At 63.2% G+C, this 113059-nt stretch carries 105 protein-coding genes, 1 tRNA gene and 1 pseudogene (1 of these 107 cut by a window edge); 46 read left to right on the top strand and 61 right to left on the bottom strand.

The window, feature by feature from the left end; all coding sequences use genetic code 11:
* Nucleotides 1-133: 133 nt before the first annotated feature.
* On the top strand, nt 134-1015 hold the full coding sequence (locus tag LB535_RS21080) for a LysR family transcriptional regulator (RefSeq protein WP_224633561.1): 882 nt from the start codon (nt 134-136) through the stop codon (nt 1013-1015).
* On the opposite strand, the gene LB535_RS21075 is transcribed toward LB535_RS21080, so the two are convergent.
* The 9 genes from LB535_RS21075 to rsfS all read right to left on the bottom strand — a co-directional run bounded on the left by LB535_RS21075 (nt 1012) and on the right by rsfS (nt 10174).
* Complete coding sequence (locus LB535_RS21075; protein ID WP_224633560.1) at nt 1012-1584, bottom strand: hypothetical protein; 573 nt, start codon at nt 1582-1584, stop codon at nt 1012-1014. The two genes, LB535_RS21080 and LB535_RS21075, sit on opposite strands and share 4 nt — an antisense overlap.
* Before the next feature lie 147 nt (nt 1585-1731).
* The gene (locus LB535_RS21070; protein ID WP_095767221.1) at nt 1732-2994 is read right to left on the bottom strand and encodes a D-amino acid dehydrogenase; all 1263 of its coding nucleotides are present in this window, start codon (nt 2992-2994) and stop codon (nt 1732-1734) included.
* Between the two features lie 87 nt (nt 2995-3081).
* Nucleotides 3082-4233 carry an alanine racemase gene (alr, locus tag LB535_RS21065; RefSeq protein ID WP_224633559.1) on the bottom strand — a complete coding sequence of 384 codons (1152 nt, stop codon included), beginning with the start codon at nt 4231-4233 and terminating at the stop codon, nt 3082-3084.
* Nucleotides 4234-4309: 76 nt separating this feature from the next.
* Nucleotides 4310-4825, bottom strand: coding sequence for an RNA pyrophosphohydrolase (locus LB535_RS21060; RefSeq protein WP_224633558.1), 516 nt, complete (start codon nt 4823-4825; stop codon nt 4310-4312).
* 188 nt (nt 4826-5013) lie between these two features.
* Nucleotides 5014-6204 carry a divergent polysaccharide deacetylase family protein gene (locus tag LB535_RS21055; RefSeq protein WP_224633557.1) on the bottom strand — a complete coding sequence of 397 codons (1191 nt, stop codon included), beginning with the start codon at nt 6202-6204 and terminating at the stop codon, nt 5014-5016.
* A 184-nt stretch (nt 6205-6388) separates the two neighbouring features.
* On the bottom strand, nt 6389-7720 hold the full coding sequence (locus LB535_RS21050; RefSeq protein WP_224633556.1) for a S41 family peptidase: 1332 nt from the start codon (nt 7718-7720) through the stop codon (nt 6389-6391).
* A gap of 1 nt (nt 7721) precedes the next feature.
* A complete protein-coding gene (locus LB535_RS21045; protein ID WP_224633555.1) occupies nt 7722-9056 on the bottom strand; it encodes a murein hydrolase activator EnvC family protein in 1335 nt (444 codons plus the stop codon).
* Nucleotides 9057-9251: 195 nt separating this feature from the next.
* Entirely contained in the window at nt 9252-9734 is a 483-nt protein-coding gene (rlmH, locus tag LB535_RS21040) for a 23S rRNA (pseudouridine(1915)-N(3))-methyltransferase RlmH (RefSeq protein WP_224633554.1), read from the bottom strand.
* 62 nt (nt 9735-9796) lie between these two features.
* Entirely contained in the window at nt 9797-10174 is a 378-nt protein-coding gene (gene rsfS / locus LB535_RS21035; protein ID WP_224633553.1) for a ribosome silencing factor, read from the bottom strand.
* 244 nt (nt 10175-10418) lie between these two features.
* Here rsfS and LB535_RS21030 point away from each other — a divergent pair, with 244 nt between their 5' ends.
* Nucleotides 10419-11270, top strand: a complete 852-nt coding sequence (locus LB535_RS21030) for a mechanosensitive ion channel family protein (protein WP_224633608.1) — start codon at nt 10419-10421, stop codon at nt 11268-11270.
* A gap of 27 nt (nt 11271-11297) precedes the next feature.
* Here the strand turns inward: LB535_RS21030 and LB535_RS21025 are convergent, their stop codons facing one another.
* From LB535_RS21025 to obgE, 5 genes are all read right to left on the bottom strand, one after another.
* The gene (locus LB535_RS21025; protein WP_224633552.1) at nt 11298-12584 is read right to left on the bottom strand and encodes an MFS transporter; all 1287 of its coding nucleotides are present in this window, start codon (nt 12582-12584) and stop codon (nt 11298-11300) included.
* A 243-nt stretch (nt 12585-12827) separates the two neighbouring features.
* Nucleotides 12828-13415 (bottom strand): nicotinate-nucleotide adenylyltransferase, encoded by a 588-nt coding sequence (locus LB535_RS21020; RefSeq protein WP_224633607.1) that lies wholly within the window; start codon nt 13413-13415, stop codon nt 12828-12830.
* Between the two features lie 247 nt (nt 13416-13662).
* Nucleotides 13663-14949, bottom strand: coding sequence for a glutamate-5-semialdehyde dehydrogenase (locus tag LB535_RS21015; protein ID WP_224633551.1), 1287 nt, complete (start codon nt 14947-14949; stop codon nt 13663-13665).
* Between the two features lie 76 nt (nt 14950-15025).
* Nucleotides 15026-16165 (bottom strand): glutamate 5-kinase, encoded by a 1140-nt coding sequence (proB, locus tag LB535_RS21010; protein ID WP_224633550.1) that lies wholly within the window; start codon nt 16163-16165, stop codon nt 15026-15028.
* A gap of 5 nt (nt 16166-16170) precedes the next feature.
* The gene (obgE, locus tag LB535_RS21005; RefSeq protein WP_224608706.1) at nt 16171-17199 is read right to left on the bottom strand and encodes a GTPase ObgE; all 1029 of its coding nucleotides are present in this window, start codon (nt 17197-17199) and stop codon (nt 16171-16173) included.
* Nucleotides 17200-17341: 142 nt separating this feature from the next.
* On the opposite strand from obgE, the gene LB535_RS21000 reads away from it, so the two are divergent.
* A complete protein-coding gene (locus LB535_RS21000) occupies nt 17342-18205 on the top strand; it encodes an endonuclease/exonuclease/phosphatase family protein (RefSeq protein ID WP_140841794.1) in 864 nt (287 codons plus the stop codon).
* Nucleotides 18206-18388: 183 nt separating this feature from the next.
* Here the strand turns inward: LB535_RS21000 and LB535_RS20995 are convergent, their stop codons facing one another.
* The 3 genes from LB535_RS20995 to LB535_RS20985 form a co-directional block, all read right to left on the bottom strand.
* Nucleotides 18389-18976: a GNAT family N-acetyltransferase gene (locus LB535_RS20995; protein WP_224608702.1), complete on the bottom strand. Its 588-nt coding sequence runs from the start codon at nt 18974-18976 to the stop codon at nt 18389-18391.
* Nucleotides 18977-19102: 126 nt separating this feature from the next.
* Complete coding sequence (gene rpmA, locus LB535_RS20990) at nt 19103-19372, bottom strand: 50S ribosomal protein L27 (protein ID WP_095767205.1); 270 nt, start codon at nt 19370-19372, stop codon at nt 19103-19105.
* A 115-nt stretch (nt 19373-19487) separates the two neighbouring features.
* Nucleotides 19488-20186 carry a 50S ribosomal protein L21 gene (locus LB535_RS20985; protein WP_224528228.1) on the bottom strand — a complete coding sequence of 233 codons (699 nt, stop codon included), beginning with the start codon at nt 20184-20186 and terminating at the stop codon, nt 19488-19490.
* 326 nt (nt 20187-20512) lie between these two features.
* Here LB535_RS20985 and LB535_RS20980 point away from each other — a divergent pair.
* The 6 genes from LB535_RS20980 (at nt 20513) to LB535_RS20955 (ending at nt 29145) form a co-directional block, all read left to right on the top strand.
* Nucleotides 20513-20602, top strand: a tRNA-Ser gene (locus tag LB535_RS20980).
* 393 nt (nt 20603-20995) lie between these two features.
* Nucleotides 20996-22375: a helix-turn-helix domain-containing protein gene (locus tag LB535_RS20975; RefSeq protein WP_224633549.1), complete on the top strand. Its 1380-nt coding sequence runs from the start codon at nt 20996-20998 to the stop codon at nt 22373-22375.
* Between the two features lie 135 nt (nt 22376-22510).
* Nucleotides 22511-24022: a type I restriction-modification system subunit M gene (locus tag LB535_RS20970; RefSeq protein WP_224633548.1), complete on the top strand. Its 1512-nt coding sequence runs from the start codon at nt 22511-22513 to the stop codon at nt 24020-24022.
* A 17-nt stretch (nt 24023-24039) separates the two neighbouring features.
* Nucleotides 24040-25116, top strand: coding sequence for a restriction endonuclease subunit S (locus LB535_RS20965; RefSeq protein WP_224633547.1), 1077 nt, complete (start codon nt 24040-24042; stop codon nt 25114-25116).
* The gene (locus LB535_RS20960; RefSeq protein ID WP_224633546.1) at nt 25113-28415 is read left to right on the top strand and encodes a type I restriction endonuclease subunit R; all 3303 of its coding nucleotides are present in this window, start codon (nt 25113-25115) and stop codon (nt 28413-28415) included. The genes LB535_RS20965 and LB535_RS20960 overlap by 4 nt, the downstream gene beginning before the upstream one ends.
* Nucleotides 28402-29145 (top strand): M48 family metallopeptidase, encoded by a 744-nt coding sequence (locus tag LB535_RS20955; protein WP_224633545.1) that lies wholly within the window; start codon nt 28402-28404, stop codon nt 29143-29145. The genes LB535_RS20960 and LB535_RS20955 overlap by 14 nt, the downstream gene beginning before the upstream one ends.
* Here LB535_RS20955 and LB535_RS20950 read toward each other — a convergent pair.
* Nucleotides 29129-29389: a helix-turn-helix domain-containing protein gene (locus LB535_RS20950; protein ID WP_224633544.1), complete on the bottom strand. Its 261-nt coding sequence runs from the start codon at nt 29387-29389 to the stop codon at nt 29129-29131. The genes LB535_RS20955 and LB535_RS20950 overlap by 17 nt on opposite strands.
* A 325-nt stretch (nt 29390-29714) precedes the next feature.
* On the opposite strand from LB535_RS20950, the gene LB535_RS20945 reads away from it, so the two are divergent.
* The 7 genes from LB535_RS20945 (at nt 29715) to LB535_RS20915 (ending at nt 33239) form a co-directional block, all read left to right on the top strand.
* Nucleotides 29715-30455: a hypothetical protein gene (locus tag LB535_RS20945; protein WP_224633543.1), complete on the top strand. Its 741-nt coding sequence runs from the start codon at nt 29715-29717 to the stop codon at nt 30453-30455.
* A gap of 497 nt (nt 30456-30952) precedes the next feature.
* A complete protein-coding gene (locus tag LB535_RS20940; protein WP_224633542.1) occupies nt 30953-31543 on the top strand; it encodes a hypothetical protein in 591 nt (196 codons plus the stop codon).
* Nucleotides 31544-31554: 11 nt separating this feature from the next.
* Nucleotides 31555-31818: a hypothetical protein gene (locus tag LB535_RS20935; RefSeq protein ID WP_224633541.1), complete on the top strand. Its 264-nt coding sequence runs from the start codon at nt 31555-31557 to the stop codon at nt 31816-31818.
* Between the two features lie 9 nt (nt 31819-31827).
* On the top strand, nt 31828-32520 hold the full coding sequence (locus tag LB535_RS20930) for an SOS response-associated peptidase (protein ID WP_224633540.1): 693 nt from the start codon (nt 31828-31830) through the stop codon (nt 32518-32520).
* Nucleotides 32521-32534: 14 nt separating this feature from the next.
* On the top strand, nt 32535-32693 hold the full coding sequence (locus tag LB535_RS20925; RefSeq protein WP_224633539.1) for a hypothetical protein: 159 nt from the start codon (nt 32535-32537) through the stop codon (nt 32691-32693).
* A gap of 94 nt (nt 32694-32787) precedes the next feature.
* Nucleotides 32788-32925 (top strand): hypothetical protein, encoded by a 138-nt coding sequence (locus tag LB535_RS29000; RefSeq protein WP_318012327.1) that lies wholly within the window; start codon nt 32788-32790, stop codon nt 32923-32925.
* A gap of 68 nt (nt 32926-32993) precedes the next feature.
* Entirely contained in the window at nt 32994-33239 is a 246-nt protein-coding gene (locus LB535_RS20915; protein WP_224633538.1) for a hypothetical protein, read from the top strand.
* Nucleotides 33240-33291: 52 nt separating this feature from the next.
* Here LB535_RS20915 and LB535_RS20910 read toward each other — a convergent pair whose 3' ends face one another.
* The 3 genes from LB535_RS20910 to LB535_RS20900 all read right to left on the bottom strand — a co-directional run bounded on the left by LB535_RS20910 (nt 33292) and on the right by LB535_RS20900 (nt 35278).
* A complete protein-coding gene (locus tag LB535_RS20910; RefSeq protein WP_224633537.1) occupies nt 33292-33444 on the bottom strand; it encodes a hypothetical protein in 153 nt (50 codons plus the stop codon).
* Between the two features lie 33 nt (nt 33445-33477).
* Complete coding sequence (locus LB535_RS20905; RefSeq protein ID WP_224633536.1) at nt 33478-34299, bottom strand: Ku protein; 822 nt, start codon at nt 34297-34299, stop codon at nt 33478-33480.
* Between the two features lie 109 nt (nt 34300-34408).
* On the bottom strand, nt 34409-35278 hold the full coding sequence (locus LB535_RS20900) for an RNA ligase family protein (RefSeq protein WP_224633535.1): 870 nt from the start codon (nt 35276-35278) through the stop codon (nt 34409-34411).
* Nucleotides 35279-35447: 169 nt separating this feature from the next.
* On the opposite strand from LB535_RS20900, the gene LB535_RS20895 reads away from it, so the two are divergent.
* Nucleotides 35448-35600 carry a DUF3606 domain-containing protein gene (locus LB535_RS20895; RefSeq protein WP_224633534.1) on the top strand — a complete coding sequence of 51 codons (153 nt, stop codon included), beginning with the start codon at nt 35448-35450 and terminating at the stop codon, nt 35598-35600.
* Nucleotides 35601-35652: 52 nt separating this feature from the next.
* Nucleotides 35653-35781: a hypothetical protein gene (locus tag LB535_RS28880; RefSeq protein ID WP_263490860.1), complete on the top strand. Its 129-nt coding sequence runs from the start codon at nt 35653-35655 to the stop codon at nt 35779-35781.
* Between the two features lie 178 nt (nt 35782-35959).
* On the opposite strand, the gene LB535_RS20890 is transcribed toward LB535_RS28880, so the two are convergent.
* On the bottom strand, nt 35960-36163 hold the full coding sequence (locus LB535_RS20890; protein ID WP_224633533.1) for a KTSC domain-containing protein: 204 nt from the start codon (nt 36161-36163) through the stop codon (nt 35960-35962).
* Here LB535_RS20890 and LB535_RS20885 point away from each other — a divergent pair.
* The 3 genes from LB535_RS20885 (at nt 36163) to LB535_RS20875 (ending at nt 37776) form a co-directional block, all read left to right on the top strand.
* Nucleotides 36163-36429: a hypothetical protein gene (locus LB535_RS20885; RefSeq protein ID WP_224633532.1), complete on the top strand. Its 267-nt coding sequence runs from the start codon at nt 36163-36165 to the stop codon at nt 36427-36429. The two genes, LB535_RS20890 and LB535_RS20885, sit on opposite strands and share 1 nt — an antisense overlap.
* Nucleotides 36430-36597: 168 nt before the next feature.
* A complete protein-coding gene (locus LB535_RS20880) occupies nt 36598-37578 on the top strand; it encodes a hypothetical protein (protein WP_224633531.1) in 981 nt (326 codons plus the stop codon).
* Between the two features lie 15 nt (nt 37579-37593).
* Nucleotides 37594-37776, top strand: a complete 183-nt coding sequence (locus LB535_RS20875) for a hypothetical protein (RefSeq protein ID WP_224633530.1) — start codon at nt 37594-37596, stop codon at nt 37774-37776.
* A gap of 1146 nt (nt 37777-38922) precedes the next feature.
* On the opposite strand, the gene LB535_RS20870 is transcribed toward LB535_RS20875, so the two are convergent.
* Genes LB535_RS20870 through LB535_RS29100 form a run of 4 tightly spaced genes read right to left on the bottom strand, consistent with a single transcriptional unit; the run spans nt 38923 to nt 41539 of the window.
* A complete protein-coding gene (locus LB535_RS20870; protein WP_224633529.1) occupies nt 38923-40134 on the bottom strand; it encodes an AAA family ATPase in 1212 nt (403 codons plus the stop codon).
* On the bottom strand, nt 40131-41051 hold the full coding sequence (locus tag LB535_RS20865) for a toprim domain-containing protein (protein ID WP_224633528.1): 921 nt from the start codon (nt 41049-41051) through the stop codon (nt 40131-40133). The genes LB535_RS20870 and LB535_RS20865 overlap by 4 nt, the downstream gene beginning before the upstream one ends.
* Nucleotides 41052-41054: 3 nt before the next feature.
* Nucleotides 41055-41261, bottom strand: a complete 207-nt coding sequence (locus tag LB535_RS20860; protein WP_224633527.1) for a hypothetical protein — start codon at nt 41259-41261, stop codon at nt 41055-41057.
* Nucleotides 41261-41539 (bottom strand): helix-turn-helix domain-containing protein, encoded by a 279-nt coding sequence (locus LB535_RS29100; RefSeq protein ID WP_224633606.1) that lies wholly within the window; start codon nt 41537-41539, stop codon nt 41261-41263. Before LB535_RS29100 ends, LB535_RS20860 begins: the two co-directional genes overlap by 1 nt.
* Nucleotides 41540-42134: 595 nt before the next feature.
* Between LB535_RS29100 and LB535_RS20850 the strand changes: the two genes are divergently transcribed.
* Entirely contained in the window at nt 42135-42638 is a 504-nt protein-coding gene (locus tag LB535_RS20850) for a hypothetical protein (protein ID WP_224633526.1), read from the top strand.
* A 59-nt stretch (nt 42639-42697) separates the two neighbouring features.
* On the opposite strand, the gene LB535_RS20845 is transcribed toward LB535_RS20850, so the two are convergent.
* Complete coding sequence (locus LB535_RS20845; protein ID WP_224633525.1) at nt 42698-43876, bottom strand: tyrosine-type recombinase/integrase; 1179 nt, start codon at nt 43874-43876, stop codon at nt 42698-42700.
* Nucleotides 43877-44319: 443 nt separating this feature from the next.
* On the opposite strand from LB535_RS20845, the gene LB535_RS20840 reads away from it, so the two are divergent.
* Entirely contained in the window at nt 44320-44736 is a 417-nt protein-coding gene (locus LB535_RS20840; RefSeq protein ID WP_224633524.1) for a hypothetical protein, read from the top strand.
* A gap of 18 nt (nt 44737-44754) precedes the next feature.
* Here LB535_RS20840 and LB535_RS20835 read toward each other — a convergent pair whose 3' ends face one another.
* A complete protein-coding gene (locus LB535_RS20835; RefSeq protein ID WP_224633523.1) occupies nt 44755-45891 on the bottom strand; it encodes a hypothetical protein in 1137 nt (378 codons plus the stop codon).
* Nucleotides 45892-45977: 86 nt separating this feature from the next.
* On the opposite strand from LB535_RS20835, the gene LB535_RS20830 reads away from it, so the two are divergent.
* Nucleotides 45978-46961 carry a DUF1186 domain-containing protein gene (locus LB535_RS20830; RefSeq protein ID WP_224633522.1) on the top strand — a complete coding sequence of 328 codons (984 nt, stop codon included), beginning with the start codon at nt 45978-45980 and terminating at the stop codon, nt 46959-46961.
* A 216-nt stretch (nt 46962-47177) separates the two neighbouring features.
* On the opposite strand, the gene LB535_RS20825 is transcribed toward LB535_RS20830, so the two are convergent.
* Nucleotides 47178-47933, bottom strand: a complete 756-nt coding sequence (locus LB535_RS20825; RefSeq protein ID WP_224633521.1) for an MBL fold metallo-hydrolase — start codon at nt 47931-47933, stop codon at nt 47178-47180.
* A gap of 142 nt (nt 47934-48075) precedes the next feature.
* Here LB535_RS20825 and LB535_RS20820 point away from each other — a divergent pair, with 142 nt between their 5' ends.
* Nucleotides 48076-48648, top strand: a complete 573-nt coding sequence (locus tag LB535_RS20820) for a TetR/AcrR family transcriptional regulator (RefSeq protein ID WP_224633520.1) — start codon at nt 48076-48078, stop codon at nt 48646-48648.
* Nucleotides 48649-48689: 41 nt separating this feature from the next.
* On the opposite strand, the gene recQ is transcribed toward LB535_RS20820, so the two are convergent.
* Both recQ and LB535_RS20810 read right to left on the bottom strand, forming a co-directional pair.
* Complete coding sequence (gene recQ / locus LB535_RS20815) at nt 48690-50525, bottom strand: DNA helicase RecQ (protein WP_224633519.1); 1836 nt, start codon at nt 50523-50525, stop codon at nt 48690-48692.
* Complete coding sequence (locus LB535_RS20810) at nt 50525-52171, bottom strand: hypothetical protein (protein ID WP_224633518.1); 1647 nt, start codon at nt 52169-52171, stop codon at nt 50525-50527. Before LB535_RS20810 ends, recQ begins: the two co-directional genes overlap by 1 nt.
* A gap of 453 nt (nt 52172-52624) precedes the next feature.
* On the opposite strand from LB535_RS20810, the gene LB535_RS20805 reads away from it, so the two are divergent.
* Together LB535_RS20805 and LB535_RS20800 are read left to right on the top strand one after the other, a co-directional pair.
* Nucleotides 52625-53251 (top strand): LysE family translocator, encoded by a 627-nt coding sequence (locus LB535_RS20805; RefSeq protein WP_224633517.1) that lies wholly within the window; start codon nt 52625-52627, stop codon nt 53249-53251.
* Between the two features lie 201 nt (nt 53252-53452).
* A complete protein-coding gene (locus tag LB535_RS20800; RefSeq protein ID WP_224633516.1) occupies nt 53453-54550 on the top strand; it encodes a glycosyltransferase family 9 protein in 1098 nt (365 codons plus the stop codon).
* On the opposite strand, the gene LB535_RS20795 is transcribed toward LB535_RS20800, so the two are convergent.
* The 8 genes from LB535_RS20795 to uxaC all read right to left on the bottom strand — a co-directional run bounded on the left by LB535_RS20795 (nt 54547) and on the right by uxaC (nt 61660).
* Nucleotides 54547-54879, bottom strand: coding sequence for a cupin domain-containing protein (locus tag LB535_RS20795; protein WP_224633515.1), 333 nt, complete (start codon nt 54877-54879; stop codon nt 54547-54549). The genes LB535_RS20800 and LB535_RS20795 overlap by 4 nt on opposite strands.
* Before the next feature lie 71 nt (nt 54880-54950).
* On the bottom strand, nt 54951-55718 hold the full coding sequence (kduD, locus tag LB535_RS20790) for a 2-dehydro-3-deoxy-D-gluconate 5-dehydrogenase KduD (protein WP_224633514.1): 768 nt from the start codon (nt 55716-55718) through the stop codon (nt 54951-54953).
* The gene (gene kduI, locus LB535_RS20785) at nt 55715-56566 is read right to left on the bottom strand and encodes a 5-dehydro-4-deoxy-D-glucuronate isomerase (RefSeq protein ID WP_224633513.1); all 852 of its coding nucleotides are present in this window, start codon (nt 56564-56566) and stop codon (nt 55715-55717) included. Before kduI ends, kduD begins: the two co-directional genes overlap by 4 nt.
* 20 nt (nt 56567-56586) lie before the next feature.
* Nucleotides 56587-57360, bottom strand: coding sequence for a FadR/GntR family transcriptional regulator (locus LB535_RS20780; RefSeq protein WP_095769722.1), 774 nt, complete (start codon nt 57358-57360; stop codon nt 56587-56589).
* Nucleotides 57361-57371: 11 nt separating this feature from the next.
* Nucleotides 57372-58652 (bottom strand): TRAP transporter large permease, encoded by a 1281-nt coding sequence (locus LB535_RS20775; RefSeq protein ID WP_224633512.1) that lies wholly within the window; start codon nt 58650-58652, stop codon nt 57372-57374.
* A gap of 3 nt (nt 58653-58655) precedes the next feature.
* Nucleotides 58656-59159: a TRAP transporter small permease gene (locus LB535_RS20770; RefSeq protein ID WP_224633511.1), complete on the bottom strand. Its 504-nt coding sequence runs from the start codon at nt 59157-59159 to the stop codon at nt 58656-58658.
* An 83-nt stretch (nt 59160-59242) separates the two neighbouring features.
* Entirely contained in the window at nt 59243-60220 is a 978-nt protein-coding gene (locus tag LB535_RS20765) for a TRAP transporter substrate-binding protein (RefSeq protein ID WP_224608666.1), read from the bottom strand.
* 36 nt (nt 60221-60256) lie between these two features.
* The gene (uxaC, locus tag LB535_RS20760) at nt 60257-61660 is read right to left on the bottom strand and encodes a glucuronate isomerase (protein WP_224633510.1); all 1404 of its coding nucleotides are present in this window, start codon (nt 61658-61660) and stop codon (nt 60257-60259) included.
* A gap of 164 nt (nt 61661-61824) precedes the next feature.
* On the opposite strand from uxaC, the gene LB535_RS20755 reads away from it, so the two are divergent.
* Nucleotides 61825-63339 (top strand): mannitol dehydrogenase family protein, encoded by a 1515-nt coding sequence (locus tag LB535_RS20755; protein ID WP_224633509.1) that lies wholly within the window; start codon nt 61825-61827, stop codon nt 63337-63339.
* Between the two features lie 120 nt (nt 63340-63459).
* On the opposite strand, the gene LB535_RS20750 is transcribed toward LB535_RS20755, so the two are convergent.
* From LB535_RS20750 to LB535_RS20715, 8 genes are all read right to left on the bottom strand, one after another.
* Nucleotides 63460-63867, bottom strand: coding sequence for a F0F1 ATP synthase subunit epsilon (locus tag LB535_RS20750; protein WP_095769727.1), 408 nt, complete (start codon nt 63865-63867; stop codon nt 63460-63462).
* Nucleotides 63868-63976: 109 nt separating this feature from the next.
* Nucleotides 63977-65554 (bottom strand): F0F1 ATP synthase subunit beta, encoded by a 1578-nt coding sequence (gene atpD, locus LB535_RS20745; protein ID WP_224633508.1) that lies wholly within the window; start codon nt 65552-65554, stop codon nt 63977-63979.
* Between the two features lie 65 nt (nt 65555-65619).
* Nucleotides 65620-66507 carry a F0F1 ATP synthase subunit gamma gene (locus tag LB535_RS20740; RefSeq protein ID WP_224633507.1) on the bottom strand — a complete coding sequence of 296 codons (888 nt, stop codon included), beginning with the start codon at nt 66505-66507 and terminating at the stop codon, nt 65620-65622.
* 29 nt (nt 66508-66536) lie between these two features.
* Entirely contained in the window at nt 66537-68066 is a 1530-nt protein-coding gene (gene atpA / locus LB535_RS20735) for a F0F1 ATP synthase subunit alpha (RefSeq protein ID WP_140684186.1), read from the bottom strand.
* Entirely contained in the window at nt 68066-68626 is a 561-nt protein-coding gene (locus LB535_RS20730; RefSeq protein WP_224602086.1) for a F0F1 ATP synthase subunit delta, read from the bottom strand. The genes atpA and LB535_RS20730 overlap by 1 nt, the downstream gene beginning before the upstream one ends.
* 235 nt (nt 68627-68861) lie before the next feature.
* Complete coding sequence (locus tag LB535_RS20725) at nt 68862-69257, bottom strand: DUF4345 family protein (protein ID WP_140546140.1); 396 nt, start codon at nt 69255-69257, stop codon at nt 68862-68864.
* Nucleotides 69258-69352: 95 nt separating this feature from the next.
* Complete coding sequence (locus LB535_RS20720; protein ID WP_224633506.1) at nt 69353-70048, bottom strand: aspartate/glutamate racemase family protein; 696 nt, start codon at nt 70046-70048, stop codon at nt 69353-69355.
* Nucleotides 70049-70081: 33 nt separating this feature from the next.
* Entirely contained in the window at nt 70082-72265 is a 2184-nt protein-coding gene (locus LB535_RS20715; RefSeq protein ID WP_224633505.1) for a primosomal protein N', read from the bottom strand.
* 90 nt (nt 72266-72355) lie between these two features.
* Between LB535_RS20715 and fsa the strand changes: the two genes are divergently transcribed.
* The gene (gene fsa / locus LB535_RS20710) at nt 72356-73012 is read left to right on the top strand and encodes a fructose-6-phosphate aldolase (RefSeq protein WP_041004472.1); all 657 of its coding nucleotides are present in this window, start codon (nt 72356-72358) and stop codon (nt 73010-73012) included.
* Nucleotides 73013-73400: 388 nt separating this feature from the next.
* On the opposite strand, the gene lptE is transcribed toward fsa, so the two are convergent.
* Together lptE and leuS are read right to left on the bottom strand one after the other, a co-directional pair.
* A complete protein-coding gene (gene lptE, locus LB535_RS20705) occupies nt 73401-73982 on the bottom strand; it encodes an LPS assembly lipoprotein LptE (protein WP_224633504.1) in 582 nt (193 codons plus the stop codon).
* Entirely contained in the window at nt 73969-76596 is a 2628-nt protein-coding gene (leuS, locus tag LB535_RS20700; protein ID WP_224633503.1) for a leucine--tRNA ligase, read from the bottom strand. Before leuS ends, lptE begins: the two co-directional genes overlap by 14 nt.
* Nucleotides 76597-76884: 288 nt before the next feature.
* Between leuS and LB535_RS20695 the strand changes: the two genes are divergently transcribed.
* From LB535_RS20695 to LB535_RS20680, 4 genes are all read left to right on the top strand, one after another.
* Complete coding sequence (locus LB535_RS20695) at nt 76885-77547, top strand: YggS family pyridoxal phosphate-dependent enzyme (protein ID WP_224633502.1); 663 nt, start codon at nt 76885-76887, stop codon at nt 77545-77547.
* Between the two features lie 299 nt (nt 77548-77846).
* Nucleotides 77847-78101 (top strand): type II toxin-antitoxin system Phd/YefM family antitoxin, encoded by a 255-nt coding sequence (locus tag LB535_RS20690; protein ID WP_095769739.1) that lies wholly within the window; start codon nt 77847-77849, stop codon nt 78099-78101.
* On the top strand, nt 78101-78502 hold the full coding sequence (locus LB535_RS20685; protein WP_224633501.1) for a type II toxin-antitoxin system VapC family toxin: 402 nt from the start codon (nt 78101-78103) through the stop codon (nt 78500-78502). The genes LB535_RS20690 and LB535_RS20685 overlap by 1 nt, the downstream gene beginning before the upstream one ends.
* A 128-nt stretch (nt 78503-78630) precedes the next feature.
* Nucleotides 78631-79680, top strand: coding sequence for an aldo/keto reductase (locus LB535_RS20680; protein WP_224633500.1), 1050 nt, complete (start codon nt 78631-78633; stop codon nt 79678-79680).
* A gap of 58 nt (nt 79681-79738) precedes the next feature.
* On the opposite strand, the gene LB535_RS20675 is transcribed toward LB535_RS20680, so the two are convergent.
* Entirely contained in the window at nt 79739-80644 is a 906-nt protein-coding gene (locus LB535_RS20675) for a LysR family transcriptional regulator (RefSeq protein WP_224633499.1), read from the bottom strand.
* 123 nt (nt 80645-80767) lie between these two features.
* Here LB535_RS20675 and LB535_RS20670 point away from each other — a divergent pair, with 123 nt between their 5' ends.
* Together LB535_RS20670 and LB535_RS20665 are read left to right on the top strand one after the other, a co-directional pair.
* Nucleotides 80768-81955, top strand: coding sequence for an MFS transporter (locus tag LB535_RS20670; protein ID WP_224633498.1), 1188 nt, complete (start codon nt 80768-80770; stop codon nt 81953-81955).
* Between the two features lie 36 nt (nt 81956-81991).
* On the top strand, nt 81992-83026 hold the full coding sequence (locus LB535_RS20665) for an aldo/keto reductase (RefSeq protein ID WP_224633497.1): 1035 nt from the start codon (nt 81992-81994) through the stop codon (nt 83024-83026).
* A 282-nt stretch (nt 83027-83308) separates the two neighbouring features.
* Here the strand turns inward: LB535_RS20665 and LB535_RS20660 are convergent, their stop codons facing one another.
* Nucleotides 83309-83581 carry an usg protein gene (locus tag LB535_RS20660; RefSeq protein ID WP_224633496.1) on the bottom strand — a complete coding sequence of 91 codons (273 nt, stop codon included), beginning with the start codon at nt 83579-83581 and terminating at the stop codon, nt 83309-83311.
* Nucleotides 83582-83883: 302 nt separating this feature from the next.
* Between LB535_RS20660 and acs the strand changes: the two genes are divergently transcribed.
* Together acs and LB535_RS20650 are read left to right on the top strand one after the other, a co-directional pair.
* Nucleotides 83884-85839, top strand: coding sequence for an acetate--CoA ligase (gene acs / locus LB535_RS20655; RefSeq protein WP_224633495.1), 1956 nt, complete (start codon nt 83884-83886; stop codon nt 85837-85839).
* Complete coding sequence (locus tag LB535_RS20650; protein WP_224633494.1) at nt 85839-86606, top strand: MOSC domain-containing protein; 768 nt, start codon at nt 85839-85841, stop codon at nt 86604-86606. Before acs ends, LB535_RS20650 begins: the two co-directional genes overlap by 1 nt.
* 12 nt (nt 86607-86618) lie before the next feature.
* Here LB535_RS20650 and LB535_RS20645 read toward each other — a convergent pair whose 3' ends face one another.
* From LB535_RS20645 to LB535_RS20635, 3 genes are all read right to left on the bottom strand, one after another.
* Nucleotides 86619-87887: an SAM-dependent methyltransferase gene (locus tag LB535_RS20645; protein WP_224633493.1), complete on the bottom strand. Its 1269-nt coding sequence runs from the start codon at nt 87885-87887 to the stop codon at nt 86619-86621.
* A 418-nt stretch (nt 87888-88305) separates the two neighbouring features.
* Nucleotides 88306-89667, bottom strand: coding sequence for a pilus assembly protein (locus tag LB535_RS20640; RefSeq protein ID WP_224633492.1), 1362 nt, complete (start codon nt 89665-89667; stop codon nt 88306-88308).
* Between the two features lie 423 nt (nt 89668-90090).
* Nucleotides 90091-90960, bottom strand: coding sequence for a transglutaminase-like domain-containing protein (locus tag LB535_RS20635; RefSeq protein ID WP_224633491.1), 870 nt, complete (start codon nt 90958-90960; stop codon nt 90091-90093).
* A 172-nt stretch (nt 90961-91132) separates the two neighbouring features.
* Here LB535_RS20635 and LB535_RS20630 point away from each other — a divergent pair.
* Nucleotides 91133-91782: pseudogene (locus LB535_RS20630) on the top strand (HAD-IA family hydrolase).
* On the opposite strand, the gene LB535_RS20625 reads toward LB535_RS20630, so the two are convergent.
* Nucleotides 91779-92000, bottom strand: coding sequence for a DUF1674 domain-containing protein (locus tag LB535_RS20625; RefSeq protein ID WP_140841867.1), 222 nt, complete (start codon nt 91998-92000; stop codon nt 91779-91781). The pseudogene LB535_RS20630 and the gene LB535_RS20625 overlap by 4 nt on opposite strands.
* Nucleotides 92001-92116: 116 nt before the next feature.
* Between LB535_RS20625 and htpX the strand changes: the two genes are divergently transcribed.
* From htpX to purH, 4 genes are all read left to right on the top strand, one after another.
* Nucleotides 92117-93154: a zinc metalloprotease HtpX gene (htpX, locus tag LB535_RS20620; protein WP_224633490.1), complete on the top strand. Its 1038-nt coding sequence runs from the start codon at nt 92117-92119 to the stop codon at nt 93152-93154.
* Complete coding sequence (locus tag LB535_RS20615) at nt 93151-94527, top strand: RsmB/NOP family class I SAM-dependent RNA methyltransferase (protein WP_411969594.1); 1377 nt, start codon at nt 93151-93153, stop codon at nt 94525-94527. Before htpX ends, LB535_RS20615 begins: the two co-directional genes overlap by 4 nt.
* Before the next feature lie 126 nt (nt 94528-94653).
* Nucleotides 94654-96399 carry a heparinase II/III family protein gene (locus LB535_RS20610; RefSeq protein WP_411969147.1) on the top strand — a complete coding sequence of 582 codons (1746 nt, stop codon included), beginning with the start codon at nt 94654-94656 and terminating at the stop codon, nt 96397-96399.
* A 110-nt stretch (nt 96400-96509) separates the two neighbouring features.
* Entirely contained in the window at nt 96510-98126 is a 1617-nt protein-coding gene (gene purH, locus LB535_RS20605; RefSeq protein WP_224633488.1) for a bifunctional phosphoribosylaminoimidazolecarboxamide formyltransferase/IMP cyclohydrolase, read from the top strand.
* A gap of 188 nt (nt 98127-98314) precedes the next feature.
* Here the strand turns inward: purH and LB535_RS20600 are convergent, their stop codons facing one another.
* Both LB535_RS20600 and LB535_RS20595 read right to left on the bottom strand, forming a co-directional pair.
* Nucleotides 98315-99694 carry an MFS transporter gene (locus tag LB535_RS20600; protein ID WP_224633487.1) on the bottom strand — a complete coding sequence of 460 codons (1380 nt, stop codon included), beginning with the start codon at nt 99692-99694 and terminating at the stop codon, nt 98315-98317.
* A 368-nt stretch (nt 99695-100062) separates the two neighbouring features.
* Entirely contained in the window at nt 100063-104832 is a 4770-nt protein-coding gene (locus LB535_RS20595) for an NAD-glutamate dehydrogenase (RefSeq protein WP_224633486.1), read from the bottom strand.
* 128 nt (nt 104833-104960) lie between these two features.
* Between LB535_RS20595 and LB535_RS20590 the strand changes: the two genes are divergently transcribed.
* Nucleotides 104961-105524, top strand: coding sequence for a peroxidase-related enzyme (locus LB535_RS20590; RefSeq protein ID WP_224633485.1), 564 nt, complete (start codon nt 104961-104963; stop codon nt 105522-105524).
* A 160-nt stretch (nt 105525-105684) separates the two neighbouring features.
* Complete coding sequence (locus LB535_RS20585) at nt 105685-106008, top strand: hypothetical protein (RefSeq protein ID WP_224633484.1); 324 nt, start codon at nt 105685-105687, stop codon at nt 106006-106008.
* A gap of 10 nt (nt 106009-106018) precedes the next feature.
* Here LB535_RS20585 and LB535_RS20580 read toward each other — a convergent pair whose 3' ends face one another.
* Nucleotides 106019-106630, bottom strand: a complete 612-nt coding sequence (locus tag LB535_RS20580) for a LysE family translocator (RefSeq protein ID WP_224547305.1) — start codon at nt 106628-106630, stop codon at nt 106019-106021.
* A 369-nt stretch (nt 106631-106999) separates the two neighbouring features.
* On the bottom strand, nt 107000-108829 hold the full coding sequence (typA, locus tag LB535_RS20575; RefSeq protein WP_224633483.1) for a translational GTPase TypA: 1830 nt from the start codon (nt 108827-108829) through the stop codon (nt 107000-107002).
* A gap of 194 nt (nt 108830-109023) precedes the next feature.
* Between typA and LB535_RS20570 the strand changes: the two genes are divergently transcribed.
* A complete protein-coding gene (locus LB535_RS20570; protein WP_224633482.1) occupies nt 109024-109311 on the top strand; it encodes a hypothetical protein in 288 nt (95 codons plus the stop codon).
* Between the two features lie 213 nt (nt 109312-109524).
* Here LB535_RS20570 and LB535_RS20565 read toward each other — a convergent pair whose 3' ends face one another.
* Both LB535_RS20565 and LB535_RS20560 read right to left on the bottom strand, forming a co-directional pair.
* Nucleotides 109525-111099, bottom strand: coding sequence for an alkaline phosphatase D family protein (locus LB535_RS20565; RefSeq protein WP_224633481.1), 1575 nt, complete (start codon nt 111097-111099; stop codon nt 109525-109527).
* A gap of 257 nt (nt 111100-111356) precedes the next feature.
* Nucleotides 111357-112640 carry an MFS transporter gene (locus LB535_RS20560; RefSeq protein WP_224547297.1) on the bottom strand — a complete coding sequence of 428 codons (1284 nt, stop codon included), beginning with the start codon at nt 112638-112640 and terminating at the stop codon, nt 111357-111359.
* Nucleotides 112641-112718: 78 nt separating this feature from the next.
* On the opposite strand from LB535_RS20560, the gene LB535_RS20555 reads away from it, so the two are divergent.
* Nucleotides 112719-113059 carry the 5' portion of a TetR/AcrR family transcriptional regulator gene (locus tag LB535_RS20555; RefSeq protein WP_224633480.1) on the top strand. Its footprint extends 268 nt past the window's final position, so only the first 341 of its 609 coding nucleotides appear in the window; its start codon is at nt 112719-112721; its stop codon lies off the right edge, out of view.

The following is a 113059-nucleotide window of genomic DNA, read 5'->3' as shown; positions in this document are numbered from 1 at the left end:
ACCGACAGCGCTTTCGGCTATTGGCGAAATCCGCCGCGACATCTGATCTCCCCCCTAGAGGGGGAGATGGCCGGCAGGCCAGAGGGGGGCGCGAAGGAACGCAGCGTTGACAATCACAGAGCGGACCACTCCCATGAACTGGGATGATGTCCGCATCTTCCTTGCAGTCGGCCGCGCCGGCCAGATCCTCGGTGCGGCGAAACGCCTTGAGCTCAACCACGCCACCGTTTCGCGCCGCATCGCCGCGCTCGAAGAGGCGCTTCGCACAAAACTCTTCCGCCGCCTGACCACCGGCAGCGAGCTGACGCCGGCCGGCGAGCGCTTCCTCGACATAGCCGAGCGCATGGAGAGCGACATGATCGCCGCGCGCTCGACCATTGCCGGCGAGGGCGACGATGTTTCGGGCACGGTGCGCATCGGCGCGCCGGACGGATTTGGCGTCGCCTTCCTGGCAAAGCGGCTGGGCGAGCTGACTGCGCTGCACCGCGAGCTCACCATCCAGCTGGTGCCGGTGCCGCGCTCCTTCTCCCTGTCGCGCCGCGAGGCCGATATCGCGATCACCGTCGAGCGGCCGAGCGAAGGGCGGCTGGTGGCGGGCAAGCTGGTCGACTATACGCTCGGTCTGTTCGCATCCCGCGCCTATGCCGAAGCCAACGGCCTGCCGAAGGCGCCGGCCGAGCTCGGCCGGCACACGTTGATCGGCTATGTGCCGGACCTCATCGTCAGCCCCTCGCTCGACTATGCTGCCGAGTTCAGCCCCGAATGGCGCACCAGCTTTGCCATCTCCTCGGCGCTTGGCCAGGCCGAAGCGGTGCGCTCCGGCGCGGGCATCGGCATCCTCCACACGTTCGTCGCCCGTTCGATGCCGGAGCTGGTGCCGGTCGACATCGTCGCGCCCATCCGCCGCGCCTATTGGCTGGTCTATCATGAATCGGTCAGGCCGCTGCGCCGCGTGCAGCTGGTCGCCAACTTCATCACCAAGGCCGTGGAACGCGAGCGCGGCCTTTTTGTCTAATCCGCGTCGAGCACGAAGGAACTCACGATCTTCTCGGCCTCGTCCGCAAGCGGCGCCCATTTCCGCTCTACCTCTTCGGAGTTGTCGCCCGCGACCCCGCAATCGACGAAGCCGTAATGCGAGCTGCGCAGCGTCAGCGCGATGCGGGAATGGCCGTAGAAGCTGACATTTTCGTCGGCATAGTGGAAATCCATCTCGGCTATGCGCACCGGATAGCCGTCCGGAAAATGCGCCAACCTGTCCTGGCGGAAGGCGGCCGACTGATAGGCGACGCCGACCATGGTCTGCCAGTTGCTCACCTTCCAGTCTTCCTCCATGAACGCCCTGACATCGGGCGGATTGTCGGGAGCGGTCGGATCATAGGCATTTTCCGACACGCGGCAGGTGAGCCCTCCTTCTCCGGACTTGATCTTGAGCCGAATGGTGTTGTCAAAGGCGGTTTCGCTCGCCCATTGCTCGGGATAGGTCAGCGAAAAGCCGTGCTCCTTGTCGTGAACGGTTTTGTCCGCTGCCAGCGCCGCCGGGGCGCAGGTCAGACAGGCGGCCGCCGCAAAAAGAAAAAGACGCATCCGAAGTCCCCTCGCTGCGGCCGATCCTATCACAGGCAGTTGGTCGCCGCCGCCTTGCCAACGACAGGCTCTACCGGCTGCTGTTCAGCGACAGCTGGGTCAGGGAGGCGTTCTGAGCCGAGCCCGCCGAAGCAACTGCAAAGCCCCTCAGATAGGTTTGAGATACCGCTCCGGGCTGAGGTCGCGCGCGTTGATCTCCGGCACCCGGTTCGACATGATGTCGGCCAGCACCTTGGCCGAGCCGCAGGCCATGGTCCAGCCGAGCGTGCCGTGGCCGGTGTTGAGATAGAGGTTGGCAACCTCGCTTTGCCCGATCAAGGGCGGTCCATCCGGCGTCATCGGCCGCAAGCCGCACCAGAAGCTCGCCGCCTTGAGGTCGCCGCCGCCGGGGAAGAGATCGCCGACCGAGTGTTCGAGCGTGCGGCGGCGCGATTCCTGCAGGCGAAGGTCATAGCCCGAAATCTCCGCCGTGCCGCCGACCCGGATGCGGTCGCCGAGCCTGGTGATCGCCACCTTGTAGGTTTCGTCCATGACGGTCGACACAGGCGCGGCCTCGACATTGTCGATCGGCACGGTGATCGAATAGCCCTTGACCGGATAGACCGGTATGGGCCGCCCCAGCGAGCGCATGAACTGCGCCGAATAGCTGCCCATCGCCATCACGAAGGCGTCCGCGGATTTCCATCCGCCCTCCGTGAGGACGTTGGTGAGGCGATTGCGGTTCCTGACGATGCGCCGGATGGTCGAGCCATATTCGAAGGTCACGCCGCGCGCCACGCAAAGTTCCGCGAGCTTGTCGGTGAACATCTTGCAGTCGCCGGTCTCGTCGCCCGGAAGCCTGAGGCCGCCGACGAATTTCTCGCGCACCGCCGCGAGGGCCGGCTCGGCGGCGATACAGCCGTCGCGGTCGAGGATCTCGTAAGGCACACCGTATTTCTTCAGCACCTCGACGTCGCCGCCGGTGCCGTCGAGCTGCTTTTGCTTGCGGAACAGCTGCAGCGTGCCTTTGGTCCGTTCGTCGTAAGTGATGCCGGTCGCCTCGCGCAGCGCCTTCAGCGTGTCGCGGCTGTATTCGGCAAGCGGCACCATGCGCGATTTGTTGAGCGCGTAGCGCTCGGCCGTGCAGTTGCGCAGCATCTTGAGGAGCCACGTCCACATGTTCGGGTCGAAGGCCGGCCGCACGACCAGCGGACCGTACTTCATCAACAGCCATTTGACGGCTTTGACCGGGATACCGGGCCCGGCCCAAGGCGAGGCATAGCCCGGCGATACTTCGCCGGCATTGGCGAAGCTGGTTTCGAGCGCCGGCCCCGGCTGGCGATCGTAGACGGTCACTTCATGACCGGCCTCGGCGAGGAAGTAGGCGGTGGTGACCCCTATCACGCCGCCGCCCAGCACGATGACTTTCATTCAAGGCTCCCTCAAAGGCCGATCATGCCGCCCGAGGCATGGCCATTCCCTGTCTGCCGGATTTTGCGGCACCCGCCAAGGGCTGCGTTATCCGCCGATGTAACAGCGGTGAAAGCGCGTGCCCAAGCTGGTCAATATCTCATAGCCGATGGTGCCGGCATGGCCGGCCGCATCGTCGACGCTTTGCGACGGACCGATGAGCTCGACGAGGTCACCTTCGCCGAGCCGACCTGCCGGAAGCCCCGAAATGTCGAGGATGATCGAGTCCATCGACACGCGCCCGACGAAGGGCAGTCGCACGCCCTCGAACCAGGCGGCCGAAGCGGCGCGACGGTGCCAGCCGTCGCCGTAGCCCAGCGAAATGGTCGCGAGATCGAGCAGCCCGTCCGCATGGCGGGTATGGCCGTAGCCGATACCGGCGCCGGCGTCGACCTGCCGCGTCTGCGCCACCTTGGCTTGCAGCCGTATGACCGGCAGCATCGGATTGGGCGCGGTGGGCGTCGGGTTGACGCCGTAGAGCGCCGCCCCCGGACGGGCAAGGTCGTAGTGATAGGCCGGTCCGAGAAAGATGCCGGACGAGTTGGCCAAGGAGGCGGGCGCCGCGGGCAGCATCCTGCGCAGCCTTTCGAATTCGTGCCGCTGCCTCTCGTTCGCCGCCTGTTGCGGCTCGTCGGCGCGGGCGAGATGGCTCATGACAAAACGAATGTCGACGCCATCGAAGGCGCCGGTCTCCCCCGCGACCGCCTCGACTTCCGCCGGCGCCATGCCGAGCCTTGCCATGCCGCTGTCGACCTGGATGGCGGCGGCAAGGCTTTGGCCCATGCCTCGCGCGGTCTCGCGCCAGGCCTTAAGCTGCATGGCGCTGTTGATGACCGGCCAAAGCCCGGCCGCCGCGGCTTCCGGTTCAGAACCCGGAGGCAGCCCGTTCAGCACGAAGATGTCCGGCCTCGGGCCGATCGCCTTGCGCAGCGCGATACCTTCGCCGAGCAGCGCGACGAAGAAGATGTCGCAGCCCTCTTTCGCCAGCGCCGAGGCCACTTGCGCGGCGCCAAGTCCGTAGCCGTCGGCCTTGAGCACGCCGGCGCAGCGGACGCCGCTCAGCCGCGCCTTCAGCCGGCGGTAGTTTTCCCGGATGGCGCCGAGGTCGATCGTCAGGATCGCGCCGGCGGCCGCCTCGCTCACGGTCGAACCACTGCTTGCATCATGTTCCGGAAACCCGCGTCCGGTGTCGTCGCTCATGGCGACCCCCGCTCATTGCATCGGCAATCAATACGGCCATGGGGCGGCCGCGACAACCGGGACAGATGGCGGCCGCTCAAGGGACGAGATGCTGGAACGCCGCCACCACCTGCTCATAGACCTTGCGCTTGAATGGCACGATCAGGTCGGGCAGCTCCCGCATCGGCCGCCAGGCCCATTCATCGAACTCGGCCTTATGGCCACCGGGAGGCGGATTGATCTCGATCTCGCCTTCGTCGCCATCGAAGCGGTAGGCGAACCATTTCTGCGTCTGGCCGCGATAGCGGCCCTTGAAGGCGACGCCGACCAGATGCTCCGGCAGGTCGTAATTGATCCAGCGCGGCGCCTCGGCCAGCAGCGACACGCTGCGCATGCCGGTCTCCTCGTAGAGCTCGCGCCCGGCGGCCTCGATCGGCTCTTCGCCCTTGTCGATGCCGCCCTGCGGCATCTGCCAAAGCTGCGTCGTGCCGGCAAACTCGCTGTCCGGTTCGGCGATGCGGTGCCCAACCCAGACCAGACCTGCTTTGTTGAGGATCATCAGCCCGACGCACGGACGGTAAGGCAGCGTTTCGGGATCGATCGTCTTGGCCATGGGGGCAGCGTTCCGTGTGAGTAGAGTAGTGAGTAGTGAATGGTGAATGGTGAATGGTGAATGGTGAATGGTGAATGGTGAATGGTGACGGCACCAAACACCGTGGCGCGGCACTGAAAATCTTCTACTACTTACTACTTACTAATCACTATTCACTATTCACTATTCACCACTGACCATTCACCCAGCTAGCCTTTTTGCGGATCGATCGCCACCGCCGAGATCGGCACGATCTCTATGCCGCGCTTCTTCGCTTCGGCAATCCACGACGTGACCGTATCGACGGTGATATCGAAGGCCGAACCGATGCCGACGGCGCTGCCCTTGGCCCGCGCCGTCGCTTCCAGGCTGTCCAACTTCTTGAGGATTTCGCCGCGATCCTGGACGGCATCGATCGCCATGTCACCGGCTACGAATGGCACGCCATCCTTCAACGCCAGGTCAGGCGCCACACTGCGCGATGACGAGCCGTCGTCGATATAGGCAAGCCCCCGCTTGCCGAGCTCGGCCATGAACGGCTCCATCGCCGCGGCGTCGGCCGAGAAGCGCGCGCCCATATAGTTCATGACCCCGGTATAGTTGGTCGTGCGCGACAGGGCCCAGTGCAGGCTCTTCAGGTTCTCGTCCGGGCTGGCCGCGACAGTCAGCGTGTTGCGGCCGGGATTGACGTTGGGATAATCGAACGGCTCGAGCGGCACCTGCATGATGATCTCATGCCCGCTTTGCCTTGCCGTCTGCATCCAGCGGCCGATACTGTTGCCTTGCGGCGCGAAGGCCAACGTCACTTCGGCCGGCAGCTTGGCGATCGCTGCCTGCGTGCCGGTCTGCGAGACGGCAAGCCCGCCGATGACGATCGCCACCCGCGCCCCGCGCGCGCCTGACCAAGGCCGCGCATAGACGTCGAAGGGCCGCCGGCCGTCGGCGGAGCGCATCGGCAGCGGACCGGTGTCGCTGGCCTCGATCAGCGCCCTGTCCGGGATATGGGCGACCTTGAGATTCTGGCCGAGCGTCGAGGGATCGCGGATGACGATCGCCGCCTTCGGCGGGCCGTCGCCCTCTTCGGTCTGGACGTGGATGATCTGCGGCCCGCCGCTCTTCATCGGCGTGCTGGCCTGCGGCGCAGCCGAAACCGGAGCCGGCGCGGGCGCCGCTGCCGCCGCAGGAGCAGGCTCAGCCGTGACCTTCGGCGTCGACACGGCCACTTCTTCCGGCTTGCGGAACGGCCTTTCACGCAGCGCGATAGCGCCGGAAACACCGATCATGCCAAGCGCGGCCAGCACCGCGATGAGCGAGCCGGAGCCGATGCCGCGCGAGGCCTTGCGCTGAGGCCGGATGGTCTGTCCGAGCGGGCGTTCGATGTCCTTGCCGATCTCAGCCAAGTCGTGTTTCCCCGGAAGCACGCCAGGGTCACGTTTTTCGTGACATCTCGCGTGAACTTCGCAATCGCCGGCGCGATATCCAGACGCGTGGCGCCCCGACCGCGGTCCCCGAATCAAACTGCCGGAACCTCGCGGCCCCGGCAGCATTGCATTGCTTCGCGCAGCCGGCCAGAGCCGGACCGCATTACTGGTTCAGCACGGCCTTGTCCGGGTTCGGCGGGAACGACGGATCGGTCTTTTCGCCGCGCAGAAGCTGCTCGGCATAGATCAGCTGCAGGTCGTTCTTCGGGTCCGGCGGCACATAGGCGGCCGAGCCCGAGCCGGTGGAGCTCTCGTCGGCGCCCTTGATGTGGCCCTTGAGGTCGGATTCGCCGCGGGTCAGGTCGCGGCCCTGCAGATCCGGCGGCAACGGCTGGTCGACCTTGATGTCTGGCGTGATGCCCTTGCCCTGGATCGACTTGCCCGACGGCGTGTAATAGAGCGCCGTCGTCAGCCTGAGCGCGCCGTTCTCGCCGAGCGGGATGATGGTCTGCACCGAGCCCTTGCCGAAGGACTGCGTGCCGACCACCGTGACGCGGCGCAGGTCCTGCAGCGCGCCGGCGACGATTTCCGAGGCGCTCGCCGAGCCGCCATTGACCAGCACGATCATCGGCTTGCCGTTGATGTCGTCGACCTGCTTCGGCTTGGCGTCGAAGCGGGTGACGTCCTTCGGATCGCGGCCGCGCGTCGAGACGATCTCGCCGCGCTTGAGGAAGGCGTCCGACACGCTGACCGCCTGGTCGAGCAGGCCGCCCGGATTGAGGCGCAGATCGAGCACATAGCCCTTCAGCTTTTCGTTCGGCACCTGCTTCTTGATGTTCTCGATGGCGTTCTCGAGATCGTCATAGGTCTTCTCGGTGAAGGAAGTGATCTTCATGTAGCCGATGTCGTTCTCGACCCGGTACTTCACCGCCTTGACCTTGATGATGTCGCGCACCACCGTCAGCTCGATCGGCTTGTCGGCGCCCTGGCGCAGGATGGTGAGCTTGATCGGCGTGTTGACCGGCCCGCGCATCTTCTCGACCGCGTCGTTGAGGGTGAGGCCGCGAACCTCCTCGCCGTCGATCTTGGCGATGTAATCGCCGGAAAGCACGCCAGCCTTGGCGGCCGGCGTGTCGTCGATCGGCGTGATCACCTTGACGAGGTCGTTTTCCATGGTGACCTCGATGCCGAGGCCGCCGAACTCGCCCTTTGTCTGCACGCGCATGTCCTGCGCCTGCTCGGCATTCATGTAGGAGGAGTGCGGGTCGAGCGAGGACAACATGCCGTTGATGGCGTTCTCGACCAGCGACTTGTCGTCCGGCGGCGTCACGTAATTCGCGCGCACGCGTTCGAAGATGTCGCCGAAGATCGCCAGCTGCTTGTAGGTTTCCGAACCCGCAGCATTCGCCGCCGAACCCGGTGCGCCGTAGACCAGGCTCATTGCCGATGCGCCCATCAGCGCGCCGGCAAACAGAAGCGACAGTTTCCGCATCATTTCACGTCCTTCCAGAAAATCGGTCCGCCCACCATGGGGCCGGATCGACGGGTTTTCCATCCTTGCGGAACTCAACATAGAGTTCCAGCGCCGCATTTCCATTTCGCGAGGCCGAGGTGCTTGCCACCCGGGCCTCTCCCATCGCGCCGATCGGCTCTCCTGCGAGCACCGACTGTCCGGTCGCGACGCTGATTCTGCTCATCCCCGCCAGAACGACATGATACCCGTCGCCTGCGTTGAGGATCAAGAGTTGACCATAGGAGCGAAACGGCCCCGCATAAAGCACGTTTCCATCCGCCGGCGCGGTGACGATGGCTCCCGATTGTGTCGCAACCATGTCGCCTTGCATCGCCGCGCCATTGCCGTCGTCGGCGCCGAAACGCAGTTTGATCTTGCCGATGACAGGCAGCGCGATCTGGCCTTGCAATGCCGAAAACGGCGCCGATCCCGTGAGACGGTTCGCTTCCGGCACCGGCAGCGCAGCGAGCTCGGTGGTCGAGGCCGTGGTGTCGTTGTCCGCCGATTTGCGCTCGCCCGCCTTGGCCTGGTCCTGCGCCTTGCGCGCCTTGTCGGCCTCCAGCGAGGCGATCAGGTCCTTGAGGCTGCTCGCCTTCGCCGCCAGCTGCTGCGAATGCTGCTGCTCTGCCGCCATTGCGGCCTGGGTGTCGGCCTGCAGCTTCTTCTTGGCCTCGAGCAGCATGGTGAGCCGCTTCTTCTCCGCCGTCTGGTCGGTGACGGCGGTGGCGAGCCTGGCCCGCTCGGCCTCGATCGAGGCCGTCACACGCGTCTGCTCCTTGAGATCGGCCATCAGCCGGTCGGTCTGCTGGCGCAGTTCCGGCACCACGGCGCCGAGCAGGATGGCGCTGCGCACCGACGACAGCGCATCCTCGGGCTTGACCAGGATCGCCGGCGGCGGATTGAGCCCCATGCGCTGCAATGCGCCGAGCACTTCGGCCAGCACGTCGCGCCGCGCCATAAGCGAGGCGCGCAGCTTATTTTGCTCGGCCTTCAGCCCTTCGAGCTTGGCGCCGATGTCCTCGATGTCCTGACCGAGCTTCTGCTCCGTCATCGCCGACTGGATGAGCGCCGCGGTGATCGAAGCATAGTCCTTGCGCACCGAAGCGATGTCTGCGGCGAGCTTGCCCAGCCGCTCCGACGAGAGCGTGATCTCCTTGGAAACCTGCTCGTATTCGGCCCGGCTCTGATCCGGGTCGGGCGCAAGGTCGAGCGAATTTTCGGCCGCCTGGACCGGACCGAGCGCGACCAGGGCGGCGACAAGGGTCAAGCCGCAGCGGACGCGCCAGGCGCGCGTAATCGGGTACCAGCCTTCAGACATCAGGCCTCTAACCTATCCGCCGCTTCGTTAACGAACCATCAACCATGTTGGAAGCGCCGCTCAGAGCAATTCCAGGAAAAGTGCGTAACGGTTTCCGTCCGGGATTGCGTAAAACAGAATACCCGTTGCCGCGCGATTGAGGCAGAAATCCTGGCGTGGGCCGGCAATCCCCAGCTTCTTGACCGTCGAGCCGTATCACGATCGATGATACGGATGACCCGCCAGGATCGTCGCTATCCGGTAAAGCTGCTCGCCCAACATGACGCGAACCAGCTGGTGCGGCCAGGTCAGCGCGCCGAAGCATAGCACCAGGTCGGCCTGCTCGCGCAGGGATCTGGCATGGCCGTCGGCACCGCCGATCGCGACGACCAGCGCCTTGCGGCCGCCGTCGCGCAACTGGCCGATGCGGGCGGCCAGGTCTTCCGAGGAAAGAGACTTGCCGCGTTCGTCGAGCAGGATGAGAACGGTGCCGGACTGCAATTGCGCCTGCAGCTTCTGGGCTTCCTCGCGGCGGCGCTCGTCGGCGCTCTGTCCACGGCTCTCGGGGATTTCGACAATGCCGGCAAACTCCAGCCCGACCGCGGGCCCGCCCTTGGCGAAGCGCTCGAAATAGCGGTCGGCGAGTTCTCTCTCGGGGCCGGTCTTCATCCGGCCCACGGCATGAACGGTGATCTTCATCCTCGCCCCGGCGAGCTTGTCCTAACGCGCACCGTGACGGTTCACGGCACGCGGATCAAGGCTCAGTGCAAGGTCTCTTCCTCGAGATCCGGCGCCTGCCACATCTTTTCGAGATTGTAGAATTCGCGGACTTCGGGGCGGAAGACGTGGACGATGATGTCGCCCGAATCGATCAGGACCCAGTCGGCGCTGGCCAGCCCCTCGACGCGCGCATTGCCGAGGCCGGCATCCTTCAGCGCCTTGAGGAGATGATCGGCGACAGCCGAGACATGACGGTGCGATCGGCCCGAGGCGATGACCATATAGTCGCCGAGGCTCGATTTTCCCTGGATGTCGATTGAGACGATGTTTTCGGCCTTGGAGTCTTCCAGACTGGCAAGGATTGTGTCGATGGCGAGGGACGCGGCGTCGTTTCCGCTGATCCCTGCCGGCGAAGGCATGATGTCAGCCTTCTTCCGCAGTGCTGTTCTCAGTGTGTTTCCTTTCCCAACAAGAACAACCAAATCACCAGGCAAATCAGGTGACACCACTTAGATAGGCAGAGTTCCGTTGCAGTTTCAAGACGGGCGCCTTCGAAGCGTGATGTCCGCGCGATGTTGAGGAGGCGCTCCGCCAAGCCGCAAAAGGCGGGAACCGATGCCAGACGCACGGGTTATCGGCGCATTGACCAACGGGATACCCGCCATGCCCACCGACCCGCAAAGCGCCCTCATCACCATCCAGGCCGGGCTTGCGCAGCTGAGCACGCTGATCGTCTCCTATTCCTTCTCGGCTGTCGGCGCCGTCATCCTCCTGGTTGTCGGATATCTCGTGGCCGGGCTTGCCGAGCGCTCGATCTATGCCGGCCTCGGCCACATCCACGGCTTCGATGAGACCTTGCGGCATTTCTTCTCGCAGGTCGTGCGTTACGCCATCCTGATCCTTGTCGTCATCATGGTGCTCGGCCAATTCGGCGTGCAGACCGCCTCCATCATTGCGGCAATAGGCGCTGCCGGCCTGGCCATCGGGCTGGCGCTGCAAGGCACGCTGCAGAACATCGCCGCCGGCATCATGCTTCTGGCGCTCAGGCCCTTCCGCATCGGCGAATATGTCGAGGTCGGCGCGATTGCCGGCACCATCGAGGAGATCGGTCTCTTCGCCACCAAGCTGCGCTCCGTCGACGGTGTCTATGTGATGGCGCCCAACTCGACGCTGTGGAACCAGCCGGTGCGCAATTTCACCCGCAACGGCGTGCGGCGCACCGACGTCACCTTGAGCATCGGCTCGTGGAACGACATCGACCGCGCGCAAAAGACGCTGCTTGCCATCGCCGCCGCCGAAAAGCGCATCCGGCGCGAACCGGCGCCGATCGCCTTCGTGGCCAGTCTCGGCGACACCACCGTTTCACTCGCCTTGCGCTACTGGACGTCGGCCGCCGACTATTTCTCGACCCAGATCGACATGACCAAGCGCGCCAAGCAGGCTTTCGATACCGAGGGCATCTCGATCCCGCTGCCGCCTCCGGAAATGCCGGCGCCGGAGGCGCGCAAGCAATAGTCTCACCGGTTCTTCAGTGCCGGTTCTTCACTTGGAAGTGACCGACTCATCCTGCGCGAAGGCTAGCTCCACCGGCAGGGGCGTCTGCGCCGACATTGGCGCGAAACTGCCGCTTGTGGCCGCAGGTGTCGGCCGGCCGGCCATCACGCGCCACAGCACGAACAGGCAGAAGGCCGAGGCGATGACGATGCCGACATAGATGAAGGTCGCGGTGCCGAAGACGGCGGAAAGCGCCGTCACGATGCCGGGCACGATGAAGCCGGCCAGCGACCAGGCGAACAGCATCGAGCTCGACAGCGCCAGAAGCTCGTCCTTGCCGGCGCGGTCGGCGGCATGCGCGCTGGAGAGCGCGTAGATCGATTCCGACGCTCCGTCCCAGATGAGATAGATCACCACCAGCGCCATCAGCGCGCCGCCGTCGAAGACGATGGCAAGCACGCTGGCGATCGCCGCGAGCGCCGCCGCGCCCGCCAGCACGTAGCGCCGATCGGTGCGGTCGGACATCCAGCCGAGCGGAATCTGCAGGATCAGCGTGCCGACCGGCATCGCCGACAACAGCAGCGCGACGTCGGCCTGGCTGTAGCCCTTGGCGGTGGCATGGATCGGCGCGAAGCCGGAGACGATCATCGACAGCCCGCCGACGGCGAGCATGCCTGCGACACCGACCGGCGAGATGCGCCAGGCGCGGCGCAACGCCACCGATGCGGCCTGCGGCGCCGGCGGCTGCGCCAGCCGCGTCATGCCGACCGGCAGGATGGAGAGCGCCGTGAAGGTGATGCCGATCAGCGCCGCCGCGGCCGTGTGGATGTCGATCGCGGCGAGCGTCGCATAACCCACGCCGAGCCCGCCTATATAGGCGACATAGAACACCGCCATCACCCGGCCGCGAATCGAATTCGGCAAGGCATCGTTCAGCCAGCTCTGCGCGACGATGAACAGCCCGCAGATGGCGAAGCCGTAAAGCGCCCGCGCGGCGATCCATAGAAGCGGTATCGGCCCGGCTCCGATCGCGGCATTGGAAAGCGCGATCAGCGCCGAAAGCACCATGAAGGCGCGGGCGTGACCCACTCGCTTGACGAGCGGCCCGGTCAGGATGCAGCCGGCCAGCCCGCCGGCCGAAAGCCCTGTGACGATCAGCCCGGCCCAGGTCGGGTCGAACCCGTCGGCGCCGAGACGCACCGGGATGTAGGCGAACATCAGCCCATTGCCGATCGCGATCAGCGCCATCGACACGATGACGCTGGCAATGGCAATAAGCGGCGCCGATTGCACGGCACGGGCGGGTTCGGTTGTGGTGGGGTTCTGCTTCAACATGTCCGCACAGCTTGGTCTACGGACAGGAAAAAAGCCGCCGTAAAAGCGACATGGCGCGCTTTCCCTTCCCCCTTTGTGGGGGAAGGTGGATTGCCGCGAAGCGGCAAGACGGATGAGGGGTGTTCCAGTGGAGTGAGACGCTTGCGATTGCGGCTTTAGTGAGCGCATTCGCCAAGCTGGAACACCCCTCATCCGTCGCCTTCGGCGACACCTTCTCCCACAAGGGGAGAAGGGGGAGCTCTTCTACCCCTCCGCCGCCTTGCGGAGCGCGGTGGAGGAGAGCGAGGAGCGCGGACCGTGGATGAAGGTCCAGGCCGGCGCCGGCATGCGGGCAAGCAGCGGCGCGTCGCCCTCGTCGATACGGGCATAGTCGAAGGTTTTGGCGACGACCGACGATAGGAAGGAGAGCGTGGCGCCCGGACGATCGATGACCGCGATCGGGAAGGTCAGCACGATCTCGCGCCAGCGCTGCCAGCGGTGGAAGTCGCGCAAACTATCCGCGCCCATGATCCAGACGAAATCCACGCCCGGGTTGCGCGCCTTGACCAGGGCAAGCGTGTCGGCGGTGTAGCGCGCATGCTGCGCCGCCTCGAAGGCGGTTACCTTGATCTTCGGGTTCCTGGCGATCTTTTCGGACAGCTCGACACGCTCGGCGAGCGGCGCCAGTTCGCGCGCGCTTTTCAGCGGATTGCCGGGCGTCACCATCCACCAAAGCTGGTCGAGCGCGAGCCTTCTCAACGCGATCTCGGCGACCAGCGCATGACCGGCATGCGGCGGATTGAACGAGCCGCCGAACAGACCCACCGTCAGCCCTCTGGCGGCATGCGGCATGCGAAGGTAGCGGGCGGGGACTGGCTGCTCAGCTTGGGAAAGCATGGTGCTAGGCGCCCCCCTCTGCCCTGCCGGGCATCTCCCCCTCAAGGGGGGAGATTAGCAGCTCGTGCGCAGAGGCAAATCTTGCAGCGTGGGCGATTGGCGAAGCCCTAAATGCCAGCCAATTTCCCCCCTTGAGGGGGAGGTGGCCGGCAGGCCAGAGGGGGGGGCCTTGGCGCAAAGGCTCACACTCTAGCGGCAAGCGTCAAGGCCTCACCTGTCCAGACCCGCGCACGCGGTATTTGAACGAGGTGAGCTGCTCGACACCGACCGGTCCGCGTGCATGCATCTTGCCGGTGGCGATGCCGATCTCGGCGCCCATGCCGAACTCGCCGCCATCGGCGAACTGCGTCGAAGCATTGTGCAAGAGGATCGCCGAATCGATCTCGTTGAAAAAGCGCTCAGCCGCAGCCGTATCCTCGGCGACGATCGCCTCGGTGTGGTGCGAGGAAAACGTCTCGATATGCTCGATCGCGCCGGCGACGCCGTCGACCAGCTTCACCGCGATGACGGCGTCGAGATATTCCGTCACCCAGTCGGCATCGGTCGCCGGGCTGGCGTCGGCGAAGGCTTCCATCACCTCGGCATCGGCATGGATCTCGCAGCCGGCGGCGTGCAGCGCTTCCAGGATCGGCACCAGATGCGTGGCGGCCACCGCGCGGTCGACCAGCAAGGTCTCGGCCGCGCCGCACACGCCTGTGCGCCGCATCTTGGCGTTGACGGCGATATTGACCGCCATGTCGAGCTTGGCTGAGCGGTCGACATAGAGATGGCAGATGCCTTCCAGATGCGCGAAGACCGGCACGCGCGCCTCGGTCTGCACGCGTCCGACCAGGCTTTTGCCGCCGCGCGGGATGATGACATCGAGATTGCCGCCGAGACCTTTCAGCATCTCGCCGACGGCGGCGCGGTCGGTGGTCGGCACCAGTTGGATGGCGACCTGCGGCAGGCCGGCGGCCTTCAGCCCTTCGAGCATGCAGGCATGGATCGCGGCCGAAGAATTGATCGAGTCCGAACCGCCGCGCAGGATCACCGGATTGCCGGCCTTTAGGCAGAGCGCGCCGGCGTCCGCCGTCACATTCGGGCGGCTCTCATAGATGACGCCGATGACGCCGAGCGGCGTGCGCACGCGTTCGATGCGGAGCCCATTCGGCCGGTCCCAGGCCGCAATGGTTTCGCCGACCGGATCCTTGAGCGCGGCGATCTCGCGAATGCCGTCGGCCATCGCCTTGATGCGCGCGGGATTGAGCTTCAGCCGGTCCATGAACGAACCCGACAAGCCGGCCTCCTCGCCATTCGACGTATCGATGGCGTTGGCGTCGAGAATGGCCTGCTCGTTGCGCAGGATGGCTTCGGCCATGGCAACCAGCGCATCGTTCTTGGCCCTGGTGGAAGCGACGGCCAACGGTTGGGCGGCGGCGCGAGCGCGACGGCCGATATCGGCCATCAGCGCCACGGTGTCTTCGCCGGACTTTTCATGCAGCTTCAGCATGGTTCATCCCTCCGCCCCATCTCTTCATTCCACGCAACCCAACGGAAAACCGCTCCACGCGTTTCCTGGAATTGCTCTAGTCGTCGGCCAATACTTGGTCGCCGGCAACACTTACAACAAGGTCATCGCGATGGATCATCGCCGATCGCGCCTCATAGCCGAGGACGTTTTCGATCTCGGCCGTCTTCAGGCCTGCGATCCTTACGGCATCGGCGGCATCGTAGGCAACCAGCCCGCGCGCGATCTCGCGGCCCTCCGGAGACAGGATCGCCACCGTATCGCCGCGCGAGAAATTGCCGCTGACCAGCTTGACGCCGGCAGCCAGCAGCGACTTGCCCGACATGAGCGCACCGACGGCGCCGGCATCGACGGTGAGCCGGCCGGCCGGTTCGAGCTGCCCGGCGATCCAGGTCTTGTAACCCTTCACCGGATTGGGGCTCGGCTTGAAGAAGGTCGAGCGTTCGCCGCGTTCGATCGCCATCAGCGGCGACAGCCTGGTGCCAGAGGTGATGATCATGGCGGTGCCGGCGGCATTGGCGATCTTGCCGGCGTCGAGCTTGGTGCGCATGCCGCCGCGCGACAGTTCGGACGCGGCCGCGCCTGCCATCGCCTCGATATCCGGCGTGATGCGGTCGACCACCGGGATGAACTTCGCTTGCGGGTCCTTGGCCGGCGGCGCCGTGTAGAGCCCGTCAATGTCGGAAAGCAGCACCAGCAGGTCGGCGCCCATCATCGTCGCCACCCGCGCCGCCAGCCGATCGTTGTCGCCATAGCGGATTTCCGACGTCGCCACCGTGTCGTTCTCGTTGATGACCGGCACCGCCTTCATCTTGAGCAGGGTCGAGATCGTCGCGCGCGCATTGAGATAGCGGCGGCGTTCCTCCGTATCGCCGAGGGTCAAAAGGATCTGGCCCGACTTCAGCCCGTCCTTGCCGAGCGCGTCCGACCAGGCGCCGGCAAGCGCGATCTGACCGACGGCGGCCGCCGCCTGGCTCTCCTCGAGCTTCAGCGCGCGTCTGCCGAGGCCGAGAATGGTGCGCCCGAGCGCGATGGCGCCCGAGGAGACGACGAGCACCTCCGCGCCCGCATCGGCAAGCACCGCAATATCGCCGGCAAGCGAGGTCAGCCAGTCGCGCTTCAAACCTGTCGCGCGGTCGACGAGCAGCGCCGAACCGATCTTCACTGTGATGCGCCGGTATGATCTCAGCGATTTCATGGGTCTTATCGCCAGCGCGTGTCGACAGGAGCCGGAACGGCATCGCGCGCTTGCGCGACCACCGTCATCAGCGCGCGCAGCACGGCCTCGACGCCTTCGCCAGTGACGGCCGAAAGCAGCATCGGCGCGCGGCCGGCGGCGCGCTTCAGCGAGGCCGCCTTCTTCTTGCGGGCGTCCGCGTCGAGGATGTCGACCTGGCTGAGCGCGACGATCTCAACCTTGTCGGTCAGCCCATGGCCATAGGCTTCGAGCTCGGCGCGCACCGTCTTATACGCCTTGCCGGGATTTTCCTCCTGTGCGGAGACGAGGTGCAGCAGCACGCGGGTGCGCTCGACATGGCCGAGGAAGCGGTCGCCGATGCCCACCCCCTCATGCGCCCCCTCGATCAGGCCGGGAATGTCGGCGAGCACGAACTCGCGGCCGTCGATGCGAGCGACGCCGAGGCCGGGATAGAGCGTGGTGAACGGATAGTCGGCGATCTTCGGCTTGGCCGCGGTGACGGCCGCAAGGAAGGTCGACTTGCCGGCGTTGGGCAGGCCGACCAGGCCGGCATCTGCGATCAGCTTGAGCCGGAGCCAGATGCTCAGCTCCTCGCCCGGCAGGCCGGGATTGGCGCGCCGCGGCGCCTGGTTGGTCGAGGTCTTGAAATGCTGGTTGCCGAAGCCGCCATTGCCGCCCTTGGCAAGCAGGAAGCGCTGGCCGACGACGGTCAGGTCGCAGATCAGCGTCTCATTGTCCTCGGCAAAGATCTGCGTGCCGGCCGGCACTTTCAGCGTGATGTCGGCGCCCTTGGCCCCGGTCATGTTGCGGCCCATGCCGTGCATGCCGGTCTTGGCCTTGAAATGCTGCTGGTAGCGATAGTCGATCAGCGTGTTCAGCCCGTCGACCGCTTCCGCCCACACATCGCCGCCGCGGCCGCCATCGCCGCCATCCGGCCCGCCGAACTCGATGAACTTTTCGCGCCGGAACGACACCGATCCGGCACCGCCATCGCCGGAACGGATGTAAACCTTGGCTTGGTCGAGGAATTTCATCGTTTCAAGTTTCTGCTATTGCACTTGCGGGATTGCTCTAAACCAAGGCAGAGCCGAGGGCGAGGCCGAATTGCGACTAAAGCGCCGGATGCCCTTTCGGCGCGCACGCGGTAGCACTGGCGGGGACTAAAGGGGCGCGGGAATGAAGATCGTTTCCTACAACATCCAATACGGCATCGGCCTCGACCGCAAATACGATGTCGGGCGCATCGCCGACGCCGTGCGCGGCGCCGACGTAATCGCGCTGCAGGAAGTGACCCGCAACAACCCGCGCAACGGCGACCGCGACATGGTGGCCGAGATCAGCGAGGCGCTGCCCGATTATTTTGCCGCTTATGGCAGCAATTTCGAGGTCAATATCGGCTCGCGCCTCGAGAACGGCCGCGCCATCTCGACCTCCTTCCAGCTCGGCAACATGGTGCTGTCGAAGACACCCATTCATCTGTCGCGCAATCTCCTTCTGCCGCGCAGCCGCAGCCTCGAGGCCATGAACTTCCAGCGCGGCGCGCTCGAAGCGCTGATCGAGACGCCGCTCGGCTTCATCCGCTTCTACTCCACCCATCTCGACCACCGCAGCCCGGTCGAGCGCCAGAGCCAGATCCGCTTCCTGCGCCAGCGCCTCCTGAACTATGCGCTCGAAGGCGGCGGCCTGTCGGGCATTCCCGAGATCGGCCTGCCGGACCTGCCCTATCCGGAAGCCTTCATCGTCATGGGCGACTTCAACATGCTGCCGGGCTCGCCCGAATATGTCGAGCTCGCCGGCCGCCCGGACCATGAGTTTGGCATGCCGCTGACCGCCGATCTTGCCGTCGACGTCGCCCAGCGCCTTGCCGTCGCCGACCTCGTCACCTGGGTCGACCCCGACCGCCCAGACGACAAAAGCCGCCACAAATGCATCGACTACATCTTCACCAGCGCTTCGCTGGCCAGATCGCTGAAGCGTCTATGGTCCGACCGGGACGCCGTCGGCTCCGATCACCTGCCGCTCTGGGCCGAGCTGGGCTGAATTCTGAACTCCCCCTCATCTGGCCGCTACGCGCCACCTTCTCCCCGAGGGGAGAAGAGGTTGGCGTCGGCGCCTACCAGCTCCTCTCCCCTTGGGGAGAGGTCGGATTGCTCCGAATTGCCCTTTGCAATTCGGCTGGCAATCCGGGTGAGGGGGCGCTTGCCCAGCCCTGTGAAGCAATCGTCAAAAATGAATCCAATTCCTCAGGCTCGTCCAGGTCTTCCTGTCGAGCCTGTAGCGCTCGACCGGCACCTGGCCCGCGACGATCGAGTTCAGCATGCCCTGGCCGGCATACTGGAAGCCGCATTTGTGGATGACCCGGCGTGAGGCCGGATTGATCACCCTTGTCGAGGCATGCAGCACCTGGATCGAGGTCCGCTGGAAGGCGAGGTCGACCAGGGCGTGCGCGGCCTCGGTGGCATAGCCGCGCTTCCAGTAAGGCTCGCCGATCCAGTAGCCCAGTTCCAAGCCGCGATCGGTGGTGTTGAGCCCGGCGCAGCCGACGAAGGTGCCGGTATCCTTGAGCGTCAGGGCATAGACGATGCCGGCGCGGCGCGACGCCGCCATGGCGAGGAAGGTGCGGCCCTCGGCTTCGCCATAGGGATGCGGCATGCGGGCCAGCATTTCGGCGACATGCCGGTTGTCGGCCAGCGTGACGAGTTGCTCGAGATCGCTCTCGCGCGGGGCGCGCATGCCCAGTCGCTCGGTGGTCAGCTCCGGGCAATCGATCGCGTAACTTTCGTCTTCGGAGTCTTCCGCTTCGGCAACCATTTTAGTCCTCCAGGGCAAGAAAAAATGAAAAAGGAGAGAGGGCAAACCCATCTCTCCTGATCCTTTTCCTGGCCGGGCCAGACACCGGTTCCCGAGATGGGCGCCGGTGTTATGGTGCGGAACCGGCTACTCCGCTGCTTTGGTAATCGGGTTCACCGATACGTAGGTTCGGCCGTTGGCTTTCTTGTTGAAGGTGACTGCGCCGGCTTCGAGCGCAAAAAGGGTGTGGTCCGTGCCCATGCCAACATTGGTGCCCGGATGCCATTGCGTGCCGCGCTGACGAATAATGATGTTGCCGGCGATGACGGCTTCGCCGCCGAACTTCTTCACGCCGAGACGCTTGGAGTGCGAATCGCGACCGTTGCGCGACGAACCGCCAGCTTTCTTGTGTGCCATTTGACTAACTCCGATGCGCCCTGAGGCGCTTGAATGGTCTTATGAACGCGTTCGCGTTCCGTTTCAAGTGCGCACCGGCGACGATTGTCGCCGGGCCATCTTATTTCAACCTGCCTTACTTCTTCGCCAGTTCCTTGGCCTGCTCGCGCCAGTCCTTGATCTGGTCGGCGCTGAACGGCATGTGCTCGTCGATCTTGGCGACATCCTTGTCGGTGAGCTTGGCGAGCTGCGCGAAGGTGACGATGCCCTGTTCGGCGAGGTCCTTCGCCGCGACCGGGCCGATGCCCTTGATCACGGTCAGGTCATCCGGCTCGCCCTTCGGCGCCTTGAACAGCGGCGCGGCCTTTGCCTCTTCGCCGGAAGCGGCCTCAGACTTGGGCTCCTTCTTGGCCTTGGCCTCCTTCGGAGCGGCTTCGGCCTTTGCCTCGGCGGCGACTTCCGCCTTGGCTTCGGGGGCCTTGGCCTCTGCCTTGGCGGCGGCCTTCTTCGACGGCTTGGCGCCGCCCAGCAGGATCTCGGCGATCCTGACGGTGGTCAAAAGCTGGCGGTGGCCGATCTTGCGGCGCGAATTCTGGCGGCGGCGCTTCTTGAAAGCGATGACGGTGCGGTTCTTACCCTGCTCGACGACTTCCGCCGTGACCAGAGCGCCATCGACGAACGGCGCGCCGAAGGTGACATTCTCGCCCTCGCCATGCGCGAGCACATTGCCGATCTCGACGATGTCGCCGACCTTGGCTTCGAGTTTCTCGATCTTCAGGAGATCGTTGGCGGCGACGCGATACTGCTTGCCGCCCGTTTTGATGACTGCGAACATTTTTTGCCTTTCGCTGTTCGGTCGGCCTCGATGAACCGCCTCGGGCGGTTCGGCCGTCTTTTTGTCAGTCTGCGGGTTCAAAAAACAAGCGGCGCGGAAAAGCCTCCACGCCGAATGCGGGCTGTCCCTAACCGAAGGTTGCGCCGGAGTCAAGGCAAGCGGCTTGTCCTTGGAGAGGCCGCGAGCGACGTTGCCGGCAAATATCGTTCCGTCCCGTCGCAATCGCTTTTTGCGGAAGCTGGAAATCGGGCGAATAGGGCCTTGTAACCGGAGCAGTCAGCCGTTATCTAGTGCGCCGCGCCGGCAACGGCCGACCATGACCTCGCGGAGAGGTGGCAGAGTGGTCGAATGCACCGCACTCGAAATGCGGCATACTCGCAAGGGTATCGGGGGTTCGAATCCCTCCCTCTCCGCCACTGGGTTGATCTAACTATCTGGAAAAACAGGATCTTCCTGACTGCATCAAATCCATCCCCATTATCTTCCCCACTTGCCGTCTCAGGTTGAATGTAGGCAGTTCGTCGGCAGCCCGGCTTTCCGTTGCTGCGCCATGTCGTTACCCTACCCACCCGTACCCCCGGCAGTAGCGGGATGGCCTTCAGCGCATTGCAGACTAAGCACTACGAAGGCCGGCAAAAAATCGCGCAAAAAATTTCCAAACGCCGACGCGTTGTCGGCTCAAGAGCATCAGGCTGCGCGATCCGCTACCCCTTTTCTGACGCCGAGATCGCGGGAAATGTAGACCATTCTCCTAAGAAAATTTACTACGCCTGCGTTACCGATTGGTCTCACGATAAGGCACGAATAACATGAAGGCTGCCGAAATCTACGATGCCGCATTCCTTACAAGCTTGATAGATCATCGGCGCGAGGAACCCGACATTGAGTACAAGGCCTGGCTGGATCTCTCCTCTCCAGAAGCCCGGGCCAAGATCGCCAAGCACCTTTGTGCTCTATCCAATTTTGGTGGCGGCTGGTTGGTTTTCGGCATTGCCAATGACGGAAGCTATTCCGAACCACATCCGGAGAACTTACAGGGTTACCATCAGGACACAATCAACGGTATAGTGGACAAATATCTCGCTCCGGCTTTTCATTGCCAGGTGTACAACGGCACCTCGTCTGTAACCGGAAAGTTATATCCAATAGTAAGGGTGCCTCCGCACGGAGTGACTCCTATTTGCGCAAAGGCGAATGGACCTATTGTTGGAAAGACGATTTCTGGAGTTGCACAGGGGGTCCATTATATTAGAGTACCTGGACCAAAATCGGTTCCCGTGGAATCACCAAGTCTTTGGAGGGAATTGATTCACAGATGTGTAGTCAACGAGCGTGAGAGTTTACTTGGATCGATAGGGCGGCTATTTGATCGACCGGCTCAGTTGGTTGAGGCTAATGCTCTCGACCAATTGATCATGGATGCCGAATCTCTTTGGATTGACAGCGTTCCGGAAAGCGGTTGGCCGGCGGATCCGAAGACAACGCGGACTATTTTCGCTTTCCGTTTGCTTGGCCCTGAAAGACAAAGGCCAGAGCCTTTAGCACTGAAGGCGCTCCAAACAGCGCTGCGGCAAGCGTCGAATGTGGCGGATGCCGCTATTCAACAGGGATGGTCGTTCTTTTTGGAATCCGGCGGCGCTGGGCAACGCCCCAAAGTCACATTGGTGAACGAGGTGGAGGGCTATGAGGCCTTGATGGTCGCAGACGGCGACAGTTTCAGCATGACACCCACGCTTTGGCGCGCAATGATAGACGGAACCGGATTCGAAATTAGGTTGCAGGATGAGGATTCCAGTTGGCTGATAGACGCGGTAAATGCGCGTCGTTCCAGGGTTTGGCTGGCCGGAGATCGCCTTGCCCCGATACTGCAACTTCGTCGCGCCTGGCAGTTTCTTGCGTTTGTCCGAGCGTTCGCGAGCAATTTTCCGGACGCCGTAAGTGTCCAGCTGTCTGTCGATTATAAAGGATTGGCTGGGCGCTCTCTCGACGATCCGATGCCCGGGCGCCTTATGGGGTTCTACCCGGTCGCTCATGTCGATCAACGACGCGAGAAGATTGAGAGCTCTGTTGAGGCGCTTGCAGGCGACGGCATAAACGAGGCGGCAATCAAGCTTCTTTCTCCCATCATACGGCTCTTCGACGGCCATGACATTTCGTCTGGCGGATTGATATCGCGGCTACACAAATAATCGGACGCCCCCGATCATTCCATTGAGCTAGGAGTTCAGCCAACGGAATGATGCTGGCTGGCTCGTCAGCATACCGCATTGCCATTCCCGATCTGATCGAGTCTATTGCCGCGAAAAGCATTCAGGGGAGGCACCATGGCAGCGGGACGCGTAACGCAGGCGGAAATCAACAAGGCGGCTTGGGCGGCCTGCGACACCTTCAGGGGCACGGTCGACGCGTCAGTCTACAAGGACTACGTGCTCACCATGCTGTTCCTGAAATACATCTCAGATGTGTGGAAGGACCACTATGAGGCCTACCGCAAGGAGCACGGCGACCATCCCGACCTAATCGACGCGTTGATGAAGAACGAGCAGTTTGTGCTGCCCAGAGGCGCGAGCTTCTATGACCTTTTTGGCCACCGTCACAAAGCCGGCAATGGCGAGCGGATCGACAAGGCGCTTCATGCCATCGAAGAGGCGAACGGCAACAAGTTGCGCGATGTGTTCCAAGACATCTCCTTCAACGCCAACAAGCTCGGCGACGAGGAGCAGAAGAACGATATCTTGCGGCTGCTGCTTGAAGACTTCGCCAAGGACAGCCTCGACCTCAGGCCAAGCCGGGTCGGTAGCCTCGACATCATCGGTGGCGCTTACGAATATCTCATCTCGCGTTTCGCGGCATCCGCCGGCAAGAAGGCCGGTGAGTTCTATACGCCCGCCGAGGTCTCCACCTTGATGGCGCGGCTGGTTGAGCCCCAGGAAGGTGATGACATCTGCGATCCTACATGCGGCTCGGGCTCACTCCTGATGAAGTGCGGCAAAGAGATCACCCTGCGAACCGGTTCCAGGAAATACGCGCTTTACGGCCAAGAGGCGATCGGCTCAACCTGGGCGTTGGCCAAGATGAACATGTTTCTGCATGGCGAAACCAACCACCAGATCGAGTGGGGCGATACGATCGGCAATCCGAAGCTGCGAACGGCAGACGACAAGTTGCGTCATTTCGACGTCGTCGTCGCCAATCCACCCTTTAGCCTCGACAAATGGGGATCTGAAAAAGCCGCCACCGATCGCTTCGGCCGCTTCCGCCGTGGCCTCCCCCCGAAGACGAAAGGCGACTACGCCTTCATCCTGCACATGATCGAGACCATGAAGCCGAAAACAGGCCGCATGGCCGTTGTCGTTCCGCATGGTGTGCTCTTCCGGGGAGCTAGCGAGGGCGAAATCCGACGCAGGCTGATAGAGGAGAACCTTCTGGATACGGTCATCGGCCTCCCCGAAAAGCTGTTCTTCGGCACCGGCATCCCCGCTGCCATCTTGGTGTTCCGCAAGAAAAAGCCCGACGACACTGTGCTCTTCATTGACGCCAGCCGCGACTATGAGGAGGGCACCAACCAGAATCGTTTGGGCGAGGAGCAGTTGCTCAGGATTTTCGCCGCATTCGACGACCGTGCCTCGGTCGACAAATATGCATACCTGGCAACAGCTAAGCAGATCGCTGACAACGACTTTAACCTAAACATTCCGCGCTACGTCGACACTTACGAGAGCGAGGAGGAAGTAGACCTAGTGGCAGTGCGAGCAGAGCGCATGAAGCTGAAGCTCACAATGGCGGACCTTGAGAAAAAGATGGAAGGGTATCTGAGAGAATTGGGTCTCGCATGAAGGTCCTAGAACCAAGGTTGGGCGACTATTTTGTAAGCCGCCGAGAGCGCGGAGAGCTAGGTCTGCCTACGTTATCAGTGACCGTCGACCGGGGGCTAGTTTTGCGTGAAAGTCTAGAGCGCAGAACCGAGACCACGCTGGCCCCAGAACAGCATCTGCGTGTCTATCCTGGTGATATTCCGTATAACATGATGCGGATGTGGCAAGGGGCATCAGGTCTTGCAGATCGAGACGCAGTTGTTAGTCCGGCCTATGTTGTTTTGACTCCCGGAAAAAATGTCGATCCGCGTTTCGCGGCATACCTTTTTAAGCTGCCGGAGATGATTCATCGATTCTGGGCCTATTCATACGGCCTGACCGAAGATCGACTACGGCTCTATTTCAACGATTTTAAGCGTATCCCAAGAGCATTGCCTCCGCTGCCCGAACAGAAGAAGATTGCGGAAATCCTATCAACTTGGGATGCTGCGATTGCGACAGCCGAAAAGCTTGCGACCAACGCCAAGGCCCAGAAGCGTGCGCTCATGCAGCAATTGCTTACGGGCAAGCGGCGGCTGACGGGATTTGAAGGGCAAAAGTGGGCGCCCGCGAGGCTGGGAGACGCTTTGGATATCGCTTATGGGAAGTCGCCGAACGGAATCATCTCAGAGAATGGGAGTTATCCGATTGTCGGTACCGGCGGCGTGACCGGAAGAACGAACGAAAGAATTACGAAGAATCCTGTTATCGTTGTTGGCCGGAAGGGCACAATAGACAAACCATTCATGGTTGAAACCCCGTGCTGGCCCATTGATACTACATTCTATTGTCAGGCCAAAAAGGGTAGCGTGCTTCGGTGGGCATATTACATGCTTCAGACAATCGGCTTGAGGAAGTACAATGAGGCATCGGGCGTACCCAGTTTATCCCGGGATACCCTCAGAGCTATCCATGTCTGGTGTCCATCCGAACAGGAACAGTTGGCAATTGCGGATGTTCTCCTTGTTGCGGAGGATGCGGTCGGCCGCTTGGAGGCTAAGGTTGCACTACTGAAATCTGAAAAGCTTGGTCTCATGCAGCAACTGTTGACTGGCAGGCGGCGGGTGATGGTGTGAACGCCCTTGAACGCCCAACGACCGACGAGGAAACCCAGGCCAAAATTCCGGCGCTCGCTCTGCTGATCAAACTTGGCTGGTCCTATGTGTCGCCCGCCGTGTGTCTCGCCCTGCGTGGCAGCGAGCGAGCGGTGCTGCTGGAATCGATCCTCCGCGAGTATCTCTCCGCCTTCCGCTTTGCCTATCGCGGCGCGAGCCACGCGTTGTCTGCCGGCGGCGTTGCCCAGGTGATAAAGGCGCTCAACGATGCCGGCCTCAACGAAGGCTTGACGCCGGCAAACGAGCGGGCCTGGAAGCATCTCGCCCTCGGGATAACCGTCTCCGAGTTCATGCCGGACGGACACAAGCATTCCGTCACCGTACCGCTACTCGATTTCGCCGACCCAAGCACAAACCGCCTCCAGGTAACCGAGGAGCTTTCCGTTGAACGCGAGGGCGGCTTTGGTCGCTTCCGACCCGACATCGTTCTTTATGTCAACGGTGTGCCGCTCGCCATCATCGAGGCCAAGCGCCCGACCGGAAGTCATGCCGAAAAGCTGATGCTGGCCGAGGGCGTCTCGCAGCACCTCCGCAACCAGAAGCCGGACGGGATCCCAGCACTCTATGCCTATGCCCAGCTTCTTCTTTCCATCTCCGGGCAGGATGGCAAATACGCCACGACCGAGACTCCAGCCAAATTCTGGTCCATGTGGCGCGAGGAGGAAATTCCCGCCGCCGCGATCGACACGATCGTCAACGCCAAGCTGACACCGCAGCAGCATTCCGCGTTGTTCGCCGAGCGCCCGGCCCATGTCCGCACATTCTTCGACGGCCTCTGGTCGAAGCCTGTCGCCGCCACCGGCCAGGATCGGCTCATCGTCTCCCTTCTGCGACCCGATCGCCTGCTGGAGTTCGTCCGCTACTTCCTCCTCTTCGATCGCAAGCTCGGCAAGATCGCCGCCCGCTATCCCCAGGTGTTCGGCATCAAGTCGATGCTGGCGCGGATGGAAAAGCGCAACCGCGACGGCGGCCGCGAGGGCGGCGTCATCTGGCACACCACCGGCTCCGGCAAGTCCTTCACCATGGTCTTTCTGCTCAAGGCGCTGTTGATCCATCACGCCCTCGCCCGCTGCCGCATCATCGTCATCACCGATCGGGTCGACCTGGAGCGACAGCTATCGACCACCTTCATGGCGGGCGGCGCTTTCGGCTCTGCGCTAGCGACGAAGAAGGACGGGGAGAACGCCAAGGCCACCTCCGGTCGCGACCTAGCGCGGCGCATCGGCTCCGGTACGGAGCGCATCATGTTCACCCTGCTGCAAAAGTTCAATTCGGCGACACGCTTCAAGGAATGCCACAACGGTTCGCAAGACCTCATTGTGCTGGTCGACGAGGGGCACCGCAGCCATGGCGGCGAGAACCATGAGCGGATGCGCAAGGCCCTGCCCAACGCCGCCTTCATCGCCTTCACAGGTACGCCGCTTCTGAAGGACGACAAGACGCAGAACAAGTTCGGCCCGATCCTTCACGCCTACACCATGCAGCGGGCGGTGGAGGACGGGACGGTGACCCCGCTTCTCTATGAGGAGCGCCGTCCGGTGGTAGACGTGAATGCCGAGGCAATCGACAAATGGTTCGACAAGATCACCACCGGGCTCTCCGACAAGCAGCAGTCCGACCTCAAGAAGAAGTTCGCCACCCGTGGCAGCGTCTATCGCGCCGGCAACCGCATCGACCTCATCGCCTGGGACATCGCCAGGCATTTCTCGCAAAACTTCAAGGAGCTTGGCACTGGGCTCAAAGCGCAACTGGCGACCGATAGCAAACTCTCCGCCATCCGCTATCAGCAGGCGCTCGACGCCACGGGTCTCGTCACCAGCGCCGTCATCATCTCGCCGCCCGACACCCGCGAAGGCCATGAGGATACCGACGAGTCGAAGACCCCTGAGGTCCAGAAATGGTGGACGGCCAAGGTCGGCAACGACCCGGAAGGATATGAACGTCGGGTGATCGAGGATTTCGCCACGCCTGGCAAGCCAGACATCCTCATCGTCGTTGACAAGCTGCTGACCGGCTTCGACGAGCCGCGAAACGCGGTGCTCTACATCGACAAATACCTGAAGGAGCACAACCTGCTCCAGGCCATCGCGCGGGTGAACCGGCTGCACGAGGCCAAACAGTTCGGCTTCCTGATCGACTATCGCGGCATCCTGACGGAACTCGATACTTCGCTGAAGGACTACCAGGACCTCGCCCAGCGCACCCAGGGCGGCTACGACATCGAGGACATCGAAGGCACCTTCGCCAGCGTCTCGACCGAGTACAAGCGCCTGCCGGGCCTTCATGCTGCGTTGTGGGCGATCTTCGCCAGCGTCAGGAACAAGGGCGACCGCGAGCAGTTCCGCCTAGTGCTGACGCCGGATTCGGTTCTCGGCGAGGACGGCGTGAGCTATGACCGAAACCAGAAGGTGCGCGAGGATTTCTATGCGGCACTGACAGAGTTCGGCATGTGCCTGAAGCTGGCGCTTTCATCCCGCGCCTTCTTCGAGGATGGCTCCTTCAGCGAAGCGACGATCGCCGACTACAAGAAGGACCTGAAGTTCTTCACCGAACTGCGCATCCAGGCCAAGCAGGACGCCATGGAGACGGTCGACTTCTCGGCGTATGAGGAGCAGATACGCAAGCTGGTCGACAAGCAGGTCATTGGCGTCGAGATCAAAGAGTCTGAAGGCGTCATCGACCTCACCGGCTTGGCAGAGGGCAACCAGGCCGACTATGACGCGACCGGCTGGAGCGACGACAAGACCCGCGCCGAAACAGATGTCATCAAGACCCGGCTGACCAAGACCATCGAGCAGACGCTGGCCGATGACCCCTATGCCCAGGCGGTCTTCTCCGACCTGCTGCGCCAGGCGATCAAGGAGGCTGAAGCCCTCTTCGACCATCCCCACAAGCAATACATCCTGTTCAAGGACCTTGAGGAGAAGGCGAGGACGCGGGCCAATCCCCATGTCCCCGACCGCTTTCCGGACAATCCGTATGCACAGGCCTATTTCGGTCTCTTCCCGCTGGTCCTGGGTGAGGTCGCGGCAAGGAATTGCGGCGAGGACTGGCTTGTCGCCGAGGCCTTCCATATCGACGGGATTGTGAACAACGCCGTGGCGTCGTTCTCGATCAACCCGGCCAACATCGAGGCCGAAATTCGAAAACAACTCCTGCCGCGCTATTTCAAGGCGCTGGGAGGGTTGGACAAGGCGCAGGCGCTGGTAGACCGCGTCGTCGAAATCGTGCGACTGGGAGCCTCCCGTGGCACTCTCTGAGCGCAACCTGTCGACGCTGCGCTACGGTGACGAGAACATCGCCTACTCCGTGCGGGTCAACTCTGCCAGGCGCGAGCGCATTGCCATCCATGTTCATCCTGATGGAGCTGTCGAGGTTGAGGCGCCCGAGCACGCCAGTGAGGAGGCCATCCGCAAGGCCGTGATGAAACGCGCCCGCTGGGTTCTCCGGCATGTCACCGATGCCAGGAAACGCTTCAAGCATGTCCTGCCACGCCAATATGTCAGCGGCGAGCAGGCGCTGTACCTCGGCCGCCGCCACGTCCTGAAAATCATACAGGTCCCCAAGGCCGAGCGGTCCATCAAGCTGAAGCGCGGCCTGCTTGTCATAGCGACCGAAAACACCGACAAGGCCGCGCTCCGGGCTCGCTTGCGGGCCTGGTATCGCGTCAAGGCTCGGGACTATTTCGCCGGCCGCATCGAGGCAATCTCCAGGGCACTGCCCTGGGTCCAGGAGCCGCCGCCTTTCCGGTTGCTCGACATGAAGCGACAATGGGGAAGCTGTGCGACGCGCGGCTCGGTCACTCTCAATCCGTTCCTGGTCAAGGCTCCGCGCGAGGCCGTCGACTACGTGATCACGCACGAGCTTTGCCACCTCAGGGAGCACAATCACAGCCCAGAGTTTTTCCGACTTCTCACGCGCTCCATGCCGGGCTGGGAGGCCATCAAGTCGCGACTGGATCACAGCGCGGAAATCATACTGAACGATTGACATGCTCAGATGCGCTAGGACTAGGACCTTCGGCATCGTCTGGTCGCAAGAGTTCCATATGGCTGACACCAAGGACTTGCGCGAGTTCGTAGAGCGTCACGATTGTCGGGTTTCGCTGGCCACGCTCAAGGCCGCTGAGATATTGCTGGCTGAAGCCTGAACGTTCTTCGACCTGCTCCTGTGTGAGGCCCTTCTCCCGCCGTAGGCGGGCAAAGTTCTGGCCTACCAGCTTGCGCATATCCATGCGCTGAGGGATCGCAGTTTACAGATTTGGAGTTTATCAACTATAGTATGTAGGCCGCCTACCTCTCTGCAGGTTTTCGAGATCGCGGTTGCACCCCTTCTCTGCCGTCGACGAAAGACACGAACCGATGTTGAAGCGGCTTTGCAGACGACTATTGAACAGCCTAATGCTCGCGACCCTTGCTGTCCTTCTCGTCCAGATTTCGAGCATATGGCCCTCGAAAGCTGATCTGCTAATCTCCTGCTCGGACAACGGCGATGGAGCGAAGGAAGTCGCTCGCTTGGCGTCCCCTTACCAGTGCATGGCTTGCGTGGATGAGGACGCCATGAAGAGATTCATGCTTACGGCAGTCTATGGCGCCGATGGCTGCCCCCGACCTGCTGTGTTGGACGTGCATGTGCTTGGTCGCATAAATTATGGCGATGCATATTTCTTCCTGAAGAACGCAGATTTCGCGCAGAAGTCCGGGCATAGCTTTTTCAGAAGGCTCTTTCTGAACAGTGATGGTGGGCAAGTCGGTGCGGCGCTGAAAATAGGCGGCGCTGTCAATAGCGTCACGGACACAGCGATCGTCGAGGGGCACTGCTATAGCGCCTGCGTTCTGATTCTGATGGCGGCGAACAGGCGAGTCTACGTAGACGTGGACGTAGGTATCCATAGGATGTCTGTCGACCAGTTGCCGAGCGATGTGGTCATCAATACGGAAAATGTGAGCAGTTACTTTGCCAAAGAATACGACGAGATCGCTAGCTACGCAGAGAGAAATGGCGTGGACAAATCGATCGTCGAAGCGATGAAGTCGGTCCCATCAACCGAGATCAGGCAACTGAGCTACAGGCAGTTGAAGGATTTTGGCCTGGGGTACATCAACACCGCCTATGCCGAGGTGACCCGATATAAGATCTCGCGAAAATATGGCCATCATGGCGTCGCCCAATATGCAGACCTGCTCTCGAAATTCGAGACCTGTGTTGAGAATCTGGGAAACACTTGCTCGGGGAAAGCTCTAGCTCAGTACGACGAAGAAATCCGCGAACTGGAAAAGGCCGCTTCCGGGGCACCCTGACGCAGACTCACGAACAGTTATCGTGTCGCGCTTCCGAGCGAAGTGTCTTGTACGTAGCGTTAGTCCGTTCAGCCAAATTTACTCATCCCTCCAGATCACGCGCCGCTCCCATCGAATTTCCTTTAGACGCCGAAACCGGATACTCATAAGCTCCTGTCCGTAGGCATGGAAGAGTTCGGCGGACATCCACTCCCGCTTACCGCAGGCCTGACAGCGTACCTTTTCGCGCACCTGATCGATCGTGACATTCCCGATGACCTCGCGCAGCTCGACGGGTTTGTAGTGGCGTGTGATGTGACAATGGCCGCAGGAAATCCGCGCGATCTGCCCTGCCTCGTGGGCATGCATTAGCGTCCAAGCCTGACCTCGCGGCCACTTTTCAGGTTGTTCCGGCATCCTCTGAAATGAGGAACATATTCCTCTCTGGTCAAGAGCCTATTGACTCTGATGTTCCCATTTTGTTCACTAGGCTCCTGACAGCCACACGGAGGCCGGTCATGGACATCAAAATGGACGCTAGGGGCGCCACCCCTGAAGAAAAACAGCGCGGTATCGCCGCTGCAACAGCAGTGCTCGACCGCGCCGGCATGACAGCAGAAGACGCAGCCAGCGGCTCGTTCGCTGTCGAGCGATGGGACGATATGGGCTTTCCGCCGGACCAAGAGCCATCTGAAGACGAATATGCTGCGGCGGAGGTTTGGTGGGAGGCAAGCAATGCCGCCATTGAAGCTTGCTGCGAGGGCTGGTCGGATGAAAAACGCATACAGGTTCACGGCCTTAAGCTACTGCACGATCCCGAGACGGAGCTAGCTGACCGCGCGACCGCGCTGGCGCGAATGCGCCAGATCGTCCAAGCGGAGGATGGCCAAGGGGAGACTTGTGACAATCGGGTATTTATCCTCGCGCTCGCCGCCACTGCGGAGGTTCCGGATAGTTGGAAAGCACAGCAACTCGTCAGCGCTGTGACAGTTGCCTATTCGTCGCTGTCACTCGCACGCTTCCACACAGAAGAGCCTATCGAGCCGAAACGCCAGGCGGTGCTCGACGCGATCGATGCGCTTGAAGCGGGATCAGCGCCGCTCAACTGAAAGGCTGCCTGATGTCGACCCATGTCCTTCCAGAGCAGAAAAAGCCGAAGCTCATTGTCGTTGTCGCATTCGACCGCGGCGACGACGGCGAGCTGTTTCCCATGTACGGCCCGGCCGATCAGCAAAGTGAAGAGCGGGCGATCCGAATTGCGAAGACACTCGCTGGCAAGCACGCTGGCGTCATCGCGTGGAGTCGGGATGCCGATCCGGCGCTCGGGGACTACGGGCCGCCGAACACGCTGTTTGTGAGCGGCGATGTGCCTGACATGGAGTGATCAGCGGCAATGTGCGGACGCTACACCAGATATCTGCCATGGTCCGAAATCCACCGTCTCTATAGGTTGACGGCGCCGGCTGACATCGGTCGCAACGATGCGCCGCGCTACAACATCGCGCCCACCGACGAGGTGCCTTTCATCACCGCCGCAGATGACGGCAACCATAAGGTTCGCTCGGGCCGATGGTGGCTGGTGCCGTTCTGGGCAAAGGAAATGCCGAAGACGCCGATGTTCAATGCGCGTATGGAGACGGTCGACACCACCCCCGCCTTTCGAGATGCGTTCAAATCGAAGCGCTGCCTGATCCCTGCCGATGGCTTCTACGAATGGACCATCAGCCCCGCCGATCGCGGCAAGGACCCTTGGCACATCTTCCTGCCCGGCCACGCGCCCTTCTCCTTCGCCGGCCTTTGGGCTTACAACAAGGCGCTGGACATCACGAGCTGCACGATGGTCACCGAGCCGGCCGGTGAGCCGATGCGCCAGCTGCACGATCGACAGCCCGTGATCCTAGACCCCGACTATTACGATGCCTGGCTGAACGCCGAGACGCCGGTAGCCGATCTCAGGGAGCTGCTCTCGCATGACATCAATGGTCAACTCCAATTCAATCGCGTCGGCCGAGAGGTGAATTCGGCAGCGATCAACAAGCAGCCCAACGATCACTCCGGCCTTGTCGGACCCATCAATCCGCTATGAGCGACGCGATCAGAATGCCACGCCCGGAATACGCCACGCCGGCCGGCGTGCAGCATCACTTTTGTGAGCATGACGGCTGCGGCAAGGATGCGGGTTGGGGCTTCGCCAAGCCGAAGCAGGCGCCGCATTGGTTCTGCTATGAGCACCGCGCCGAAGGTGAGCAATTCCTTTAGGAGCATGACCAATGTCTCGTCATCAATTCGTGCATGAACTGGAAAGCACAGCGGACCATATCGCCGACGCTTCTCGGGCTGATTTGCAAGTGTGTTGCGGCGGGCCGCGCTGCTGCTCAGAAACGTGGGCGAAATCAGCCTTGATCCGCGCACCGACGAGGCGCTGACCGGCCTGGCGGCCGAGATGGGAACACCTAAGCCGGATCTGGTGGAAACGATCGTCGGCGAATAGCTCGTCGCCAACGCTTACCTGCCGGTGCCGCGACAGTTGGATGAAGAGAGCACAGTGGACGGCAACGGATGATCAGCGGACCGAAACGCGAAGGCGACTACCCCGACCGAGAGGTCGACTGTCAAGAAGCAATGGAGCCCGGTTTTCAGGCGGTCGTGGATTGCATGTTTGAAGCAGGATGGGCGCGCGGCGAAATCATGCGCTCCCTGCGGCGCCTGATCGCCGCCGATAACATGACGCAGAAGGAAAACGCGAAGGTGGAGGCAGAGCTTGCCATCGCCCGAGCGATGCTGCGGGCGGGGAAAGCGCTTTAATTGTCGCCCTTCGCGGTCGCGGTTTCGTCAAGCTCGGATTCCAGTCCATCGCTCACCGGCTTGGGCTCGGTGCCAATTGGCACGCCGTGTCGGCATGCTCGGCCCAATAGTCCGGCACAGTCCGTTCCTTGCCGTCCTTGCGCGCCTGCTGACCGTACATCCAGGCGTAACCAACTCGCTCCTGGTCCTTTTTCGCAACTGCCATTTGAAGCGCCCCTCTAAAGAAGCAAGGCCGCCATCATGCCGACTTGCGGGCCGGTTTGTCACCTTTGGCCTTGATGCCTTCCTTGGCCAGGCTCTTTTTCAGAACGGTCGCCAGATCGACCACGTTTTCCTTGGGCGGCGGCGTCGGCTTGGGCGGCTTCTTGCCCTTGCGCTTGGCATCGATCATGGCGATCAGCGCATCCTCATAGGTGTCTTCGAACTTAGATGGATCGAATTTCGTCACCTTCTTGTCGATCAGCAGTCCGGCGATCTCCAGAAGGTCCTTGTCGTATTTAGGGGTCTTCAGATCGTTGAAGACGCTGTTTTCCGAAATCATCTCGTTATGCGTGCGCAGCTCGGTCAGCAGCATTCCCTTGCCGAAGGGTTGGATCACGACCTCTCGACCCCGCTGATAAAGAACAACGCAGGATCGAGCGGCTACCCGCTTGTTCGCCATGGCTTCCCGAATCACATTGAATGCCTTGGCAGCGGCGCGGTCGGCCGGAATGACGTAATAGGGCTTTTCAAGATATCGTGTGTCGATGTCGTCGATCGCAACGAAGCTGTCCACTTCCAGCGTGTGGTGCGACGTCAGTTTGAGCTTCTTGATTTCGCTCGGTTCTATTTCGAGAAACTCGCCCTTCTCGGCCTCGTAGCCTTTGATCTGGTCTTCCGCGGGAACCACGTCGCCGGTCCCTTCGTCGACATAGGCGCTCTTGACGGGAAGTCCGTCCTCGCGGTTCAAGATCTTGAAATGGACCTTGCCGGTTTCGGTGGTGGCGCCGACCAGCTTGACGCCACAGGTTACCGATCCGACCTTGAGGAATCCCTTCCATACCGCGCGTGGTGCCGCCATTTGGTACTCATGATCTTTGGAACATCCTGACGGGGGAAACTTGGCCTCGCCACAATGGTTCCACGCTGTGGCATGAGATCCAGCTGCGGCGATCTGGTGAGCGAGGCGTTCACTCCTCCTCCCAGAAATCCTTAAGCATCGCGTGGCGAAGCTGCTCTTCGCCCTTCAAGAACCGGACTTTGCCCGATAGGCCCGGCTTGAGCCATTCAGCCTTTTCCTTTTTCAGGCCCTTGGGCGGCGGGGCGCCGACCCTGCCCTGCACCTGGTCCCACAGTCGCTGCCGCTTGTCCGCCTTGAAGGTTACGAAGGCGCCGCCCACGTAGCGGCCCTTGTCGGCCATCAGCACCATGGCCGGCTTGCCGCGCTCGCGCTGCACGCCAACGATCTCCATCACCTTCTCGTCGAAGCATTTGATCTTGCGCCACTGCATGGTCGAACCGGAGCGGTAGACGCTATCGAGGCGCTTCGAGACCATGCCCTCAAGGTTCGCCTCGCAAGCCAAATGGTAGACGGCATCGCCAGTGCCAGGCAGCGCTTCGGAGAACTGGACATGGCCGCCGGAGGGGATGAGCGCATGCAAGACCTCCCTGCGGTCCCTCAGCACCATGTCTCTTAGATCGTGGCCGTTGAGGTGCAAGAGGTCGAAGGCGACGAGATACAATTCTTGCGGGCGCCTGGTTATGGCTGATCGGAGCGCATGGAAGTTCGACAGGCCGGCTTCATTCGTGACGATCATCTCGCCCTCGATGATGAAGCTGTCAGCTTTCAGGCCTTCGGCTTCCTTGGCGATCGGCTTGTATTTGGCGGTCCAGTCGATGCCTGACTTTGTGAAAAGCCGGATGCCTTCATCGTCCTTGATGAGCTGCGTTCGATAGCCGTCGAATTTTACCTCGTGGCTCCATTCGTCACCCTTGGGCGGCTGCTCGACCAATTCCGGCTCCATCGGACGGATAAAGGACAGCCGGACCGGCTTACGCATGGCAACCCCGACGCATCACTCAAGTTCGATTCAATAGCGACGGGTCGTTTCAGTTCCGTTAGCGCTTGCTAATGGGAACATTCCGTTGCTGCCATTGTTCACAATGACAGGCCAGGAGAGCAGCGATGGCAGACGATAGGACCAACGGGATTTTCGTGATCGCGACAGAGTGTCGGCGGATGAGGATTACGAGGTCGAGTATTTCGCGAAACAGGTCGGGCTCACGACCCAGCAGGTCGGCGAGCTGATCCGCAAGCATGGAAACGACCGCAAAACGCTGGAGCGTGAGGCGAAGGCACTTGGCAAAAGGAGAGTTGTCTGAGTGGCCACCAGGCTGCGACGAAGCGCTCAGCTTGATCAGGATGGCCATCGAGATGACCTGTCCCGCCGGCGTGCTGCCAAGCCGAGAAATGGTGAATGGCCTTTACGGCCCCGAGCCGATCCATGAGGCCGAGGCGCTTGCCAAGGCCGTCATTGCTACAGTGCAGAAGCTCACCGCATGACAAAGCTCTCTGAGCTCGGCCCACAGCACCCGGTCACCGTGCATATTCCGCCCGGCGCCAAGAATGATTCTGATTTCTAGCGTTGCGAGACCTGCGGCCAAATGGTCGATCTCAAGGATATGCGACAGGTCATGTGGCACCAGTTGCAGGGCGATCATGACGCGCTTGAGATGGACGCCTAGTCTGGAATGCGACGATAGCGGAAGTGATTGCGGATGTGGTCATTGAAGTAGCGGCCTTTGACAAAGGCCGACCGGAACGCGGCGTAAGTTTCCGGCGGCACCTCCTCGAATTCATAGCGCTTGCTGCTGGCCACGAACCAGACGGAGAGAACTCTGGTCGCCGGATCGTATTCGGTTTTCCTGATCGAGGTGGACGGCATTGGCGCACCCGCTGGCTTGCTCATCGCAAACGGCCGGAGCGCGGCTTTTGTTTCAGGAGCACGAACTTAAAACGGCCGCCATGAAGACGATAGCGACCTACGATTCGGCCGCCGGCACCTTCACGCTGGAGAAGGTGTCTGGCGAGGAACATTCCCGATTGCCGACGTGGCTGAACTTCTATCGTCAGCAGATGGAGCGGTATCCAGCTGATGCAGCCAACTACGGGCACGATGTGGAAGCGCTTCAGCACTCGCAGAGTGCATAGACGCACATCTTAGGCTCCATTGAACGGCCGCCGAGCGAACTGGAATACAAATATGGTCCCTCGCGATTTGATCTGACAGTATTGTTGACCTACTTGCGTAGTTGACCCCTATTTACCGCAATGAAAGTTACTGCTAATTTAGGAGATCTTTTTTTGGCGGGGGAATAGATGATAAAAGCGCTCCTCATCATGCTGCCAGTTGCAGCACTCGGAACGTTAGGTAAATGCGGTTTCCAATCCTATCAGCCACCGCCGAAGCCTTGCGATGACCCGCTTAAATGCATATCGATTTCCCTAGTTACTGACAATAAATGCCAGTACCCGTTTGCCTGGAGTACAGGAAATATGTACAAGGCAACAAATTTGAACCCGACAAAGACGATTATTTTCACGTACAATGAGAGGGGCGATCACATCAACTCTACGCTCCCCCCGGAAAAAGTAGCTAAAGACCGACGCGTTCTTCCGGGAATCAGCAATGCGATTGAACTCGGCTGCAAAACCACCGGCAGCGAAGCGGAACACTACGTCATTTGGTCTTATACAAAGGCAGCAGCGTGCTTCGAAAGTGGAAACTGTGTCGTGAGCAAGCCGACGCCAGGCAATCCGCCACCGAAGGTGCGATCTGCGTCATGCGAGCAAGAATGCAGTAGAGGCGGCGACTTTTGCTTGGACGCGTCATTGGATACTTCCAATCCTGACCAGGCTCAACTTAAAAGCGGCTTGTCTAAATTTTCGAATGAGATGCTAACCACTGCGCCTCCTTCCCAGATTGATATTTCGGGGATTGCTGGCGCGATCACAAATATTTCAGGTCGGCAGTGCACGCATGGACCGTTCATGATTGACGATAAATTCAACACTCGATCGGGCGGAAGTGAGTGTGACCTCGGTGTTAAAATTGGCACACCAGATGTTGCTGGAGTTGTTCTCCATCTGCCTTCAACGCTCGAAGGTAGGATGGGAAAACTCGCCGGAAAATTTCAAATTGCTTACCCGGACATTCCGACAGCTGCCACGCTATCTATTTATGATACACAGCCGACTCCAAACGAATACGGCGACGTAATTCGAAAAATTACCGGAACTGGCAATTCTATAATGCTCGAAACCGACCAGACCTACTGTGTTCGCTTCGATCTCGGGTGAGGACGGAGGTGCTTAATGGGTAAAAGAGCCGCTGCCAAGGAACAGGCGATTAGCAAGAAGCGCCTCCTCAAAACACTATTGGAGTTTATACCAGAGGACGACATCCAGATTTCCACCAACGTGGAACCCGCCAGCCTGGTTAAGTTTCGGGTCCGTGTGTCATTGTCGCTGGCTGCTGAGTATACCTTTGAAATTTAGCAATAACCCGCCAACTCTCGGCTGGCGGATTCAGGTTAGCTAGCCGAACGCGCCTGTTATTTCGAAGCTCGCCCCAAGGATTCGTGCAACCTTGATTCAGTTGCCTACGCCTTTAACAGAGCGCAGCTGTTGCGCGGTCCGCTCCTGGATAACCCTTGTTTAGTGGCGAACGTGTCGGCCGCGTGGAATTTTGTAGCCGGATGTCTTGCTGCGCCTTAGTGCCTTTTTCGCCTGCGTCTTTGATAGTCCCACATTTTCCAGAGCACGCCGGAGGTGGCGCCGCGCTGGTCGAGTTACTAAGGACGAAACCCGCCGACCGACGACAGCGACGTGCCGCCTTCATGAGCGTCCCGGTTGCCCTCAACGAAACGAAGTTGGCGCGTGCCGTGGGGACAATTAGACGTCTTTGATTAACCAATTGATTTTTTTCAACTTTTTTATTGAGTTTCCGATTCCGAAAATTAAACTCAGAACCCTCAGATCGCCCCAAGATCGGGCGCCAGTCTTTCGACCGACATCTGGGAGGCGCGTTGGCCGGACCGATGCTGCACGTTTGACAGCAGTCGAAAAACTGGGCGACGCTATCGCAGCAACAAGGGGGCGAGATATACAACCAGTGCGGCCGCGCCGTACGCCACGGCCAATGTGGCGGCAACACATGCGCCGACGACCATGACCCGAGCGATCAAACCAGCCAGTCGCCATTGAAACGCTTCGTCCCGGGTCAATGGAAGTTTGATCCGGGTGGATAGAACAGCTCTTCTTGGTTGGCCTTCTTCGGACGCCCAATGCCCTATCTATATGGGAATGGGAAAGAATGATCGGCGCGGCTTGTCATCGTCCATCTGCGTCATCCACGGAAGCCATTCGTGCCGGGTCAAGAAGCGTGAACCATAGCACAAATTGGAGCCCTAGTAGGTCAGAATCGAACTTGTCCAGCAAGTTCTTGCCGATCTTGAGCGCATCCAGGACGAGAATGCTACCGCATTGTTAGGCGGACGCTTTTGCCAGATCGACGCTTGAAACGAAGATAACCTCGACATCGGCGCCGATGAAGCTTATCGGTTGAGGTTGATCATTTACATTGGACATATTCCCTGCAAGGGAGATTTCACCTCGCCCGGACATCGGTCGGACCGGACACCCCTAAAGGGGTGTGTCCTGTCCGTCCGTCTGTCCGGTGATCGAGGCCCGGCCGGGAGAAGGACCAGTGATCGCCGAAGTGACGATTTCTGACGAGCCGACAATTAAGATGCTCTTTCCCTCTGACCGGATCTTCCCGATATCCTTGAGTCTTTGAAGATCCCGCGCGAACCTCTTGCGTTTCGCGTCCTCCGAGTTTGCGTCGGCATAAAGGCTGGTGTGGGCCCGGTCCTTCAACGTGGCGAGATCGAGCACAATCTCGTCACCCTGCGCGGCTGCGCGATATTTGTCAGTGTTGGGCGCAAGGTCGATGGCGAGTTTCAAGAGCGCGGTCGCTGTTCCCTGCAAATTGCTCGATTTGTCGTTCCGGAGAGCAGTCCCTTGCTGAAGAATAGGCACACAGGTGTTGATGATCTTACCGCCATCGCAAGGGATAGCTTGTTCCGCCAAGTTGAAATAGATCTTCTTGCCGGTGGCGCCATCGCGCTGCTTGACAACTTCCATCACCCTCTGGCCAGATTGGTCCGTAACGAGCAGACTGGTGTCCATGCCCGCAACTAGGACGTTGTTGCCCCTAGGCTCGCGCGAATTCCCTTTCGGGACATGATGCACGAGGCCAACAGCGGCCCCCGTCTTATCGGTGATGCGCCGCAGATGGCTCATAACGGTTGACATCGTCGCCTGGTTGTTCTCGTCGGCACCGGGAATAGCGCTGCTCAACGTGTCGATGACGATCAACTTACAAGAAATCGTCTGGTCTCGCTGAAGCCTGTTGACCTCTGCGATTAGGTCATCGACATAGGCGTCTTCCAGGAGTTTGAAATCGCCGCCTTGCAGGTGGAGAGCATTCAACATGCTCGTGCCCGAGTGTACGGCTTTCCAGCCAGCCGTGCGCATAAGAATGCCATCACGACCCTCGCTGGCGACGTAGACAGCGAGACCCTCGTCGGTCGCACACCCCATCCAAGGGATTCCGCCACTGACCGACAAGACGAGATCAAGGGCAGCGAACGACTTGCCAGCTTGCGGAGCCCCGTAGATCAGGAAGGTGGTCTTCTCATAGATGAGATCTTGCACGACATACGGGCGGTGCAACAGCTTGACCGGCGCGTCAAACGGCACCAGCCGGATACGGCCATGACGTTCTGTATCTCGATCCGGGAGCGGATTGCGTTCGAACGGGGGAATGGCCTCAGGCTTAGGGATCGCGCTCATCCGCCATACTCCGCCACGGCCATGACGACATCGTTCCAATCCCTTCCGGGATCGGGAGGGAGCGCGATACGGACCAAGTGCCCCGCATCCCTCCAGCGATCCGCCATTGACATAGCGGCGTTGCGCCCTGCCTGGTCATTGTCGCCCCAGATAACGAGTTCACCGAATTTGACGGAAGGGAGCAACCGCTTCAGGTTGTCGGCCCCTAGGGCAGCCCATACCGGGCCATGCCCTTCGGCGATCACCGTCATCGCTGTTTCGATACCCTCAGCCACACCCAGCCGGCCACCGACCTCCACGGCCCGCGACAGGCGCACAACGCCGCCACTCTTACGGTGGCCAGACAGACTAGATTTCGCGCCAACCATCTCCGCTTTTCTACCTGTCTGGGGGTCGAGCCGGACAAAGGCAAGCGTCATCGGCTCGCCAGTTTCGAAGTTAGTGACACGTGCGACAAGGGCGGGGGGACGGATGTCGCCCGGCAAGAACCGAATGTCCGAAGCGTTCGGCACAAAGCAGCTGCGGCTCCTCAGGTAAGTCTCTCCCAGAGTGCCCGCCAGCGGCACCGAACTATTCCAGATCGCCTGGGCCTTCTCTGACCAGACCTGCGGCGGAACGTTCGAAGCAACCGGCCTGACGATCGCAATGGGCGCCGGCGCGCCGACGAAACAACGCAACCAGTTCAGAGCACGGGGCCTGTCGAGCCCTTCGATGAACCGGACAAGATCGATGATGTCGCCGCCTTGTCCTGCCTCGAAATCGAAAAAGTGTCCGGCGCGAGAGCCACCTATCTTTACGCTCAGGCTGCCCTTGTTGCCCCAACGCATTTCGTTCCGAGAGCGGTAGTTTGGCGCGCCGAGGAGCTTGATGGCAATTGCCTCGACATGTGCAAGGAAGGGATCGGAAAGTGTGCCCATGATCTACGCTCTCCGGCCCCGGGACAGGTACGCGAGTCCGTCCTCAATGCCGCACTTGCGCCAAGCGGCCCGTTTCGGGCTGATTTTCACGTAGCCGGGATTGCAGGCGACCCAGCAGCGCCCCTGGTTGCCGCCCTCGGGCAGTAATCCGGAAAAGAGCGTAGGAAGGGCATTGAGAGCAGCGGCGTTGATGGGATCGACGTCGATCATCAGCGGCTCCTATACCCAGAGGACGACCGCGCTCGACCGGCAACGGGCGAAGTGCAGGGATCGCTCTCGTCTTTCCGGTCCACGCCTTTCTGCCGTACGGCGCCGATGGGCAGGGACTGGAGCCACTGGTCCGCAACATGAGAGAGGATCAGAGTGCGCCTGCCGGCCTTCCTGAATTCGAGGTTCCCCCGCGCAACTTCCTTATAGATGAAGGAGCGGCTAACGCCGTAAATGCGGGAAAATTCTTTTATGGTATAGGCGTTCCGCCAATTTTCCATGGAATGCATGGATCACTCCAGAACTGAGCAGCAGTGAGTTCTTCCGAACAATTGGCCGATCCTCCAAAGCGGGGGTCGCCATTCATGTTTGTCCGGAGTTAAGAGGCCAAGTCCGAAAATTCCCTATGAAATTTTCTACTTTGGCCAGGCATCTGGACGACCACGTGGTCAGCCAGGAGGGAAAGGTTCAATCTTCATTGAGAATCAAACCTGTCCAACAATAGACTATCAGGTATATTGACGGATTGCAAAGTCACCAAAAAGGGAAAGCTGGCGCCGACAAGCAGTAGGTCGATCCGTTATTATCTAAGGACCGATAATCTCATTTAGTCAGAAGACTATCTGCTGTTTTTCGGCGCTCACACGCAGAGTCGACAAAGCCGGCCCCTGCCTGTAAGGGCACAGCGCTTCTCGTTACATCGACAAGACGACAACCCGTGCGGTTCCATAACCTATGCGATGGCAAGAGCGGCTTAGGCAGGCGGACAATCTGACCGCTGCCCTGGGAGGAGGCCTTTGATCCAAGTATCGCTTGACGGTGGCTTGCGCTTGAGCGCAGCTTCGCAGCCAACAGTCGGTGCGAGGAGAGCGAAACATGCCGGGGCAGGCCTTAGACAGACCCGCACCGTATCGGGAAGCGCTTTTGGCTCCGGTGGTGTCGCAACAATTGTTCCAGACGAGAGCTACCCTTCTCGCTGCCGGCCTCGCTTTGTTAACGGCTACTGGGGCATCGGGTGCCGAGTTGCAGAGAAGCTGCATAGAGCCGCCTGCGACTGTCATCAAGATCGCCGGCGTCGGCACGAAACACGCACGCGCGACGGCAAAATTCACGGAGCCGGATATCGTCAATGCATGCCACGAAGGATACGTGAATCAGGGTGGCTACGCCTCGCCTGAAGAATGCATTCGCGACACGAAAGCGAGCCTTCTGGGCCACGCCATTGATGCGGAAGCAAACTGCAGTAGAGGCACGATCAAGTTGGGGCAGATGTCCTTCAGGATGCCCGTTGAAAACAACTGTGCCTCTGGGGGCATTTTTGCTGCGTCAGCCTTCACGATGCTCTGCCCTCGATATCGAGGCCGGATAGTGAGTGATTAAACAAGCACGGGCTTGTTGCAGACTCGGTAATTAGCCAACCAGCAATGTTCAAATGCGCCTTAGTGGGCAATACCGCGCTTGTTCAAAAATTCTGCCCAGGCCGTCATCAATTTACGGCGTCTCTCCACGGCATCGGCCCGCCGATATGCTCGCTCGGTGGCATCACCTACTCGATGAGCCAGCGCAGCCTCCGCTATCTCACGCGGAAAGCCCGTTTCGTCACCCGCCCAATCTCGAAATGCGGACCGGAACCCATGTACAGTGTAGGCGTCAACCTTCATACGCCTCATGAGCATTTCCATCGCCGATGACGACAGAGGACAATCTGTCCGCTGACCAGGGAAGACGTACTTCTTAGACACCCGGCTTTCATGCAGTGATTTGACGATGGCCAACGCCCGTGCCGAGAGGGGAACCCGGTGCTCCGCAGCAGCCTTCATCCGCCCGGCCGGAATGATCCACATGCCTTTATCGAGATCAAACTCGGACCATTCGGCACCATAGACTTCACCAGAGCGGGCTGCGGTCAGAATGAGAAATTCCAGTGCCCTTGCCGCCATGGCTTCGGCATTGCGAAGACGCTTCAGGAAAGCCGGCACTTCGACATAAGGCATGGCCGCATGATGCCCCCTAGAAAGCTTTTGGCGGGCCGGGAGGACGTTCTTGAGATGACCCCGCCACAAGGCAGGGTTTTCGCCTGTGCGCCATCCCTTGGCCTTGGCATAGTCAAGGACCCGCTCAATTCGGCCACGAAGCCGGGATGCCGTCTCCGGTTTGGTGCTCCAGATCGGCAGAAGGACTTCCAGCACCTCGTCCGTGCCGACTTCCGAAACTTTTTTCGAGCGAATGGTCCCGCAGTACTCAGTCAACGTCATCCGCCATTGAGCGCGGTGCTTATCGTTCCGCCAAGACGGCTCCATCGAAGCGAGAAGCTTGTCGGCGCATTCGCCGAAACTCGGTTCCGCTTCCTTCGCCTTCTCGGCAATCGGATCGCGGCCTTCCGCGACCGCAGCCCGGTATTCGCCAGCTCTTTTTCGGGCGCTGGCCAGCGTAATAGCCGGATATGCACCAAAACCCATTTCCCGCCGTTTGCCGTTCCTGACCCACATGAAGAGCCAGGATTTCGAACCCGACGGCGAGACGTTGAGGTAGAGCCCGCCACCGTCGCTGTGGCGGCCATGCTTGAGCGAGTCTGACTTAGCTTTGGCGTCAGAGAGCTTTTGAAGAGTACGGGCCATTGCTTCCCCAATTCCTTCCCCATTTTCGAGTGGGGATAACGGGGAACAATGGTAGATAGTAGAAGCCGATATGTAAAGAAAAATCACCTATTTTCAATAGGTTGAAGGACGGTAGAGTGCAATCGTGGATGATAGTTTGGCGGACTCCCTCTCCGCCATACTGCTTCGCGCTGCGCGCTTCGCAGGACAGGTCCAGCGAATTCCTTTCCGCGCGAAGCAGGATGCCCTCCGAAGCTTTAGCGAAGGAGGGCGACTCGGAGCTTTCCCTACATCCCCCTCACCTGCCCCATCGGCCTGCAGATGAAATCCCGCGGCCCTCGGGTGACAAAAATCCGACCGTGATCGATAATCCCATGATCTCAGGGGGTCGTTGCGCAGAGGACCACATGCGCTCGGGGCGAAATCTAAGAATATCCGGTCACTGTCTCACAACGGGTGATAGGATGATCGGGCGAGCTTTCGCCGTTGCCCTGGCAATTGCCTTTTTCCCTTCACCTTCGCACGCGCAACCACAGCATCGACTGCCGAGCGGCTATAGATGGGGCCGCTGCCTGCTGGTCGTTCATGGTGAGACCCGCATCTCTGGAAGATGCTCCTACCAAATCGAGAAGGGCGGCGATTTCAATGTCCAGGGGCCTCGTCAGGTTTTCGCAGGCATCGACTATCCCGACACGCATAGCGGGGCCGGTGAAATGTCGAAAGATTACTGGGCGGTTGTCTACAAGGACGGCGATCTTTGGGCGGGCTATGCGAACGCGGACATTCGCGACACGCACGGCGAGGCAGGCGATTGGGGAGAACTTCGCCGCGAGGGCGCCTGCTATGTCGGGAAGGAGGTCCGGGTGTGCCTTTGGCGTTAGCCGGCTCCCTTGCAAGACCTATCCCAGCGCCACCAGGCGTTCGAGGAAGCGCCCCTTCCCTGCGTGGCGCTCCCGGAGCGACTGAAGCCGGAGACGGAAATCCTCGGTGCTGCCCTGTTTTTCGGCAAGCGCCAATAAATCGGAAAGGAGCGCCGCTGCTTTATCGTAGCCGGCAGGGTTGCGCCGCCCGATCTCGACCTCCACCTCTTCCCAGACGTTTTCACCCCGCTGGCGAAGGACCTCGACCCGGATATCGCGGGCCTTCTCAGCCGCTTCCGCTTGCAGTCGCCGCTGCGCTTCCGCCAGCTCCGCCTCGGCGCGCTTGCGGGAAAGCCGGATTTCTTCGGCCCGCGCCTGCAGATCCGCTGCTGTGCGCAAAGGGGCAGGCGAGATTGTCGTTTCGGGTTCCAGACGTGCCCGAATCGTGGCCCGCAACTCGGCGGACATATTCGGCTCGCCATTGAAAACCCGCATGAGCAGACTGGTTTTCTCGACGTCGCTCATCGCCGCGACCACCCGCCGGGCGATATCCGGTGCCGCGCCACCGGGACCCGTTGTCGCGCTTCGCTCAGCCGCCGCCTGGACGAGATCGCGGTCGATGCCGAAGAACTCGGCGAACGCTTCGAGCGCCTCGGTCAGCGGTCCGATTCCCGGCATCGGCTCCGGCTCATCGGGTTCAATCGCGTCCGCTTCGACAGCCATCAACCAAAGTAGGTAGAAAAGCCGAAGATCGCCGGCGAGCAAGTCGGCCCGCAACGGCGCCAAGGCCGAGAGCCAACCTGAGTCGTCGTCGTCCAGGTACTCGAACTCCAACTCGTCGCGCGCGATGCTTATAATGATGTTCTCACCAGCGACCCTGAGCATGACGTCGCCGGTCGCTCCAAGGAAGGCGTCCACGCGATCCCGATCAACCAGCCGAGCCGGCAGCTTGATCATCAGGCGGCGGGAACCCCAATTGGCCCAATAAAGATGAAGATCGAACCAGCGCTCCATGAGCTCGTCCGGATCGCCTTTGAAATCCCCCCACTCGTAGAAATTGGTGAAGCTTGTGGCGGTGATTCGCGCCCGCGATGACAAATCGCGTAGCACTTGGCGATCCGCGCTGCCAAGGGGACGGTCGACCGCCTGGAATTCATAATATTGGTATTCGCTCATCCTCGCTCTCAGGATTGACACAAGTGTGTGGCTGGGGATCGGTAGCATACCGCCGGGCCGGGGCTCCATCGACGCGACTGGACGCGATGAAAAAAGAAGATCTGGAAAAGCTGCTTTCCGACGACAGCAGCGACTTCAAACTGTTTCCGATAGACCGCTATCTCCATGCCGTGGCGACTGAACGGCAGGTGCCGGATCTCGCAATCGCGGTCTGCACGATCAGGATAGAAGAATCAGCGCCTGCGCTGCGCATGGTCCTTGAACGCGCCGCCAACGGACAGCCTTTGTCGGACGATGAAGAGATGCTGCTCTTCAGGGGCGTGTATATCCTCGGCGGCGCCCGCGACACCCAGGCATGCCAAGCTTTGCTGCGTCTGCTGCGCCGCCCTGGGAAGGAAGCCGACCGGCTGCTTGGCGACGCCATAACCGAAACCTTGTCGCGCATCATCGTAGGCGTATTCGACGGCGACGCCGGCGCGCTGTTCGACATCATTGCCGAACGCTCCGGCGACGAATTCATCCGCGATTCGGCGTTTGGCGCGGTGACCTTTTTGACCTGGGAAGGTCGCATCGAGCGCGACCGGACAAGGGATTTCGTGGAACGGTTCTACAGGGAGAGGCTGGCCGACGACTGGGATTACGTGTGGGTCGGCTGGCTGCAAGCCATCGCGATGCTTGCCTTGCGAGACCTCGTTCCGCTTGCCTACAGCGCTTGGGATGAGGGCCTGATCCCGGAAGATGCGCTTGAACGCAGTGATTTCGAAAGCGACCTGCGGGAAGCCGAGCAGCAACCGGGCGACATCGGCCGGTTCGATCGCGCCAGTCTGAGTTACATCGAGGATGTCCTTGTGGCGCTGGATTGGACCCGCGGCCTTGACGATGACGACGACTTCGAGTTCGGCGACGACGAATTCGATCTTGACGAGGACGAGGATGGGCAAGCCTCACGGCTGGACCTGGCCTTCACCAGCGTCACACCGGCCACCAACCCCTGGCGCGACGTCGGGCGCAACGATCCGTGCCCTTGTGGAAGCGGCAAGAAATTCAAGAAATGTTGCCTTGCCAGCTGATTGGCGATCCTTCGCGAAGATGGCCTCCGAAGCCTTGGCGAAGGAGGCCGCTCATTCATTTCAGGTTACGCATTCGCGCGGCGCCCTTCGCAGGACTGACATCCTGAGCCCGAAGCAGGATGCGGCATAGGAAGCCGGCGTTCGGGCAGGTGCGCCCCTGACGGCCGCAAACGCCGGTGATCCGGCAGTCCGTCTTTGTGCCCTCTACGGACGCGCTCATGCTGCCAGCCTCTGCATGGCTTCGGCCATCTGAGCCGAGACACGGCGGTCGTAGTCCTCGGCAAGCGCCCGCAGGGCCGCAGCCCCGTCGCCGGAAAATGACGGGCCGTGCATGAGCGCCAGAGTGCGTGGCGCGAGCTTGGCAAGCTCGCGGATGGTCGTGCCCATGCCGGGATTGAGTGCCGAATATTTGAACAGATCCTCGGCGGCGATCGCCGGGCCGACAACATCGCCGTCGGTCAGCGCGCGGTCGTTGCCGAGTTGGGTGAACAGATCGCCGCAGAGCAGGGTGCCGGTCGATTCCTCGTATATGACGCCGGCGTCCCAACCATGCGGCGTGTGCGGTGTATCGATGAAGCGCACGCGCTTGCCGCCGCCGATGTCGATCACCTCGCCATCCTTCAGCACCCGCGGCGCACGATCCGCGAAATCGTTGAGCGACACGTAGACGCCTGTCTGTCCGTGCGCGGCCGTTGCTTGCGGCGCAACGGTGAGCCATTCGTTCATGGCGCCGCATTCGTCGGATTCGAAATGGCCAAATCCAATCCAGCGAAGACGCTCCGGCGGGATGATGCGGGCAAGCGCGTCGCGGTTGAGCGCGAACATCTTCCGCAGACCGGTGTGGAACATGAGCGGCTCATCGCCCATGACCAGGAACTGGTTGAAGGTGAAGCCGACGGGCGGAGCAATGTCCGATACATAGGTCGATAGGCGGTAGATGCCCTCGGCGATTTCGTCGATTTTCGTTTCCATGGAATCTCCTCCAAAACAATGGTTGCGTTCCCTCTCCCGGTTACCCAGGGCTGGACTTCGACCAAAATCGAAGTACATATGTGTGTAGCGAAATATTAGAGCCCTGTCAACAATGGGTGCACATTCGTGTGCATTTAAATATATGACCCGCAAATACACCCTTAAACGCCGTGCCGAGCAGCAGGCGGAAACCCGGCGGCGCATCGTCGAAGCTGCGATCGACCTGCACGGTAGCGTTGGTCCCGCAGCAACGACCTTCAGCTTGGTCGCCGAGCGCGCCGGCGTTCAGCGACACACGCTCTACGCCCACTTCCCTGACGAGCGCAGCCTGCTGCAGGCCTGCTCGAGCACGCACATCGAGACGCATCCGCTGCCGAGCCCGGAGCCGTGGCGAGTTGTGGCCGACCCAGGCGAACGGATGCGGATCGCGCTGCTGGCGATCTACGAGTGGTACGGGCGCAATGAAAGCGTGGTGGCCAGCGTGTTGCGCGACGCCGAACATCACCCGCCAACCCGGGAGGCTGTCGAGACGAGCATCGGCCCGTATTTCGCGACCTGCCAGGCAGTGCTCGGCGAAGGCCTTGGCGGCAGCCAGCGAGCGATGCTGCGCGTGGCGCTGAGCTTCTTCACCTGGCGCACGCTGGTGCGCGAAGCTGGCCTGCAGCCCGTTGAAGCCGTAAACGCCATGGTTCAGGCCGTCCACGGCGTGGGTTAAGCGGCAGACTCCGGCGGCAGTAGGCTGAGACGTGCGTGTTGTCAGCTTTCTGACGGGTGCGCCGCGATCGCACTCAAGAACGCCTCGCCGAACTCCTTGAGCTTCGCTGCACCCACGCCGTTCACTTCGGCGAAGTCGTCGAGGTCGCGCGGACGGCGCTCGGCCATGTCGATCAGGGTGCGGTCGGAAAACACCACATAGGCCGGCACCTGGCGTTCCTTGGCGAGCCGCAGCCGCAGCGTCTTGAGCGCGGCCAGCAAGGAAGTGTCCACGCTCTCGCCCGTGGCAGAGCCTTGCGCGGCACGCTTCCTGCCGCGCGCCAGACGGTCCCGGCCTTCGACACGATACTCGAACGCAACCTCGCCGCGGCCGAGCGCGCGGCCGCTTTCCGAGATGGCGAGGCCGCCATGGCCGTCGGGATCCGGCACCAGGAAGCCGCCGGCGACAAGTTGCCGGATGAGCGACAGCCAGACCGGCTTCCGGTGCATGATGCCGGTCCTGAAGCTGGCGAGCGTCTGATGGCCTCTGGCCAGCACCTTTTCGGTCTCATGGCCGAGCAGGATATCGATGACATGGGCGGCGCCGAAGCGCTCGCCGCTCTGCGCGACTGCCGCGAGGATGATCCGCGCCTCCGTCCCGCCATCGGCGCGCGGCGCCTGGTCGAGGCAGTTGTCGCAATTGCCGCAGGCTTGCGCCTCCTCGCCGAAATAGCCGAGCAGCACCTGGCGCCGGCACTGCGCCGTCTCGCAATAGCCGATCAGCGTGTCGAGCCGGCGATGCGCCCGCCTTTTGTGCTCGGGCGAGGTATCCTCGTCGTCGATGAACATCCGGCGCGTGCGGATGTCGCCGGCGCCGTAGAGCATGTGCGCTTCCGCCGCCCGGCCATCGCGGCCGGCGCGGCCGATCTCCTGGTAATAGGCCTCGAGGCTGCCGGGCAGGTCGGTGTGGAAGACATAGGCGACGTCGGGCTTGTCGATGCCCATGCCGAAGGCGATGGTCGCCACCATGACGACGCCCGACAGGCTCATGAAGGTGTTCTGGTTCGCCTCCCGCGCGTCCTTGCTCATGCCGGCATGGTAGGCGAGCGCGCGCACGCCGTTCTTCTCCAGGAAAGCCGCCATTTCTTCCGTCTTGCGGCGCGACAGGCAATAGATGATGCCGCTCTTGCCCTGGTGACGCTCGATGAAGCGCAGCAGCTGGCGCTTGCTGTCCTGCTTGGGCTCTATCGCCAGCTTGATATTGGGCCGGTCGAAGCCCAGCACCAGGGTTTCGGCGCGCCCGGCAAACAGCCGCGCTTCGATGTCGGCGCGCGTGGCCTCGTCCGCCGTCGCCGTCAGCGCGATGATGGGCACCTGCGGAAACACGCCGCGCAATTGCGACAGGTCTTCATATTCGCGCCGGAAGGCCGGTCCCCATTGCGAGATGCAATGCGCCTCGTCGATGGCGATCAGGCCGACATCGAGCCGGGACAGGGCTTCGAGCATCCGCTCCGTCATCAGCCGCTCCGGCGCCATATAGAGCAGCCGCGTCTGCCCGGACGCCACGCGGCGCCAAGCAGCGACATTGGCGTCGCGGTCGAGCGAGGAATTGATGGTGTCGGCGGCCACGCCGGCAAGGCGCAAGGCGGCGACCTGGTCCTGCATCAGCGCCACCAGCGGCGACACCACGATGGTAAGCCCGCCTTTGACCAGCGCCGGAACCTGATAGCAGAGCGATTTGCCGGCGCCTGTCGGCATCACCGCCAGCACATGCCGCCCGGACAGCAACGCCTCGATCACGGTCGCCTGCCCGGGGCGAAAATCGTCGAAGCCGAACACATCCTTCAGGACGCGCCGCTTGTGATCCTCGGCCCGGATGCTCACTGCCTGCGCCGGCATTACCGCGCCGTTCCCGCGTTCAAGGTGTAGGCCGGCATTTCGTAGCCGAATTCGTGGCAGAAGCTCTCCACGCGGGCGAGGAACGCCGCTGGCAGGCCATGCAGGTAGGTCTGGAATTCTTCATTGCGCTCCCATTTTCTCAGCGACGTCGGCCGTATCGGATTGTCCGCATCGCGGCTGTAAAGCGTGACCGGTGACAGACCGAACGACCGGGCGATCCTGCCCTGGACGATATCGGGTTCGGCGATCAATTCCTCATAGCGCAGATAGAAAACGGCTCTTTCGGGTTGAGCCTTTCTAAGGCGCGTCAACCCGTCATACTCCGCCTCCCAGCGCTCGGTCGTTACGTGAAAACGCCGTTCGTTCACCGTCTCTGGATGGGAGCTTGTGAGCACGTCGAAAGGATGCCGCACGCAATAGATCAATCCGACCGAGCCAGGCAGATGCTCGATGTCCTTATGGCTCTCATAGGTGCGTTTGACGACCAGATTGACTTCGGGGCGATCCAGTTCGAGCAGCGCCTGATACGGCGCTTCGTCCCTATGAACATAGATATCGTCGAAACACGCCATCAAACGACGGCTTAGCGTGGTTCCGCTGCGAGCACAGCCGGCAATGAAGATTCTTTTGCGAAACGTCATTGCAGAGGGCAGCCGGGGCGCAGCCTTGCGCAATCGCCAGAACAGTCGTCTTGCGCCACGGCGTAGAGTGGTCGCCGGCATCCGGGCTGCTTTGCCAGGAACGTCCCTCGACGTGATCTCGGCCAAGGCGATGCCGCTCTCTCCGGCAACGGCGTAGAGCAGCCAGATGCGGCCTCTCTCCTCGAAAATCGCAGGGTCGCGCAACGCGTTCTCCGCGCCTTCGGCCGGTCCGTCCCGGCTGGGGCAAACCGGCAAGCCCGCGCCTTCGAAGTCCGTCTGCGGTCGCAGCAGTTCGGTCTCGCCTTTGACCGTCCAGCCTCTCCAGTCCTCGGCGAGATCGATCGTGCCGTGAAGTATCCGTTCCGGCGCGTCGCCCCTGCGCGTGTAAAAGACCCGCAGCCAGCGACCGGATTTCTGCAGTGCAAGATGCCGCGGGGTGGGAAGATGCTTCATGCCGGACAGAACGACCGCACCCCGTTCGAAATCGGAGATGCCGGTCCTGGAGCGGAAGACGGTGATGGCTTCTGTCCCGAGAAGACCGTACCACCACTGATCGTGGCGGAAGAACCGGGCATAGGAAGGCCCGAGCGGCTCGGAAAGCGGATTGAAATGAAGGCCGTCACCGGATGTCGCGGCAAAGGTCGTCTGGCCTTCTCCGCCTTTTGCCGGTCCGTGAAAATACATAACGAAGCGGCGATTCCGCTGATCGACATGAACGTCGGGAGACGCGATGTGGCCTTTGATGAACGGACATTGAGCGAGAGATAGTACCCCGCCGGGATGGATGCGCCACGGGCCTTCGATCGAATCGGCGTAGGCGAGGCGGATATAGGAACCCCCGTGGTCGGCGAAATAGAGATAGTAGGCGCCCAGCCGCCCCGGCGCCCAGTCCGGCATGCCGATCAGCGACGGCCCGTTGATGTTGATCCCATCGCCGCCGGGCAACATGTCCGGCGTCACGATAAGCCCAAGCCGGCTCGCGGTGAGAATGGGTGGCGCGATCATGCGGCAGGCTGCTTCCGGTCGCCGATTCCATCCTGGCGACAAGCGCGCCTGTCGTGGAGCCTGCACGTTCCAGCCCGGCTTCGCCGGGTCTCACATGTCGCTTGCTCTTCCAAGCCAGCCCCCTTGATCTTGCCGCCGCCTGGGGCAGGCGCCTTGGCTCGATTGCCGATCCGGCATCGTTCGGCCTTGTCGTTCGATACAACGACGTGCATTGAAACGAAAGGTCAAAGCAATGCCGCGGTCCATTCCCGGCGGCTTCGAACGACAGGGCTGTGGGGACAGCGTACGCTTGCGACGAAATCATCGAAGCGTGGAAGGCCGTCACGACATTCCGCTCGAATCGCGGCGATCGCCGACTTCGCCGCCCGAGAGTTCCCCCGGCCCGTTCTGCGGTGCTATAACGCCGAGCCGCTCCGAATGAAGAGCGACGCTCGACGCAAAAGGAGCCTTGGCATGATCGATCCCGCGACGCTCGTCACCTACATCGCGGTCGTGTTAGGCTTCGTCTTCATCCCGGGGCCGGCGACGCTGCTCACGGTCGCGCGGGCGACGAGCTCGGGCACGAAGGTCGGCATCGCCACCGGCGCCGGTGTCGCGGCTGGCGACGTGATCCACACCATCATGGCCATCGTCGGCATTTCGGCCGTCGTCGCCGCTTCGGCGATGCTGTTCAGCATCGTCAAATATATCGGCGCGGCCTATCTCGTTTATCTCGGCATCCGCGCCATTTTCGAAAAGGCGCCGGCAGACCTGGCGGCCACGACGCTCCCCATTTCCGCGGGCCGGGCCTTCCGGCAGGCGATCCTGACCGAAGTGCTCAATCCGAAGACCGCCCTGTTCTTCCTGGCCTTCCTGCCGCAATTCGTGCACCCGCAAGGTGGTTTCGTGGTGCTGCAGCTGATGCAGCTTGGCATCATCTTTGTCCTGCTCGGGCTCTTCAGCACGGTCGTCTTCGCCGTCAGTGCGGGCGGCCTGGGTTCCTTGCTGCGCCGCAATCCGGCGGTGTTGAAATGGCAGGGCAAGGTGGTCGGCGGCATATATTGCGCGCTCGGCATACGCCTGGCGCTGCAGCAGCGCTGAAACGCTTCACCCGGCGGCGCCGGTCCCAGGCAGGCATGTCATAGCTGAATTCGCGACAGAAGGCCCGCATGGCCGGCGTCGGCGGGGTGACGAGATCGCGCTTTCTTTATAAAAGAAACCAGGCATATTCTTGCAGAACTCAGCCGGGGGCTTGCTGATATTATTCTTCCGCAGTCGTCCTGCTTCTCCGACACCACAGCAATGGAATCCGTCTCCGCCATGGATTCGTCCGCGCCCGCGCTGATATTCTATGCCCGCAACGACGCGCTTGGCGACGGCCTGCTGCGGATTCCGGCCCTGCGGGCGGCGAGGACGGCCTTTCCGCAAAGCCGTGTCGTCTACGGCGCCATGCGCGGCTCATCGCTCTCGCATGTGTTGCACAAGCATGTCGCGCATCTCGTCGACGATTTCAGGACGAAGACGCCGCTTTCAGCCATCCTCGCCGAATTCGCGCAGCGCGGCCGCAAAGCCATCGTCGTCGATCTGCGCACCGGCGTGCCGGGCCTAATGCTCACGGCTCTTCGACTTGCAGGCCGGGGCATCCGCTACGAAGCGAACTTTGCCGGCCATCTTCTGTCGCTGCGCTGGGGCACGCGGTTGACGCTGCGGCCGGAACACAATGCCTGGCGCTACCACCGGCTGGTCGAGCGTCTGGCGGGGCGGCATCTGCCTTTCGATCACAGGCTCGATGTGCCGGACGCCGCGCGGGCTCTGGCGCGCCAGCTGCGCGGCGGTTGCGGCCGTCCGCTCGTCCTGCTTGGCGGCAATGCCCATGGCAGGAAGTGCATGAGCGAAGATCAGGTGGTGGCTGTTGCCGGCAATCTCATCGATGCCGGCTACCGGGTGCTGTATCTGGCGACCCCCGGCAGCGGACCGGCGCCACCGGCGCTCCTCGCAAGGGAAGGCCGCCTCCAGGTGGCCGGTCCGGAACTGGCGCCGGACATTGCAAGCTTCGACGATCTCCTGCTTGCGCTGGGCGAGATGGCCGTCGCCTATATCGGCATGGAGGGCGGACTGGCGCATCTCATGGCCGCCGTCATGACGCCGGCGGTGATCGTCAACAACGGCGCCAATATGGAGCGCTGGCGCCCCCTTTCAAATGCGGTCGAAGTCGTCACGGCGCCAAGGCGAGGCCGTTCGGCCAATGTCGCCGACGCGCCGGTCGAGGCCATACTCGATGCCGCGCATCGCCTGCTCGCGACAGGCCGCCGCGATCACATGGCGGCCGCAGCGGTTCCGGAAAGGCGTGAAACCGCTCCGGTGCAATCGGCGTCCGATAGAACCGCCGACCTGCCCTAACCGAGGAAATCGACCCGGCAAGGCGCAAAACTGTCGACCAGCCGCCCGGCCTCCAGCGCCTTGACGCCATGCACGAGATTGGACGGCACGATGAAGCTGCTGCCTGTTTCGAGGATCTCCGATCGGCCGTCGACAGTGACCTCGAAGCGACCCTCGGCGACATAGCTTGCCTGGACGTGGGGATGCGAATGCAGCACGCCGATGCCACCCTTGTCGAAGGCGAACTCGACCATCATCAATTGGTCGGTATGCACCAGCACGCGCCGCCTGTTGCCGTCCGGCGTCGGCTCCCAGGTTTTTTCGCCCGCATGCGAAAAGATATCGGTCATCGCTCAGCTTCCGTTCGGCTTGTAAAGCAAAATCCAGGAAAGGTCCGGCGCGGTTTTCCGGCGGGAGACGGTCACCGCGCCAGCCAGCCGCCATCGACCGGCACCACGGCGCCATGCATATAGTCCGACGCCCGCGCCAGCAGGAACACGGCTGCGTCGCCGATATCGTCGGGCCGCCCCCAGCGCGCCGCGGGGATGCGCCCGAGGATGGCCGCGCTGCGGTCCGGGTCGGCGCGCAGCGCCTCGGTGTTGTTGGTCTCGATATAGCCCGGCGCGATGCCGTTGACGTTGATGCCTTTCGCCGCCCATTCGCAGGCGAGCAGCCTTGTGAGGCCAAGCACGCCGTGCTTCGAGGCCGTATAGGAAGCAACGCGGATGCCGCCCTGGAAACTCAGCACCGACGCGATGTTGACGATCTTGGCGCGCCGTCCGGGCTCCGCCAGCACGCGCCTGGCAAAGCTCTGGCAGAGCCGGAAGACCGTCTTCAAATTGACATCCATCACCTCGTCCCAGTCGGCTTCGCTCAGGTCGACCGCATCGGCGCGCCGGATGATGCCGGCATTGTTGACGAGGCCATCGAGCCGGCCGCTCTCGTCCCAAACCCGGTCGAGCATGGCGGCTGCCTCGGCCGGATCGCCGAGATCGGTCTTCACCGCTTCGAAGCTGCCGCCCGCGGCCGCGACTTTCCCGGCGGTGTCATCCATCGCCGAACGGCCGACGCCGACGACCAGGCCGCCGGCGCGCGCGATCGATACGGCGATGCCTTGGCCGATGCCGGTGTTGGCGCCGGTGACCAGGATGCGCTTGCCCGTGAGGCTGAAGGCGGAAAGATCGCTCACCGCAATTGATCCATCGCCACCTGGTCGACGTCGGCATAGTCGACATTGTCTCCGGCCATCGCCCAGATGAAAGCGTAGTTGGATGTGCCGGCGCCCGAATGGATCGACCAGCCCGGCGACAGCACCGCCTCCTCGCTGCGCATGACGATGTGGCGCGTCTCGTCCGGTTCGCCCATGAAGTGGAAGACGCGCTGCCCTTCCGGCAGATCGAAGTAGAGATACGCTTCCATGCGCCGGTCATGCACATGGCAAGGCATGGTGTTCCACACCGAGCCTGGCGCGAGCTGCGTGATGCCGACGACGAGCTGGCAGGTCTTGACGCCGCCGGCGTGGATGAACTGGAAGATCGAGCGTTCGTTGCTGGTCGCCTGGCTGCCGAGATCGATCCGCCTGGCGTCGCCGATGCGGATTAACTGGCTGGGATAGGTCCAATGCGCCGGTGCGCTAAGCAGGTAGAATTTTGCCGGCTTGTCGGGCTCCGCCGAGGCGAACGACACCTGCTCAGCGCCCATGCCGAGATAGACCATGTCGCGCGCCGCCAATTCGTAAGCCATGCCGTCGGCCGTGACGGTGCCGGCGCCGCCGATGTTGACGGCGATCAGTTCGCGGCGGTCGAGGAAAGCCTTGGTTCCGGTCGGTTTGATCGCCTCGAGCGGCAGGATCTTGTCGATAGGCATGGCGCCGCCGACGATCATGCGGTCGTAATGCGTGTAGGTCAGGCTTACGAGGCCCGGCTGGAAAAGCCCCTCGACGTGGAAATGGTGGCGCAACTCGTCTGTCCCCATGGCCGCGGCGGTGATGGGATCGATGGCGAAGCGCGAGGAAAATTCGGTGTGTGTATGGTCCATTTCTAGGCCTTGTCTGATGGTCACTCGGTCGATGCGGCTTTCAGCGAATTGGCATAATAGGCCTGTCTGGCCTGCAGCCGCTCGCGGTAGCGCTGCTGGCTGCGGGTCAGATGCGTGCGCATCGCCTCGCGCGCGGCCTCGGCATCGCCCGCCGAGATCGCATTGAGGATGACGAGATGCTCGCGCTGCAGGCCGCGCTGGTACTCGTCCGACTGGACGAGCTCTGTCGACCAGGGCGACGTCACGTCGCAAGGAATGGCGCGGCGTCCCAGCACATCGAGCATCTCGACATAGAACGGGTTGTTGGTGGCGCTGGCGATCGCGCGGTGGAAGGCGAGGTCGGCCGGGCCGGTCGGCTGGCTGGCGAGCAGCAGCCGCTCGAACTCGAAGAAGGCCTCCTGGATCGCGGCCTCCTGGGCGGCGTTGCGGCGGATGGCGGCCAGGCCCGCCGATTCGATCTCGATCGCGAGGCGGACCTCGAGCACGTTGAGCGCGACCGAATCCTTGGCTCCCATGTCGGCGGCCAAAACGCCGAAGGTGGTCGAGATGTGCTCACTGACGAAGACGCCGGCGCCTTGCCGCGCTTCGACCAGGCCGTCGGCGGCAAGCTTGGCCAGCGCCTCGCGGATGACCGTGCGGCTGACGCCGAAAGTCTCCGTCAGCTGGCCTTCGGTTGGCAGCTTCTGTCCGGGCGGAACCTCGCCCGCCAAGAGCTGCTTGCGGATCGCCGCGACCACGGTCTCCGACAGTTTCGGCTTCCGTTCGACCCTGAGGTCGGCAACTGTTTGAGACACGTGGTGCCCTCCTAGTGAAACAGGCTCGGCAGCCACAATGAGATTTCCGGTATGTAGGTGACAAGCATCAGCACCATGAAGGCCGCTCCATAGAACGGCCAGATCGAGCGCATTGCCGTCCAGATGGGAATGCGGCCGATGGCGCAACTGACGAACAGCACCGCGCCGACCGGCGGTGTGCAAAGGCCGATGCCGAGATTGAGGATCAGGATGACGCCGAAATGCACGGGATCGACGCCATAGGCCATCACCACCGGCAGGAAGATGGGCGTGGTGATGATGATGAGCGGAGACATATCCATGAATGTGCCGAGGATGAGCAGGACGACATTGATCAGGAGCAGTATGACCAGCTTGTTGTCGGACACGGACTGCAAAAACGCGACAAGCGCTGCCGGAACCCGGAGATAGGCCAGCAGCCAGCCGAAGGCCGCGGCGCAGCCGATGATCATCAGCACCATCGCTGTCGTGCGCACCGCGGCCGTGGTCGCGGTGACGAAATCGTTCCAGCTCATCGAGCGGTAGATGATCAACGTCACCAGGAAAGCATAGACGATGGCAATGCAGGAGCTTTCGGTGGCGGTGAAGACACCGGAGCGCACGCCGCCAAAGATGATGCCGATCAGGATCAGCCCGGGAATGGCGGCGACAAGCAGCTGCAAGGCCCGGCCGAAACCGGCAAAAGGTTCCGTCGGATAGCCGCGCCGGCTTGCCACCAGATAGGCGGTGACCATCAGCGACAAGGCCAGCAGCAGCCCCGGCAGAACCCCGGCGGTGAAAAGATCCGCGATCGAGATGCGGCCGCCGGCCGAGATCGAATAGATGATCATGTTGTGCGACGGCGGGATCAGCAGCGCAATGATGGCGCCGACAGAGGTGATGTTGACGGCATAGTCGACGCCGTAGCCGCGCGCCTTCATCTGCGGGATCATCAGCCCGCCGACCGCTGAGGCATCGGCTACCGCCGAACCGGAAATTCCGCCGAACATGGTCGACGCGGCAATGTTGACTTGTCCCAGACCGCCGCGCAGGTGGCCGACCAGGGACCCGGCCAATGCCACCAGGCGGGCGGCGATGCCGCCGCGAACCATAAGGTCGCCGGCGAAGATGAAGAAAGGGATGGCCATCAGCGAAAAGACGCTGACGCCGGAATTGAGCCGCTGGAACACAACGACCGGCGGCAGGCCGATCGTGAGGATCGTCGCGAAGCTGGCGACGCCGAGGCAGAACGCGATCGGCGTGCCGATAACCAGCAGGAAGACGAAAGTGCCGAAAAGCACGATCAGTGCCATGGTTCAGAGCTCCTCGCCGGTTGCGTAGATGTCGGCATCGACCGGCAGCCCGGCAAAGCGCCCCGCCAGCCGCTCGAGTGAAAACAGGCAGACCAGCGCGCCTCCCATGATGACTGGCAGGAAGCTGACGCCGCCGGGCAATGCGAGCGACGGCATCACCGTGTTCCAGGTCAACCTGGCGAGTTGCACGCCATAGACGATCATGCCGGCGCCGAAGGCCAGCACGACGAGATCGGAAATGCTGCGCAGCACCGCCTTGGCCGAGGCAGGCAAGACATAGAGCAGCACGTCGAAGCCGAGATGCGTGCGCTCGCGCACGCCGACGGCGGCGCCGAGAAAGATGAACCAGCCCATCAGCAGCACGGATGAGGATTCGGTCCAGCTCGGCGAGCGGTTCAGCATGTAGCGCGAGAAGACTTGCCAGAAGATGATGACGGTCATCAGCGTCAACCCGGTGCCGCTGACCCACAAGGCCAACCGCGCAAGCCCGGAAAGGGTGCGTTCCACCCGCAGCCAGAATCCTTTCGGACCCGACCGGCTGGATGGCAGCACGGAAGCCTCCGTGCCACCGGGCCCGTTGCCCATCCCGGTCATTTCGTCGCCTGGATACGGGCGGCGAGGTCCTTGAGCTCGGGCGTCGACAGATATTTGTCGTAGACCGGCTTCATGGCGTCGATCAGCGGCTGCTTGTCGATCTCGCTGATCTTGACGCCGGCTTTCTCGACGATGTCGCGCGACTTCTTCTCCTGCGCGTCCCACAGCTCGCGCATCTTGACGACGCTGTCCTTGGCCGCCTGGCGCACGATCGCCTGGTCTTCCGGCGCCAGCTTGTCCCAGCTTGCCTTCGACATCACCAGCACCTCCGGCACGATCTGGTGCTGATCCAGCGTGTAGTGCTTGGCGACCTCGTAATGCTTGGCGGATTCGAAGCTCGGCCAGTTGTTCTCGGCGCCGTCGATGACGCCGGTCTGCAGCGCCGAATAGACCTCGCCATAGGCCATCGGCGTGGCGTTGGCGCCGAGCGCATTGACCATGTCGACAAAGACGTCCGACTGGATGACGCGGAACTTCATGCCCTTCATGTCTGCCATCGAGGCGATGTCCTTCTTGGTGTTGTAGAAGGAGCGCGCGCCGGAATCGTAGAAGGCGAGTCCGACAAGGTCATGCGCCTCGAACGCCTTCAGGATCTGGTCGCCGATCGGCCCGTCCATGACATGGCGCATATGCTCGACCGAGCGGAAGATGTAGGGCAACGACGGCACGGCGGTTTCCGGCACGATGCCGTTGAATGGCCCCATGGAGACGCGATCGAGGTCGATGACGCCGGCCTGGGTCTGCTCGATCGTATCCTTTTCCTCGCCGAGCTGCGCCGAATGATAGACCTCGATCGAATAGCGCCCGTTGGTGCGCTGCTTGATCAGCTCGCCCATGTATTTGACCGCCTCGACTGTCGGATAGCCGTCCGGATGGGTGTCCGAAGAGCGCAGGACGGTTTCGGCCTGCGCGGCTCCGATCACCAAGGACCCGATGGCGAATGTCGCGGCCAGCAATCTCGAAATACGCAACATGTCTTTCCTCCCTTCAAAAATCTCGGATGTCCCGGCTCAGAGCCGGTACGCCTTCTTGCCAAGCGAGTAGGCAAGCTCCCGCGCCAGCTCATGCGCCTCCTCCTCCCGGAGGCGATGCTCGGCGACCAGCCGCGCCAGAAAGGCGCAGTCGACACGCCGCGCGACGTCGTGGCGCGCCGGGATCGACGGGAAGGCGCGCGTGTCGTCATTGAAGCCGACGGTGTTGTAGAAGCCCGCCGTCTCGGTGGTCATCTCGCGGAAGCGGCGCATGCCTTCCGGGCTGTCGTGGAACCACCAAGCCGGCCCGAGCTTGAGCGCCGGATAGACGCCGGCGAGCGGCGCCAGCTCGCGCGCATAGCTCGTCTCGTCGAGCGTGAACAGGATGATCGTGAGGTCGCGCTCCAGCCCGACGCAGTCGAGCAGCGGCTTCAGCGCCGACACATAATCGGTCCGCGTCGGGATATCGAAGCCCTTGTCGCGGCCGAATTTCCGGAAAACGGAAGGCGAATGATTGCGCCATGATCCAGGATGGATCTGCATCGCCAGGCCGTCGTCGCGGCTCATCTTGGCCATCTCGGTCAGCATCTGGGCTCGGAACAGTTTTCGCTCGCGCTCATCCTCGGAGCCGCGCCGGATGCGGTTGAACAGCTCCTGCGCCGCCGCGTCGGAGAGATTGGCGGTCTCGGCCGTCGGATGGCCGTGATCGGACGAGGTCGCGCCGAACTCCTTGAAATAGGCGCGGCGCTTTCGATGCGCCTCGAGATAGCCGGACCAGCTGCCGGTGTCGCATCCGGTGATCTCGCCGAGCCTATCCAGATTGGCCGGGAACCCCTCGAAATCGGGATCGACCACGGCGTCCGGCCGATACGCGGTGACGACGCGGCCCTTCCAGCCGCTGTCGCGGATCGTCCGGTGCCATTTGAGATCGTCGAGCGCGCCTTCGGTCGTCGCGATCACCTCGATGTTGAAGCGTTCAAACAGCGCGCGCGGCCGATAGTCGTCGCGTTGCAGCAGCGCGGCGATCGTGTCGTAGATGCGGTCGGCGCTGGCTGCGGTAAGCGGCTCCCTGATGTCGAACAGATGCTCGAACACATGATCGAGCCACAGCCGTGTGGGCGTGCCGCGGAAGAGATAATAATGCTCGGCGAAGCGCCGCCAGATCGCCCGGCCGTCGGTTTCGACGGGTGCGCCGTCGAGCGTCGGGACGCCGAGTTCCTCCAGCCGCACGCCTTGGCTGAACAGCATGCGGAAAATGTAATGGTCCGGCACGATCAAGAGCTGCGCCGGGTCGGAAAACGGTTCGTTGAGCGCGTACCAGCGAGGGTCGGTGTGGCCGTGCGGACTGACGATCGGCAGGTCCTTCACACCCGCATAAAGGGCGCGCGCCAATGATCGCGTTTCCGGCGCGAACAGCAGGTCCGGATCGGTCAATGCGGCCACGCGGCTCCTCCCAGGCTTCGCTATTGGTAGATCGGTCAGAGATAATGTCAACATACAAATATTATGTAGTTGTATGATGACTTGCGAAAGGAACGTGGCCATTGTGCACGGCGACAGCGGGTGTTAGGTCGCTGCCGTCGTTTTCCGATCGGAGACCAGCTTCCATGAACGGCCGTCTGTCCAACGCCACCCTTGCGGAGCTGCCGGCCGAAGTTCTGGTGCCTCGCTACGACCGCAAATCCGTCGCGCCCGGCATCGTCCATCTCGGCGTCGGCGCCTTTCACCGTGCCCATCAGGCCGCCTATGTCGATGCCTGTCTGGCGGATGGCGAGAGCGATTGGGGCATCATCGGCGTCTCGCTGCGTAGCCCCGACACGCGCGATGCGCTGGCGCCGCAGGACGGGCTCTACACGCTGGCAATCCGCGACAGCGCCGGCGAGCAGCTGCAGGTGATCGGCTCGATCCAGTCCTTGCTCGTCGCCCCGGAGGACCCTGGCGCTGTGCTCGCCGCGCTCACCGATCCGCGCACCCGCATCGTCACGCTCACCATCACCGAAAAAGCCTATCTGAGAGCAGCCGACGGCACGCTCGACAGCGCTCACCTCGATATCGTCCACGACCTCGCCAACCCCGGATCGCCAAAGACGGCGCATGGATTTCTCGCCGAGTCGCTCGCGCGCCGCCGTGCGGCCGGCACGCCGCCCTTTACGGTGCTCTGCTGCGACAACCTGCCGGCCAACGGCGCCACATTGCACCGGCTGATGGTCGAGTTCGCGAAATTGCGCGACGCCCAGGCAGGCTCCGGCGACCGGCCGTTGGCAGGCCATATCGCCGATGAAGTGGCCTTCCCGTCCTCAATGGTCGATCGCATCGTGCCGGCGACCACGGACGCCGATCGCGCCCGCATCGCTGGCGAGCTCAGCATCGATGACGCGTGGCCGGTGATGACCGAGCCGTTCTGCCAATGGGTGATCGAGGACCGCTTTCCCGCGGGGCGGCCGGCCTGGGAGAAATTCGGCGTCGCCATGGTCGAGGATGTCGGCCCCTTCGAGGACATGAAGCTGAGGCTGCTCAACGGCGCGCATTCCGGCATTGCCTATCTTGGCCTGCTCAGCGGCCACGCCACCGTCGACCGCGCCTTTGCCGATCCGTCGATCCGGCAGTTCGTCGATTGGCTCTGGGCCGAGGCCATTCCAACCCTGCCGCAGCAGGCCGGGCTCGACACAAGCGCTTATACGGCCGAGCTCGCCGAACGCTTTTCCAACACGGCGCTCGCCCACCGCACTGCGCAGATCGCCAATGACGGCAGCCAGAAGCTGCCGCAGCGCATCGTCGCCTCCGCCCTCGCCCGGCTGGAGGCTGGCTTGCTGCCGGAACATCTGTCGCTGGTTGTCGCCGCCTGGATCGCCGCCTGCGCCGCTCGCGGCAACACTTTGCCCGAGGGCCACTTCACAGATCCGCTCGATGCCGCCCTCGGCGACCTGTTCGGCCGCAATCTGCCGACGACGACAATGGCCGAGGCCGTGTTCGACCTCGCCGGCTTTGCCAAAGGCCACGCGGAACGACAAAGGTTGATCGAGTTTGTCGCCACCCACCTCGTCCATTTCAAGCAGGGCGGTCCGAAGCTGGCTCTCGCCGCGCTCGGCATCGGCAGCGAGCCGCCAAGGCTGGCCGAATAGCTATTCGCCCGCCTACCCGCCTGGGATTGCGCTCTATGCAGCGCGAGACTGTCTCGTAAACAGCAAAAACAAAAAAGCGGGACTAGCCCCGCTTTGTAAAACGCTTCCCGGGAGCCGAAATCAGGCCGGCAGCAGCGCCCCTTCCAGCGTGGTGAGCTGGCTGAGGAACTGCTCAGCCTTGCTGCGGCTCTCGTCGTCCTTGGCGTCGGCCGCGTCTTCCTTGGCCTCCTGGATGCGGCGAGCCAGATCGGCGCGATCGATGTCGTTCACATGCGTCGCCGATTCGGCAAGAAGCGTGCAGCCGGAAGGCAGGATGTCGGCGAAACCGCCGAACACGACGAAGCGCTCTTCCTTGCCGCCCGCGGTCTTTATCGTGACGACGCCGGGCTTGATGGTCGTCATGACCGGCGCGTGCTGCGCCATCACCGTCATCTCGCCTTCGGCACCCGGGATGACGACCGACTCGACCTGCTCGGAAACGAGCAGCCGCTCCGGTGAGACCAGTTCGAACTTGAAAGCTTCAGCCATGTAAACCTTAGCAGGTAGGGAATAGTGAATAGTCAGTAGTGAAGGGACGCCACCGCCCGGATCACACCGCTATTCTCTACTCACTACTCACTACTCCCTATTCGCTTTCTTATGCCGCTTCAGCCGCGAGGCGCTGCGCCTTCTCGACCGCCTCGTCGATGCCGCCGACCATGTAGAAGGCGGCTTCCGGCAGGTGGTCGTAGTCGCCGGCGCAGAGGCCCTTGAAGCCCTTGATGGTGTCGGCGAGGTCGACCAGCTTGCCCGGCGATCCGGTGAACACTTCGGCGACGAAGAACGGCTGCGACAGGAAGCGCTCGATCTTGCGGGCGCGGGCCACCGTCTGCTTGTCCTCTTCCGAAAGCTCGTCCATGCCGAGGATGGCGATGATGTCCTGCAGCGACTTGTAGCGCTGAAGGATCGACTGCACCTGGCGGGCAACCTGATAGTGCTCCTCGCCGACGACCATCGGGTCGAGCATGCGCGAGGTGGAATCCAGCGGATCGACGGCCGGATAGATGCCCTTTTCCGAGATCGCGCGGTTCAGCACGGTCGTGGCATCGAGGTGGGCGAAGGACGTCGCCGGCGCCGGGTCGGTCAAGTCGTCGGCCGGCACGTAGATGGCCTGCACCGAGGTGATCGAGCCCTTGGTCGTCGTCGTGATGCGCTCCTGCAGCGCGCCCATGTCGGTCGCCAGCGTCGGCTGGTAACCCACGGCGGAAGGAATGCGGCCGAGCAGCGCCGACACTTCCGAGCCCGCCTGCGTGAAGCGGAAGATGTTGTCGACGAAGAACAGCACGTCCTGGCCCTGGTCGCGGAAATATTCGGCGACCGTGAGGCCGGTCAGGCCGACGCGGGCGCGCGCGCCCGGCGGCTCGTTCATCTGGCCGTAGACAAGTGCTGCCTTCGAGCCCTGGCCGCCGCCCTTCTTGTTGACGCCCGATTCGATGAACTCGTGATAGAGGTCGTTGCCTTCGCGGGTGCGCTCGCCGACGCCGGCGAACACCGAGAAGCCGCCATGCGCCTTGGCGACGTTGTTGATCAGTTCCTGGATCAGCACGGTCTTGCCGACGCCGGCGCCGCCGAACAGGCCGATCTTGCCGCCGCGGGCATAAGGCGCCAGGAGGTCGAGGACCTTGATGCCGGTGACCAGGATCTGCGCTTCCGTCGACTGATCGACATAGGCCGGAGCCGGCTGGTGGATGGCGCGCATTTCGACGCCGTCGACCGGGCCTTCCTCGTCGACCGGCTCGCCGATGACGTTGATGATGCGGCCGAGCATGCCGGGACCGACCGGAACCGAGATCGGCGCGCCGGTGTCATAGACCTCCTGGCCGCGAACGAGACCTTCGGTCGAGTCCATGGCGATGCAGCGCACGGTGTTCTCGCCGAGATGCTGGGCCACCTCGAGCACCAGGCGGTTGCCGACATTGTCGGTTTCCAGCGCGTTCAGAATGGCCGGCAGGTGATCCTCGAACTGCACGTCGACGACGGCGCCGATGACCTGGCGGACCTTGCCGGCGGCGCCGACGCGCTTGGCCGCAACGCTGGCTGCGGAAGCCGCGGCCTTGGCCGGAGCGGCCGCCTTCTTCGCCGGAGCGGCGGCCTTCTCGGCGGCTGCCGGGGCCTTCGCCGCCTTGGGGGCCGGTGCCGCCTTGGCGGCGGTCTTCGGGGTAGCTGCTTTCGCCATCGTCTTTGCCCTTTTCGTCTATCCGTTGTTCACGCCGCTCGCCGGGTGTCCCGCGCGGCGCGTGATTAGAGCGCCTCGGCGCCCGAAATGATCTCGATCAGTTCCTTGGTGATCTGCGCCTGCCGCTGGCGGTTGTAGGTGATCGACAGCTTGTTGATCATGTCGCCGGCGTTGCGCGTCGCATTGTCCATCGCGCTCATCTTGGCGCCCATCTCGCCGGCCGCGTTTTCCAGCAGCGCGCGGAAGATCTGCACGGCGATGTTGCGCGGAATGAGGTCGGAAAGGATCTCGCCCGGCTCCGGCTCGTATTCATAGACAGCATTGCCGCCATCGGTCGCCTCGGGAGCGGTCGACCCGGCGGCCCCCGCCGGGATGATCTGCTGCGCCGTCGGGATCTGGCTGATCACCGACTTGAACTGCGAATAAAACAGCGTGCAGATGTCGAAGCCGCCATCGTTGAAGAGGTGGATGACCTTGCGCGCGATCGCATCGGCATTGGCGAAGCCGAGAGTCTTCACCTCGCGCAGGTCGACACGCTCCAGGATCATCGAAGCGTAGTCGCGGCGCAGGATGTCATAGCCTTTCTTGCCGACGCAGATGATTTTCACCTGCTTGCCGTCGGCCAGCAGCCTGCGGATGTGATCGCGGGCGAGGCGCGCTATCTGCGAGTTGAAGCCGCCGCACAGGCCGCGCTCGGCCGTGCAGACGATGAGCAGATGCACATCGTCCCGGCCGGTGCCGGTCATCAGCGCCGGGGCATCGCCGCCGCCGCCGATCGCCTGGGTGATGTTGGCCAGGACCGCGCCCATGCGCTCGGAATAGGGTCTGGCTGCTTCCGCCGCTTCCTGCGCGCGACGCAGCTTCGCCGCGGCGACCATCTGCATCGCCTTGGTGATCTTCTGCGTCGCCTTGACCGAGGCGATACGGTTACGAAGGTCTTTTAACGAAGCCATGCTTCAAACCTGATCCCGTCCAGCTTCGTTCAAGCGAAGGTCTTGGCGAAGGCGTCGATCTCTGCCTTGAGCTTGGCGCGCAAATCGTCCGACAGCGCCTTCTCCTTGCGGATGCCGTCAAGCACGTCCTTGCCGGCCGAGCGCATATGGCTGAGCAGCCCATGCTCGAACTTGCCGACCTGGTTCAGCGGCAGCTTGTCGAGATAGCCGTTGACGCCGGCGAAGATCACCGCGACCTGTTCCTCGACCTTGAGCGGCGAGAACTGCGGCTGCTTGAGCAGCTCGGTCAGGCGCGAACCGCGATTGAGCAGACGCTGCGTCGCCGCGTCGAGGTCGGAGCCGAACTGCGCGAAGGCTGCCATTTCGCGATACTGCGCGAGCTCGCCCTTGATGGAGCCGGCGACCTGCTTCATCGCCTTGATCTGCGCCGAGGAGCCGACGCGCGACACCGACAGGCCGACGTTCACCGCCGGACGGATGCCTTGGAAGAACAGGTTGGTCTCAAGGAAGATCTGGCCGTCGGTGATCGAGATCACGTTGGTCGGGATGTAGGCCGACACGTCATTGGCCTGCGTCTCGATGATCGGCAGCGCGGTCAGCGATCCATTGCCGTTGTCGTCATTGAGCTTGGCGGCGCGCTCGAGCAAACGCGAGTGCAGGTAGAAGACGTCGCCCGGATAGGCTTCGCGGCCCGGCGGGCGACGCAGCAGGAGCGACATCTGGCGGTAGGCGACGGCCTGCTTCGACAGATCGTCATAGCTGATCAGCGCATGCATGCCGTTGTCGCGGAAATATTCGCCCATGGTGCAGGCGGTGAACGGCGCCAGGAACTGCATCGGCGCCGGATCGGACGCGGTGGCGGCGACGATGATGGAATATTCGAGCGCGCCGCGCTCTTCCAGCACCTTGACGAATTGCGCGACGGTCGAGCGCTTCTGGCCGACGGCGACGTAGACGCAGTAGAGCTTTTCCTTCTCGGGGCCGTTGTCGTGCACCGACTTCTGGTTCAGCATCGTGTCGAGGATGATGGCGGTCTTGCCGGTCTGGCGGTCGCCGATGACCAGCTCGCGCTGGCCGCGGCCGACCGGGATCAGCGCATCGATGGCCTTGAGGCCGGTCGACATCGGCTCATGCACCGACTTGCGAGGGATGATGCCGGGCGCCTTGACGTCGACACGCTTGCGTTCGGTCGCCTTGATCGGGCCCTTGCCATCGATCGGATTGCCCAGCGCGTCGACGACGCGGCCGAGCAGGCCCATGCCGACAGGCGCGTCGACGATGGCGCCGGTGCGCTTGACGGTGTCGCCTTCCTTGATGTCGCGGTCGGCACCGAAGATGACGACGCCGACATTGTCGGCTTCGAGGTTCAGCGCCATGCCGCGGATGCCGCCGGGGAATTCGACCATCTCGCCGGCCTGGACGTTGTCGAGGCCGTAGACGCGGGCGATGCCGTCACCGACGGACAGAACCTGGCCGACTTCGGAGACCTCGGCCTCCTTGCCGAAATTCTTGATCTGGTCTTTCAGAATTGCGGAAATTTCCGCGGCGCGGATGTCCATCAGCCGACCTCTTTCAGTGCAAGCTTGAGCGAATTGAGTTTGGTTTTGAGCGACGTATCGATCTGGCGCGAGCCCATCTTGACGATCAGGCCGCCGAGCAGTGACGGATCGACGGTCATGGCAATGGCCACATCCTTGCCGGCGATGCTCTTCAGCGTCGCCTTGAGCTCGGCCTGCTGCGCATCCGTCAGCGCATGCGCCGAGGTGACCTCGGCCGATGCCTCGCCGCGATGGTCGGCTGCGATCTGGCGAAATGCCTTGATCATGCCGGGTACCGCGAACAGGCGGCGGTTCTTGGCGACGACGCGCAGGAAATTGCCCACCAGGCCGGTGATCTGGGCCTTGTCGGCGATGGCGGCGATGGCCCTTGCCTGGTCCTCGCCGGAAAACACCGGGCTGTTGATCAGCCGCGCGAGATCGTCGCTGCTGTTGAGCATTGCTTCGAAGCTGGCGAGGTCGGCCTCGACCTTGGCGACTGAATTGTCCTGCAGCGCAAGCTCGAATAGCGAGCCTGCATAGCGTTCGGCGACAGCTGAGATTGGCGATGACGATTGGGCCACGGACCGTCTTTTCTCTTGTCTGACAGGCCGCAGATTGTTGGCGCGAGCGAAAACTCTGGCTAAATCTTTGACCTTACTGCATTTTTCCAAGCACGGAGGCGCGGCTTCCGCTATCCCCGGTCGAAAGTCGATTGCCGTCTAGCACAGGCTTTTTAAGACCGCAATGCATCGTCCGGCATGGTTTTCAGGCACTTTTGTCGCATCAGGCGGCTGGCGCCGATCCCAAGCGCCGGATTCACGGTACAAAGCCGAAGGCAAAGGCCAGCGGCAGCGCCGCCAGCGCCAATTCAACCACGATCGACACCCAGTTGAAAGGGGTGTTGGCGCCGTCCGACATCATCGACAGAAGCCGGCCGAAGGCGGTGAACAGCCAAGAGAAGCCCAGCGCCATGTAAAGCAGCGGCTGCGCCAGAAGAATGCAGCACAGGCTGACGCCCAGATAAAAGCCCGACATGCGGCCGCGTCCCTCGGCGATCGCCGCCGCTTTCTCGGGCCTCGGCTGCAGGCGCAGCGCGCGAAACGCAAGCCCCGGCGCCAGGAACAGGAATAGGCCGAGCGCCAAGGTCACGACGGCGCTCGACCAGGCCAGCCACTCACCCTGGCTGGCGGGCCACGGAAACGCGAAGTCCATAAAATCCCCCTCTTATTTCTTGTTCTGAAACAGCGGCATTCTAGCCAGGGAATGAAGGCGCGCCAGAGGACGGCGGGCACATTAGGTACAGCGCATCAGGCGAGCGCGAAATCGACCGCGGCCGCGGCATGGATGCGCGTCGTGTCGAAGACCGGAATGTCGAAATCGCCCTGGCCGATCAACATGGTGATCTCGGTGCATCCCATGAGGACGCCGTCCACCCGGTCAACGCGCCGCATCCGGCCGATCTCGTCGAGATAGGCGGACTTCGATTCGGGCCTGACGATGCCCTGGCAGAGCTCGTCATAGATCACCCGATGCACCATGTCGCGGCCGGCCTGGTCGGGCACGATCGGCTGCAGGCCGTATTTCTCCGCGAGCCGTCCCTTGTAGAAATCCTGCTCCATGGTGAAGCGCGTTGCCAGCAGCGCCGGCCGCTTCACGCCGCCATCGACGACAGCCTGCGCCGCGGCGTCGGCGATGTGGATGAGCGGGATAGATATCGCCGACTGCACCGCGTCGGCGAGCTTGTGCATGGTGTTGGTGCAGATCACCAGGCCCTCGGCGCCGCCCGCCTCCAGCTTGCGCGCGGCTTCCACCAGAAGAGCGCCGGCGCCTTCCCAGTCGCCGGCATGCTGGCGTTCGGCGATCTCGGCGAAATCGAACGACCACAGCAACAGCTTGGCCGAATGCAGCCCATCCAGCCGCTCGCGCACGATCTCGTTGAACAGGCGGTAATAGATCGCGGTCGATTCCCAACTCATGCCGCCGAGAAGGCCGAGGGTTTTCATAAGCGACCACTCCGTTGGGACTGTCTCTCCCGGTTATAAGAAGCTCTGCGGGTCGATGTCGACCTGCACCCTGACCGAACCGCGCAGCTTCGGCCCATTCGCCAGCATGGCCCGAATAAAGCCCTGCATGTCGGCGCGCCGTTCGCCTTGCACCAACAGCCGGAAGCGGTGGCGGCCGCCGATCAGCGACAAGGGCGCCTCGGCCGGGCCGAGCACGAAGAGGTCGGTAGCCTGCGGCGCCGCGCGCCTTAACCCCCGCGCATGGCTTTCCGCCTCGCCGCGTGTCGCGGCGCTGACGATGATGCCGGCGAGCCGGCCGAAGGGCGGCAGCGCCGCCCGTTCGCGCTCGGCGATCTCGCGCTCGTAAAACGCTTCCGAATCGCCCGAGACGATCGCCCGCATCACCGGATGATCCGGCTGGTAGGTCTGCAGGAGGCCGAGGCTCTTCTTGCCGGTGCGGCCGGCACGCCCCGTCACCTGGCTGAGCAGCTGGAAGGTGCGCTCGGCGGCGCGCGGATCGCCATTGGCCAATCCCAAATCCGCATCGACCACGCCTACCAGCGTCATGCCGGGAAAATTGTGGCCTTTGGCGACCAGCTGCGTCCCGATGACGATATCGGCCTCGCCATTGGCGACGGCTTCCAGCTCAAGCCGCAGCCTGCGCACGCCGCCCAGAAGGTCGGACGACAGCACTATGGTGCGGGCATCGGGGAAATGCCCGACCACTTCCTCGGCGATGCGCTCGACGCCTGGGCCGCATGCCACCAGATGGTCGAGCGTGCCGCATTCCGGACAGGCTTCCGGCCGCCGCTCATTGTGGCCGCAATGATGGCAGACGAGCTGGCCGCGAAAGCGATGCTCGACCAGCCAGGCCGAGCAGACCGAGCAGCCGAAGCGGTGGCCGCAGACGCGGCAGAGCGTCAGCGGCGCATAACCGCGCCTGTTGAGGAAAAGCAGCGACTGCTCCTTCCTCTCCAGCGTGCGCTGCATCTGCTCCAAAAGGACAGGCGACAGGAAGCTGCCCCGCGCCGGCGGAGAGCGCCGCATGTCGATCGACTTGAGGTCGGGAAGCGCTGCCTCGGCGAAACGCGACGACAGCACGGCCCGATCGTAGCGGCCCTGGCTGGCATTGACCCGGCTTTCCACCGAGGGCGTCGCCGAGGCGAGCACGATCGGGAAGCCGCCGATATGGCCGCGCACCACCGCCATGTCGCGCGCGTTGTAGAAGACGCGGTCTTCCTGCTTGTAGGCGGGATCGTGCTCCTCGTCGACGACGATCAGGCCGAGTTCCTTGAACGGCAGGAACAGCGCCGAACGCGCGCCGGCGACGACGCGCACGCCGCCTTCCGCAATCTGGCGCCAGACGCGTTCGCGCATCCGCGGCGGCAGGTCGGAATGCCATTCCGCCGGCTTGGCGCCGAACCGATCCTGGAAACGTTCCAGGAAGGCATGCGTCAGCGCGATTTCCGGCAACAGGATCAGCACCTGTCTGCCCTTGTCGAGCGCCGCTGCCACCGCTTCGAAATAGACTTCCGTCTTACCGGAGCCGGTGACGCCGTCGAGCAGCGTGACATTAAAGCCATCGGCGGCGACAGCGGCGCGCAGCTTCTCCGCCGCCGCGTTCTGGTCAGGCATCAATTCCGGCACGGCATGAGAGGGGTCGGGCGCCGCCACCACCGGCCGCGGCGGGATCATCACCGTCTCGAACACGCCCTGTGTCCGCAAGCCGTCGATGACGGTCGAGGAGACGCCCGCCGCATGCGCCAGACCCGAGCGCGTCCAGGCAAGGCCGCCCTCCACCGTTTCGAGCACGCGCCGCCGCGCGTCGGTCAGCCGGTCGGGTTCGGCAAGCGTGCGCTGCAACCCTTCGATCCATGGCTCCGGGTCGAATGCCTCCGGCGCGCGCAGCAGCATGCGGGCCACCATGCCGGGGGCAGAGAGCGTGTATTGCGCGATCCAGTCGACGAAGCGGCGCATCGCCCTGTCGATCGGCGGGCAGTCGAACACCTCCTCGATCGGCCGCAATTTCTTCGCTTCGACGGTTTCGACCGCGCCGTCCCAGACGATGCCCGCGACTTGCCGCGGCCCGAGCGGCACGCGCACGATCGAGCCCGGCACCACGCGCATGCCGGGCGGCACGGCATAGGTGTACGGCCGTTCGGCGGGCATCGGCACCAGCACGGGCGCGGCTGCGACAAAGGGCGAATCTTCGATCATCGGGCGTGACCTTGCCCCGACTTTGCTCTAGATCAAAGGGGACCCTCGCATCTGCCTGGCCCGAGCCAGGCAATCCCCAAGGAGACCGCCATGAAGTTTTTTGTCGATACCGCTGACATCAAGGAAATTAAGGAGCTGCACGAGCTGGGGCTGCTGGACGGCGTCACCACCAACCCGTCGCTGATCCTGAAATCGGGCGGCAAGATTTCCGAAGTCACCAAGCAGATCTGCGACATCGTCGAAGGCCCGGTCTCGGCCGAGGTGGTGGCCACCGAATACAAGGACATGATGGCCGAGGCCGAGGTGCTGGCCAAGATCGCGCCGAACGTGGCCATCAAGGTGCCGCTGACGCTGGACGGCCTCAAGGCCTGCAAGACCATCCGCACCGAGATGAACCGCATGGTCAACGTGACGCTCTGCTTCTCGGCCAACCAGGCGTTGCTGGCCGCCAAGGCCGGCGCCTCCTTCATCTCGCCCTTCGTCGGCCGCATCGACGACACCGGCTCGGACGGCATGGAGCTGATCTCGGAAATCCGCACCATCTACGACAATTACGATTTCAAGACCGAGATCCTGACCGCCTCGGTGCGCACGGTGAACCACGTCAAGCAGGCGGCGCTGATCGGCGCCGACATCGTGACCGCGCCGCCGGCGACGCTGAAGGCGCTGGTCAACCACCCGCTGACCGACAAAGGCCTCGCCGCCTTCCTCGCCGACTGGGCCAAGACCGGCCAGAAGATCGGCTGAGGCCGGAGCAGTTCCAGGAAAAGTGTGTAACGATTTTCCGTCTGGGAATTGCGCAAGGCAAAAAGCAACTGAGTAGCAAAGAAGGCCGGGCAACCGGCCTTTTTCGTGGCAAAGTGCCTATGCCTTGCCAGGTCACCTGCCTCGGCGATTGGCCGGAACGCCCATCGCGATCGTCATCCACGGGCGGAGCAAGGAGCGAAGCGACGCGCGCAGACCCGAGGATCCATTCCGTGACATACGAGCGTCGCAACGGTGCAGAATTCTGCTCCGCCGCACCTTCAGGCCGAGGTAACGGAATGGATCCTAGGGTCTACGCGACGCCGCTTCGCGGCTGCTCCGCCCTAGGATGACGAAGTTCGGAAGGCTTCAGCCAATCTCCGGCGAGGAACTAGGCCTTCTTGCCGTGCCTGGCCAAATCCTGGGCGATGGAAAGCCGCAGCAGGTCGGCCAACTCGCGCGCAGCGCGGTTCTCGGCGTCGATCTGCGCCCGGTAGGCCGCGAATTCCTGGCGCGGCCGGTCGAAGGACGAGGGGATCGAGCGCTTGCCGACGGCAATCACCGTGTTGGTCGCGGTATCCCTGAGCACGTAGTTGGCGGTCAGCGTGACCGTGCCGGCCGTCGGCTCGTCTTCCTGGGTCTGCACCTGAACGATGGCCGCCGATTCGACCAGCTCGGTGACGCCGAGATCGAGCGTGTAGGCCGGCGAGGCCGGCTCGCCCGAGCCCTGCCCGAAGGCGAAGATCAGATTGTTGCGCACCTGCTGCGCGTAGCGGGTGTTGACCGGCTTGATCGAGATCGATGCGAGCTCGGCGGATGCGCTGAGCTGCGATCCGGGCGACAGCGGCTGGCTGGAATAGAGCGGCCGCACGGTGCAGGCCGAAACCAGCGCAAGCGCGGCGACCATGCCGGAGACCGCCAGGCGGCCGCGCAGGCGGACCGGTTGTGACTTCACCGGATCAGGCAACGACATTGACGATCCTCTGCGGGACGATGATCACCTTGCGCGGAGCCTTACCTTCCAGTGCTTTTTGCACGAAGTCGAGAGCCAGCACCGCTTTTTCGACGGCACCTTGATCCGCGTCGCGGGCAATTGTCAAATCCCCGCGCTTCTTGCCGTTGACCTGCACCGGCAGCACGATCTCATTGTCGACGACGAGTGCCGGATCGTAGACCGGCCAGGGCCGCTCGGCGACCATTTCGGCGCCGCCCAGCCCCTGCCAGCATTCCTCCGCCAGATGCGGCATGACCGGCGCGATGATGTGCACCAGGATTTCCACCGCCTCGCGGCAGGCGCCCTTCAGCGCGTCGTCGGCCTTGCCTTCGGCAACGTCGTTGAGCGGCGCGGCCAGCACATTGGCGAGCTCGTAGATGCGGGCGATCGCACGATTGAAGCCGAGCTTCTCTATGTCCTCGCCGACCGCCTTCAGGATCTTGTGGGCGGCCTTGGAAACGGCTCCCGCATCGCCTTCCTTCGCCGCCGTCGGCTTCACGCCGGGCAGCTGCTCGGCCGCGATCTGCACCAGGCGCCAGATGCGCTGCACGAAGCGGTGCGCGCCGGCCGCGCCCTCGTCGGTCCATTCGACGTCGCGCTCCGGCGGCGAGTCCGACAGCATGAACCAGCGTGCCGTGTCGGCGCCGTAGCCGTCGGTGATCTCTTCCGGGCTCACCGTATTCTTCTTCGACTTCGACATTTTCTCCAGCGCGCCGACCGTCGCCTCCTCGCCGGTGGCGATCTCGACGGCGCGGCGCTTGCCGTCGACGTCCTCGAGCCTGACCTCGCTCGGCGACAGCCAGCGCCCATTGTTGGACGGGCCGCCGACGCGGTAGGTCTCGTGCACCACCATGCCCTGCGTGAACAGCCCCTTGAACGGCTCTGCCAGATTGAGGTGACCGGTCTCGCGCATGGCGCGGGTGAAGAAGCGCGAATAGAGCAGATGCAGGATCGCGTGCTCGATGCCGCCGATATACTGGTCTACCGCCAGCCATTCGTCGGCCGCTTTCGGCTCGGTCGGCTCGTTGGCCCAAGGCGCGGTGAAGCGCGCGAAATACCAGGACGAATCGACGAAGGTGTCCATCGTGTCGGTCTCGCGCCGCGCATCGCGGCCGCATTGCGGGCATTTCACATGCCGCCAGGTCGGATGACGGTCGAGCGGATTGCCCGGGCGATCGAACTCGATGTCGTCGGGCAGCTTCACCGGCAGGTCGGCCTTCGGCACCGGCACGACGCCGCAGGCCTCGCAATGGATCATCGGGATCGGGCAGCCCCAATAGCGCTGGCGCGAAATGCCCCAGTCGCGCAGGCGGAAATTCACCTTGCGCTCCGCCATCGGCCGGCCGCCGATGCTTTTCTGCTCCAGGAGCTTCGCCACTTCATCGAAAGCCCTCTCGGGCTTCATGCCGTCTAGGAAGCGCGAATTGATCATCACGCCGTCGCCGTCATAGGCCTCCTCGATGATCTGGAAGCTCCCCTGGGTTTCGCCTTCCGGCATCACCACCGGAATCACGGGCAGGCCGTATTTGTTGGCGAAGTCGAGGTCGCGCTGGTCGCCCGACGGGCAGCCGAAAATAGCGCCGGTGCCGTATTCCATCAGCACGAAATTGGCGACATAGACCGGCAGCGTCCAATTCTCGTCGAACGGATGGACGACGCGGATGCCGGTGTCGAAACCCTTCTTCTCGGCCGTCTCGAGCGCCGCCACCGAGGTGCCCATGTGGCGGACCTCCTCGATGAACTTCGCCAGCTCGACATTGCTCTCGGCGGCCTTTCTCGCCAGCGGATGGTCGGCGGCGACCGCCATGAAGGAGGCGCCGAAGATGGTGTCCGGCCTTGTCGTGTAGACTTCCAGCTCATGTGTCTCGCCGACAGGCTTTGCCAGCGGCCAGCGGATCAGCAGCCCTTCCGAGCGGCCGATCCAGTTGTGCTGCATCAGCTTGACCTTTTCCGGCCACTCTTCGAGTCCGTTGAGCGAGTCCAGCAGGTCCTGCGCGAAGTCGGTGATCTTGAAGAACCACTGCGTCAGCTCGCGCTGCTCGACCAGCGCGCCCGAGCGCCAGCCGCGGCCGTCGATGACCTGCTCGTTGGCGAGCACCGTCATGTCCTCCGGGTCCCAGTTGACTTTGGAGGATTTGCGCGTCACCAAGCCCTTCTCGACGAAGTCGAGGAACAGCATCTGCTGGCGGTGGTAATAGTCGACGTCGCAGGTCGCGAACTCGCGCGCCCAGTCGAGCGACAGGCCCATCATCTTGAGCTGCTCACGCATGACCGCAATGTTTTCGTAGGTCCAGTCCTTGGGATGGACCTTGTTCTGCATGGCGGCGTTTTCGGCCGGCATGCCGAACGCGTCCCAGCCCATCGGATGCAGCACGTTGAAACCCTTGGCGCGTTTGTAGCGCGCCACCACGTCGCCCATCGTGTAGTTGCGGGTGTGGCCGATATGGATCTTGCCCGACGGATAGGGGAACATCTCGAGCACGTAGTATTTCGGCTTCGGGTCGTCGTTGCGGGCCTCGAACAGCTTCTTTTCGGCCCAGGCCTTCTGCCATTTGGGCTCTGACGTGCGCGGATTGTATCGTTCGGTTGCCATCGGATGTTTTTCACTTAAAAGCAGGTGCGCGGTGCTGGATTAAGGCGTGTCGATATTCAGGTCAGGCCGAGCCGAAAATGGCGGGTTCCGAGAACCGGAGCGAAGCGTACTTAAGTACGTGAGCACCGGAAGCGCAGGAAACCGGCATTTGCAGGCCGGCATCACCTGAATATCGACACGCCTAGGCCGGCAGCCGAGACAATGTCGTCGCGGTGTTCACCATGGATTGCCGGACCCGTCAACTGCGGCGAGCCGGCCGACCATGAAAACTATGGGCAGGATAGTGGCATGACGAACACCGTAGAGCAGCTTCACGCGGTCAGGGCGAAGATCGCGAACGCCGAGCGCGAGGCGAAGCGCGCGCCAGGCGCCGTCACGCTTGTGGCGGTGTCGAAGACCTTCGCGGCCGAGGACATCCGCCCCGTCATCGAAGCAGGCCAGCGCGTCTTCGGCGAGAACCGCGTGCAGGAAGCGCAAGGCAAATGGCCGGCGCTGAAGGCGGCATTCGCCGATATCGAGCTGCACCTGATTGGCCCGCTGCAATCCAACAAGGCCAAGGAAGCGGTGGCGCTTTTCGATACCATCGAGACGGTCGACCGTGAGAAGATCGCCGCCGAGCTTTCAAAAGAAATGGCGCGGCAGGGCCGGGCGCCGAAACTCTATGTCCAGGTCAACACCGGCTCCGAGCCGCAAAAGGCCGGCATCGAGCCGCGCGAGGCGGTCGCCTTCGTCAAACGCTGCCGCGAGATGCATGGTCTCGCCATCGAAGGCCTGATGTGCATCCCGCCGGCCGATGAGAACCCCGGCCCGCATTTCGCGCTGCTGGAAAAGCTCGCCCGCGAGGCCGGTGTCGCGAAGCTCTCGATGGGTATGTCCGGCGACTACGAGACCGCCATCGCCTTCGGCGCGACCAGCGTCAGGATCGGGTCGGCAATCTTCGGCAACCGGTGACGCCGTCACCCGCTACCTTTCCCTGGAGTTTGATTGATAATCCGCTGCCACCGCGCTATATATCTAGCCAAGCTAGCTAGCGGCACACAGGGATTTTTGACCGGTCGGCTCTGTTTGCGTTGGCAGGTGGCATGCGTTGGAGATTGCCCGAAACGTCCATCGTGATCGTCATTCCAGGGCGGGGCGGCTTCAACCAATCCTTGGCGTTTGCGCTTATTTCGCGGACATGAACGGAAAATCTTGCACCAGACAAACGGCAACCTTTCAAAATCCCTGTGCCGGGGAACTAGGAGCTGCGGATGAACTGGCATCTTCAGGACGCGAAGAACAATTTTTCAAAAGTGGTCCAGCGCGCGCGAACAGAAGGGCCGCAGACCGTGACGCTTCGCGGCGAACGGGCTGCGGTCGTGCTGTCCGCCGAGGACTACGACCGCTTGGCCGGGAAGAAGAAATCGCTCGCTGAATATCTTCTGACCGGCCCCGGCTGGGACGATGAGTTTCATAAGGAAATCACCCGCCGCTCGGATACGATGATCCGGGACGTCGACCTCTGATGTATCTGCTCGATACGAACGTTGTTTCAGACGCGCAGAGGCGACTGCCGAAACCAACCGCCTGGCTGGCTTCGGTTGATCCGACCTCGATTAGTCTCAGTGTGATCACCATTGGTGAGATCGAACGTGGGATCGTCAAGCAGCGCAAGACCGACCCCGGCAGGGCAGCGCGGCTTGACGTCTGGCTGCGGGAACTGCGCCGAGATAATGCGGACCGCATCCTGGCGATCACGGAAGAGGTCGCCCTCGCGTGGGGCCGTATCACGGCCGGACGTACGCGAGGGAACGCCGACACCCTCATAGCGGCAACCGCCCTCGTGCACGACCTGATCCTGGTCACTCGAAACGTGGCCGACTTCGAAGGCATGGGCGTGACGGTCGTCAATCCCTGGGAAGTCTGACGTTTCAAGATCCGCTGATTGGCAACTTCACATCAAGTTGACCACCGCGCTTGCGCCAGAACTTGAAACGAAACGGGCCGTTCCTATTTACCCGGTGCACATTCACTCCTTTCTCGGGGAATCTCACCATGCGTTATAATCAGCTCGGCAATACCGGCCTGTTCGTTTCCGAACTCTGCCTCGGCACCATGACCTTCGGCGCCGCCGGCGAGAATGCTCAATGGGGCCTGATCGCCAGTCTCGACCAGAAGGGCGTCAACGAGATCGTCGGCCGCTCGATCGCCGCCGGCGTCAATTTCTTCGACACCGCGGATGTCTATTCCTTCGGCCAGTCCGAGCAGCTGCTGGGACAGTCGCTCAAGGATCTCGGCGTGAAACGTTCGGACGTTATCATCGCCACCAAAGTGCATGGCGCCATGGGCAACGGGCCGAACGAGCGCGGCTCCTCGCGCGGTCACATCATGGATTCGGTCGACCGCAGCCTGGAGCGACTGCAGCTCGATCACATCGACCTCTACCAATTGCACGGCACCGACACGGTCACGCCGATCGACGAGACGCTGCGCGCGCTCGACGACCTCGTCGCCAGCGGCAAGGTCCGTTACGTCGGTGTCTCCAACTGGCAGGCCTGGCGCATCGCCAAGGCGCTGGGCATCGCCGAGCGCAAGGGCTTCGCCCGCTTCGAGACTATCCAATCCTACTACTCGATCGCCGGCCGCGATCTCGAGCGCGAGATCGTGCCTCTGATCAACGAGGAAAAGCTTGGCCTGATGGTCTGGTCGCCGATGGCCGGCGGCCTGCTTTCCGGCAAATACGGCCCCGGCGCGCCCGGCAATGGCGAAGGCCGCCGCGCTTCCTTCAACTTCCCGCCGGTCAATGAGGACCGCGCCTGGGCGGCGGTTGCGGTCATGCGCGAGGTCGCCGGGAAGCACGATGTCAGCGTCGCCACGGTGGCGTTGGGCTATGTGCTGGCCAAACCTTTCGTCATGAGCGTCCTCATCGGCGCCAGCCGCATGGACCAGCTCGAGCAGAACCTCGCCGCAACCGGCTTGAAGCTCGACGCCGACGATCTCGCCAGGCTCGACGAGGTAAGCGCACTGCCTGCCGAGTATCCCGGCTGGATGCTCGAGCGGCAAGGCGCCGGCCGGCGTCCCGCGCCGTTCGTGCCGAAGGCGTAATTCCGTTCGCGCAGACAGGTCAAAGCCGCGTGCCATTGGCGCGCGGCTCTTTCTTCATTCAGAGACGAACGGTCTCCGCGAGGAAGTCGAGGAAGGCTCGGACGCGGGCAGGCAGATGCTTGCCCTGACCGACATAGACGGCATGCGTCGGCTCCTCGTCGCCGGGATTGAACTCCTCAAGCAACGGCACGAGCAGCCCGGCGGCGATATCGGGTTCGACATGCCAGCGCGCCAGCCGCGCTATGCCGGCTCCTGCCAGCGTCGTTAGCCGCATCGCTTCGCCGTCGGTCAGCGACATGTTTCCCACAATCGGCATGATGATCGATTTGCCTGTCGCATCGACAAACGGCCAGCCCTCTATGTGCCTGGCGAAGCCGAAGGCCAGCATGCTGTGGCGAGCGAGGTCGGACAATGCGCGTGGCCTGCCGCGCGCTGCAAGATACGCAGGCGACGCGACCAGGACCATGCGGCTCTGGCCGAGCTTGCGCGCAACCAGGCGTGACTCGCGCAGCGGCCCGGCGCGGATGGCGACATCGGCGCGCTCTTCCAGAAGGTCGATGACACTGTCGGTCAGCACGGCTTCAACGAAAATCTCGGGATAATTTTCCAGGAAGCGCGGCAAGAGCGGCATCAGCCGGTGCTGGCCGAACGGCACATAGGAGTTGACCCTCAGCCTGCCGCGCGGCGCCGCGCCCGCCGCCGCTTCGCGCTCGGCCGCGTCGAGATCGGCGAGGATGCGCAGGCCGCTGCTATGGAAGGCCGCCCCTTCCGGCGTCAGCTGCAGCTTGCGCGTCGAGCGGCTGATCAGCCGCGCGCCAAGCCGCGCCTCCAGCCGCGCGATCAGCTTGCTCACCGCCGACGGCGTCATGCGCAGCGCCCGCGCCGCGGCCGAGAAGCTGCCTGCCTCGACGACGCGGACGAACACTTCGATCTCGCCAGAGCGGTTGATGTCCGGTCTCGCCATTCATGAATCTATTTCACAGAAAATATGCCCGATGCAAGGCTGGTTCACAGCTTGGCGGATCACGATCTTGCGTGTCGGGGCGCGGGACTGAGCGTTCCCTTCCCGATCAACCGGACCGCAGCCATGCCCCTTGCTCTTTATGCCCTCACCGCCGGCGCCTTCGGCATCGGCGTCACCGAATTCGTCATCATGGGCTTGCTGCTCGACGTCAGCGCCGATCTCGGCGTCTCGATCTCGGCCGCGGGCCTGCTCATTACTGGCTATGCGCTGGGCGTCGTCGGCGGCGCGCCGCTGCTTGGCGCCTTGACCGGACGCCTGCCGCGCAAGACCTTGCTGCTTGCCTTGATGGTGGTCTTCACCGTCGGCAACCTCGCCTGTGCGCTGGCGCCCGACTACTGGACGCTGATGGCGGCGCGTGTGCTAACCGCCTTCGCCCATGCCTCCTTCTTCGGTGTCGGCTCCGTCGTGGCCACCAGCCTTGTCGCGCCCAACCGGAAGGCCTCGGCCATCGCGCTGATGTTCACCGGTCTCACCGTCGCCAACATCCTCGGCGTGCCCTTCGGCACGTGGCTCGGCCAGGCCTATGGCTGGCGTTCGAGCTTCCTGGCGGTCACGCTGGTCGGCGTCATCGCCTTTACCGTGATCGCGCTGCTGGTGCCGCGCGACGAGCCTACCGCCACGGAGGAAGAGGAGACCTCCGAAGGCACGCTCGCCGTGCTCGGCCGCCGGCCGGTGCTGCTCGGCTTGTTGACCACGGTGCTGAGTTGGGTCGGCGTCTTTGCGGCCTTCACCTATATGGCGCCCATTCTCACCCGCGTCACCGGCTTTTCCGAGGCAGCCGTGTCGCCGATCCTGCTGGTTTTCGGCGGTGGCCTGGTGGCGGGCAATCTGCTTGGCGGGCGCCTTGCCGACCGCCATCTGATGCCGACGGTTCTCGGCACGCTGGTCGCACTTTCGGCGATGCTGTTCGTCATGGCCGCGGCGATCCACCAGCCGATCACCGCGATCATCGCCGTCGGCTTGCTGGGTGCCGCCGCCTTTGCCACCGTCGCGCCGCTGCAGATGTGGGTGCTGGAGAAGGCCGAGGGCGCCGGGCAGGGCCTGGCCTCCTCCTTCAACATCGCCGCCTTCAATCTCGGCAACGCCATCGGCGCCTGGCTCGGCGGCTTCGTCATCGACCATGGCCCCGGCCTCGACGCCGTCCCTCTGGTTGCCGGCCTGGTGCCGCTCGCCGCGCTCGGTGTCGTGCTCATGGCGCTGCGCCTCGAACGCGGCCGAGCGATCGTCAAACCGGTCACGGCGCAGTGCTGAGCGCTGATCCCTTCGACATCCAATCAGGAGAAAAAGATGGACTATCGACCTCTCGGCGCCTCCGGCCTGAAAGTGCCCGCCCTTTCCTTCGGCGCCGGGACTTTTGGAGGCTCCGGCCCGCTGTTCGGCCATTGGGGCAACAGTGACGCGAAGGAAGCGCGCCGCCTGGTCGACATCTGCCTGGAGGCGGGCGTCAACCTCTTCGACACGGCCGATGCCTATTCGAACGGCGCTTCGGAGGAGGTGCTGGGCGAGGCCATCAAGGGCCGCCGCGACGCGGTGCTGATCTCGACCAAGACGTCCCTGCCGATGGGCGATGGCCCGGCCGACTGGGGCTCGTCCCGCTCGCGCCTGATTCGCTCCGTCGACGCGGCGCTGAAGCGCCTCGGCACCGATTATATCGACTTGCTTCAGCTCCACGCCTTCGACGCCTCGACGCCGATCGAGGAGGTGCTGTCGACGCTGGATCACCTCGTGCGCTCCGGCAAGCTGCGCTATGTCGGCGTCTCCAATTTCTCAGGCTGGCAGGTGATGAAATCGCTCGGCCTGGCGGAAAAGCACGGCTACCCGCGCTATGTCGCGCATCAGGTCTATTATTCGCTGGTCGGGCGCGACTATGAGTGGGAGCTGATGCCGCTCGGCCTCGACCAGGGCGTCGGCGCCTTGGTATGGAGCCCGCTCGGTTGGGGCCGGCTCACCGGCAAGATCCGCCGCGGAAAACCCTTGCCGGAGAAGAGCCGGCTGCACGGCACCGCCGATTTCGGCCCGCCGGTCGAGGACGAGCAGCTTTTCAAGGTGGTCGACGCGCTGGAAGCGGTCGCCGCCGAGGCCGGCAAGACTGTGCCGCAAATCGCCATCAACTGGCTCCTGCAGCGGCCGACCGTGGCATCGGTGATCATCGGCGCGCGCAACGAGGAGCAGCTCCGTCAGAACCTCGGCGCCGTCGGTTGGGCGTTGACGCCGACGCAGATTAAGGCGCTCGATGAAGCAAGCGCGGTGACGGCGCCTTACCCGTACTTCCCCTATCGTCGCCAGGAAGGCTTCGCCCGGCTGAACCCGCCGGCGGTGTGACTAAGTCGCGGCCGTCCATATCCAGGGCGAACTTATGCGATTAGCCGCACCCCTGCGAGCTTCGTCAACCACGGGCGGAGCAGCCGCGAAGCGGCGTCGCGAAGACCCGAGGATCCATCCCGTTACCCCAATCGCAGAGCGCAGCGGAGCAGAATTCTGGATCGTCGCAAATGCGTCGAAGTCACGGAATGGATCCTCGGGTCTGCGCCGCGTCGCTTCGCTCCTTGCTTCGCCCGTGGATGACGAAGCGACGGGCGTTTCCGCCAAACACTCTGCGCCGCCTCAGTGCACCAGAAACTCCCCATCCAGCTTCCGCCACTCGTTCGGCGCGATCAGCTTCTGATGCGTGTAGGTGACCGAATGCAGCGGGCCGTCGAGCTTGGTCTTCCAGAACTCGATGAAGCGGATCAGCACCGGGAATTCCGGAGCTAGGTCATAGTCCTGCCAGACATAGCTTTGCAGCAGGTGCGGGTGATCGGGGTAATGATAAAGGATCTTAGCCGTAGTCAGCCCGTATCCCCTGAGCATCAGATCCATTTCGGAATTGTCGCGCATTGCGTTTCCTTGGTTGATTCTCCTTCCTCCCAACGCTGAATTGAGCCCACGGTTGCTTAACTGTCTATGGATTTCTTCGAGACTCTGCAAAATTTTTGTCGTTAAAACAGGCGGTTAGCAGCCGCGAAGCGAGAGTGCTAATGGCTGGTCCAATTGCCCCTGCGTCATCCCGCCACGCGAATCCAACGTCTAATGTTGCCGACACCGCGGAACTGTTAATAATGCCCGCGAATTCGCGGCCGCTTCGCTGCGATGGCGCCGGCGGCGCAAGCCGGTGGATGGTTTGGGAGGAAAGCAAAGAAATGTCCGATGTGCATGTCCACCGCGTCCAGCCGGCGTGGAAGAAGAACGCGTTGATCGACAACGACACCTATCTCAAATGGTATGCCGACAGCGTGAAAAATCCGGATAAGTTCTGGGGCAAGCACGGCAAGCGCATCGATTGGTTCAAGCCTTTTACCAAGGTCAAGAACACCTCCTTCGACGGCAAGGTCTCGATCAAGTGGTTCGAGGACGGCCAGACCAACGTTTCCTACAATTGCATCGACCGGCATTTGAAGAAGCGCGGTGACCAGACCGCCATCATCTGGGAAGGCGACAACCCCTATGACGACCGCAAGGTCACCTATAACGAGCTCTACGCGCATGTCTGCCGCTTCGCCAACGTGCTGAAGAAGCATGGCGTCAAGAAGGGCGACCGCGTCACCATCTACATGCCGATGATTCCGGAAGCGGCCTATGCCATGCTCGCCTGCACGCGTATCGGCGCGATCCACTCGGTCGTGTTCGGCGGCTTCTCGCCCGATGCGCTGGCCGGCCGTATCGACGACTGTAAATCGACCATCGTGATCACCGCTGACGAGGGCCTGCGCGGCGGCAAGCCGATCCCGCTCAAGGACAACACCGACAAGGCGATCGACATCGCCGCCAAGGCCGGCACCAAGGTCGAAAAGGTCGTGGTGGTGCGCCGCACCGGCGGCAAGACCGGCTGGGTGCCGGGACGCGACGTCTGGTACCATGAAGAGGCGCAGACCGTTAAGGCCGACTGCAAGCCGGAAAAGATGAAGGCGGAAGACCCGCTTTTCATCCTCTACACCTCCGGCTCGACTGGCAAGCCGAAGGGCGTGCTGCACACCACCGCCGGCTATCTCGTCTATGTCTCGATGACGCACCAATATGTCTTCGACTACCATGACGGCGACATCTACTGGTGCACCGCCGATGTCGGCTGGGTCACCGGCCACAGCTACATCGTCTACGGGCCTTTGGCCAATGGCGCCACGACGCTGATGTTCGAGGGCGTGCCGAACTATCCCTCGCAGTCGCGCTTTTGGGAGGTGATCGACAAGCACCAGGTCAACATCTTTTACACCGCGCCGACGGCGCTGCGCGCGCTGATGGGCGCCGGCGACAGCCATGTGAAAAAGACCTCGCGCAAGTCGCTGCGCGTGCTGGGTTCGGTCGGCGAGCCGATCAATCCGGAAGCCTGGGAGTGGTATTACAACGTCGTCGGCAACGCCAAGGTGCCGATCGTCGACACCTGGTGGCAGACCGAGACCGGCGGCATCATGATCACGCCGCTGCCCGGCGCCACCGACCTCAAGGCGGGTTCCGCCACGCGGCCCTTCTTCGGCGTCCAGCCGCAGCTGGTCGACGGCGAAGGCAAGGTGCTGGACGGCGCCACCGACGGCAATCTCTGCATCGGCGATTCATGGCCGGGCCAGATGCGCACCGTGTATGGCGACCACGACCGTTTCGTGCAGACCTATTTCTCGACCTACAAGGGCAAATACTTCACTGGCGACGGCTGCCGGCGCGACGCCGACGGCTATTACTGGATCACCGGCCGGGTCGACGACGTCATCAACGTTTCCGGCCACCGCATGGGCACGGCCGAGGTGGAATCGGCGCTGGTCAGCCATGAAAAGGTGTCGGAAGCCGCCGTCGTCGGCTACCCGCACGACATCAAGGGCCAGGGCATCTACTGCTATGTCACGCTGATGGCCGGCACCCAATCGAGCGAGGAATTGCGCAAGGAGCTGGTCGCGCATGTCCGCAAGGAGATCGGCGCCATCGCCACGCCCGACAAGATCCAGTTCGCGCCGGGCCTGCCGAAGACCCGTTCAGGCAAGATCATGCGGCGCATCCTGCGCAAGATCGCCGAGGACGATTTCGGCGCGCTCGGCGACACCTCGACGCTGGCCGATCCGGCCGTGGTCGACGATCTCGTCGCCAACCGGCAGAACAAGAAGGGCTGATGACCGGCAAGGCAATCCTCGGCACGGTCAGCCAGCTCTGGCGCTATCCGGCGAGCTCGCTCGCCGGCGAGCGGCGTGAGGCCATCTCCGTCGGGCTGAAGACCGTCGACGGCGACCGGCTGTTCGGACTGGTTGATGCTTCCGACGGCGAGATCGCCAGGCCCGACCGCGAGGCCAAGTGGCACAAGGTGCCGCTGATTCGCACCCGGCTGAGCGAGGCCCCGATGAACAAGGAATGGCGGCTCGAAGTGGCGGTGCCCGGCGGCGAATGGCTGCCGGCGCCGGATCCTGAAAGCGACCGCACGGTATCGGCCTTTCTCGGCTTCAAGGCCTCAATCCGGCCGTTCGGCGCGCAGAACGCGACGCCCGGCTACACCGGCCCGTTGACCGAGGCCCGCTATGCCAAGGCGCCGATCCATCTGCTCACCACCGCCTCGCTGGCCAGACTGAAGGCGCTGCATCCCGAAGGCGTGCCCGATCCGCGCCGCTTCCGGCCCAACATCGTCGTCGAGATGGACCCGGTCGAAGGCGCCTTTCCGGAGACGCAATGGATCGGCAGGAAGCTCGCGGTCGGCGATCTGCTGCTCACCGTCTCCGAACCCTGCCGCCGCTGCGGCTTCACCATCATCGCCCAGGACGGCTTCGACACCGACCCCGGCATCCTGCGCAATTTGGTACGCCACAACGCCCACAATCTCGGTGTCTACTGCACGGTCGACCGGCCCGCGCGGATCGAGATCGGCGCGCCGATGCGCTTGATGGACTGAAGCGGGTCGGGTCTACCGGTACAAATCCGCCCGTGTCGGCGGCAGGCCGCTCGGGCCGCGGGCGCGTCTGGTGGCGACAGTCTGGAAAATCTGCGCCGAGGCGCGCTCGAAGGTGATCGAGCAACCCGTCAGATAGAGCAGCCACAGCCGCGCCTTGGACTCGCCGACCTCGGCGACCGCCTCATCGAAGCGCGCATGCAGACGTTCCGCCCACAGGCGGCAGGTTTGCGCATAATGCTCGCGCAGGTTTTCCACGTCATAGACCAGGAAGCCGTGCGCCTCGAGATTGCCGAGCGTCATGCCGATCGTGTCGAGCTCGCCGCCGGGAAAGATGTATTTGATCAGGGCCTTGTATTCCGGCCCCTTGCGTAGGGTCTTCTTCAGGTCGCCCTTGCTGCGCCGGGTGATGGCGTGGTGCAGATAGATGCCGCCGGGTTTCAGCAGGCGATGGACAGTCGAGAAATAGGCAGCGTGGTTGGCGATCCCCAAATGCTCAAACATACCGATCGACGAGATCTTGTCGAAGCTGCCGGAGAGCTCGGCATAGGACTTTATCTCGATGGTGATGCGGTCCTGCAGCCCCTCGGCGCGAATGCGCTCGCGGGCAAGCTCCGTCTGGGCTTGCGACAGCGAGACGCCGTGACTGACGACGCCGTAATGCTTCGCCGCATGGATCAGCATCGCGCCCCAGCCGCAGCCGATGTCGAGCAACGTTTCGCCCGGCTTGAGCCTGAGCTTGCGGCAGATATGGTCGAGCTTGTCGATCTGCGCCTGATCGATGCCGTTGGCGAAATCCCTGAAATAGCCGCAGCTGTAGACCATGCGCTCGTCGAGGAAGAGCCGATAGAAGGCGTTCGAAATGTCGTAATGGTGCTGGATCGCCTCCTTGTTCGACCCGCTGACATAAGGGTTGCGGCCGGAAAGATCGCTGCGCGCCGTCATTTGTTTGCGCGAGAAAAGCACCGCCGGCAGGTCGCGCAAAATCGCCAGCTTCGGCAACGATCTGAGCTTCGTCTTGAGCTTGCCTTGCGAAGGCAGCGCGTAGAAATCGAACAGCGTGCCTTCTTCGATGTCGATGGTCTTGGAAATCCACATCTCGACCAGCGTCGAGAAGCGCGGCCGGCGCAGCAATTGCCAGACGATATCCTGGTCGTTGATGGTGAGCACCGGACCGCCGGCGGGACCGATGCGCTCGCCGGTCCAGAGCTTGACCGCGAAACCCGGTTTCAGCGTCTCGACGACCGTTCGTGCGATCCGCGCGGCTTTGTCGGCGGCGTCCATTCTCACCTCCCGATGCGTCGAATGCGGGCCCTCCCGGGCGCCACTGTCATCCAACTGGCCTGCGTAGCGCAATCCCGATCTGTTGCCCAAAAACACCGCGGGCAGGGATTTCCCGCCTGCCATTCCGTTGCGGCACCTTGCCATTTGCCGCGACGCACCCCATCATCTGTGTGTGTTCAACGAACTGAAAGGAGGTGATCCGATGTCGAGTGATTTCGTTTTCCATAACGTGAGCTCAGCGGATTGCACTTTCGGGAAGCAGTCTTCCCGTTAAGGCGCGAGACGCGCGGCAGGTAGCCCGATGGGGTTGCCGCCGGAAGCCGCGTCATGGACGGAAACACGGAAGGCCGCCGGCTTCGTCAAGAAGCGGCGGCCTTTTCCTTTTGAACGCCATCATTGAGCGATTTTCTCGCGGCCGCTATCTGGTTACCGTCAGCTTGTCGATGTTGCGCACGATGTCCTGAAACGCCTGATCGAGCTCGGCGCCGTTGGCCGCTTGATAGAAATGTTTGGTGTTTCCGGTATCCGGGCTGGCGCAGGCCTGCAGCGTCGACTTGGCGTTTTTCTCGGTGAGCGCAAAGCCGATGGTGAATATCTCGATGCCCTGGTCTTGCATCGCCGCGCACAGTGTCGTCGCGGCGGTGCGTGTCTGTACCTTGCCGGCATCGTTGTAAACCTGATCCGGGTCGTTAGCGTCGAAATAGGACAGGTTGAATTCGCCATCCGTCATCAGGATCGCGTATTTCGCCACCTTCTTCGGATCCATCTTCGCCGGCCGCTCCGAGGCCTTCATCACCCCGCCCCAGTTTTCCGACAGCATGTACCAGGCCCACTGCACGCCGATATGGCCCGCCGTGCCGCCGGAGGCATCGAGGTCTTTGATCACGTTGTTCAGAGCCGACGCATCCGTGGTCAGCGGCTGAATTGTCGCGAGCGGACAGGCCCGAGTGCGGCTCTGCCTGGCGAAGTCGGACAAAAAGAGATCGCGGTTGACCATGCTGACCTCGGGGCCAGCATCCGAATATTGATAGGCGCCTTTGCGCTCGGTCGCGCAATTGTCCGGCCGCGTCGACGCCGAAACATACTGCGGATCGTCATTGCCCGGCGCCTGCTTGCGCTCGCTGGCCTTTGTCTCGACGAAGACCGAACCTGCGGCAAGCGATCCGGCATTGACGGAATTCGCATAAGGCACAATCGCCACCCGCACCCGAGGATTGGCGGCGTTCTGGCCGGTAAGGAAGGAATTGACCGCGTTGCTCGCCGCGGCCCTCAGGTCCTTGACCTTCTGGCCCGCCATCGAACCAGTGACGTCGAGCATCATCGCCACCTCAACGGTCTTGTCGGAATAGAGCGCCGAGGTCGAGGCGGTCACGCGGCGCATGGTGCTGGTGCTGAACAGCGGAAAATAGAGACCGACATCGACATGCGCATCCGCCTGTACGGTGTTGGCCGTCCTGTTGACCGTAAGCCTGTCGAGCACGATCTGGTTGGCCTGCAGGATGCCGGCCGTGCTGTTGGCGTCGAGAAACGCCTGCACCGTTTTGTTGGCATCGGTTTCCGTGATGACGCCGAGGGTGAGATCGCGGGCCGTCGAGGTCACGGCGGCGTCGACGACGCCCTGCAGGCTCGACCTCGCATTGTAGAGTTGCGAGATATTGACGGCGAATCCCACACCCAGCGCGAGGACGGATGCGGCAGCTCCGAACAGTACCGCGAAATTGCCTTCGCGGTTGCGGGCAAAGCCGTCCACCCCACGAACGACACCTCTGAACTGCCGCATCCCTTCCGCCTCCACTGTCCGCGGCACCGTGCCGCTCGGCAGAGGCGTTGCAGGATTTCGGCCAGAAGCCGCCGTAAGGCGATTAACAAGAGGTTAATCCGTTGTTTTTGCTGACTTTCGGCAAATCTGAAGGTGAACCGGAAGTAAACGAAAATGCCTTGGAAACGCGACCTTCATGAAGCGCTTACCATAGTCTTGAAGACTGTCGCGGTCTTTCTCTCTTCGGCACAATCGAACTGTGCCGAAGCGGGTCAGCGGCTCCGGTGAAACATGGCGCAGCGCAGGGTCTGTTGAGATTCGGGTCAGCCGAGTCGAGAAGGGCGGCTTCCGAGAACCGGAGCGGAGCGTGCTTAAAGTACGTGAGCACCGGAAGCGCAGGAGGCCGTCCTTCGCAGGCCGGCCTCACCTGAATATCGACAGAACCTACCCCAGCATCTGCGCGCTGGCCGTCCGATCGACGCCGTGATGCGGGGGATTGAAGCGGTTGCCTTCCTGCTCGTAGGTCCAGACCTTGAACAGGGTGAGCCGGTGCGGGCCGAAACTGTGCAGCAGCGGCACGTCGGTGGCGTCGCGGCCGCGGGCGATGACGACGCGGCCGATGCGGGGCCGGTTGTGGCGCGGATCGAACGTGTACCACTTGCCGTCGAGGTAGACTTCCATCCAGGCCGAGAAATCCATCGGCGCCGGGTCGGCCGGCACGCCGATATCGCCGAGATAGCCGTTCACATAGCGCGCCGGAATGTTCATGCATCGGCAAAGCGCGATCGCCAGATGCGCGAAATCGCGGCACACCCCGACACGCTCCTCATGCGCCTGGGCCGCCGTGCGTGTGGCGCGCGCATAGCCGTAGCCGAAGGAAAGCCGGCTGTTTACATAATCGACGATCGCCTGGACGCGTGCCCAGCCGGGCGGCAGCTGGCCGAAAAGCTGCCAGGCGGTGTCGCTGAGGTGGTCGGTCTCGCAGTAGCGGCTGCCGAGCAGATAGACCAGCACATCGTCCGGCAATTCCGCGACCGGCGTTTCAAGTGCCAGCACATTGACCGTGTCGGTCTCGCCGCTGTCCTCGACTGCCGCATCGTACAGGATGCGAAAGCTTCCGGCGGGCGCCGTGAAGCGACGGCAGATATTGCCGTGGCGATCGCGATAGGTTCGGGTCGGCACCGACGGCGAGGTCAGCAGCCGCGTCTGCCGCTTGATGTCGGCATGGCGGTCCGGATGGATGTCGAGAAGCGAGATGATCGGCGTCACGGCCGCGCATTCGATGGCGATTTCATAGCCGAGCCGGATCAGCATCGCATGGCCCCCTTGATGATTTTGGAAAGACTGCCCGTTCAACGCCGCGAGCCGGAGCTTGTTCCCGTGCCGGGATGAAATGGCGGGCCTCTCGCCTTCTCAGGCGGTGCCAGCCGGTCTAAACTGGGCTTTGCGTTTCGCCCCTCCCGAAAACGATTCTCCAGGACATTCGATGTTTGCAGGCTCAAAATTCGCCGCGTTCCTGTTCGACATGGACGGCACGGTGCTCAACTCGATCGCTGCGGCAGAACGGGTGTGGGCAAAATGGGCGGAGCGTCACGGCCTCGACGTGGCGAGCTTCCTGCCCACGATCCATGGCAAGCGCGCGATCGAGACGATCGCGGGACTGAAGCTGCCGGGCGTCGACGCCGTCGCCGAAGCCGATGCGCTGCTCAAGGCCGAGGCGGAGGACCTCGAAGGCATCGTCCCGATTCTGGTGCCATCGCGTTTCTGCAATCGCTGCCGCCGGAGCGCTGGGCGATCGTCACCTCGGCGCCGCGCGAGCTGGCGCTGCTGCGCATCGAGGCGGCCGGTATTCCGGTTCCCGCCATGATGGTCACAGCGGAAGATGTCACCCATGGCAAGCCGGCGCCGGACTGCTTCCTTTTGGCGGCAAAGCGTCTCGGCGTTGAGGCGCGCGACTGCCTGGTCTTCGAGGATGCGCCGGCGGGCATCGCGGCAGGCGAGGCCTCCGGCGCGTCGGTGGTGGTGATCAGCGCCACGCATGTCCACCCGCTGGTCACGCCGCACCCGACAATCCGTTCCTATGACGAAATCGGCATCGCTACGGACGCGCTCGCGTCCGAGCGTGCGGTTGCTTAGAAGTCGGTGGCGAGCCCCTTCACCTCCCAGTCGCCGTAGCGGCCGGGCTCCTTGCCGCCGCGACCGCCGATTTCCTTCGGCAATTGCGCTTCGGCCGCTCGGTAGTTCCGGCGACGCGCTTCGGCTTCGGTCAACGCGCGCTGCGCCGCTGGGGTGAGCGTTTTTTGCGGCTCTTTGGTCGTTGCAACTGCTTCGGTTTTGCTGGGTTCTTCGGTCATGCGATACTCCCGCCGATTGAAACGAAGACCGGCGCCTCCCATCATATAGCCATGACGACAGAAGGATCGACCCCTATTCGCCACCTCCTCCGCCATCAGACCAGACGGATGAAACGATGAACACGCTTCGCACCGCCATGCTTCTTGCCGCGATGACGGCGCTGTTCATGGGCGTCGGTTATCTGATCGGCGGCTCGGGCGGCATGGTCATCGCGCTTCTGATCGCCGCCGGCACCAATTTGTTCAGCTATTGGAACGCCGACAAGATGGTGCTGTCGATGAACCGCGCCGTCGAGGTCGACGCCAAGAACGCGCCCGAATATTACGCGATCGTCCAGGCTCTGGCCAAGCAGGCCGGCCTGCCGATGCCGAAGACCTATCTGATCGACAACCCGCAGCCAAACGCCTTCGCCACCGGCCGCAATCCGGAAAATGCTGCCGTTGCGGCGTCCACCGGCCTGCTCGAGCGGCTCTCGCATGAAGAGATCGCGGCGGTGATGGCGCATGAGCTTGCCCATGTGCAGCATCGCGATACGCTGACCATGACGATCGTGGCGACGCTCGCCGGCGCCATCTCGATGCTCGGCAATTTCGCCTTTTTCTTCGGCGGCAGCCGCGAGAACAACAATCCGTTCGGCTTTGTCGGCGTGCTTGTAGCGATGATCGTTGCGCCACTCGCCGCGATGATCGTGCAGATGGCGGTGAGCCGCACCCGCGAATACGAAGCCGACCGGCGCGGCGCCGAGATCTGCGGCAACCCGTTGTGGCTGGCTTCGGCGCTCAACAAGATCGCGCGCGGCGCCGAACGGATCCCCAATGAGGATGCCGAGCGCAATCCGGCGATGGCGCATCTTTTCATCATCAATCCTCTGCATGGCGAGCGCATGGACAATCTGTTCTCGACCCACCCGAGCACCGAGAACCGCATAGCCGCGCTGCAGGAGATGGCGCGCGCGATGGGCGGCGCATCGCCGGCCGCCCGGCGCCAGGCTTCTCCGCCACCCATTCAGCCCGAGGAGCCGTCGGCGGGGCCATGGGGCAAGCCGGCGGACCCGCCGCCAGCGGAGGCTGAGCCGGCGCCGCCAAAGCCCAATCCCTGGGGCCGCAACCCGACCGGACCGCGCAATGTCCGGTCGAAGGGTCCCTGGTCGTGACGCCGCCGAGGCGCGGACAGTCAGGCAATCCGCAACACAAGGCTGGTGACGAGAACGTCGCCGGCCTTGCCGCACGCAAGGCGGCGGCGCGGCTGCTTGCCGCCGTCATCGATGCCCGCACGCCGCTCGACGGGTTGACCGATAACGAGCACGGCCATCCGCAATACAAGGCGCTGGACGGCCGCGACCGGGCGCTGGTGCGCGCCATCCTGGTCACGGCGCTGCGCCACCGCATGACCATTGCCGGGCTGCTGTCCAAGCGCCTGGAAAAGCCGCTGCCGGCCAACGCCACGGCGCTCTCGCACATCCTCAATGTCGCCGCCGCGCAGATCCTGTTTCTCGATGTTCCCGACAGCGCCGCCGTCGACCTTGCCGTCACCCACGCCAAATCCGATCCGCGAACGCTGCGTTTCTCCGGGCTCGTCAACGGCGTGCTGCGTTCGCTGGCGCGCGCCAAGGAGGCTGAGCTTGCCCCGGCGCTTGCCGCCACCAGCGAGGCGCCGCAATGGTTCTCCGAGCGGCTGACCGCTGCTTACGGAGCCGACAAGGCGCGAGCCATCCTTGCCGCCCATCGCCACGAGGCGCCGGTCGACTTCACCGTCAAGGCCGACCCGGTGATCTGGGCCGAGCGTCTCGGCGGCATCGTGCTGCCGACCGGCACCGTGCGCGTCGAGAAGCTTGCCGCCAATGTCATCGACCTCCCCGGTTTCGCCGACGGCGCCTGGTGGGTGCAGGATGCGGCGGCAAGCCTGCCGGCACGCCTGTTCGGCGACATCAGAGGCCAGCGCGTCGCCGACCTGTGCGCCGCGCCCGGCGGCAAGACGGCGCAGCTTATCCTGGCCGGCGCCGGGGTGACCGCGGTCGACACCTCGAAGAACCGGCTGGCGCGGCTCAGTCAGAATCTCGAGCGCCTTGGCCTGACCGCCGAGCTCGTACAGACCGACCTCCTGGATTACCGGCCGGCACAATTGTTCGACGCCGTGCTGCTCGATGCGCCCTGCTCCTCGACCGGCACGGTGCGCCGCCATCCCGACGTGCCATGGACCAAGACCATGGCCGATGTCGAAAAGCTCGCCGATCTCCAGCGCCGGCTGCTTGCCCATGCCGTCACCCTCGTCAGGCCCGGCGGACGGATCGTGTTCTCCAACTGCTCGCTCGACCCGATCGAAGGCGAGGAGCTTTATCGCGATTTCCTCGCCGGGAGCCCCGGCGTCGTCGCCGATCCGATCCGGCCTGGCGAATTTGCCGGCGTCGATCCGTTTCTGACCCCGGAGGGTATGTTGCGCACCACGCCGGCCGACCTCGCGCTGGAATCGCCCGGGATTTCAGGCCTGGACGGCTTCTTTGCCGCGCGGATGAGACGGGCCGATTGAGACGTTATCTCATAAAGTTTGCTGACTTTTTTAGCGACGGCACGGGCAAGGCGGCGTGAAGCGGTTCACTTCGGCGAAATCCGCCTTCGCATAAGTTCTTGAATCGCATAAGCTTGTGCTTGGGTTATGGGGACATCAGGAGGGCTATTGGCACTTGTTGCCGGCAGCACGACGCGTCTTTGGACGCTTGTCGCGAGGGAGTTCTGGCGCAAAACGCGCCGGCGCCTCCGCGCCGGGCCGGTCTATCGCTGGCGCTATTCCGGCCGCACGCCCGAGCGCGTCCTGATCGCGCCGCCGGATCTGCGGCTCGCCGACCCGCAGATCGCACTGGAGATCTATTATGGCCGCTATCCTCTGTCGGGCCATTTGGTCGAGACCGGCGGCAAGTCGCCCTTTCAGCTCGACGTGCCCAATCGCGGCTGGCAGAAATCGTTGCATGGCTTCCGCTGGCTGCGCCACATGCGCGCCACCGGCACCGAGCTCGCCGCCGCCAACGCGAGAGCCCTGGTGACCGACTGGATCGCCATGCATGGCAACCAGATCTCCGGCATCGCCTGGGAGCCGGGAACGACGGCCAAGCGGGTGATCGCCTGGCTGCAGCACTCCTCGGTGGTGCTGCAGGGCGCCGAATTCCCTTTCTATCGCGCGTTCCTGAAATCGCTCGCTGTGCAGATCCGCTATCTCCGCTCGATGGTGCGCGAGATGCCCGATGGCGAGGCCAGGCTGCGCGCCCGCATCGCGCTCGCCTTCGCCGCGCTGTCCCTGCCGGCGCCGGCCTCGGCGCTGCGTGCCGCGACACGCAACCTGGCCGAGGAGCTCGAGCATCAGATCCTGCCCGATGGCGGCCATATCTCGCGCAAGCCGATGGCGGTGCTCGAGCTGCTGGCCGATCTTCTGCCGTTGCGCCAGACCTATGCCAACCAGGCCGAGGCGCCGCCGTCGGCCTTGATCGGCGCCATCGACCGGATGTTGCCGGCGCTGCGTTTCTTTCGCCATCAGGACGGCAGCCTTGCCCGCTTCAACGGCATGGGCGCCACCATCCACGACCGCATCGCCACCATCATGCGCCATGACGACACGGTGGGCGCGCCGCTGCTGCACGCGCCGCACTCCGGCTACGAGCGCCTGTCGATGGGCGGCGTGACGGTCATCGCCGACACCGGCCTGCCGCCGCCGGTCGACGTCTCCAACGCAGCACATGCCGGCTGCCTCGCCTTCGAGCTCTCCTCCGGGCGCCAGCACTTCATCGTCAATGCCGGCATCGACACCTATGGCGCCCCGGAATTCCGGCCGCTGGCGCGCGCCACCGCCGCGCATTCGACCGCGACGCTCAACGACACCTCGTCGGCGCGCTTCAGCCACTCGCTGCGCGTCAGCGACCTGTTGGGATCGCCACTGATCGGCGGCCCGCAGCATGTGCCCTGCAAGCGCCTCGACCAGAAGGGCATGCAAGGCTTCGTCGCCCGCCATGACGGCTATGTCCAGCAGTTCGGCTTCCTGCATGAGCGCGAGCTGAAGCTGACCAGCAACGGTAACGTGCTTGCCGGCCGCGACCGCTTCCTGCGCCCGGGCAATGCCGCAATCCGCAACAACGGCCGCGACTTCGTCACGGTGCGCTTCCACGTTCATCCCGACATCAGCCTGCTGCAGGACGACCACAACCGCCTGACGCTCGCCGGCGCGCAGGGCGACAGCTGGGTCTTCACCTGCGCCGAAGTGGTGCCGGAGGTCGAGGAATCGATCTACTTTGCCGGCCTGAGCGGGCCGCGCCGCAGCCGGCAGATCGTGCTCGCCTTCAAGGCCTCGGAAATTGCCGAGGTCCACTGGCAGCTGACCCGCACCATTATTTCCGGCTATTCCGAAAACAACTGAGGCTGGCTGGCAAACGGCTGCGCGCCTGATCCCGGACTCACTTGATTTCCGGGGCTCATATGCTAGGGCCGGCCAACGTCCCTGCCAACAGCTCTGAAAGGCCGCCCGCCATGGCCGTGCCCACAAAAAACATTCCGGCGCCTGACCTCGTTCCGGTGCGCCGCGCGCTGCTTTCCGTCTTCGACAAGACAGGCCTGGTCGATTTCGCCAAGGCGCTCGCCGCCGCCGGCGTCGAGCTGGTCTCGACCGGCGGCACGGCAAAGGCCCTCGCCGGGGCGGGCCTGGCAGTCCGCGACGTCTCCGAGCTCACCGGCTTTCCCGAGATCATGGATGGGCGGGTGAAGACCTTGCATCCCTCCGTGCACGGCGCGCTGCTCGGCATCCGTGATGACGCCGATCATGCCAAGGCGATGCACGACCACAACATCGAGCCGATCGATCTCGTGGTCTGCAATCTCTATCCGTTCGAGGACGTCCGCCGCTCCGGCGCCGGCTATGCCTCGATCGTCGAGAACATCGACATCGGCGGGCCGGCGATGATCCGCGCCTCGGCCAAGAACCACGCCTACGTCGCCATCGTCACCGACCCGGCCGACTATGCTTCCGTCGTCAACGCGCTGGAGATGAATCTGGGCTCGCTGTCGCTCGATTTCCGCAAGATGCTGGCGGCCAAGGCCTTTGCACGCACCGCAACCTACGACGCTGCGATCTCCGGCTGGTTTGCCGAGGCGCTGGAGATCGAGCACCCGACATGGCGCGCGTTCGGCGGCCGGCTCGACCAGGTGATGCGCTATGGCGAGAACCCGCATCAGGGCGCAGGCTTCTACCTGTCGGGAGACAAGCGGCCGGGCGTGGCAACGGCAAAGCAATTGCAAGGCAAGCAGCTCTCCTACAACAACATCAACGACACCGACGCCGCCTTCGAGTTGGTCGGCGAGTTCGATCCGGCGCGCTCGGCGGCGGTCGCTATCATCAAGCATGCCAATCCCTGCGGCGTTGCCGAGGGCTCATCGCTGAAGGCGGCCTACGCCAAGGCGCTGGCCTGCGACCCGGTCTCGGCTTTCGGCGGCATCGTCGCCATGAACCGCATCCTCGACGCCGAGGCGGCGGAAGAGATCGTCAAGACCTTCACCGAGGTCATCATCGCGCCCGACGCCACCGACGAGGCCGCCGCGATCGTCGCGGCGAAGAAGAATTTGCGCCTGCTGGTCACCGGCGGCCTGCCCGATCCGCGCGTCGCCGGCACGACGGTGAAATCCGTCGCCGGCGGACTGCTGGTGCAAGGCCGCGACAATGCGGTCGTCGACGATCTCGAGCTCAAGGTGGTGACGAAGCGCGCGCCGACGCCGGCCGAGATGGCCGACCTCAAATTCGCCTTCCGCGTCGCCAAGCACGTCAAGTCCAACGCCATCGTTTATGCCAGGGACGGCGCGACCGTCGGCATCGGCGCCGGCCAGATGAGCCGCGTCGATTCCTCGCGCATCGCCGCCCGCAAGGCGCTGGACGCCGCCGAAGCGGCGGGCCTCGCCGAGCCGCTGACCAAAGGCTCGGTCGTCGCCTCGGACGCCTTCTTCCCCTTCGCCGACGGGCTATTGTCGGCGATCGAGGCCGGTGCCACCGCGGTGATCCAGCCCGGCGGCTCGATGCGCGACGACGACGTCATCGCCGCCGCCGACGCGCACGGCATCGCCATGGTGTTCACCGGCGTAAGGCATTTTAGGCATTAGCGCCTCTTCCTTCTCCCCTTGTGGGAGAAGGTGTCGCCGAAGGCGACGGATGAGGGGTGCTCCAGGGGATGAGGCGTGGGCGATTGCAGCTTTCGACGGGCATGTTCGCGAAGCTGGAGCACCCCTCATCCGTCTCGGCGCTCCGCGCCGATCCACCTTCTCCCACAAGGGGAGAAGGAAAAGTCGCGCTACGCCTTCGGCTTGTCCGCCGGATATGGCGTCCCCGCCAGGATCGCCATGCCGATGCCGAGGAACAGGATGATCGCCGCCATGCCGAGTCGCGGCGAATCGCTGATGGTGGTGATGCTCGCCACCATGAACGGCGCCAGGAAGCTCGTCGCCCGGCCGGCCAGCGCATAGATGCCGAAATAGCGGCCGGACTCGGCGGCGGTCACGCTACGCGCCATGTAGGATCGCGATGACGCCTGCACCGGCCCGAAGGCAAGCCCGATCAGCAGGCCGTAGAGGATATAGGCTTTCTCGGCCGCTGTGCCGAACAGGCCGCCGGAATCGGCGGTCGGCAGCGGGATCAGGCCGAGCAGCGTGAAGCCCGGTCCGGTGGAGACGACGCCGATGGTGGCGACCGACAGCATCACCAGCGCGATCATCACCACATGCTTCGAGCCCAGCGCAGTATCGAGCCGCGCCGCGATCCAGCAGCCGAAGATGGCGACGATGTTGAGAATGATGCCGAACAGGCCGATCTCGGTGATCGACCACTGGAACATGCCGGCCGCGAACGTGCCGCCGAGCGCCAGCAGCGCGTTGACGCCGTCCTGATAGATCATGCGGGCCAAGAGGAAGCGCAGGATGCCGCTGCGCTGGCGCACTTCCACCAGGGTGGACTTCAGCTCGGACAGGCCCTCGCGCACTGCCGGGCCGATCGGGATCCCCTTGGTGGCGTCCGGCGTGAAGAAGAACATCGGCAGGATGAACAGGAAATACCAGCCGGCCGACATCGGCCCGGTGAAGCGCGCGTCCTCGCCGAGTTTCGGATCGAGTCCGAACAACGGATCAAGGCCGATGAGCGTCTTGCCGGTCTCGAGATTGCCGGCCAGGAACAGCACCACGAAGATCAGCGCGATCATGCCGCCGAGATAGCCGAGCCCCCAGGCCATGTTGGAGATCCGGCCGATCTCTTCCTTCGGCACCAGCCGCGGCATCATGGAATCGTTGAACACGGTCGAGAATTCGGCCGCCACCGAAGCCAGCGAGAACAAGAGCACGACCAGGAAAAGGTTCGAGCCCGGCGCCGCGAACCACAAAAGCGTGAGGCTGGCGATCTTGATGGCCGCGAAGAAGGCGATCCACGGCTTGCGCGGCCCGGTCTGGTCGGCGATCGAGCCGAGCACCGGCGACAGCACCGCGATGACCAGGCCCGCGGCGGCAATGCCGTAACCCCACGCGGCCTGCCCGGCAGTCGGATCGCTCGCCATGCGCGAGACAAAATAGGGTCCGAAGATGAATGTCGTGACGACGGTGAAGAACGGCTGCGCCGCCCAGTCGAAGAACATCCAGCCCCAGATGCCGCGCCCCGATGCCCGCTGCACTGTCTCTACCGCCACCATGCTGATTCCCCTGGCACCGCTCGCGTCGGGCGCCATGTCTGCATGTTTTCAGCCAGCGATGCAAACGGACAAGCATGGCGACAATTCTTCGCCCCACGAAGTGGGCTATGCTATGCACACATCTTCTGTGACTGGCGCGACTGATCAGGCCGAGGCTTGATTGCCAGGTGGTTCCCCCAATCCGTCGCTGCTTCGCAGCGCCACCTTTCCCCCCTCCGGAGGGAAAGGAAGGGAGCCTTGCTGGACGGGCGTTGACGGCAAAAAGCTTGGCGCCCTTCCTCTACCCCGTCGATCGGGGGAGAGGTGGCTCGGCGAAGCCGAGACGGAGTGGGGGTCGACCAGCGCATGCGAGGAACCCAAGCAAACTCTCACATCCCCGTAAGGTCGCTCATCAGGCCCGATGCCACCGACAGCCGCGACACGGTGATGTCGCCGCCTTCGGTCAGCGCCTGCAACCGCTCGCGGGTGCGCGCGACGCGGTCGCCGCCGGCTTCCAGCCAAGCCGCGACCGGATCCGCCGCCGTGCCGTAACCGGTGAGCGCCGCCACCGCGATGCCCCGACGCGCCACGCCGATCGTGTCGGCCGCGCGCGACAGCGCCAACTGGTCGTAATAGTCGGGCGGCATGATCGAGCGCGCGGCTTCCTCGACGCGCGGGATGCGGAAGGCATCGCTGACGGCGAAGAAGGCCTTGGCCGCGCTGACGATGTCGGCATTGGCCGTGCGCGCGGTGAGCGCGACGTCGGGGATCAATTCGGCCACTTCGGCCAGAGCGAGCTGCCCGGCGAGCTTCTCCGGCGCGCCGCTCCTGGACAGACCGTGCCGCCGCTCCTCGACGCGTTCACGCGAGAAGGCCGGCAGCAGCGAGAGAAGCTTCGGCTCGAGCGCCTTGCGCGCCTCCTGCAATTCGGCGATGCGCTGGCCAAGCGGCGCGGAGCCGGCTTCGTGCTTCAGGTACCAGCCGCTGGTCACAAAGATAAGCCGGCTGATCGCTTGATAGAGATCGAGCTGGACCTGCCCGTCGATATGGTTGTCGAGCGCGTCGATCTCGCGATAGAGCGCGGGCAGCGCGAAGCCGTCGCGGATCATGGCGAAGATGCGCACCACATCGGCCGCCCTGCGGCCCGTGGCTTCCTGCAGCCGGTTGACGAAGGACGGTCCGCCGCGATTGACAAGGTCGTTGGCGAGCACGCGCGCGATGATCTCGCGCCGCAGCCGGTGTTCGCGGATCTCGCCGGCGAATTTCCTCGCCATGCGTTCCGGGAAATAACCCATCAGATCGCGATCGAAATGCTGATCGTCGGGCACGTCGCTGGCGACGATATCGGAAAACAGCACGATCTTGGCATAGGCGAGCAGCACGCCAAGCTCGGCCCGGGTCAGCGGCTCGCCGCGCGCCTCGCGTTCGGCAAGCGCCGCCGGCGAAGGCAGCGTCTCGACCGCGCGGTCGAGCAGGCCGCGCGCTTCCAGCGCCGTCATGAAGCGCGCCTGGTGCGCTATGTCGGCGAGCCCGCGCTTGCGCGCGAGCGACAGTGCCAGCGTCTGCTGATAATTGTTGGAGAGCACCAGCGCGCTCACCTCGTCGGTCATTTCGGCGAGCAGCTTGTTGCGCGCCGGCCGCGCCAGCGAGCCTTTGCGCATGGCCGACGCCAGCGCGATCTTGATGTTGACCTCGACGTCGGAACAGTTGACGCCGCCCGAATTGTCGATGGCGTCGGAGTTGCAGCGGCCGCCATTCATGCCGAACTCGATGCGCGCCCGTTGCGTGACGCCGAGATTGGCGCCCTCGCCGATGACTTTCGCCCGGACATCGAGCGCCGTGACGCGGACGGCGTCGTTGGCGCGGTCGCCAACATCGGCGTTGCTTTCGCCTGAAGCCCGCACATAGGTGCCGATGCCGCCGAACCACAAAAGGTCGACCGGCGCCTTGAGGATGGCGTTCATGATCTCGACCGGCGTAGCCGTGGTCTTGGCGAGGCCGATCGCGGCGGCCGCGGCCTGCGGCAGCGTGATCGATTTCTGGTTGCGCGAGACGATGACGCCGCCTTCCGACAGCTTCGACTTGTCGTAGTCCTGCCAGGACGAGCGCGGCAGCGCGAACATGCGCTGCCGCTCGACCATCGAGGCGGCCATGTCCGGATCGGGATCGATGAAGATGTCGCGATGGTCGAAGGCGGCGATCAGCCTGGTGGCCGGCGACAACAGCATGCCGTTGCCGAACACGTCGCCCGACATGTCGCCGACGCCGACCACAGTGAAGGGCGAGGTCTGGATGTCGCGGTTCATCTCGCGGAAATGCCGCTTCACCGCTTCCCAGGCGCCCTTGGCGGTGATGCCCATCTTCTTGTGGTCGTAGCCGGCCGAGCCGCCGCTGGCGAAGGCGTCGTCCAGCCAGAAATGGTGTTTTTCGGAAATGGCATTCGCGGTGTCTGAGAAGGTCGCCGTGCCCTTGTCGGCGGCGACGACGAAATAGGGATCGTCCTGGTCGCGCCGTACCACATCGGCCGGCGGGATGACGCCGTCGACGCCGATATTGTCGGTGATCGAAAGCAGGCTGGAGACGAAGTTCTTGTAGGCCGATGTGCCGGCTTCGAAGATGGCGTCCCGCCCGGCGCTCATCGGCAGTTTCTTCGGATAGAAGCCGCCCTTGGCGCCGACCGGCACGATGACTGCATTCTTGACCTGCTGCGCCTTCACCAGGCCCAGCACCTCGGTGCGGTAGTCCTGGGCGCGGTCCGACCAGCGCAGGCCGCCGCGCGCCACCGGGCCGAAGCGCAGATGCACGCCTTCCACCTCGGAGCCGTAGACGAAGATCTCGCGCCATGGCCGCGGCGCCGGCAGTCCCTCGACCGCCTGCGAATCGAGCTTGATCGCCAGCGACTGCCCTTTCTGTTTCGTATCGGCCACGAAATGATTGGTGCGCAGCGAGGCTTCAATGAGGTTGAGATAGCGGCGGATGATGGTGTCGTCGTCGATATTGGGCACCTCCTCCAGCGCGTCCTTGATCTTGGCCTTGAGGTGCTTGGCCGCAACCGCGCCGTCGCCTTCCGCCGCCGGACCAAGCCGGGCGACGAACAGCGCGTGCAGGCCGCGCGCGATCTCGGGATAGCGGTTGAGTGCGGCGGCGATGAAATCCTGGCTCTGGGGAATGCCGGCCTGCTGCAGATAGCGGCCATAGGCGCGCAGGATGGCGATCTCGCCAGACCACAGGCCGGCGGTCTGGGCCAGGCCGTTATAGCTGTCATTGTCGACATCGCCGCGCCAGACGGACAGGAAGGCGTCTTCGAACAACGCGCCGCCATCGGAGATGTCTATTCGCGCGCCATAGCTGTTCTCCAGCTCCATGTCGTGGATGAAGACTTTGCCGGAGCCGGTGTCGGCGACCTCGAAGGTGCGCTCGCTGATGACGCGGAAGCCGATATTTTCGAGCACCGGCACGCGCCGCGACAGCGCGACAGGGCTGCCGAAATGATAGATCTTCAAAGCCGCCTGGTGCGGCTTCTGGTCGGCATGGCGGTAATAGTCGATGGCGATCGGATTGTCGGCCCCGATCTTCGCGATGCGGCCGGCGTCGGCCAGCGCCACGGCGGCCGAGAAGCTGTCGCGATAGCTTTCGGGGAAACGCGCCGCGATCGCCTTCAGCGCCGGATCGCTGCCGGCGGCTTCCGCGGCTTCGGCGAGCGCGTCCTCCCAAGTGCGCACGATGTCGCGAATCGCCGCCTCGATCGCCGACTGCTCGACCTTCGGGGTCTTGCCGCCGGAACGGCCGATGATGAAATGCACGCGCGCCAGCCCGCCTTCCGGGAAGGCCGGGTAATAGGCCGACAGCCGGCCCTCGAACACCGTCTTGAGATAGGTGCCGACCTTCTCGCGCACGACGCTGTCGTAGCGGTCGCGCGGCACGAAGACGATGATCGAGACGAAGCGGTCGAACTGGTCGACGCGCACCAGCGCCCGCACGCGCGGCCGCTCGATCAACCCGAGTATGGCGCTGGCGTGCTTGCGCAAGATGGGAATGGGAACCTGGAACAGCTCGTCGCGCGGATAGCTTTCCAGGATGTTGATCAGCGCTTTGCCGGAATGATCGTGCGGATCGAAGCCGGATTTCGAGATCACGGTCTCGGCCTTGGAGCGCAGATAGGGGATCTTCATCACCGAACGCGTGTAGGCGGTCGAGGTGAACAGGCCGACGATGCGCAGCTCGCCCGCGAGCGCCCCTTTCGACGTGTAGGTCTTGATGCCGATGTAATCGAGATAGATGCGGCGATGCACCGACGACTTGGCATTGGCCTTGGTGACGATCAGCGGCTCCGGCCCGTGCAGGAAGGCGCGGATTTCCGGCGTCGTCGTCACCGCCTCGGTGCCGCGCCTCAACACCAGCACATCCGGATCCGACAGGATGCCTAGGCCGGGTTTGTCGGCGCGCTCCAGCGAGCCGCTTTCCTCGCCGCCGGTATATTTGAACTCGCGCATGCCGAGGAAGGTGAAATTGTCGTCGCGCAGCCATTCGAGGAAGGCGATCGCCTCGGCGACGCTCTTCTTGTCGAGCGGCACCGCCGAATAGCGGAATTCGGAAATCGCCTGGTCGAGGCGGGCGAGCATCCGCTTCCAGTCGACGACGGCCGCCCGGACCTGCGAAAGCACCTTGTGCAGCCGCCCGGTGAGGCTCTTGGCCTGCTCGGCGGTCAGCCGCGGGATATGCACATGGACGACGCTCAGCCGGTCGTCATCTTCCTTGCCGCCGTCGCCAAGCACCTCGACCACACCGGTCTTGCCGTGGCGGACGGTGACGATCGGATGGGTGACCAAGGTCGGCTCACCGCTTGTCTCGGTGATTTCGCCGAGGATGGAATCGAACAGGAACGGCATGTTGTCGTTGACGACGGTGATGACCGTGACCGGCCGGCCGTCGCAGGCAACGCCCGAATCGGCTTCGACGGCAACGACGCTTTCGCCCTTCCTGTGGCTAGCGACTGCTTGGGCGGCGAGCTCGCCGGCGCGCTCGAGGTCGGCCACGTCATAGGCCGCGATGTCCTCGGCGGGCGCCCGCGCCAGCAGATAGTCGGCAAGCCTTGCGGGTTTCTCCTCCGCTTTCGCGGCGGCGGCTTTCCTCTTCGGCTTGGATTTCACGCTGGCCATGACGCTTAGTCCCTCCCGTTATATGCTTTTGCGACTATGGTAGCCAGATGACCGCCGTTTGGCGACAAAGGTTTGACGGCGCTTAAAAAAATTCCAACCGACGCCATCACAGCGCGAGGAGAACAACCATGACCGGCAAAGTAACCGCGCTCGACCTTGTCCAGGCGGAGCTCGGCGAGGCGACAAAAGCCTATTTCGCCAAATGCGAGGAGAAGCTCGGCCTCGTGCCCAACGTGCTTCTCGCCTACGCCTTCGACGAGAAGAAGCTGCGCGCCTTCACCGACATGTACAACGACCTGATGCTGGGCGATTCCGGTCTGTCGAAGCTGGAGCGCGAGATGATCGCCGTGGTCGTCTCCTCGATCAACCACTGCTTCTATTGCCTGACCGCGCATGGCGCGGCGGTGCGCCAGCTGTCGGGCGAACCGGCCTTCGGCGAGATGATGGTGATGAATTTTCGCGCCGCCGATCTGTCGGACCGGCAGCGTGCCATGCTCGAATTCGCCGTGAAGCTGACCGAGGAGCCGGCTAAAATCGTCGAGGCCGATCGCGCCGCCTTGCGCCAGGCCGGCTTCACCGACCGCGACATCTGGGACATCGCCTCGACCGCCGCCTTCTTCAACATGTCGAACCGGGTGGCGGCCGCGGTCGACATGCGGCCCAATCCCGAATATCACGCCATGGCAAGGTGAGCTCGTTACAGTAGACTCAACTTAACATCGATTGCCTGTTTTTCGTTTTGGTCCGATGATCAGGATTGCGGCAAGGCCGCATATCGCATTGCAGCATCACTGCATATCGCAAGCGGCGTGGCCGCATGCCGGTTCGACGCCGCCGACAAGGGAGGAGAACATGGCGAAATTTCTCTATGTCTATCATGGTTCCGGCAAGATGCCGACCGACGAAGCCGAACGCAAAGCGGCGATGGATGCCTGGACGGGCTGGTACGACAAGCTCGGCTCGGCCGTGGTCGACGGCGGCAATCCGGTCGGCATGTCGAAGACGGTGCTGCCCGGCGGCAAGATCGAGAACAATGGCGGCAGCAATCCGACCGCCGGCTACAGCATCGTCGAAGCCAAGGATATCGACGATGCCGTCGCCAAAGCCAAGGACTGCCCGATCCTGATGGACCCGGCTTTTACCGTCGAGATCGCGCCGATCATTGAAATGATGTGAGGCCGGCGCTCTATCGCGCGGCGATAGCGGCGGCGGCGCCCGCCATCGTCGTCGCGCTGACACGGTTGGCGATCTTCATGGCGCGCTTGCTCTTCAGCAACCGGCGCGCCTGGGAGGCGGCCAGCACCCAGGCGAGATCGATGACGATCAGCACGAGCGCCATGGTTAGCGTCAGCTCGACCCAGCCGATCACGCTGACCGAAGCCAGATCGATGATGGTCGGCAGCAGCGCCAGATAGAACATCATGATTTTCGGATTGCCGAGTGTCACCGCCATGCCGGCAAGGAAAAGTTTCAGGGGCGAGTCCTCGCGCGGCATCTCGCCCTCCTTCGCCTCGACCGGCGCCGTCCACATCTTGAACGCGAGATAAGCAAGGTAGGCGACGCCAACCCATTTCACGACGACGAAGGCGTAGTGGAAGGTCTGCGCCACGACCGCGAGCCCGAACACCGCCAGCGAAAGCCAGACGCCCTCGCCGATCCACATTGCCAACAGGAACGGGAAGACGTCGCGGAACCCTTTCGAGATCACCCGCGCCACCAAGGCTGCGATCGACGGGCCGGGCGAGCCGGCGGCGACAAAGAGCGCGGCGGCGAAGATCAGCAACGAGGCGAGATGCATGAGGTCGCTCCCTATAAGATAGAAAAGAACGATAGCCGATCAGAGTGGAGTTGGCACGCCCCGGCAAGGCGCGATCGTTCATCAAGGCGACAACAACTGCCAGCGCCGGCGCCGCCCCCATCTGGCTGCCGCCATCTTCTCCCCGTTGAACGGGGCGAAGGGGCTGTCGTCGCCGATTTCGCCAATCACCAACGTTGCAGAAAGAGCGCCGGAGTTCGCGCGAGATTCCCTTCTCCCCGTTCACGGGGAGAAGGTGCCGGCAGGCGGATGAGGGGCAGCGCCGACGCCTAAATTGAAACGAAAGCAGCCGCCTGCCGCTGAAACAAAAGAGGGAGCACCCGCTCCCTCTTTCGAACTTTCCGTGGAACCTTACGCCGCGCCCATCACCTTGGCGGCCTTCTCGAAACGCTTGCGCTCGTTCGGGTCGAGATGGAGCTTGCGCAGGCGGATGGTCTTCGGCGTCACCTCGACCAGCTCATCGTCCTGGATCCAGGCCAGCGCCCGCTCCAGCGTCATGCGGATCGGCGGCGTCAGCTTCACCGCTTCGTCCTTGCCGGCGGCGCGGATGTTGGTGAGCTTCTTGCCCTTGAGCACGTTCACTTCGAGGTCGTTGTCGCGCGAATGGACGCCGATGATCATGCCCTGGTAGACCTTGACGCCCGGATCGATGATCATCGGGCCGCGGTCTTCCAGATTCCACATCGCATAGGCGACCGATTCGCCCTGCTCGTTGGAGATCAGCACGCCATTGGTGCGGCCGGGCAGCTCGCCCTTATACGGCTCATAGGCAAAGAACAGCCGGTTCATCACGGCGGTGCCGCGCGTGTCGGTCAACAATTCGGACTGATAGCCGATCAGGCCGCGCGTCGGGGCATGGAAAACCAGGCGCTGGCGGTTGCCGCCGGACGGACGCAGCTCGACCATCTCGGCCTTGCGTTCCGACATCTTCTGCACGACGACGCCGGCATGCTCCTCGTCGACGTCGATGACGACTTCCTCGACCGGCTCCAGCAGTTGGCCGTCCTCGCCCTTCTGCATGACGACGCGCGGACGCGACACGGCAAGCTCGAAACCTTCGCGGCGCATCGTCTCGATCAGCACGGCGAGCTGCAATTCGCCGCGGCCGGACACGAAGAAGGAATCCTTCTCGGCCGATTCCTCGATCTTGAGCGCGACATTGCCTTCGGCCTCGCGCAGCAGCCGGTCGCGGATGACGCGGCTGGTCACCTTGTCGCCCTCGGTGCCGGCAAGCGGGCCGTCATTGACGAGGAAGGACATGGTCACGGTCGGCGGGTCGATCGGCTGCGCATGCAGCGGCTCGCTCACCGCCGGATCGCAGAAGGTGTCGGCGACGGTGCCTTTCGACAGGCCGGCGATGGCCACGATGTCGCCCGCCTGCGCTTCCTCGATCGGCTGGCGCTCAAGGCCGCGGAAGGCGAGGATCTTGGAAATGCGGCCGGTCTCGATCTGCGTGCCGTCATGGTGCAGCACCTTGACCGCCTGGTTGGCCTTCAGCGTGCCGGACTCGATGCGGCCGGTGATGATGCGGCCGAGGAACGGGTTGGCCTCGAGGATGGTGCCGATCATGCGGAACGGGCCGGGATGGACCGTCGGCGCCGGCACATGCTTGACGACGAGATCGAACAGCGGGGCAAGACCCTGGTCCTTCGGACCCTCGGGGTTTTCCGAAACCCAGCCGTCGCGGCCCGAACCGTAGAGGATCGGGAAGTCGAGCTGCTCGTCGGTGGCGTCGAGCGCGGCGAAGAGGTCGAACACCTCGTTGACCACTTCGATATGGCGGGCGTCCGGACGGTCGATCTTGTTGATGACGACGATTGGACGCAAGCCAACCTTGAGCGCCTTGCCGACGACGAATTTGGTCTGCGGCATCGGGCCTTCGGCGGCGTCGACGAGCACGATTGCCGAATCCACCATCGACAGGATGCGCTCGACCTCGCCGCCGAAATCGGCGTGTCCGGGCGTGTCGACGATGTTGATGCGGGTGCCATGCCAGTCGACCGAGGTCGCCTTGGCCAGAATGGTGATGCCGCGTTCCTTTTCGAGGTCGTTGGAATCCATGGCGCGCTCGGCGACGCGCTGGTTGTCGCGGAAGGCGCCGGACTGTTTCAGGAGTTGGTCGACGAGGGTGGTCTTGCCATGGTCGACATGCGCGATGATCGCGATATTGCGGAGGTTCATTGTCTGGTCTCGGGAGCGTTGCAGGCAGCAGGCCCAGAGGCGCCGCCTTTTTCGGTTGCGCGGCTCATACAAGGTTTTTCGCAATTGCGAAAGGGGAGGCCCGACCCCAAATACATGGTCACTGATTCTTAAACGTCTTGGTGTGAAATGATTCCGTTAACTAAGGCGGAACCTTTGAGGGGCCGGACAGTTCGATGTTCATGACCGATCCTATGTCCAGATTGCGTCCGGTTTTCGCGTGGGCGGCGCTTGGAATGCTCGTCGCTGCGGGCGCAGCGCAGTCGGCGGCGACGCTTCGGCAAGCCGACCCGATCGTACCGCCCGACGCCAGGACCGCGCAGCAGATGTTCGCCGACGCCCCCGACGGCGTCGATCCGGTCGTCACCGGCCCGGTCAGCGCCGCCTTCAAGCAACGCCAGAAGGATGCCAACTGCGACACCGCGGTCTGGCCCAACGTTCCCCGGGCTTGCTATCCGGACTGACGGTCTTTTGCGAGTTCAATTCTGGACCACCTCACCGCGTTGACGTCACACGACGACGCGACTGCTGGGCCTAGGGTATGTTGAGATTCAGGTCAGGCCGAGCCGAGAACGGTGTTTCCGAGAACCGGAGCGGAGCGTACTTAAAGTACGTGAGCACCGGAAGCGCAGGTAACCATTGTTCGCAGGCCGGCATCACCTGAATATCAACGCAGCCTAAGCCGACCGGACCGGATCCAACGTCACCTTGTAGAGCTCGTTGTCGTCGCGATCCATCAGCCGTACGGTGAGCTGTTCCGTCGCGCCGGAAATGTCGACCAGACCGAAGAACTGCAGCCCGGCCGACGGCGGCAGGTTCTGGCCCTGTTCGGCGGTTGGCGCCTTGATGAACTTCAGCTCCGGCCCGAAGGTCATGTCGAGGTCGTTGGGGCCGAAGGTACCGGCGTGGATCGGGCCGGAGACGAATTCCCAGAACGGATTGAAATCCTGGAATTGCGCCTTGTCGGGATTATAGTAATGCGCCGCGGTGTAGTGAACGTCGGCGGTGAGCCACACCGTGTTGGTGATGCCGGCATTCTTGATGAAGCGCAGCACGTCGGCGAATTCCAGCTCGCGGCCTTTCGGCGCGCCATTGTCGCCGTTGGCGACCGCCTCGGCACCGGCCTTCTTCGCCGCGTCGTTCCAGACGACCAGGCCAAGCGGCATGTCGGCGGCGATGACCTTCCACGTCGCCTTGGAATTTGCCAGCTCGCGCTTCAGCCACTTGGACTGCTCCTCGCCGATCATGCGCGACTTCGGCGTCAGCGTCTCTTCCATATCAGGACCGTTCGGGCCGCGATAGGAGCGCATGTCGAGGAAGAACACGTCGAGCAGCGGCCCATGCGAGACCTTGCGGTAGACGCGGCCCGGCTCCGACGGCTCGTAGCGGATGGTCGTCATTTCATGGAAGGCGCGAGCCGCCCTGGCCGCCAGCACATGGATCGACTTTTCCTTGTAGCGGTCGTCGGCGGTCAGGTCCTTCGAATCCGACCAGTTGTTGAGCACCTCGTGGTCGTCCCACTGGTAGAAGGTCGGGCAGATGGCGGACAGGCCAAGCACATGCTTGTCCATCATATTGTACTTCCACTGGTCGCGGTATTCGTCCAGCGTCTCGGCCACCTTGCGCTTGCCGTCGATCATGACGACGTTCTTCCACTTGCCGCCGCCGGGCAGGTCGACCTCGTCCTTCATGGCGCCGTCGGCATAGATGGTGTCGCCGGAATGCAGGAAGAAGTCCGGCGTGTGCTTGGCGATGGTCGAATAGGTCTTCATGCCGGTCTCGTCGATGCCCCAGCCCTGACCGGCGGTGTCGCCCGACCAGGCGAAGCGCACATCGCGCTTGGACGACGGCGCGGTACGGAAACGGCCGACGATCGGCTCGGACACGGCATTGATGTCGGAAAGATCGGCAGCAGTCATGCGGTAGAAGATGTCCTGGTCCGAGGCGAGATCGGTGAGCAGCCGCTTCACCGTGTAGTCGCTGGCCGGCGAGGTATCGAGCGCCGCCAGCCGCGTCGCATTGGCGAAGCTTTCGGTCGTCGACACTTCATACATCACGCGGGCCGGACGATCGGTGCGGGTCCAGACCATGCCCGAGATGGCGTCGACGTCGCCGGACTGGACGCCATGCGTGAAGGCCGGACGCTGGCTGGCGCGGGAATAATAGGGCAGCGCCAGACCGGAGGCGCCGACAAGGCCGAAGGCGCTGGCCGAAGTGACGAAAGCGCGGCGGGTGAGCGAAAGCTTGTTCATGGCTGTCTCCGGGATGGCATTGAGCGGGACCGCCAAGCTCTCGCTTCAATGTTTCAGGCGCATATCGGAACCATGAAGTTTTGATAACAGTCGACATCTTCCTTCTCCCCTTGTGGGAGAAGGTGGATCGGCGCGCAAGCGCCGAGACGGATGAGGGGTGTTCCAGCGGAGTGAGGCGTCGGTGTTCCCTGGAGCACCCCTCATCCGGCCGCTTCGCGGCCACCTTCTCCCACAAGGGGAGAAGGGAAAGTCGCGCCTCAAGCCGCCTGCGGCTCCGGCTCGAAAGCCGGCCTGTCGGTGTTGATCAAGAGCGAAATACAAGCCGCCGCGATGCCCGTCATGCCGGCAATCAGGAAGGCCAGCTCGTAATTGCCCTGCAGTTCGCGCATCGTGCCGCCGAAGGCGGCGGCGGCCGCGGCGCCCACCTGGTGGCCGGCGACGATCCAGCCGAACACGATCGGTCCGCTGCGATCGCCGAACGCCTCGTTGGCAAGCCGCAGCGTCGGCGGCACGGTGGCGATCCAGTCGAGCCCGTAGAGCACTGCGAAGATGACCAGGCTGGTAGCCGAGAAGCCGGAATAGGGCAGGTAGATCAGCGACAGACCGCGCACCGCGTAATAGACGCCGAGCAGCTTGCGCGGATCGAAACGGTCGGTGAGCCAGCCGGACAACGTCGTACCGATCAGGTCGAAAATGCCCATCATCGACAACAGCCCGGCTGCCTGCACCTCGCCGATGCCCATATCGCCGCAGAAGGCGATGAGATGCGTGCCGACGAGTCCATTGGTGGTGAAGCCGCAGACGAAGAAGGTGGCGAACAGATACCAGAACACCCGCGTGCCCGCCGCGCGGCGCAGCGTGTTCAGCGTGTGCGCCAGGAAATTGCCCTGCGATGCCGGCGACACCGGCGGCACGTCGTCGGCATCGGCGCCGTAACGAACCTGGCCGATCGAAGCGGGGCGCTCCGGCACCAGCAGCAAGACGAAGGGTATCAGCGCGGCGGTGGCCAGCGCCACGGCGATCGCCACCGGCTTCCAGCCGCCGCTCTGCGCCAGCGAGGCGATGAGCGGCAGGAAGACTAGCATTCCGGTGGCGCTGGAGGCCGACATCAGCCCCATCATCAGGCCGCGATTGGTCTTGAACCAGCGGTTGACGATGGTGGCGCCGAGCACGCTCGCCACCGCGCCCGAACCGATGCCGGAAAACACGCCCCAGGTGATGAAAAGATGCCATGGCTCAGTCATGAACAGGCTGAGCGCGGTCGATCCCGACATCACCAGCAGCGAGCCGAGCAGCGTGCGGCGCAGCCCAATGCGCTCCATCAGCGCGGCGGCGAACGGACCGGTCAGGCCGTAGAGCAGGATGCCGACGCTGGCGGCCCAGGACGTTACGTCGCGATGCCAGCCGAAGCTTTTCTCCAGCGGCACCATCATCACCGAGGGCGCCGAACGGAGCCCGGCCGCGATCAGCAGGCACAGGAAAATGACGGCAACAACGACGAATGCGTAGCGCTGGCCAAACGGACGGGACTGGATTATCATGTTACTGACCGGTACGTTGCAATGGAGTGAGGCCATACATACGTACCGGTCAGTAACATTGTCAAGCGAGTTGTTTGAATGCCATCCGACAATAAAATTGAAGCGTCGATCAGCGAGCCCCCTGCTCCGAGGGCGGCGGACAAGATCCTGGACGTGGCGCGCGACCTTTTTTATCGCGAAGGCATCAGGGCGATCGGCGTCGACGAGATCGTCAAGCGCGCCGGCGTCACAAAGCCGAGCCTGTACCGCAGCTTTCCATCCAAGGACGAGCTTGCCGCCTCCTATCTGCGCAAATACGACCTCGAATTCTGGGAACGCTTCGACGAAGCCGTCGACGCGCATCCGGGCGATCCGCGCGCCCAGATCATCGCCTTCCTGACCCGCGTAGGCAAACGCACGCAAAAGCCGGACTATCGCGG

It is taken from the genome of Mesorhizobium sp. CA10 (genome assembly GCF_020165285.1).
GTDB lineage: Bacteria > Pseudomonadota > Alphaproteobacteria > Rhizobiales > Rhizobiaceae > Mesorhizobium.
Note: the sequence above shows the minus strand (reverse complement) of the source record. Positions and strands in the feature narration are given on the sequence as shown.

What these genes read in the sequence shown, in the direction of transcription:
- LB535_RS21080 (WP_224633561.1), top strand. Translation starts at nt 134, where the DNA reads ATGAACTGGGATGATGTCCGCATCTTCCTTGCAGTCGGCCGCGCCGGC.
- LB535_RS21075 (WP_224633560.1), bottom strand. Translation starts at nt 1,584, where the DNA reads ATGCGTCTTTTTCTTTTTGCGGCGGCCGCCTGTCTGACCTGCGCCCCG.
- LB535_RS21070 (WP_095767221.1), bottom strand. Translation starts at nt 2,994, where the DNA reads ATGAAAGTCATCGTGCTGGGCGGCGGCGTGATAGGGGTCACCACCGCC.
- alr (WP_224633559.1), bottom strand. Translation starts at nt 4,233, where the DNA reads ATGAGCGACGACACCGGACGCGGGTTTCCGGAACATGATGCAAGCAGT.
- LB535_RS21060 (WP_224633558.1), bottom strand. Translation starts at nt 4,825, where the DNA reads ATGGCCAAGACGATCGATCCCGAAACGCTGCCTTACCGTCCGTGCGTC.
- LB535_RS21050 (WP_224633556.1), bottom strand. Translation starts at nt 7,720, where the DNA reads ATGATGCGGAAACTGTCGCTTCTGTTTGCCGGCGCGCTGATGGGCGCA.
- LB535_RS21045 (WP_224633555.1), bottom strand. Translation starts at nt 9,056, where the DNA reads ATGTCTGAAGGCTGGTACCCGATTACGCGCGCCTGGCGCGTCCGCTGC.
- rlmH (WP_224633554.1), bottom strand. Translation starts at nt 9,734, where the DNA reads ATGAAGATCACCGTTCATGCCGTGGGCCGGATGAAGACCGGCCCCGAG.
- rsfS (WP_224633553.1), bottom strand. Translation starts at nt 10,174, where the DNA reads ATGCCTTCGCCGGCAGGGATCAGCGGAAACGACGCCGCGTCCCTCGCC.
- LB535_RS21030 (WP_224633608.1), top strand. Translation starts at nt 10,419, where the DNA reads ATGCCCACCGACCCGCAAAGCGCCCTCATCACCATCCAGGCCGGGCTT.
- LB535_RS21025 (WP_224633552.1), bottom strand. Translation starts at nt 12,584, where the DNA reads ATGTTGAAGCAGAACCCCACCACAACCGAACCCGCCCGTGCCGTGCAA.
- LB535_RS21020 (WP_224633607.1), bottom strand. Translation starts at nt 13,415, where the DNA reads ATGCCGCATGCCGCCAGAGGGCTGACGGTGGGTCTGTTCGGCGGCTCG.
- LB535_RS21015 (WP_224633551.1), bottom strand. Translation starts at nt 14,949, where the DNA reads ATGCTGAAGCTGCATGAAAAGTCCGGCGAAGACACCGTGGCGCTGATG.
- proB (WP_224633550.1), bottom strand. Translation starts at nt 16,165, where the DNA reads ATGAAATCGCTGAGATCATACCGGCGCATCACAGTGAAGATCGGTTCG.
- obgE (WP_224608706.1), bottom strand. Translation starts at nt 17,199, where the DNA reads ATGAAATTCCTCGACCAAGCCAAGGTTTACATCCGTTCCGGCGATGGC.
- LB535_RS21000 (WP_140841794.1), top strand. Translation starts at nt 17,342, where the DNA reads ATGAAGATCGTTTCCTACAACATCCAATACGGCATCGGCCTCGACCGC.
- LB535_RS20995 (WP_224608702.1), bottom strand. Translation starts at nt 18,976, where the DNA reads ATGGTTGCCGAAGCGGAAGACTCCGAAGACGAAAGTTACGCGATCGAT.
- rpmA (WP_095767205.1), bottom strand. Translation starts at nt 19,372, where the DNA reads ATGGCACACAAGAAAGCTGGCGGTTCGTCGCGCAACGGTCGCGATTCG.
- LB535_RS20985 (WP_224528228.1), bottom strand. Translation starts at nt 20,186, where the DNA reads ATGTTCGCAGTCATCAAAACGGGCGGCAAGCAGTATCGCGTCGCCGCC.
- LB535_RS20975 (WP_224633549.1), top strand. Translation starts at nt 20,996, where the DNA reads ATGAAGGCTGCCGAAATCTACGATGCCGCATTCCTTACAAGCTTGATA.
- LB535_RS20970 (WP_224633548.1), top strand. Translation starts at nt 22,511, where the DNA reads ATGGCAGCGGGACGCGTAACGCAGGCGGAAATCAACAAGGCGGCTTGG.
- LB535_RS20950 (WP_224633544.1), bottom strand. Translation starts at nt 29,389, where the DNA reads ATGGATATGCGCAAGCTGGTAGGCCAGAACTTTGCCCGCCTACGGCGG.
- LB535_RS20945 (WP_224633543.1), top strand. Translation starts at nt 29,715, where the DNA reads ATGAAGAGATTCATGCTTACGGCAGTCTATGGCGCCGATGGCTGCCCC.
- LB535_RS20940 (WP_224633542.1), top strand. Translation starts at nt 30,953, where the DNA reads ATGGACATCAAAATGGACGCTAGGGGCGCCACCCCTGAAGAAAAACAG.
- LB535_RS20935 (WP_224633541.1), top strand. Translation starts at nt 31,555, where the DNA reads ATGTCGACCCATGTCCTTCCAGAGCAGAAAAAGCCGAAGCTCATTGTC.
- LB535_RS20930 (WP_224633540.1), top strand. Translation starts at nt 31,828, where the DNA reads ATGTGCGGACGCTACACCAGATATCTGCCATGGTCCGAAATCCACCGT.
- LB535_RS20925 (WP_224633539.1), top strand. Translation starts at nt 32,535, where the DNA reads ATGCCACGCCCGGAATACGCCACGCCGGCCGGCGTGCAGCATCACTTT.
- LB535_RS20915 (WP_224633538.1), top strand. Translation starts at nt 32,994, where the DNA reads ATGATCAGCGGACCGAAACGCGAAGGCGACTACCCCGACCGAGAGGTC.
- LB535_RS20910 (WP_224633537.1), bottom strand. Translation starts at nt 33,444, where the DNA reads ATGGCAGTTGCGAAAAAGGACCAGGAGCGAGTTGGTTACGCCTGGATG.
- LB535_RS20905 (WP_224633536.1), bottom strand. Translation starts at nt 34,299, where the DNA reads ATGGCGGCACCACGCGCGGTATGGAAGGGATTCCTCAAGGTCGGATCG.
- LB535_RS20900 (WP_224633535.1), bottom strand. Translation starts at nt 35,278, where the DNA reads ATGCGTAAGCCGGTCCGGCTGTCCTTTATCCGTCCGATGGAGCCGGAA.
- LB535_RS28880 (WP_263490860.1), top strand. Translation starts at nt 35,653, where the DNA reads ATGACCTGTCCCGCCGGCGTGCTGCCAAGCCGAGAAATGGTGAATGGC.
- LB535_RS20890 (WP_224633533.1), bottom strand. Translation starts at nt 36,163, where the DNA reads ATGCCGTCCACCTCGATCAGGAAAACCGAATACGATCCGGCGACCAGA.
- LB535_RS20880 (WP_224633531.1), top strand. Translation starts at nt 36,598, where the DNA reads ATGATAAAAGCGCTCCTCATCATGCTGCCAGTTGCAGCACTCGGAACG.
- LB535_RS20875 (WP_224633530.1), top strand. Translation starts at nt 37,594, where the DNA reads ATGGGTAAAAGAGCCGCTGCCAAGGAACAGGCGATTAGCAAGAAGCGC.
- LB535_RS20870 (WP_224633529.1), bottom strand. Translation starts at nt 40,134, where the DNA reads ATGAGCGCGATCCCTAAGCCTGAGGCCATTCCCCCGTTCGAACGCAAT.
- LB535_RS20865 (WP_224633528.1), bottom strand. Translation starts at nt 41,051, where the DNA reads ATGGGCACACTTTCCGATCCCTTCCTTGCACATGTCGAGGCAATTGCC.
- LB535_RS20860 (WP_224633527.1), bottom strand. Translation starts at nt 41,261, where the DNA reads ATGATCGACGTCGATCCCATCAACGCCGCTGCTCTCAATGCCCTTCCT.
- LB535_RS29100 (WP_224633606.1), bottom strand. Translation starts at nt 41,539, where the DNA reads ATGGAAAATTGGCGGAACGCCTATACCATAAAAGAATTTTCCCGCATT.
- LB535_RS20850 (WP_224633526.1), top strand. Translation starts at nt 42,135, where the DNA reads ATGCCGGGGCAGGCCTTAGACAGACCCGCACCGTATCGGGAAGCGCTT.
- LB535_RS20845 (WP_224633525.1), bottom strand. Translation starts at nt 43,876, where the DNA reads ATGGCCCGTACTCTTCAAAAGCTCTCTGACGCCAAAGCTAAGTCAGAC.
- LB535_RS20840 (WP_224633524.1), top strand. Translation starts at nt 44,320, where the DNA reads ATGATCGGGCGAGCTTTCGCCGTTGCCCTGGCAATTGCCTTTTTCCCT.
- LB535_RS20835 (WP_224633523.1), bottom strand. Translation starts at nt 45,891, where the DNA reads ATGAGCGAATACCAATATTATGAATTCCAGGCGGTCGACCGTCCCCTT.
- LB535_RS20830 (WP_224633522.1), top strand. Translation starts at nt 45,978, where the DNA reads ATGAAAAAAGAAGATCTGGAAAAGCTGCTTTCCGACGACAGCAGCGAC.
- LB535_RS20825 (WP_224633521.1), bottom strand. Translation starts at nt 47,933, where the DNA reads ATGGAAACGAAAATCGACGAAATCGCCGAGGGCATCTACCGCCTATCG.
- LB535_RS20820 (WP_224633520.1), top strand. Translation starts at nt 48,076, where the DNA reads ATGACCCGCAAATACACCCTTAAACGCCGTGCCGAGCAGCAGGCGGAA.
- recQ (WP_224633519.1), bottom strand. Translation starts at nt 50,525, where the DNA reads ATGCCGGCGCAGGCAGTGAGCATCCGGGCCGAGGATCACAAGCGGCGC.
- LB535_RS20810 (WP_224633518.1), bottom strand. Translation starts at nt 52,171, where the DNA reads ATGATCGCGCCACCCATTCTCACCGCGAGCCGGCTTGGGCTTATCGTG.
- LB535_RS20805 (WP_224633517.1), top strand. Translation starts at nt 52,625, where the DNA reads ATGATCGATCCCGCGACGCTCGTCACCTACATCGCGGTCGTGTTAGGC.
- LB535_RS20800 (WP_224633516.1), top strand. Translation starts at nt 53,453, where the DNA reads ATGGAATCCGTCTCCGCCATGGATTCGTCCGCGCCCGCGCTGATATTC.
- LB535_RS20795 (WP_224633515.1), bottom strand. Translation starts at nt 54,879, where the DNA reads ATGACCGATATCTTTTCGCATGCGGGCGAAAAAACCTGGGAGCCGACG.
- kduI (WP_224633513.1), bottom strand. Translation starts at nt 56,566, where the DNA reads ATGGACCATACACACACCGAATTTTCCTCGCGCTTCGCCATCGATCCC.
- LB535_RS20775 (WP_224633512.1), bottom strand. Translation starts at nt 58,652, where the DNA reads ATGGCACTGATCGTGCTTTTCGGCACTTTCGTCTTCCTGCTGGTTATC.
- LB535_RS20765 (WP_224608666.1), bottom strand. Translation starts at nt 60,220, where the DNA reads ATGTTGCGTATTTCGAGATTGCTGGCCGCGACATTCGCCATCGGGTCC.
- LB535_RS20755 (WP_224633509.1), top strand. Translation starts at nt 61,825, where the DNA reads ATGAACGGCCGTCTGTCCAACGCCACCCTTGCGGAGCTGCCGGCCGAA.
- LB535_RS20750 (WP_095769727.1), bottom strand. Translation starts at nt 63,867, where the DNA reads ATGGCTGAAGCTTTCAAGTTCGAACTGGTCTCACCGGAGCGGCTGCTC.
- atpD (WP_224633508.1), bottom strand. Translation starts at nt 65,554, where the DNA reads ATGGCGAAAGCAGCTACCCCGAAGACCGCCGCCAAGGCGGCACCGGCC.
- LB535_RS20740 (WP_224633507.1), bottom strand. Translation starts at nt 66,507, where the DNA reads ATGGCTTCGTTAAAAGACCTTCGTAACCGTATCGCCTCGGTCAAGGCG.
- atpA (WP_140684186.1), bottom strand. Translation starts at nt 68,066, where the DNA reads ATGGACATCCGCGCCGCGGAAATTTCCGCAATTCTGAAAGACCAGATC.
- LB535_RS20725 (WP_140546140.1), bottom strand. Translation starts at nt 69,257, where the DNA reads ATGGACTTCGCGTTTCCGTGGCCCGCCAGCCAGGGTGAGTGGCTGGCC.
- LB535_RS20720 (WP_224633506.1), bottom strand. Translation starts at nt 70,048, where the DNA reads ATGAAAACCCTCGGCCTTCTCGGCGGCATGAGTTGGGAATCGACCGCG.
- LB535_RS20715 (WP_224633505.1), bottom strand. Translation starts at nt 72,265, where the DNA reads ATGATCGAAGATTCGCCCTTTGTCGCAGCCGCGCCCGTGCTGGTGCCG.
- fsa (WP_041004472.1), top strand. Translation starts at nt 72,356, where the DNA reads ATGAAGTTTTTTGTCGATACCGCTGACATCAAGGAAATTAAGGAGCTG.
- lptE (WP_224633504.1), bottom strand. Translation starts at nt 73,982, where the DNA reads ATGTCGTTGCCTGATCCGGTGAAGTCACAACCGGTCCGCCTGCGCGGC.
- leuS (WP_224633503.1), bottom strand. Translation starts at nt 76,596, where the DNA reads ATGGCAACCGAACGATACAATCCGCGCACGTCAGAGCCCAAATGGCAG.
- LB535_RS20695 (WP_224633502.1), top strand. Translation starts at nt 76,885, where the DNA reads ATGACGAACACCGTAGAGCAGCTTCACGCGGTCAGGGCGAAGATCGCG.
- LB535_RS20690 (WP_095769739.1), top strand. Translation starts at nt 77,847, where the DNA reads ATGAACTGGCATCTTCAGGACGCGAAGAACAATTTTTCAAAAGTGGTC.
- LB535_RS20685 (WP_224633501.1), top strand. Translation starts at nt 78,101, where the DNA reads ATGTATCTGCTCGATACGAACGTTGTTTCAGACGCGCAGAGGCGACTG.
- LB535_RS20680 (WP_224633500.1), top strand. Translation starts at nt 78,631, where the DNA reads ATGCGTTATAATCAGCTCGGCAATACCGGCCTGTTCGTTTCCGAACTC.
- LB535_RS20675 (WP_224633499.1), bottom strand. Translation starts at nt 80,644, where the DNA reads ATGGCGAGACCGGACATCAACCGCTCTGGCGAGATCGAAGTGTTCGTC.
- LB535_RS20670 (WP_224633498.1), top strand. Translation starts at nt 80,768, where the DNA reads ATGCCCCTTGCTCTTTATGCCCTCACCGCCGGCGCCTTCGGCATCGGC.
- LB535_RS20665 (WP_224633497.1), top strand. Translation starts at nt 81,992, where the DNA reads ATGGACTATCGACCTCTCGGCGCCTCCGGCCTGAAAGTGCCCGCCCTT.
- LB535_RS20660 (WP_224633496.1), bottom strand. Translation starts at nt 83,581, where the DNA reads ATGCGCGACAATTCCGAAATGGATCTGATGCTCAGGGGATACGGGCTG.
- acs (WP_224633495.1), top strand. Translation starts at nt 83,884, where the DNA reads ATGTCCGATGTGCATGTCCACCGCGTCCAGCCGGCGTGGAAGAAGAAC.
- LB535_RS20650 (WP_224633494.1), top strand. Translation starts at nt 85,839, where the DNA reads ATGACCGGCAAGGCAATCCTCGGCACGGTCAGCCAGCTCTGGCGCTAT.
- LB535_RS20645 (WP_224633493.1), bottom strand. Translation starts at nt 87,887, where the DNA reads ATGGACGCCGCCGACAAAGCCGCGCGGATCGCACGAACGGTCGTCGAG.
- LB535_RS20640 (WP_224633492.1), bottom strand. Translation starts at nt 89,667, where the DNA reads ATGCGGCAGTTCAGAGGTGTCGTTCGTGGGGTGGACGGCTTTGCCCGC.
- LB535_RS20635 (WP_224633491.1), bottom strand. Translation starts at nt 90,960, where the DNA reads ATGCTGATCCGGCTCGGCTATGAAATCGCCATCGAATGCGCGGCCGTG.
- LB535_RS20625 (WP_140841867.1), bottom strand. Translation starts at nt 92,000, where the DNA reads ATGACCGAAGAACCCAGCAAAACCGAAGCAGTTGCAACGACCAAAGAG.
- htpX (WP_224633490.1), top strand. Translation starts at nt 92,117, where the DNA reads ATGAACACGCTTCGCACCGCCATGCTTCTTGCCGCGATGACGGCGCTG.
- LB535_RS20610 (WP_411969147.1), top strand. Translation starts at nt 94,654, where the DNA reads ATGGGGACATCAGGAGGGCTATTGGCACTTGTTGCCGGCAGCACGACG.
- purH (WP_224633488.1), top strand. Translation starts at nt 96,510, where the DNA reads ATGGCCGTGCCCACAAAAAACATTCCGGCGCCTGACCTCGTTCCGGTG.
- LB535_RS20600 (WP_224633487.1), bottom strand. Translation starts at nt 99,694, where the DNA reads ATGGTGGCGGTAGAGACAGTGCAGCGGGCATCGGGGCGCGGCATCTGG.
- LB535_RS20595 (WP_224633486.1), bottom strand. Translation starts at nt 104,832, where the DNA reads ATGGCCAGCGTGAAATCCAAGCCGAAGAGGAAAGCCGCCGCCGCGAAA.
- LB535_RS20590 (WP_224633485.1), top strand. Translation starts at nt 104,961, where the DNA reads ATGACCGGCAAAGTAACCGCGCTCGACCTTGTCCAGGCGGAGCTCGGC.
- LB535_RS20585 (WP_224633484.1), top strand. Translation starts at nt 105,685, where the DNA reads ATGGCGAAATTTCTCTATGTCTATCATGGTTCCGGCAAGATGCCGACC.
- LB535_RS20580 (WP_224547305.1), bottom strand. Translation starts at nt 106,630, where the DNA reads ATGCATCTCGCCTCGTTGCTGATCTTCGCCGCCGCGCTCTTTGTCGCC.
- typA (WP_224633483.1), bottom strand. Translation starts at nt 108,829, where the DNA reads ATGAACCTCCGCAATATCGCGATCATCGCGCATGTCGACCATGGCAAG.
- LB535_RS20570 (WP_224633482.1), top strand. Translation starts at nt 109,024, where the DNA reads ATGTTCATGACCGATCCTATGTCCAGATTGCGTCCGGTTTTCGCGTGG.
- LB535_RS20565 (WP_224633481.1), bottom strand. Translation starts at nt 111,099, where the DNA reads ATGAACAAGCTTTCGCTCACCCGCCGCGCTTTCGTCACTTCGGCCAGC.
- LB535_RS20560 (WP_224547297.1), bottom strand. Translation starts at nt 112,640, where the DNA reads ATGATAATCCAGTCCCGTCCGTTTGGCCAGCGCTACGCATTCGTCGTT.